This window comes from Rhizobium sp. RU33A (assembly GCF_900156055.1).
Lineage (GTDB): Bacteria > Pseudomonadota > Alphaproteobacteria > Rhizobiales > Rhizobiaceae > Allorhizobium.
This window is the reverse complement of record NZ_FTMQ01000004.1, coordinates 168,183-282,393: the sequence shown is the minus strand read 5'-3', so window position 1 is coordinate 282,393 and position 114,211 is coordinate 168,183. Positions and strand designations below refer to the sequence as shown.

Here is a 114,211-nt window from a genome sequence, read left to right as displayed (position 1 = left end):
CGGATTGGCCCAGTCCGGTGCCTGATTGGTCGCGGTCTTGAAATGGGTGTTGCCGAAGCCGCCATTGCCGCCCTTGGCGATGCGGAAACGCTGGCCCTCGACCGTCATGTCGACGATCAGGGTTTCGTTGTCTTCCTCGAAGATCTGAGTGCCGACCGGAACTTTGAGCGTCACATCGTCGCCATTGGCGCCGGTGCGGTTGCGGCCCATGCCGTGGGTGCCGGTCTTGGCCTTGAAATGCTGCTGGAAGCGGAAGTCGATGAGGGTGTTCAGCCCGTTGACGGCCTCGACCCAGACGTCACCGCCACGACCGCCGTCGCCGCCGTCAGGTCCGCCGAACTCGATGAACTTTTCGCGCCGAAATGACACAGCACCGCCGCCGCCGTCGCCGGAGCGAATATATACCTTAGCCTCGTCGAGAAATTTCATCTTGCTGCCGTCAATTCTTCTGTCAGGTTCTGCGCGGAGAGTTGCGGCCATCGATATAGCCGCTTGACGCGGAGGTCAAAGAGTATCGTGAAGTTCGTCAGCTACAACATCCAGTATGGCTTTGGCCAGGACGGGCGTTTTGATCCTGTGCGTATCGCCGAGAGCATACGAGGTGCGGATGTGATCGCTCTGCAGGAAGTGACCCGAGGCTACAGTCGTAACGGATACGCCGATCTGGTCGAGACCTTTTCCGCATTGTTTCCGGACTACTTTGCGGCCTTCGGCCCGGCCTGCGACGTGCTGGTGGATCATACCACGATCGAGGGGCGGCTTCACGAACGGCGCTTCCAGTTCGGCAACATGGTGCTGTCGCGTTATCCGATCCGGGCCAGCCGCAACCTGCTTCTGCCGCGCAACCGCACCTTCGACAAGCTCAACCTTCAGCGCGGCGCGCTGGAGACAGTCATTGATGCGCCGGGCGGGGCCTTGCGCGTCTATTCCGTTCACCTTGACCATGTGTCGCCTGACGAGCGGCTGGCACAGATCGCCTTTCTCAAGGAGCGTGCCTGCCATTTCATCAACGAAGGCGGCGCCTTGACCGGTGCCGTCGAATTTGCGGTTTCGGATCCGCCGCTGCCGGCGGAATTTTTGATCATGGGCGATTTCAACATGCAGCCCGAAAGCCCCGAATACGTGGCCATGGTCGGTCGGAACGATGCGTATTACGGACGCGCGCCGCGGGCCGGCTATGCGACGGATGCCGAAGCCCATCTGAAGGCCCGCCCGGCGGACGGTTACAGCTGGATCAGCGAGGATGGGTGGCGTCGCATGCATCTGGACTACTGCTTCGTCAGTGGAGGCCTCGTTCATCGCCTGAAGGCCTGCCGGGTGGACAATTCTGCTCGCGGCTCAGACCATTTTCCGGTCTGGGTAGAGCTCGCGGGGACATGAACTCCGGGCGGTGAACGCCCGGAGCATTGTCGGCTATGCTTTGCGTCAGCGCGCTGCAAAGTCTGCTTGCGAGAGCCGTGACTCCACAAGCGGTGCCATGGCGTTGCGTGCCTTCGAGTAGACATCCCGGACGCCAATGGTCCGAAAGCCGCGTGCCTCCAGCAGACGCAGAGAGGCCGGGTTATCGGCGAAGGCGCCACCGAGGATCTCGGCCTGCGGCATACGCTGGAAGAAGCGCTCAAATGCTCCGTCCACTGCTTCCGTCATAAGGCCACGGCCCCAGTAGAAGCGATTCAGCCAGTAGCCGATGTGCCAGAGGCCGTGCCGGAGCTCCAGGGAGGCCACGCCGACATGTACGCCGTCGAGCGTGAGGGCGAGATGCCAGTCGGGTTTCAACCCTGATGTCACCATGTTCAGCCAGTCGCGACCGTCCTCCCGATCATAGGGAGCCGGCACGCGCGTCAACATGCGGACGACGCTGAAATCGCTGAGCGAGGCAGCGATCGCATCCGCGTCCTGCATCCGGTGGGGACGCAGGACGAGGCGCTCCGTTTCGATGACCGGGCAGGGGCCTGGTACTGCCGACTTGATCGCCGGCCTTTCTGCCAGCATCGCGCTCATCGCATCTCTCCCCAGCTCTTAAGCGACAGCCAGGTCTTGCGGTCGAGCCTGTACCATTCGACGGGGACGGTGCCGCCCATGGCGAGGTTACCGACCATGCCGGTGCCCTGGAACTGGAAGCCCGACTTCTGGATGACGCGGCGCGAAGCGATGTTGGTCACCCGGCAGCGCGCATCGATGCGAGATACCCATTCCCGGGTCCGAAACGCCATGTCGATCAGCGCATGGGCCGCTTCGGTGGCATACCCCTTGTTCCAGTAGGGTTCGCCTAGCCAGTAGCCCAATTCCAGCGTCGTATCGTCGACAGGGTTGGGCTCCATCGCGCAGCAACCGAGGAACTCGCCATTGTCCGCTTTGGTGATGGCATAGACGCACTTGCCGATCTCGCCGATATTCGTGCGTCGCACGAAGTCGGCCGCGTCTTTCGCCGTGTAGGGATGCGGCATGCGCGCCACCATGGTGGCGATGGCGGCGTTATTGGCGAGATGGGCAAGGGCGTCGATGTCTTCGATGTGGGGTGCGCGCAGGACGAGCCTTTGCGACAATAAGACAGGGCAATCGCTCCTCGGCCGATCGGGCCTTGGCTGTTCGTCGGGTGACCGTGATTGGTCATCCCTCAACATCAGACTTTGCATGGTTCAGTCTCCTTCGTTGGACAAGAAAAAGGGGGAGATGGTGTCCCATCTCCCCCTTTTTCTCAAAACTGAACCTTGCGAGCTCAGCCGGGTCGATGAGACACCGGCTGTTTTTTAAACGCTACCGGCTTTATTCTGCTGCTTCGGCTTTCGGCATTACGGACACGTATACCTTGCCATTGGCCTTGGTACGGTACGCGACATTGCCTTCGATGAGCGCAAATACGGTGTGATCCTTGCCCATGCCGACATTGGCGTCAGGATGCCACTGCGTACCGCGCTGACGCACGATGATGTTGCCCGGAATGACGGCTTCGCCGCCGAACTTCTTCACGCCGAGGCGCTTGGAATTGGAATCGCGACCGTTGCGCGAGGAACCGCCAGCTTTTTTGTGTGCCATTGGATTGCTCCTTTAAACCTAGTTATCAGCGTTTCAGGCTGCGACGATATCGGTGATGCGCACCACAGTGTGGTGCTGACGATGGCCGCGCGAACGCTTAGAGTTCTGACGACGACGCTTCTTAAAGGCGATGACCTTCTTGCCACGCATCTGTTCGACAACTTCGGCCGTGACCTTGGCGCCAGCCACGAAGGGCGCGCCGATGGTCGCTGTTTCGCCTTCGCCGACGATCAGGATCTCGGTGAATTCGATGGTTGCACCAGCTTCGGCTTCCAGCTTTTCGATGGTCAGCACGTCGTTGGCGTTAACGCGGTACTGCTTACCGCCGGTTTTGATGACTGCGAACATTGTTTATCCTTTCATGTTCGTTCCGGCTCTCCCCTTGCGAGGGGCCGTCTTTTTGCCAGTCGGAGGAGCGGAACCTTCGTTCCGCCAGTTCAACTTCGCGTATCGCGAAGAACACAAGGCGCAGTTCACCCACGCTTTTAGTCGAGGCTCGCATACGTGAGGGCATTCTAGGTGTCAAGACAAAAGCCGGAAAAACCGTCATATTCGCTCTTGCATGGGGGGTGAGTTGCCGCTATGAGACAGCCCGCGCCACTGAGCGCCGACCAATGTGACCGGAGAGGTGGCTGAGTGGTCGAAAGCACCGCACTCGAAATGCGGCATACTCGCAAGGGTATCGTGGGTTCGAATGGGTCGGTATCGTGCGCGGTCGCGCTTGGCCACCTGGGCTCACCATCACTCAGTGTGCAAAAATCCCTCGATCATTTGCACAAGCTCGTTGCCAGCCCGTTCCAGATCACCACTGTTGTCGATGGTGATGACTGTGAGATCTGCGGGGAGGGGGGCAGTGGTTCGGGTGAGGCGGGCTTCGATTTCCTCTGTCGTCTCGCGACCGCGGGCTGCGAGGCGCTTTGCCAGCACGTCGGCGCGTGCGGTCACATTGACCACCACGAGATTGGGGAAGGCCGCGTGCACGCTTGCAAGGGCGGAGCGGGATCCGTTGACGATCAGCGTGCGTCCTTGAGCGAGGTCCGTACGGACATCGAGCGGAATGCCGTAGCCAAGGCCGTGGGCCTTCCAGCTCACGGCAAATGCTCCGGAGCTGACAAGCCGTTCGAAAGTTTCGGGGCTGACAGCGTCATGGACTTCGCCGCCGGTCTCTTCTGGGCGCGTAATGGTCCGTCGCACGAAGCGGACGTCATCCCGGTCGGTGAAGTGTCGGCGGGCAATGTCCAGGAGGCTGTCCTTGCCCACACCGCTCGGGCCGACGACGACGACGAGAGTTCCGGTGGCTTTTTCCAAAGATGCGTTTGATGCGGCGTGCGTCATCACGCGACCCGCCGCCCTTCTCGCCACACGGCGCGGATCACTGGCACGCCTTCGTCACGGCGCACACGCACGAGATCTGCGCGAAGGCCCGGGGCGATCCGCCCACGGTCGTCAAGGCTCACCGTCCGCGCGGGCGTCGCCGTCACCATGGCGATCGCCTGGGGCAGAGAGATGCCGTCGATCTCGTCGGCCAGCACGAAGCTCGCATGCAGCAGGCTCAGCGGCACGTAATCGGACGAGAGGACGTCGAGCACACCGCGCTTGGCCAGATCACGGGCGGCGATGTTGCCGGAATGCGATTTACCGCGGACAACGTTGGGGGCGCCCATGAGCACGCTCATGCCCGACTGGTGCGAGGCTTCGGCGGCTTCGATGCTGGTCGGGAATTCGGCGAGCTTGACGCCGTGTCCCTTGGCCTCTTCGACATGGGCCAGCGTCGCGTCGTCATGGCTTGCGACCGTGATACCGCGCCCGGCGCAGGACCTGGCGAGAGTGTCGCGATGCAGGGCTGAATAACGCTCGGAGAGCGAAAGCCGGCTTTCGACGAAGCGGGCGAACTGCTCGTCAGTCAGGCCACGCTTGGTTTTGTAGTAGAGTGTGTACTGTTCCATCGTCTGAAACTGACGCTGGCCCGGCGAATGGTCCATCAACGAGACGAGACGCACATGCGGATCGTTCTCGAAGTCAGCGAAATGCTCAAGCACGTTGTCGGAGGCGACCTCGCAGCGCAGGTGGATCAGGTGCTCGGCCCTGAGCCTGTCGTCCCGTTCCGCGGCCTGAATGGCGTCTGCCATGTCGCGCATCTCGCCCTTGTCGAAGCCGCCGTCCTCGTCGGAGCCCATGCGCAGGCAATCGAAGACGGTGGTGATGCCCGAGGTGACGATCTGCGCATCATGGGCCTGAATGGCCGAGGTCATGTGCCAGCGCACGCCGGGGCGGGGGGAATAGTGTGATTCCAGGTGATCCGTGTGGAGCTCGACCAGGCCGGGGATCAGATAATCGCCGCCGAAGTCCTCGCCGCTGCGGCTCGAACCCTCGTCGATCGCGGCAACACGACCGTCACGGATCACGACGCTTCCGTCTAGGATCCGGTCTTCGAGAACGATGCGGGCGTTGGAAAAGATCTGTTCGGACATGGGGTCAGCCGTTTTGTTGGGCTGCCTTTAAAGGCAGCCATGAATGGACAAGGAAGGGGGCGCCACGCTCAGGCTCAATAAAGAGCGCGAGGCCATCGATCCGGAGGGGGCGGCCGTTGAATTCGGCGAAGCGGAGGTTGAGCACATTGGCCATGGCAGGCGACTGGGCGTCGGATACAGGCCCGGTCAACGTCATGTGGAAACGGAACTCGTCAAAGACATAAGGATAGCTCCAGCGCATCAGGTTTTCGCGCTGGCGCGGAGGCAGGCTGTCCGGCTTGCGCCTTGCGACATCCGCTTCGGAGAGCGGGGCGCGGAAGGGCTCGAAGGTTTCTACGACATCGGCTGCGAATTGCTGCAGCGGCGGATGAAGTGTCTCGGGAACCAGGGCGAAGAACGGCCCAAGCTGGCCGACGATAACCGAGGGGACTTCGAAGGCCACCGTTTTCGCGGCGAACGCGGCAAACTCGGCAAGCAAATCAGCTTCGCTCACGCCTTCGGCCAGGTGAAAGGGCGCCTTGAGCGTCGCGTGAAAGCCGTATCGCCGGGGATCGGCCGTCAGGGCATCCAGTTCTTCCGCCGGAAAATCCGTTTCGGCCGTTCTTGGATGTTCAATCCCGGTGAAGGCATCGCGTCCCAGCCAAGCCGCTGCCGTCTGGCTCAGCGGTGCGTCGGCGCAGGGTGCGAAGTATAGGGCGTAACGCAAGGGTATGTCTTTCGTGTGTAGTGGCGCGGAAACGGACCCCGCGCCCTTAAGAATCAGTGGCGGCTCTTGCCCATTAGGCGGGAGCGCAGGCTATTGGAGATGCCGTCGAATAGGAACACCACGATCAAGATCAGGAGCACCATGTAGGCGACATTTTCCCAGTCGGAATTGGTGCGCATGGCTTCCCAGAGTTTGAGGCCGATGCCACCTGCGCCGACCGCGCCGATGATGGTTGCCGATCGTGTGTTCGATTCCCAGAAATAGAGGGCCTGGGAGGCAAAAACCGGCATCACCTGCGGCAGTACACCGAAGCGCTGGACGGCCGCTGCCGGCGCTCCGACAGACTTCACCCCCTCGCGCTGCTTATCGTCGATGTTTTCCAGCGCCTCGGCATAAAGCTTGCCGAGCGTGCCGGTGTCAGTGACGAAGATTGCCGAGATGCCGGCAAGCGGCCCAGGGCCAAAGGCGCGGGTGAAGAACAGCGCCCAGATCAGCATGTCGACCGACCGAACGAAGTCGAAGAAGCGCTTGGTGATCTGGTTGACCGGCCGGTTGCGGGTGATGTTGCGCGCCGCAATGAAGGAGAGCGGGAAGGCGACCAGCATGGCGAGCAGCGTGCCCATGAAGGCCATGACGATGGTCTGCAGGAGCTTCGTCCAGACGTCGAGATGCTGCCAGGAGGCATTATACAGAATGTTGTTCCAGGCGAGTGCCAGATTGCTCATCTTCGGATCGATTCGTTCGCCGGAGGTTATTGTCTGCCAGACTTCACCCGATGAGAGGCCGAAGAAGGGCGAGTTGGTATCAAAGATGAAATTTTCCCAGCCGAAGAAGCGTTTGCGGACGCGGACGCGATCCGAGGAGACGTCGAGCCAGCCGGCCGAGCCGAAATAGGCGATTACGCGGCCGCCTTCGAGGCGCTGTTCCACCCAGTCGGGACGTGCGCCTTCGACCGTCACGGTGTCCCTGGCGGGATCGAGCAACAGGCTCACCGTTTCTTCGCCGCGAACAAGTGTGACGCGATCACCGGCAATGTCGATACGGGCCGTGCCGGAGAGTGCCACCTGTGCTTCGGTGATCACTTCCTCGGAGGTTGCTTGCGCTGTGGCGACATTGGTCTCGGTACCCGAGGTCGCAGTTGATGCCTGCGGATTCGGGGACGCCATGAAGCTGAATGTCGAGTTCGGCGTGGAGGTTGCCGGGGCCGGCGCGGCTGCTGCAGGGGGCTGCGGTTCGGACCGGGTGATCGTTTCGCGTTTCGTCTCGATCCAGTCCGGGTTCGGGTTTGGTCCGATGGGATCGAAGCGCGGATAATTGATCGTCAAGGCCCCGTCGCGGTCGATGTCGAATTCCGGGCGTATCTCATAGGAGACCCAGTCGGCAAGGTAGTTGCCGGCGATGCCCCAATTGGCCTCCGACATCGTTTTGCCGATGGCGAAGAACCACCAGCAAAAGAGGAAGTAGAAGGTCAGAATGCCAAGCGAAGCTGGAATGCGGTAGCGTTGCCAGAGGCTGCGCTCCAGCACCTGCGGATAGCGTTCGGCCAGACGGTTCAGTTCGGCAGCGTTCATCATGGACATCGAAACCTCACGTGACCGACTGGAAAGACTGCTCGCCGACGAGCTTGCGGCGCAGCCATGCGGAGAACTGGTCGACAGCGATGACTGTCGACAAAAGCAGCAGGATGATTGCGAGCGTCTTGGCCTCGTGGCCCTGACCGATGGAAAGGCGCAAGGCTTCGCCGATGCCGCCCCCGCCGACTGCGCCAATGATCGTCGAGGCGCGTACGTTGATTTCTATGCGCAGCAGGAAGTAGCTCATGAAATTCGGCATGACCTGAGGCGTGATGGCAAACCAGACGCGCTCGAACCAGTTGGCGCCGACGGCTCGCAGACCTTCGTCCGGCCGCATGTCGGCATTCTCAATGACTTCGAAGAACATCTTGCCGAGTGCGCCGATCGTGTGGATCGTCACCGCGATGATCGCAGGGATGGGACCAAGCGAAAGGATGGCCAGGAAGAAACCTGCGATGACCACTTCCGGAAAGGCGCGCAAGATCTCCATGAAACGGCGCACCGGCCAGCGGATCCAGGCGCTCGGCATGGTGTTCTTGGCTGCAAGGAAGGCGAGCGCATAGCCGAAGATCATCGCGATCACGGTGGACAGGAGCGCGATGTTCACCGTCTCCAGCATCTTGTGGAAGTATTCGGGGATGTAGAGGCTGTCGGTGATGTAGAACCGACCCTCCGGATAATTGTATTTCAAGCTGCCGTCGTCATAGGGGGAGGGCAGGTCGAACAGGGCCCGCCAGATCTCCCAACCGTCGCGGGGGACGAGTTCGCCCACGAAGTCAAAAAGGTAGGGCAGGCGGTCGAAAAACTTGCCGGCATTGGTGTCGTTGGCGAACCAGAGCGAACCGGTCACGGCGAGGAGCAGGATCACCGCGCCAAGGCCGGTATAGATGCGCCGTTTCGCCGCCAGTTCCTGCCAATGGCGCTCGACGACTGCGCCGCGCTCGCTCAGGGTGGGCTGTGTCGCCGTCATGGCCATCACCGCAAATCCTTTGGAAAAGACTTCAAGGAAAGACCGCCGGCGGTGTCCCGGCCGGCGGTCCTATTGGTTTCGTCAGCGATCAGCCGCCGATGGTTGCCTTGCGGGCGTCGATGATCGGCTTGTAGAAGTCGACGTTGACTTCGGTGTAGCCCGAGAAGTCGCCCCCCTGGACTGCCGAGAAGCAGGCCGGATCAGACTTCGGAAGATCGACCATGAACTGCTTGAATTTGGTCTTCATGTCGTCGTTCATCGAGGTGCGGACAACGATCGGGCCGTTCGGGATCAGCGGGGACTTCCAGACTTCGACGAGGTCGTCCATGTTCAGGACGCCCTTGTCGACCATCTTGCGCAGGTTGCCAGAAGAGTAACCGTCCTTGAAATCGCCAACGCCCGAACCCCAGGTGGTGCCGACGTCGAAGGTGCCCTTGACGACTTCGAGAACCAGGTTCTCATGGCCGCCGCCGAAGCCGGTGGAGGCGACGACCTGGTCGACCGGAGCGCCGAGGGCTTCCGGCAGGGTGACGAGGGGGACGAGGTAGCCGGAGGTCGAGTCCGGATCGGCGTAGCCAAGCTTCTTGCCCTTGACGTCTTCGATCTTGGTGATGCCCGAATCCTTGCGGGCAACCATAATCGAGTAGTAGCCGCTGGAGCCGTCGGTCTGGACGGTGGTCAGGATCGGCTCTACGGCGTCTTCCTTGGCGAGGTAGACCTTGGCGAAGGCAGAAGCGCCGAGCTCGGCGTAATCGAGCGTGCCACCAAGCAGGCCCTGAACGACGCCATCATAATCGGCGGCCGGGAAGAGCGAGACCTTCTCGACGCCGAGAGCGGCCGGAAGCTTTTCGGTCATGCACTGGAAATTGCGCAGACGGTCGGCTTCGTTTTCGCCACCGAGAATGCCGATGCGGAATTCCTTGAGGTCTTCGGCGTGAACGCTGGAAGCCAGAGCAACGAGAGCCGCCGTGGCGAGCAGGGTCTTCTTCAACATGAGTGCATCTCCTGTTTCGTAGGATGAGGGAATGTCTTGCGGTATTGCCCTTGTCGCAGGGCCAGCGATCTTCGTGGCTCAGGCCTCGGCAACGGCGAGAGGGCGCAGGCCAGCGGATGGGATCTTGCGTTGTTCGTTGTCCTGATGCGCGATGTTGATGCTCGTCGAGGTCATCGTTTCATCGATGCCGGCACCATGCTGGTCGGCGCCGTAGATTTCGTGCACTGCCTCGGCCGTGAGCTCTGCTGGCGTGCCGTCGAAGACGACGCGGCCCCGCGCCATGCCGATGATGCGCTCGCAGTAGTTGCGGGCGGTGTCGAGCGTGTGCAGGTTGGTCATGACGGTGATGCCTTCGCGCTCGTTGATGTCGCGCAGCGCATCCATGACGATCTTGGCGTTCAACGGGTCGAGCGAGGCGATCGGCTCGTCGGCGAGGATCATCTTCGGTGACTGCATCAGGGCGCGAGCAATCGCGACGCGCTGCTGCTGGCCACCGGATAGCGTTCCGGCTGCCTGCAGGGCGGTTTGCTCGATGCCGAGCCGCTCGAGGGCGGCGATCGCCATCAGGCGCTCTTCGCGGGTGAAGACGTTGAGGATCGAAAGGGTTGTCGACCGATGGTTCAGGCGGCCAAGCAGTACATTCGTCAGCACGTCGAGACGTGGCACGAGGTTGAACTGCTGGAAGATCATGGCGCAGTCGCGCTGCCAGTTGCGCAGCGCCGTGCCGTGCAGATTGGAGATCTCGAGATCGTCGAAACGGATGCTGCCCGAGGTCGGATCGACCAGGCGGTTGATCATGCGCAGCAGTGTCGACTTGCCGGCGCCCGAACGGCCGATCACACCAACCATCTGGCCGGCGGGGATCTCGAGGGTCACCGAGTCCACGGCCTTGGTTGTCCCGAACTGGCGGGTGAGATTGTCCAGCCTGAAGAGCATCGTCTTTCCTTCGCCGTCATTGATTGCGGTGCTGGGAATGCATTAACGCTGGTGCGTGAAGCCGGAATGTCAGAATTGTGTAGAATTTGTTAAACTGTGTAAGCCTCTGAAATATTTGCGATTAGGCGTATTTTTCGAGGAAAGCTTCAGTGTCCATGTGACGAAAATCGTCGAGTGCGGCGAACAGCCGGTCGTGATCCCAGTCCCACCAGGCGAGCGCCTGCATGCGTTCGGCAACTGACTTTGGAAATCGTTCACGGATGAGCCTGGCCGGGACTCCACCGACGATTGTGTAGGGGGCTACATCGCGTGACACGACGGCGCCGGCGCCGATCACCGCACCGTCGCCAACGGTGACGCCTGGCAAGACAGTTGCCCCGTGACCGATCCAGACGTCATGGCCGATCACGACGCGGTTTTCGCGACGCCAGGCGAAGAAGTCGTGATCGTTCTCGGCACCGTCGAAATAGTCCGCCGCGCGATAGGTGAAGTGGTGCAGCGTTGGGCGCCAGGTCGGATGGTTGGTCGCGTTGATGCGCACGGCGGCCGCGATGTTGGCAAACTTGCCGACCGTCGCACACCAGATGGAGCCGTCCTGCATGATGTAGGAGTAGTCGCCCATTTCCACGTCTTCGAGGCGGCAACGATCGGCGACTTCCGTGTAGCGGCCAAGCGTCGAATTCACGACCCGTGCCGTCTCGTGGATGAGGGGAGCGACCCCGAGCTTCTTCGTCATGCGGCAGCCTTTCGCGGCGAAAACTGCATGACGTCGAGGATCCGGTCGGCCACGGCCTCGCGGACTTCCTCGTCGTGGAAGATGCCGAGCAGCGCGACGCCTGCTTCCTTCTTGGCGCGGATCATCGAGACGACCACGGCGCGGTTCGTCGCATCGAGCGAGGCGGTGGGCTCGTCCAGCAACAGCACGGCATGATCCGTGATGAAGCCGCGTGCGATATTGACGCGCTGCTGCTCGCCGCCGGAGAAGGTCGAGGGGGGCAACTGCCAGAGATCGCGCGGCAAGTTTAGCCGGCTCAGGAGTTCGCTCGCGCGGTCACGCGCTTCCTCAACTGCAATGCCGCGAGCGACGAGCGGTTCGGCCACCACGTCGAGTGTTGAGACACGCGGGACCGTGCGCAGGAACTGGCTGACATAGCCGAGTGTGCCGCGCCGGACTTCGAGCACCGTACGCGGATCGGCGCTGGCGATATCGACGATGCGGCCGCCGTGATTGACCAGGATCTGTCCCTGATCAACGGCGTAGTTGCCGTAGAGCATCTTGAGGATCGAGCTCTTGCCGATGCCAGAGGGGCCGCCGAGCACGACGCATTCCCCGGCTGCCACCGAGAAAGATACGTTGGAGATGACCGGCAGGACGAGCCCGCCGCGTAAGTGCATGGTGAAGCTTTTCGATACTTCCGAAACAATGAGGGGCGTGGCCATTGATATCTCCGTCAGACCTGCAGGATCGAGGATACGAGCAGCTGGGTGTAAGGTTCGCGCGGATCGTCGAGCACGCGGTCGGTCAGGCCGTGTTCGATGACGTTGCCGTCCTTCATCACCATCATGCGGTGGGACAGAAGACGGGCCACGGCCAGGTCGTGGGTGACGACAATGGCGGACAGGCCGAGGTCATTGACCAGGCCGCGGACGAGATCGAGCAGGCGCGCCTGGACCGAGACGTCGAGGCCGCCGGTCGGCTCGTCCATGAAGACCAGACGCGGGCCGGTGACGAGATTGCGGGCGATCTGCAGACGCTGGCGCATGCCGCCGGAGAAGTCGCGCGGCTGGTCGTCGATGCGGTCGGTCGAGATCTCGACGCGCTCCAGCCATTCGCTGGCGGTCTGGCGGATGCGGCCATAGTGGCGATCACCGACGGCCATCAGACGTTCACCGACATTGGCGCCGGCAGAGACCGTCATGCGAAGACCATCGGCGGGGTTCTGGTGCACGAAGCCCCAGTCGGTGCGCATCAGGAAGCGTCGCTCGGCTTCACCCATGTGATAGAGCTCGCGGTACTGGCCGTCGCGCATGTGATAGTCGACGCTGCCGGTCGTCGGCATCAGCCGGGTCGAGAGGCAGTTCAGAAGCGTCGTCTTGCCCGAGCCGCTTTCGCCGACGATGGCGAGCACTTCTCCCGGCCAGAGATCGAAGGAGACGTTCGAGCAGCCGATGCGGTTGCCATAGAACTTGGAGAGGTTGCGAACTTTCAGAAGCGGCTGGTCGCTCATTCGGCGGCCTCCTTGTTCTTCGCGAGCATTTCGCCGACATGGCCCTCGGCCTGGCGCGTCTCGCAATGGTCGGTATCGGAGCAGACGAACATCCGCCCTCCCTTGTCGTCGAGCACGACCTCGTCGAGATAGACATTGTGGGCGCCGCAGAGCGCGCAGGGCTTGTCGAAGGTCTGGATCTCGAATGGGTGGTCCTCGAAGTCGAGGCTGACGACGTCGGTGTAGGGCGGGACCGCATAGATGCGCTTTTCACGGCCTGCGCCGAAGAGCTGCAGGGCTTCCGACATGTGCATCTTCGGATTGTCGAATTTCGGCGTCGGCGACGGGTCCATGACGTAGCGGCCCTCGACCTTCACCGGATAGGCATAGGTCGTGGCGATGCGGCCATGCCTGGCGATGTCTTCGTAGAGCTTCACATGCATGAGGCCGTATTCTTCCAACGCATGCATCTTGCGGGTCTCGGTCTCGCGCGGTTCGAGGAAACGCAGCGGTTCCGGGATCGGCACCTGGTAGACCAGCACTTGGCCTTCCCTCAGCTTTTCTTCGGGAATGCGGTGACGAGTCTGGATGATCGTCGCTTCGCTTGTCTTGGTGGTGACGGCGACGTCTGCGACCTTTTGGAAGAAGGCGCGGATGGACACGGCATTTGTCGTGTCGTCGGCGCCCTGATCGATGACCTTCAGCGTGTCGTCGCGGCCAATGATCGAGGCTGTCACCTGCACGCCGCCAGTGCCCCAGCCATAGGGCATTGGCATTTCTCTGCTGGCGAAAGGTACCTGGTAGCCGGGGATGGCGATCGCCTTCAGGATCGCGCGCCGGATCATGCGCTTGGTCTGTTCGTCCAGATAGGCGAAGTTATAGGTCGCGAGTTCGGTTGCCGGCGCGGTCATTCTGCGGCCTCCTTCAGGTCGGTCGGATCTGTCTTGTTGGCGTCGTGCTTTGCCCGCATACGGCGGACGAGATCGAGTTCGGCCTGGAAGTCGACGTAATGCGGCAGCTTCAGATGCTCGACGAAACCGGTTGCCTGGACGTTGTCGCAATGGGAGATTACGAATTCCTCGTCCTGGGCAGGTGCCACGACATCCTCGCCGAATTCCTGGGTGCGGAGCGCCCGGTCGACGAGCGACATCGACATGGCCTTGCGTTCGCTCTGGCCGAAAACGAGACCATAGCCGCGGGTGAACTGCGGCGGCGCCTTGGCCGAACCCTTGAACTGGTTGACCATCTGGCATTCAGTGACGCGGATCTCGCCGAGTGAAACCGCAAATCCGAGTTCCGGCACGTCGAATTCGACCTCGACCAGACCCATGCGGATTTCGCCGACAAAGGGATGGGTGCGGCCATAACCGCGCTGGGTCGAATAGCCGAGTGCCAGAAGGAAGCCTTCGTCGCCGCGGGCAAGCGCCTGGAGGCGCAGGTCGCGGGGCATCGGAAATTCCATCGGCTCGCGGGTGATGTCGCCGGCGATATGATCCTCCGGCATCTCGCCATCCGGCTCGATCAGGCCTTCGCCGTCAAGGATGTCAGAAACCCGCATGACCGGATCCAGACCTTCCTCGCGCTGCTCGCCCATATCCACCCTCTCGTCATCGAGCAGCGAGGGATCGAGGAGACGATGGGTATAGTCGAAGGTGGGGCCGAGCAGCTGTCCGCCGGGCAGATCCTTATAGGTGGCGGAGACGCGGCGCTCGACGCGCATCTCGGCCGTTTCGATCGGACGGGACGTGCCGAAGCGCGGCAGCGTGGTGCGGTAGGCGCGCAGGAGGAAGATCGCCTCGATCATGTCGCCGCGCGACTGCTTGAGGGCGAGGGCTGCGAGCGTGCAGTCGTAGAGCGAGGCCTCGGCCATGACACGGTCGACGGCGAGGCCGAGCTGGGCGACGATCTGGTCAATCGTCATCGACGGCAGCGATCTGTCACCACGGCGGCGATCGGCGAGGAGCTTGTGGGCATTGGCTATGGCTTTTTCGCCACCCTTGACGGCTACATACATGGCTCAGGCCTCCATCTCGCGGATCTTGGTCGTGCGCGGCAGCGCGATGAAGCGTCGACCTGCCGTCAGCACCAGGTCGACGCCGCGCGGAAACAGGGCACCATTGTCGCCCCATTGGCGCAGGAAGGTTTCGGGCAGACCTTTCGGAGCGATGATGGCGGTGTCGCGAATTCCGGGGCCTGACAGTTGCAGAGGCTTGCCGCCCTCGAGCGATGGGACCTCGATGACCAGTGTCGTCGAACGGTCGGGGTATTCCTGGGTTCCCAGCGCAAATTGTGTCAGCGACGGGACCGGCGCGCCTGCTTCGACGAAGGCAAACTTTGCGTCGGACTTCGTGGAGGTCAGGCTGGCGCCGGTGTGGAAGCCGATCCAGTTTGAAAGGGCGGACTTGGCGAGAACAGGCGTGACCCAGATCGGCGTGTCGTGGTCACACAGCGTCAGCAGCAGGGCGCCAGCCGCGATACCGAGCGGGGCGGGTGGTGCGACGGTCACGTCGACCAAACCGATGCTGCCGGGGCGGGCCATGGCGTCCATGACGCTGCGGAAGACCTGTTGGGCATGGGTGACGGCATCCGGGAAGCCGCCGTCGAGGCTTTCAGTGATTTCGAGCATCAGTCTTCTCCGCGAACCATGGTGAAGAAATCGACCTTCGTGGCGGCCGTTTCGGCTTCGAGCCGTTCGGCTTCCGTCGCGAGGCGTGTTTCGAGCGGTGTCAAGAGGCGTGTTTCGAGCAATGCGCGGGCTGCTTCGTCCTGCGCCACAGCATCGAGCACGGCCGAAAGCTGTGCTGACTTGCGGTCCGTTCCGAGCCGGTAGCCATGACCGATCCGGCCGTCCGAGAGCCGAATGCTCGCGCGGCTCACGGTCGCTTCGCCGAGATTGAAGGGTGCACCACCGCCGCCGATCCGGCCCTTGACCATCACGAGACCGGTCTCGGGGCCGCGCAGCGCGGTGTAAACCGGTGCCGGGTCGAAGGCGGTGAGGGCGTCTTGAAGTTCGGTGAGCGTGGCCCTGGCAAGCAGATCAACGATCCGCTTCCTGGCGGTCTGGGCGCCGCGATCGATGTCGGTGGCTTTTTCCATTGTTAGTCCTCGAAATGTCTAGTAATATAGACAACCATACAAGTTACTGTATGAGTAACTTGTGGTCGTGACAAGCTTGTGACAGGGAGCCGGTATTTCCGTGATGCAGAGACAGAAGGGGGTCGCCCTTTGGCGCCAGATTTCCGATCGGATCCGCGCCAATATCCTGACAGGTCTCTATGACTCGACGGGCATGGTGCCGGCGGAAACGGCGCTGGCTGAGGAATTTGGTGTCAACCGACACACCGTGCGCGCGGCACTGGCGGCGCTCGCCCAAGAAGGCATTGTGCGGGCGGCCCAGGGGCGCGGCACGATGATTACACAGCGCGACAAGTTCGATTTTCCGATCGGTAGGCGTACCCGCTTCAGCGAAGGCATCGGCGAGCAGGCGCGGGATCTCAAGGGGATCCTGCTGTCGTCCGCTCGCGAAACTGCCTCTGCCGATCTCGTCAAGCGCCTGAAACTCAATCCAGGCGACGAGGTCCTGAGGCTCGATGGCATCAGAAAGGCCGATGGTCGTGCCGTCTCACGCTCAACCATGTGGTTTCCGGCAGAGCGGTTTGCTGGCATCGACACGGCATTCGCCGCAACGGGTTCGATCACCCGCGCGCTCTCTCGCTGTGGTGTCGATGACTACGTCCGTGAGGTTACCGAGATCTCGGCCGTCCACGCTGAGCCGGATGACGTCATGCATCTTGAGTTGACGCCGGGTGCGATCGTGCTGGTGACCCGTGCGCTCAATACCGATCCGGCAGGCTGGCCGATTCAGTATGCGGTTACCCGTTTCCCGGCGGATCGTGTGCAGTTCACAATCCGAAACTGAGATGAGGCCGGCCGCTGGCCGACCTCAGCCAGCTCTTCAGGATCCAGCCGCTTGGTAAGCCGCGAGCACGGCGGCAATCTGGTCCGGGCTCAGGTAGTTGGACTGTGTCGTCGTGATCGCCTGAAGCTGCGATGACGTCATGTTGGAGATCTGGCTGACTGTCAGCCCCGGGATCGCCTGCTGACTGATGGCTGCCAGGTCCTCGGCCGAGAAGGTCCGCAGGTTGTTCGCGCCCATGGCCGTCAATTGCGTCGAACTGAGCCCTGCGACCTGTGCAGGTGTCAAGGCTTCCGCCTGGGCGGCCGTGAGGGCGCTGACCTGGGCCACGCTCAAACCGCCAATTGCCTTGGGATCCATGGCCGAGATCTGATCCGTTGTCAGCCAGCCGACCCGGTCTGTTCCCAGTGTTGCCAGTTGGACGGCATTCATCGCCCCGATCTGTGCCGGCGTCATGGCGCCGATCTGATCCTGGGTCATCGCTCGAAGCTGGTGATAGCTCAGCGCTGCCACCTGACCCGTTGTCAGGGATGCGATCTGCTCTGGCTGCAGTGTAGCGAAGACCGCCGGCGAGAGCCCCCCTACCGCACTCGGCGAGAGGGCCGCTATGTCCGCAGAGGTCAGCGTTTCGAGTGCTGTCGGACTGAATGCTGACAACTGGTTGGCACTCAGAGCACCGAACTGCGCCGATGTCATCGCATCGATCTGGCTGGCGGTCAGCGTTGCGATCTGCGCCGTGCTCAGGCCGGGGATGGCCTTGGTCGAAATGGCTGCGATCTGGGTGGTGGTCAGACCGGAAATGGTCCCCGCCGACAGCGAAGCGAGCTGGGTCGCCGTCAGGGCTCCGATCTGGGTCGGGGTCATGACGCCCAGCTGATCCGGACGTAGCGCGTTCAATTGATCGAAGGTCAAGGCACCGATTTGGGCGGCGGTGAGGATACCTATCTGCTCCTGGCTCAAGCCAGCGATGTTTCCTGCCGATAGTCCGGGAATCGCTGCAGGAGCGATCGCGGCGAGTTCAGCGTTGGAGAAGGTTGCCAACTGTGCCGACGACAGTGCTCCGATCTGTGTCGAGGTGAGCGCGGCAATCTGGGTCTGGCTCAGACTTTCGATCTGCGTGGTCGACATGGAGGCGATCTGTGTCGCCGTCAGGCCAGGGATTGCCTTGACTGTCAGTGCCGCGATTTTCTCGCTCGTCAGAGTGGCCAGACTGTCGTTGGACAGTGCGGCGACCTGAGTGGCGCCCAAGGCTGCGATCTGGGTGTTCGACAGGAGCGTGACCTGCTGGGGCGTCATTGCGCCGACCTGTTCCGGTGTCAAGGCGGCGATCTGCGCCGCGGTCAAGGCACTGATCTGGTCCGAACCGAGACCAGCGATCTGCTGGGTGGTCAGTCCGGCTATGCCGGTTGCACTGATCGCTGCCAGCTTCGCTGCCGGCAGGTTGCTCAGCTGGGTCGGCGTCAGCGCGGCCACCTGTGCCGCCGTCAACGCGCCCATCTGCGCGGTGTTCAGCGCTTCGATCTGGTTTGTCGACAGGGCTGCGATCTGGGTGGTCGAGAGCGCGGCAATCGCGGCTGTGCTCAGGCCGGCAATCTGTTCCGGCGTCAACGCGCCCAGCGCCGCTGTCGTCAGCGCCTTCGCCTGCGTTGCACCAAAGCCTGCCAACTGTTTTGCGCTCATTGCATCGAGCTGGGTTGGCGTAAGCGCTGCGACCTGGTCGGCGCTCAGAGCGCCCAGCTGTGCCGGGGTCATGGCGGCGATCTGGTCGATGCTGAGTGCCGCGATGGTCTCCGCATCAAGGCTGCTCAAGGCGCCGGGGTTGATCGCTGCAATCTCGGCCGGCAGGAAAGCGAGAATATCAGCCTTGCGCATCGCGTCGAGTTGGCTTGCCGTGAGGCCCGAAATCTGGGTCGCCGTCATGGCGTCGATCTGATCGGCGGACATGGCGGCGATCTGTTCTGTGCTCAGAGACGCTATGCTGCGTGCGGAGAGGCTGGCAATCTGCTCGCGTGAAAGCGATGCGATGTTGCTCGGAGAGAGCGCTGCGATCTGGGCGGAGGTTACGGCTTGCAGCTGGGTGGAGCTCAAGGATGCAAGCTGCGTGGGCGTGAAGGCGACCAGCTGCTCGCTTTTCATCGCCGAAATCTGAGCCGTGGTCAGCCTTGCGATCTGCTCCAGGCTCAAACCGTCGATCTTGTCAGCCGAAATCGATGAGACGGCGCTGGCGGAGATCGACGCAATTTCGGTCGGAAGCAAGGCTGCAAGCTGCTCCTTGGACAGGGCGCCGATCTGCGGCCCATTCATCCGTGAAATCTGTGCTGCGGTGAGACCGTCGATCTGGCTGTCATTCAGCGCGGTGATCTGATCAGTGGTCAGTCCACTGATCGAAGCAGAAGAGATGGCGCCGATCTGGGAGGGTGACCATGCCTTTACGGCGTTGACCGACAGAGCCGACAGCTGTGCCGCCGTCAATGCGCTGATCTGACTGTTGGTCATCGCTTCGGTCTGGAATGCCGTCAGACTGGAGACCTGATCGGCCTTGAGGCCTTTGATCTGGGTGACGGTCAAGGCTGCGATCTGGGTCGGCGCGAGCGACGCCAGGTTCTCCGACGTCAGACCGGTGATCGCCTTTGCACTGATGGCTGCGATCTTCGCCGGGCTCATCGCATCAATGGCCTCTCCCGGTATCGCCGCGATCTGGGTGGCGTTCAGCGCGCTGATCTGGCTGGTGCTCAATGCATCGAGCTGATCCATCGACAGCGCGCCAATCTGGTCGGCCGTCATTCCGGCGATAGCGCGCGCGCTCAAGGCTGCGATCTGGTCCTCGGAGAAGCCCGTGATGAAGTTCTCGGACATGGCAGCGATCTGTGGGCCGGTCAGTCCGCGGATCTGTGTCGGCGTCAACCCGGAGATCTGGTCTGCCGTGAAGGCCGCGACCTGTGTGGTCTTCAGGGCAGAGATCTGCGAGCTCGACATTGCCCCGATCTGAGCAGGGGTCAGGGCGGAGATCTGCGAAGGCGTAAGGCCCGTGACGGCAGAGGAACTCAACGCACCGATCTGGGCCGGCGAAAGACCAGCGACCTTGTCGCTCGACAGGCTGCCGATCTGGGTTGCGGTCATGGCAGCGACCTGAGAGGTGCTGAGCCCCTTGAGCTGATCGATACTCAATGCCGCGAGTTGATCGGCATTCAGTCCGGCGACGGCCTTCGGTGTGAGAGCCGCGATCTGGGTTGCGGTAAAGCCTGCGACGGTCGCTGGCGGTATGGCCGCGATCTGCGTCGCGCTCAGCGCCCTGATCTGCGTTGCGGTGAGTGCCGCCAGCTGGTCGTCGCTGAAGGCCGACATCTGTGTGCGGGTGAGAGCGGCGATCTGCGTGCCGGTGAGGCTTGCCATCTGATCCGGCGACAAAGCCGCGATCTGGTCTGCCGAAAGACCCGACATGGCGCGTGGGTTAATCGCCGCAATCTGGCTCGTCGAGAAGTTGGCCACCTGTTCGGTGCTGAACGCGGGCAGTTGCTTCGAGGTCAGCGTTGCCATCTGCGCGGCGGTCAACGCACCGACTTTTTCATTGCCCAGACCTGAAATTTGTGTGGTCGAGAGGCCAGTGATCGCGCGCGGCGAAATGGCCGCGACTTGCGTCGCGGAGAGCGCGCCAAGTTGGTCGGAGCTCAGCACTGCAACCTGGGTTGCACTCAGGGCTGCCATCTGCTGGGTCGAGAAGGCGCCGACTTGCGCGGGGGTGAGCGCTGCGATCTGGGTCGGCGTGAGCGTCGCGATATGGTTCGGCTTCAAGGCCGCGATCTGTGTCGTGCTCAGGCCCGCCAGTCTTTCGGGAGATTGCCCTCTCAAGGCAGCCGTGTTGATCGCGGCCATGTCTTCCGGAGAAAACGTCGCGAGATCTTCAGTACTGAAGGCGCTCAATTGCGTTGCGGTCAATCTGGCGACCTGTGCCGGTGTCAAGGCTTCAGACTGCTCGGAAGACAGACCGCCAAGCTGGCTTGCCGACAGTGCCGCGATCTGTGAGACGACCAGACTTGAAACATCTTCGGTCGACAGGGCGGTGATCTGGTCCAGCGTCAGGCCGGTGATCGAACGGGGCGCGATTGCCTTCAACTGCGACGTCGACAGGCCTGCGACGGCTTCTGTCTGCAGCGCCGAGATCTGGGACGACGTCAGGGCGCCGACCTGCGTGCTCGACAGCTGGCTGATTTCGTCGTCTGACCAGGAGCTAACCGTCGAGTTGGGGAGCGCCCGGATCTGGGCTGGGCTGAGCAGGGAAATCGACGTCATCGCTATCGGCCTCTTGTTCTGAAACGAATGTGCTCAAATGTGTTCCACCGGTTGGCATGCAGCCGATCGAGGCAATACGTCTCAACCTTTTCAACACCTTCCGGCACAAAGTCCTTCCCGGCGGTTCTGTGGACATCGCGCAGGACGACCTGCTTTTAAGATGCAAGGCTTGCCTGAGCCTGTGCTTCCACACCTCCCGGTTGGTTCTCGCCGACAGGCGTTCGAGGCGCAAAGCCGAGGCCGGCATCGTCCAGAATTGTCATAGATCAAGGCGAGAGGCCTATCCTGACGACATTCTCCCGCACGTCAGCAGAGATGCAGTGCCCGCAAGGGCTGCCGAGGCCATTCTTCAGCGGGCCTGTTCGACAATCGAAATGCGCAGAGGACTGGGATGAACGACAGAACCGCAGATTTGATGCCGCATGCCCTGCCGCCGCAGGTGGTGCTCCAGGCGATGGATACGGATGTCGCGGGGCTCGGGGCAGAGGAGGCCAAGCGAAGGCTGGAGGTCCATGGCGCCAATCGTCTGCCTGCAACACCAAGGCGCAGCGCTGTCGTCCGCTTCCTGGCGCATTTCCACAATGTCTTGATTTACGTCCTGCTGGCTTCCGCAGCGGTCACAGGATTCATGCAGCACTGGATCGATACGGGCGTCATCGTTGCGGTCGTCTTGGGCAATGCCGTCGTCGGTTATCTGCAGGAAGGTCGCGCCGAAGATGCGATGAATGCGATCAGGGTCATGCTGGCGCCGCATGCCGCGGTGTTGCGTGACGGCCGCCGGACTTCCGTCAACGCCGCCGATCTCGTGCCGGGTGATATCGTGCTGGTCGAGGCTGGAGATCGCGTTCCCGCGGATCTGCGACTGCTGGAAGCGCGAAGCCTGAAGGTCGAGGAGGCGGCCCTGACGGGTGAATCGGTGCCTGTCGACAAGACCCATGAAGCCGTCTCGGCCAATGCCGTTCTGGGTGATCGCAGTTCCATGCTGTTCAGCGGAACGCTGGTTGCCACGGGGACGGGCAAGGGTGTCGTCGTTGCGACTGGCATGGCAACGGAGATCGGCAAGATCAGTGGGATGCTGGAGGCCGTCGAGACTCTCTCGACGCCGCTCGTTCGACAAATGGATGTCTTCGCACGTTGGCTGACCCTCTTCATCCTGATCATTTCCGGCATGCTGCTCGCCTACGGACTGGTTGTCGGGCATCTGCCTTTCGATGAACTGTTCATGACGATTGTCGGTCTCGCTGTCGCAGCGATCCCGGAAGGTCTCCCTGCGGTCATGACGATCACACTTGCCGTCGGTGTCCAGGCGATGGCTGGTCGCCATGCGATCGTTCGACGGCTGCCGGCGATCGAGACACTGGGTTCGGTATCCGTGATCTGCACGGACAAGACCGGTACGCTGACGCGCAACGAAATGCTGGTCGCAAGCCTTGTAGCGGCGCGCCATGTCTATGCCGTGGATGGAGAAGGCTACGCACCGGAAGGTGCCGTCCGCTGGAATGACGCGGATGTCGATCCGCAAGACCACGCGGTTCTCTCCGAATTCGCGCGTGCCGCCGGGCTCTGCAATGACGCCGTGCTGCATTCGGCTGATGGCGCCTGGCGGGTGGAAGGCGACCCCATGGAAGGGGCCTTGATGGCGCTTGCGGGCAAGATCACCGGGGGCGGCAGTGATCCCTTCACCGCAGGTTGGCGGCGGATCGATGCCATCCCCTTCGATGCCGCGCATCGCTATATGGCCGTCCTTCATGTCGACGACGAAAACAAAAGGCATGTCCATGTGAAGGGTGCACCAGAGGCCGTTCTCGATCTTTGCGCCACCCAGCGCATGCCCGATGGTTCGTCGGCACAACTCGACGCGCCCTATTGGGAAAACATGGTCGAGGTCCTTGCCTCCGAAGGGCAGCGCGTGCTTGCGGTTGCCATAGGCGCTCCCCCAGAGAGCGGTGCCCGTCTTGTCCAGACCGAGCTTTCCGGCACGCTGACGTTGATCGGCCTGGTGGGCCTGATCGATCCGCCGCGCCCGGAAGCGATTGTCGCGGTCGCCGACTGCCATCAGGCGGGCATCCGGGTGAAGATGATTACTGGCGACCATGCTGCGACGGCCCGGGCGATCGCCGGAATGATCGGGCTCAAGAACACCGATCGTGTGCTGACCGGAGCGGATCTGGACCGGATGGACGATGCCACGCTATCGCTCGCCGCAGCCGAGACCGACATCTTTGCTCGAACCTCGCCGGCTCACAAGTTGCGGCTGGTCACCGCGCTCCAGTCCCAGGGCTTGACGGTCGCCATGACCGGTGACGGTGTCAACGATGCGCCGGCCCTCAAGCGGGCCGATGCCGGCATCGCAATGGGTGTGAAGGGCAGCGAAGCAGCCAAGGAAGCAGCCGAGCTGGTTCTGGCGGACGACAACTTCACCTCTATTGCCGCCGCAGTGCGCGAGGGGCGGACTGTCTACGACAACATCAAGAAAGTGATCAGCTGGACCCTGCCGACGAATGCCGGCGAAGCGGGAACCATCATTGTTGCGCTCTTTGCCGGCCTGACGCTCCCAGTCACGGCCGTCCAGATCCTTTGGATCAATCTGGTCACGGCGACTACGCTCGGATTGGCGCTTGCCTTCGAGCCATCGGAAGAGGGTACCATGCGGCGACCACCGCGCCGGCGGGACGAGCCGCTTTTGACCGGCGACCTCATCTGGCATGTCCTGCTTGTTTCCGTACTCTTTGCCGCTGCGGTTTTCGGAATTTTCTTCTACGCGCTGGACAGGGGTTATCCGATTGAGCTCGCACGCACGATGGCGATGAACACCTTGGTCGTCATGGAAATCTTCCATGTCTTCTTCATCCGCAATATCTACGGAACATCGCTCACCTGGCAGGCCGTGCGCGGGACGAAGGTCGTCTGGATCTGCGTGATCTCGGTAACGGTTGCCCAGTTCGCCGTCACCTATCTGCCCTTCATGCAATCCCTGTTCGGGACGCACAGCGTTCCCCTGCAGGACGGGTTGCTGATCGTCGGGATCGGTGCCGTGTTCTTCGCTCTCGTGGAAATTGAAAAGCAGATGCGTTTGGCATTCCGCAATCGGGGCTGACGCTCGTCCCGGTGCATCAAGCGCGACAGATCATCGGGCGGCGACAGTTGCTTCCTTTAGGAAGTGCCGCCCGAGGTGGCCTACCCCATCCTGAATGTCTGCCTCGATTGCGGCCGAAAGCGCGACTGTATCCCTGGCCCGGATCGCCTCCAGTGCCTCGGCATGCCGGTCAATTCGGTAGCTTTCTTCCAGCTTGGCCGTGGCAAGCCGCATGAACGGGCCGAGACGCAACCAGACGGACTCCATCAGATCGAGAAGGACACCACTGGCTCCGGGCTCGTAAAGCGTACGATGGAAAAGGAAGTTGAGTTCCGTCGAACGCAGCAGATCGTTCGCCGCATAGGCGTCGTCGATCGCGGTATCGATCACCTGCAGACGTTCGAGCCGGTCGGCGTCGATATGCGGCAAGGCCCTGGTTGCCGCGAGTGTCTCGAGCGCGATGCGGGCGGCAATGATCTCCTCGAATTTGGAAAGCGTCATTTCCGGCACGCGGACCCGGCGGTTGTCGAGATATTCCAGGGCTCCGTCGGCCACGAGACGATGCAGCGCTTCTCGCACCGGCATGGCACTGACGGCCAGGTCTTCGGCGACACCGTTGATGGTGATCGGCAGGCCGGGAGCGACTGCGCCGGACATTACACGGCTGCGCAATGTCCAGTAGACCCGCTGCTTCAACGATTTTTCAGCCTTGCCCTCTTCAAATGTCATGGTTCAGATCGAGATCCCGCCTTTTCGCTGCTATCGTGGTCAGGGCGTGCTGAATAGCCGTGCACCCTCTTGAAATTTGATCAAACTAGCATTTGGTATAGATGGACGGAGTGCAAGGCCCCAAGGCCGCTCTTTTCGCATGTTTCAGGAAGCCCACATGACCGCCAAGACCATCGGCATTCTCGTTACGGGTCACTCACCCGCCGAACTCGCGAGCGAGTATGGCAATTACGCCGATATGTTCGCCGCGCTGCTGGGCGATTTCGACTTCTCGTTCAAGCGCTACTTCGTCGTTGACGGCGAGTTCCCGCAAAGTCCGACCGAGGTCGACGGATGGCTGCTGACCGGCTCCAAGTTCGGCGTCTACGAGGACCATGATTGGATCCGCAAGCTTGAGGATTTCATTCGCCAGGTGCATGCGGCCAAGGTGCCCATGGTCGGCATCTGTTTCGGGCACCAGGTCATGGCCAAGGCGCTCGGCGGGCATGTCGAGAAGTTCAAGGGCGGCTGGTCTGCCGGTCCGGTGACCTACAAGCGCTCCGATACGGGCGAAGAGCAAGTGCTGCTTGCCTGGCATCAGGACCAGGTGATCAAGGTACCCGAGGGAGCCGAAGTCGTCGGCAAGACCGACACCTGCGAGAACGCCGTCATCCGCTACGGCGACTGGGGTCTTTCCTATCAGCCGCATCCGGAATTTTCGCCGCGCTTCTTCGAGGGGCTGGCGGAGGCCCGCAAGGCTGCCATCCCCGAGCCGCTCTTCGAGAAGGTCAAGAAGGTAGACGTGTCTATCGCGACAGACCGTATTGCGCAGGAAATCGGCGAATTTCTCGGGCGCGACCGCTGATTTTGGTCAGGCGCTCCGTCCAGCGTCCCAGCTTTCCTTGATGAAGGCTTCGAAGAAGTCCGAGAAGGTCGCGACCCTGAGCGGCAGCTGTTCGTAAGGCGGATAGTAGAGCGTCAGCCAGATTTCCGGCGTGCTCCAGTCGGGGAGCACCTCCACCAGTCGGCCCGCGGCGAGATCTTCCTCAACGATGAACCGCGGGAGGAGGGCAATTCCCTCTCCCGCGACGGCAAGCCGACCAAGGAAATCGCCGTTGTTGATCGAAAAGCGTCCTTTGGCTTCCACGATGCGGCTCTGTCCGGGCCGGCTGAGTTCCCAAGTCTCGGTCTTTGACTGGTCGTGATAGCTCAGGCATTCGAGCGTCGTCAGATCTTCCGGCACCTTCGGGGTGCCGTTGCGGGCGAGGAACGAGGGGGAGGCGACCAGGACCCTCGGAACCGGACGGATCTTGCGCCAGATCGTCGACTTGTCGGTCGGTGGACCCGAGATGCGGATCGCCAGATCGTAGTTTTCCTGCACAATGTCGACGAAACGGTCGGACAGCTCGATCGCCACACTTGTGCGCGCGTGGATGATGGAAAACTGAGACAGGACGGTCGGCAGGACTTTCATGCCTAGCGACATCGGGGCCGAGACGCGAAGCGAGCCCGCCGTGACCTTCTGTAGATCCCGGGTCTCCTCGGTTGCGCGAGCAAGGCCCTTGACCAGCGGTGCGACGCGTGCAGCATAAGCGGCGCCCGCCGAGGTCAGGGAGACCTTTCTCGTGGTCCGCAACAGCAGCTGAACCCCGAGCTGTTCTTCAAGGCTCGATACCGTTCGGGTGACCGAGGCTGGTGTCATGCCGAGGCGGCGGGCTGCGGCGCTGAAGCTGCTCTGGTCGGCAACCGTGAGGAAGGTTCTGATCGCTTCGAGCTCGCCCATCGGATTATTGCTCCCAGTGAAATAATATCCGCAATATTACAACTGTTCACAACAGAAAAGCCATGGCCCATATTCCGTCCAACAGAACAAGACCGGCGCGACTGCCGGGAAAGGATCAGAGCCATGCTTACCCAGATCAAAGGCCTGCATCACGTTACCTCGATGGCCGCGGATGCCCAAGAAAACAACGACTTCTTCACCAAGACGCTTGGCCTTCGCCGGGTCAAAAAGACCGTCAACTTCGACGCGCCCGATGTCTACCACCTCTATTACGGCGACGAAGTCGGCAATGCCGGCTCGGTCATGACCTATTTCCCCTTCGCCAATATGGGCAAGGGCGGTCGTGGCGCAGGTGAAGTGTCGGAGACCGTCTTCTCTGTGCCAAAGGGCACGCTCGGCTTCTGGCAGGAGCGCCTGTCGAAGGAAGGCGTGAAGGAGGTTGGCTCCTATTCGCTCTTCGGTGAAGACCGCCTGCGTTTCGCCGGTCCCGATGGCGATGGCTTTGCCCTTGCCGAAGTCGATGGCGACAGCCGCGTGCCCTTCGCTGGCGGTCCGGTTGGCGTTTCGGAAGGTGTTCATGGTTTCCGCGGCGTGACCATGCGGTTGCGCGACGAAGGTGCGACCGGCGAACTCCTGAAGTTCATGGGCTACCAGCCGGTCGACAAACAGGGTGACTTCGTTCGCTATGCGGTCACCGGCGGCAATGGCGCCGACTATATCGATCTCGAAGTACTGCCGGGCGCATCGTATGCCCAGCAGGGTGCAGGTTCGGTGCACCACGTCGCCTTTGCCGTGGAAGACCGTGCGGCACAGCTCGAAGTGCGCAAAGCGCTGCTCGACACGGGGTACCAGGTGACGCCGGTCATCGACCGTGATTACTTCTGGGCGATCTATTTCCGCACGCCGGGTGGTGTGCTGTTCGAAATCGCCACGAACGAACCTGGCTTCAACCGTGACGAAGATACCGCTCATCTCGGCGAGGCGCTGAAGCTGCCGACCCGCTACCAGCAGTATCGCTCGCAGATCGAAGCCCATCTGACCCCGATCAAGGACTAATCGCATAGCGGGGCGATGACTGACGGCGTCGCCCCCTCTTGTGGAGGAAAGCATCATGGCACTCGACAGCTACATCCACCTCTACCAGGCACCAGAGGGTGCCGCACCGCTGGTCTTCACCTTCCATGGCACCGGTGGAGATGAACATCAGTTTCCGGGGTTGGTGAAGCAGATCCTGCCGGAAGCCGGCATTGTCTCGCCACGCGGCGACGTATCGGAATACGGCGCTGCGCGCTTTTTCAAGCGCACCGGCGAAGGTGTCTATGACATGGCCGATCTCGCAGAGAGGACGGTCCAGATGGCGGCCTTTATCCGCGCTCACAAGCAAAAGAACCCGGATCGCCCGATCTATGGGCTCGGTTACTCGAATGGTGCCAACATTCTGGCCTCCGTTCTGTTCGGAGCGCCTGATCTCTTCGACCGCGTGATCCTGATGCATCCGCTGATCCCGTTCGATCCACCGGCACAGCCTGGGCTTTCGGATGTTGCGGTGCTCGTGACTGCCGGCCAGCGAGATCCAATCTGCCCGCTGCCGCTGACCGAGCGGCTGACGGCCTATTTCGAGGCGCAAGGCGCTCAGGTAGAGACCTTCCTGCATCAAGGCGGCCACGAAGTTTCGCAAGGCGAGGTCGATGCGATCGCCGCCTTCCTGCAGAAGCACTGATATCACGCACACGAAACACAAAGGCCCGCAGACAGAGCTGCGGGCCTTTTTTCGTCCCGGCCATCAGCCGATCTGGATCAGAGCCTTAATGAGGCCGGATTTCTCCCGCGCCCAGCGCGGCAGATCCTCCGCAAGATCCGCAAGCGTGGTGCGATGCGTGATCAGCTGGTCGATCGGCACGAGGCCATCCGCGATCGATTTGCGGACATGATCGAAGTCGACGCGGGTCGCGTTGCGGCTGCCGATCAGCATCATCTCGCGCTTGTGGAATTCCGGGTCGGAGAATGTGATGTCCTCCTTGACCACGCTGACCAGCACGAGGCTTCCGCCATGGGCGACAAAGCGGAAGGCGCGTTCCATCGAGGGGCGATAGCCGGTGGCGTCGAAGACGACGTCGAAGCCGTCTCCCCCGGTCAAGTCCGCGACCTCGGACTCGAGACTGTCATCGGCGATTAGCTTTGATGTGAAGCCCAGGCGATCGGCTGCCATCGACAGGCGCTCGCTGCTGGTGTCGAGCAGGGTCACGTCGTGTCCGGCAATGCGGGCGAATATCGCCGTGCCAAGCCCGATCGGGCCTGCGCCAACGACCAGTGCTCTTGATCCCGAGGGCGCCATAGAGCGACGAACGGCATGGGCGCCGATCGCCAGAAATTCGACGGTGGCTGCGGCTTCCGGGGACAGGTCGTCAGCGGGATAAAGGTTGACGGCAGGGACCGTGATCTCCTCGCACATTGCCCCATCGGTATGGACACCGAGCACGCGAATATTGGTGCAGCAGTTTGGCTTGTCCTTGCGGCAAGCGATGCAGGTGCCGCAGGCGACATAGGGATTGACGATGACCTTCGTGCCGGCGCCCAAGTCGACGCCTTCACCCGCCTCCACGACGGTCGCCGAGATCTCATGGCCCATGATGCGCGGGTATTCCAGGAAGGGGTGCTTGCCTTCGAAGATATGATAGTCCGTCCCGCAGATGCCGACATGGCTGATGGCGATGCGGGCTTCGCCTGTTTTTGGACGCGGCGGCGGATCGCGATCGACGATCTCGAGACGGCCCGGTTCAACACACAATGCGGCCTTCATGCTTATTCCTTTCGGCTGCCCGGCAAGGTTTGACGAAAAAAAAGGGGATGCCATTCGCGGCACCCCCACCTTGGGAAATTCTCAGCGGCTGCCGCGGCGGCGGAGCTGGTCGAAATAGACGATCAGGATGATCAGGGCGCCGGTGATGATGCGCTGCCAGAACGAGTTGACGTTCATCAGGTTGGCGCCGTTGTTGATCGTCGCCAGAATGAAGGCGCCGAGCAGCGGGCCCTGGACCGAACCGACGGCGCCGAAGAGGCTGGTGCCGCCGATGACCGAGGAGGCGATTGCCTGCAGTTCCCAGCCTTCTGCCTGGGTGGCGTTGCCGATCCCGATACGCGAGGCAAGCAGGATGCCGACGAAGGCCGCACAGGTCGAGGACAGGATATAGGCCATGTAGATCGTGCGGTTGACGTTGACGCCGGAGAGGCGCGCCGCCTCGCTGTTCGAGCCGACCGCGAAGAGATAGCGGCCCCAGCGGCTCAAGTGCAGGAAGACATAGGCCGGCACGGCGACGACGATGACCATCCAGAACAGGCTGGGCACACCAAGGAAGTCGGCTCGGGCGAAGTTGGTAAAGGCCTCGTTGGAGATCGAGATGGTCGATCCATTGGTGATCAAGAGACCAATGCCGCGGAGCGAGGTGAGCGTCGCGAGCGTTATGATGAATGCGGGAAGACCCATGCGGACGATGCCAAAGGCGTGGAAGCTGCCGATCGCCACACCCATCAGGAGGGTGAGGATGATCGCCAGCCAGACCGGCAGCCCCGCAGCCAATAGCCAGGCGAGGATGACGCTGGCAAAACCGACGACCGCGCCGACCGAAAGGTCGATGCCGGCGGTGATGATGACGAAGGTCTGACCGACGGCAAGGATTGCCGTCATCGAACCCTGGCGCAGCAGATTGCTGATGTTGTTGGGCGTCCAGAAGCTGTTGGTGGCAAAGCCGAGAAGCAGCCAGAGGAAAAGCAGGAGGCCGAGCAGTGTGAGGCTGAAGAGGATGCTCATGCCCCTCTTTGGCGCGACCTTTGTCTCTGTGGTGTCGGTGCTCATCTTTGTCCTCCCAGTCGTCTTTTCATGTCGTTGTTTGGCGGCAGCTCAGACGCCGATCGCCTCGGTCAGCACGTCTTCATGCGATGCGCTTCGATAGTCGTGGCTCGCCACCAGTTTGCCCTGACGGAAGACGTGCAGTCGGTCGGCGAGTTCGTAGACCTCGGGCAGGTAGGAGGAGATCAGGATGATGCCGGCACCCTGCTTCAGGAGCTCTGCGAAGAGGCGATAGATTTCGGCCTTGGTGCCGACGTCGACGCCGACGGTCGGCTCATCAAAGATGAAGAGGCGCGCGCCGTGGCTCAGCCACTTGCCGATCACGATCTTCTGCTGGTTGCCGCCGGACATGGCAGAGGCCAGCACGGCGCGGGTCGGCGTCTTGATCTTCAGGTCGTTGATCTGCTTGTCGGCGTTTCCGGCTTCCAGTTTCGGGCTGATGGTGAGGCCCCGGCTCAGGCGTCCGAAAACCGGCAGGTTGATGTTGAGGCCGATCGGCAGGTTGAGGCAGAGGCCCTGGTCGCGCCGGCTCTCGGGGGCGAGTGCGATGCCGAGGTCCATGGCCTTGCGCTCGATATCGATGACGACCTTCTTGCCGTCCCAGAAGACTTCGCCTGCCGTCAGTTTGTGACGGCCATAGAGACCCAGCGCAAATTCGCTGCGACCGGCACCGATCAGGCCGTAGAGGCCGACGATTTCGCCCGAGCGGACCGAAAGAGAGACATCCGAGAAACCCGGACCGGAAAGTCCCTTGGCCTCTAGGATGGTGGCGCCGATCGGCAGCTTTTCCTTGTGGTAGATCTGCTCGATCGAACGGTTGATCATTAGCGAGATGAGTTCGGCATCATTGGTCTCGCCGATCAGCCGGGTGCCCACATGAGTGCCGTCGCGCAGGACCGAGACGCGGTCGGCGAGCTCGAAGACCTCTTCCATCCGGTGGCTGATATAGACGATCGTCACGCCTTCGGACTGCAGACGTCGGATCAGTCGGAAGAGCTGGGCGGATTCCTGGCGCGTCAGGTAGGCGGTCGGTTCGTCGAAGATTATGAAACGGATACCGCGCATCGCGGCTTTGGCGGTGGCGATCAGCTGCTGTTGACCGATCGTCAGGTTGCCGAGGATTTCGCCGGCGGGAAGATTGAAGCCGAGGTCGTCGAGGACGTTCTGGGCGGCCTGCGTCATGGCGCGCTGGCGCATGATGCCGCCGGACGACATCTCGTCGCCGAGGAACATGTTGGCGGCGACCGAGAGATGCGAGCAGAGAACGACTTCCTGGTGCACGGCATTGATTCCGCGCTGGATCGCCTCGTTCGGGGTGGCGAGCGCCACGGGCTTGCCGCACCAACGAATCTCGCCCGAGGTGCGCGGAATGACGCCGGTCAGGAGCTTGATGAGTGTAGATTTTCCGGCGCCGTTTTCGCCGACGATGGCGTGAATCTCTCCGGCAAGGAAACTTACTGTCGCGGGCTTCAAAGCCTCCACGGCGCCATACTTCTTCTGCAGGCCCACGAGCTCGAGTATCGGCGTTCCTGGCGGGATGCGATCGGTCTCCAGAAGTTCCGGCGCGTCGTCATGCCGGTGGCTCACATCGTGCAGCGAAGTCATGTCATTCCTCCCGTAAAGCAGGGAAACCGGCCGACGCCTCCCGCGTCCGCCATTTCCGTTTCGGCACGCGCGACGGATGCCGCGCGTGCCGAAATTTCGATCAGTTGACCTTCGGGTTCAGAAGGGCATCCATCTTCGGCTCAGCCATGTTGGCCTGGGTGACGAGGTTCGCGCCGGTGTCGACGAAGGTCTCGACCTTCTCGCCCTTGGAGACGGCAAGCGCCGTCTTCACGCCGTCATAGCCCATGCGGTACGGATCCTGGACGACGAGGCCGGCGAGAACGCCTTCCTTGAGGAAGCCGACGGTCTTTTCATCCGAGTCGAAGCCGATGACCTTGATCTTGTCGCCGAGCTTGTTTTCGGCGATCGCCTGGCCGACGCCCTGCGCCATGATCAGGTTCGAGGCGAAGACGCCAACGATGTTCGGGTTGGCGGTGATCAGGTCGGTCATCATGTTCAGGCCGGTCGTGGCCTGACCATCGGCAAAGCGGTCAACGACGACGGTGATGCCCGGATACTTGGTCTTCATCTGGTCGAGGAAGCCTTCGCGGCGCTGATCGAGCGAACCGACGCCCGGCAGGCTGGTGATGATGGCGACTTCGCCTTCTTCCTTGCCGGTTGCTGCCTTGATGGCGGCTGCCAGGCCGTCAGCGGCGATACGGCCACCCTGGACGTTGTCCGTGGTCAAGAACGATGTGAAGGCCTGGGAATCCGCACCGGAGTCGATGCCGATGATCGGCACTGCCTTGGCTGCTTCGTCGATCGGCTTGCCGAGGGCCTTGAACTCGGTCGGCGAGATGACGACGGCGGCCGGGGCACCGGCAACAGCGTTCTCGAGAATGCTGATCTGGCCGTTGATGTCAGATTCCGACTGAGCGCCGAGTTCCGGCACGTTGACGCCGAGGTCCTTGCCGGCCTGACGGGCGCCGGCGAGCACGATCTGCCAGTAGAAGGACGTGGTGTCCTTGACGATGATCGGAATGGTCACGTCCTGGGCGAAGGATGCGGCCGGCATCATCGACGTCATCATTGCAGCGCCGGCGATCCCCATCAGGGCGCGGCGAGTCATGCTCTTCAGAATGGTCATTGTGGTTCTCCTCTCAACGCGTCCTGTTCCTCCGGTGAGATCGACCTGCAGAACGCAACCGGGTCGATCTTTATCGATAAAAAACATTTTATCGAGGCACGCTACTCCAGCATTCTGGAGAATGCAAGCGGGCAAAATGAGCTCCTCCGAACTCGCTTTTGCCTTGAAACCCAGGGCTTCCCGGGGCTCCTCAGACCCGGTGAACCTCTTCCGGATAGACGACGCCCTTCTTCAGGATGACGTTGCCGTAAATCCGTAATTCCGTGGTCGCGACGATGTATGCTGCCGTCTGGGCGCGTTCGTAAAAGGCGAAGCGCTCGAGGCTTTCGAGCTGGACGTCGCCCGCCAGTTTCGTGATCACCGACTGGAATTCGGCGCAGATTTCCGGGACCGCGTGGGGGTCACCGACCACCTGCATGCGCCAGGCCGCATCCTCGACGAACTGGTCGAGCGGCATGTGGGCGAGGATCGCCTCCAGGATTTCGACGGCGCCGACGCCGTCTGCCCTGATCACCGGGGGACCCATTGTGCTTGCCGGAAAATTGCCGTCGGCAATGACGATCTCGTCGCCATGCCCCATGGTGGCGATGGCGTGCAGCAGGTCAGGTCCGAGCAGAGGGTGGATGCCCTTCAGCATGGCGCGCTCCTATTCCCTGACAGGCGCATCGCCGAGCGGCGGTGCAACGAGTGTGTGCGCCTCGAAGGGTGCGAAGGCGGTGGCCGGCAGTTCCTCTGATGTCAGAGCCATGTTGCGGTGAAGGCTTTCCGGTTTCGCTGTGCCGATGATGACGGAGGCGACGGCCGGATGGTGCAGCGGGAACTGCATGGCGAACTGCGCGAGCGGCTTTCCGGCCTGCTTTGCCAGGTCTTCCATCGCGCGCACCTTGCCGAGCACTTCATCGGTTGCGGGGGTGTAGTCGAAATGCGCGCCCGGAACGGCACCCGTCGCCAGGATACCGGAATTGAACACGCCGCCGGCGGTGATCGAGGTGCCACGCTTTTCGCAGAGCGGCAGGAGTTCCTCGACAGCGGAACGATCAAGCAGCGAATAGCGACCCGCCATCAGGATGACGTCGATGTCGATGTCCGCCATCATCTCCAGGCAGGCGGGGACTTCATTGACGCCGAGACCGAAGGCCTTGATGGCGCCAGAGGATTTCAGCTGATCGAGCGCCTTGTAGCCGCCATCGCGCAGCTGCTTCATATAGCGATCGTTGACCTCGCGGCCGTGTGTGTAGACGCCGATGTCGTGGACATAGAGGATGTCGATGCGATTGAGGCCGAGGCGCGCGTAGCTAAAATCGACCGAACGCATGATGCCGTCATAGCTGTAGTCGTAGACCAGCTTGAAGGGCAGAGGATCGACGAAGCCGACATTCGGGATCTGGTCTTTCGGTACGGGTGCGAGCAGACGGCCGACCTTGGTGGAGAGCACATAGCTGTCTTCCGGCTTGTCGCGCAGGAAGTCGCCGACATAACGTTCGGCCTGGCCGAAGCCGTAATGCGGGGCCGTGTCGAAATAGCGGATGCCGTGATCCCAGGCCGCCTGCAGCGTGGCGATCCCGACATCGCGGGGGCAGGGACGGTAGAGGCCGCCGAGTGGGGCCGTGCCGAATGAGTATTCGGTCACTTCGAGGGCGGTCTTGCCGATGCGTCTGGTCTTCATGCTGGTATCCGGTGTCCTGTTGTCGAGGTCAGAGCGTGGCACCGAGGTGCCACGGCACGAATTCGTTGTCGCCGTAACCGAAGAGTTCGCTCTTGGTTTTCTGGCCCGAGGCCGTCTCGATGATCAGATCGAAGATGTCGCGACCGAGCCCGAAGACGCTGGCGTCGCCCGTGGCGATGACGCCGCAGTCGATATCCATGTCCTCTTCCATCGACTTGTAGAGCGCGGTGTTGCTCGTCAGCTTGATGGACGGCACGGGCCGCGAGCCGAAGCAGGAGCCACGGCCTGTCGTAAACGCAATCACATTTGCGCCGCCTGCCACCTGGCCGGTCGCCGAAACCGGGTCGTAACCGGGCGTGTCCATGAAGACGAGGCCGTGTTCGGTGACGCGTTCCGCGTAATTGTAGACGGCGGTCAGGGGCGAGCGTCCGCCCTTGGCGACGGCGCCGAGCGACTTTTCTAGAATGGTGGTCAGGCCACCCTTCTTGTTGCCGGGCGAGGGATTGTTGTCGAGCGAGGCGCCATGCTGGGCGACATAAGCCTCCCACCAGGAGATCAGGCCGTCGAGCTTGACGGCAACGTCCTCGTTGACGGCGCGGCTGCGTAGGAGGTGTTCGGCGCCATAGATTTCCGAGGTCTCGGAGAGGATCGCCGTGCCACCGGCTCCTGCCAGAATATCGACAGCGACGCCGAGCGCCGGATTGGCCGTGATGCCCGAAAGGCCATCCGAGCCGCCGCATTGCAGGCCAACGATGATCTCGCTGACAGAGATTGGCTCGCGGCGCATCGTGCCGACTTCGGCTGCGATCTCCCTCAGAATGGAAAGAGCGTTCTCGACCGCGCGGCGCGAGCCGCCGGCGTCCTGGATGTTGAAGTGACGCTTGGAGGCGCCGGCGCCGCTCTGGCCGTAAAGCGTCAGCTGGTTGACTTCGCAGCCGAGGCCGACCATCAGCACGCCGCCGAAATTCACGTGTCTTGTGTAGCCGGCTATCGTTCTGTGCAGGGTGCGCATGCCGTCGCCGGTCGAGCTCATGCCGCAGCCCTGGTCATGGACGATCGGCACAAAGCCGTCGATGCCCTCGTAATGCGGCAGGATGGTGCGGTTCGCGGCATCCGCGATCGCGCGACAGACGGTGGTGGAACAGTTCACGCTGGCGATGATGCCGATGTAGTTGCGGGTCGCAGCGCGTCCATCGGCGCGGCGATAGCCCATGAAGGTGCGGCCCTTGTCGGCTGCGGTCGCCGTTTCGGGCTGGGCAAGGCCGCTCACCGAGAGGCGGTCTTCATCGAAGGCGAGATTGTGGGAATGGACGTGGTCGCCGGCTGCAATGTCCGTGGTCGCGCGGCCGATCGCCTGGGCATATTTGACGACAGGCTCACCCTGGCGGATGGCTCGAACCGCCACCTTGTGGCCAGGATCAATCTTCGCCGCTGCTGGCGCGCCGCCCGGCAGGACATGACCGGCTTCGATCGCAACAGTGGTCACGGCAACATTGTCGTCCTGCGACAGCAGGATGCAGGCTGGTTTCGACACCCGATGTTTCTCCCATATGTCCGGCGGTACCGGATCCTGTGTTTTGTCTTTTATCGGCAATAGACAGTTTCTCGTCAATGGGTATGATATCGATAAAGAACAATTTGCTCTGATCAGGAGCGGGAGGTTTAGACCCAGACCACGAGGAGGCAGGGCTACCGCAATCGGTGGTTTCCGTTGCGCGAAGCTACGTCTTGCGCCAAGAGGCAAGAGACCGAAGCGCCAGATAACATCAACCAGGCAGAGCCATGGCCAAGCAGAACACCGTCTTCAAGGACGCCTACAACCGCACGCTGAAACTGATCGAGGAGACGGATACACTTCCCTCGGAGCCGGAGCTTTGCGGTCTGCTCAGCGTCAGCCGGACGACGGTGCGTGCAGTGCTGACGCGGCTCGGCGAGGTCGGTCTGGTGGCATGGGACAAGCGCTCCAAGACGGTGCTGCGCAGGCCGGGGCAAGGCGACTATTTCCCGGACGAGGAAACCAATTCGCTGTCGGAGATCATCGAGCGAAGCTTCATGCGCCGGATTCTGGCGGGGGGCGCGCAGCCGGGCATGCAGATCAACGAGCTGGAGCTTGCCCGCGAGATCGGTATCGGAACGACCAGCGTGCGGGAATTCCTCATCCGCTTCAGCCGCTTCGGGTTGATAGAGAAACGGCCGAACAGCCATTGGGTGCTCAAGGGCTTCACCCGTGAGTTTGCGCTCGAACTCACCGAAGTCCGCGAGATGTTCGAACTGCGCTCTGCGGCCGCTTTCGTCGATCTGGCGGCGGATCATCCGGCCTGGGCGGAGTTGAAGGCCGTCGAGGCACAGCACCATGCATTGTTGGCCGATATCGACAACCGCTACATGGAATTTTCCGAGCTCGACGAGCGTTTTCACCTGCTCGTCCAGAAGGCCTCGAGCAACCGCTTCATCATCGATTTCTACGACATCATCGCGATCGTCTTCCACTACCACTACCAGTGGAACAAGACGAATGCGCGGGCGCGCAACCAGCGAGCGCTGGAAGAGCATCTCGACTACATCAGCGCGCTCTTTTCCCGTGATCCGGCAGCGATCCAGAAAGCCTGCCGGCAGCACCTGAAATCGGCGCGCGAAACATTGCTGCAATCCATCCAGGAGCCTGCCTGAGCCATGACGACGCCCATCCTGCAATTCGGCACGAGCCGATTTCTCCAGGCGCATGCCGATCTCTTCGTCAGCGAGGCCATGGAGGCAGGGAGGGCACTGGGGCCGATTACCGTGGTGCAAACATCGGGTGATCCGGCACGCGCCGGACGGATCGGGGCGCTGTCGGCGCCGGAGGGCTTCCCGGTGATCATCCGAGGGCTGGAGGATGGGAAACCGGTCGAGCGTGCGCTTCGGGTACGATCTGTGGTGCGATCTCTTTCGACGTCCAGTGACTGGGCCGAGGTCAAGCGGGTGTTCGTCGAGGAGGCGAGGGTCGTGATCAGCAATACCGGAGATACGGGTTATTCCCTGTTTGACGGTGACAGCGTCGATGGCGTGCCACGCTCCTTCCCGATGAAACTTCTGGCGCTTCTCCATGCGCGGTTTCGGGATGGCCGGATGCCATTGACCATTCTGCCTTGCGAACTTGTTTCCCGAAACGGTCAGGTGCTTCGGCAGTTGGTGGTCGAGCTCGCCAGCCGGCACACGCCCGACGCAACGTTCGTCTCCTGGCTCTCCGAGCGGGTCATCTGGGCAAATACGCTCGTCGACCGCATCGTGTCGGAGCCGATCGAGCCGGCTGGGGCGATTGCTGAGCCCTATGCGATCTGGGCGATCGAACGCCAGTCAGGGTTGACGCTGCCCTGCGAGCACCGTTGCGTCAAGGTCGTCGATGATCTGACGCCGTACGAGCGGCTGAAGCTGCACATCCTCAACCTCGGCCATACGGTTCTGGCCGAGCGCTGGCTGACAGACGGCCGATCGGACGCGGAATGCGTGAAAGATATTCTTGCCGACGCCGCGATCCGGTCGGAACTTGAGTTGATCTACCGAGAAGAGGTTGTCCCTGGTTTTCGCCGGCATGGTCTTGGCGACGAGGCCGAGGCCTATGTCGCGACCACGCTCGAGCGTTTTCTCAATCCCTATCTGGACCACAGACTGCGCGATATCGCCGGCAACCATGCAGAAAAAATCGTTCGCCGCATCATCGGTTTCCAGGACTGGTGCCCTGGCGCCCCCATGCCCAGGCTTTCGGCCATCGCCGGGCGCTGACCGAAGGCGGGCTCAGGCCGGGGGCAGCCCTTTCGAGCGCATGCGGCGTCGAAACGCCTTGGGCTTTTCGACGAAGCGTTCATTGAAGGCCTCGTAAAAACGAGAAACCGAACCGAAGCCGCTTTCGAAGGCGACATCGGTGATCGAGAGATCGGTCGAGATCAGCAGCGATTGAGCCGTATCGAGGCGATGGCGCACGATCGCCTGGTTGATCGTGTGGCCCACGGCGCGCTTGAAGATCGACATGGCGTAGTTCGGGTGAAGGCCCACCGCATTGCCCACGTCATCTGCGGAGATGTTTTCGAGCGCATGTTCGGCGATGAAGCGCAGCATGCGCTCGATGTGTTCGACGCGCTCGCTGTCATTGGGGTTGAAGCTCGCGATCGCCGAGCCTTCCTCGCGCAGATCCCGCCAGCCGTCGCGCTCGATCCTGAGAACGCGCGCGGTCAATTCGTTTCGCACAATCTCGGTCAGGTTCTCGTCGCCAGCCAGAAGTTCCTCGCGCCAGCGCTGAAAGATATCACGGTCCCAGGAACGGATCTCGAGCGCTTCGATCATCGCGCCGCGAAACACGGCATCGCGGAAACGGCTGAGATTTGCCAGGCCGAGGAAGACGGACATTGGCACGTAGAGGCAGACGAATCGTGTGCCTTCCTGTCGATCGATCACTTGATGCGGGATCATGCCCCAGAACAGGCAAAGCCGTCCCTCGTCCACCGTCAATTCACGGCCATCGAACCAGTAGGTCATGTGGCCGGATAGAACGAAGTTGAGCTCGATCTGGCTGTGCATGTGCGGGCCTGCCATGCGCTGAACCGCCAGGTTCTCGCCCGCGCAAAAACGGTGATCGCCGAAGATGACCAGCGGGTGTCGCGGGTCATGATCCGGATGGACCGGGACGGACTCGTCGTGCAATAGGGGCTTCACATGTTCCAAATCTTAGGATCCCGGAAAACTTCCGCAAAAACTCGGTAGATTATTACGGGTTTGAATCGGATGATCAAGCAGAGCTGAGAAATCCGCTCCGGTGGGATCCGGGGCTAGAGCTCCGGAAATGCCATGCATAACGGTCATAGGGAGGAAAACATGACCTTTTTCAAAAGCCTGAGCGCGATCGCTCTGGGTGCAGTCCTGCTGTCGTCCACCGCGTTCGCCGGTGAAATCGTCCTCAACTCGAATCATTCCGACCCGGCGCCGAAAAAGGCGATCGAGGATCTGATCGCGGATTTCCAGGCAGCCAATCCCGACATCACGGTCAAGTGGAACAATTTCGACCACGAGGGCTACAAGTCCGCGATCCGCAACTTCCTGACCGCCGATGCGCCTGACGTCGTTGCCTGGTTCGCTGGTAACCGGATGGAGCCTTTCGTCCGCGCTGGGCTTTTTGAAGACGTGACCGATGTCTGGGAGGCCAATGGTCTGAACGACCATCTGAAGTCTGCTGCGCCTTCGATGACCATCGACGGAAAGAAGTGGGGCGTTCCCTATACCTATTACCAGTGGGGCATCTATTACCGTAAGGACATCTTCGCTGAGCAAGGCATCGAGCCGCCGAAGACCTGGGCGGAGTTCCTGGCGGCCAGCGAAAAGCTGAAGTCCGCCGGCATTACCCCGATCACCATCGGCACCAAGGCACTCTGGCCGACGGGCGGCTGGTTCGACTATCTGAACCTGCGCGTCAACGGCTACGAATTCCACATGGAGCTGACCTCGGGCAAGGTTCCCTACACCGACCCGCGCGTGAAGGCCGTGTTCGAAAAGTGGGGCGAGCTGGTCAATGCCGGCTACTTCAACGAAAACCATGCCGCCATCGACTGGCAGGATGCCATCCCGCAGATGGTCCAAGGCAAGGCTGCCATGTATCTGATGGGCAACTTCGCCGTTGCCACGATGAAGGACGGTGGTTTGACCGAAGACCAGATCGGCTTCATGCAGTTCCCGGAAATTACGGCTGGAATTCCGATGTCGGAAGAGGCGCCGACGGACACCTTCCACATCCCGTCGGGTGCGAAGAACAAGGAAGATGCGAAGAAGTTCCTCGCTTTCGTTGCTTCGCCGGCCGCGCAGTCGAAGATGAACGCCACGCTTGGCCAGCTGCCGGTGAACAACCAGTCGGAAAAGCCGGCTGATCCGTTCCTCCAGGCCGGTTTCGAGATGCTGTCGAACGCCCATGCCTTGGCACAGTTCTACGATCGCGATGCCGATCCAGAAATGGCAAAGGCTGGCATGGAAGGCTTCCAGGAGTTCATGGTCAAGCCTGAGCGTCTGGACGCCATCCTGGAGCGCCTCGAAAAGGTTCGCGCCCGCGTCTACAAGTAAGCCATAGAGCTCCCTGCGCCGGGTGCTGTGGGTCTCCCTGGGCCCATGGCATCCGGTTGCCGTTCCCATCCTTCAGAGGTGCCGCCATGAGCAACACCGTTTCCCCGGCTTCCGGTTTCTGGAAGCGCAATCAGCAGACGCTCGCGCCGATTCTTTTCCTTGCGCCCGGCATGCTGATGTTCGTGATCTATGTTCTGGTCCCGATCTTTCAGTCGATCTGGATCAGCTTCCACGATTGGGACGGCCTTGGCGCCATGACCTGGATCGGGGTCGGCAATTACGTCGAATTGCTCGATGACGATTCCTTCTACGTCTCGCTCGAAAACAATCTCATCTGGCTGGTTCTATACCTTCTTGCGATCCCGGCGGGTCTGGCGGTCGCGCTGTTCCTCAACCAGACGGTCACCGGCATTCGGCTCTATAAGTCGTTGTTCTTCTTCCCCTTCGTGATCAGTCAGGTGGTTGTCGGCCTGATGTTCACCTGGTTCTACGCGCCCGACTTCGGACTGTTTTCCAAGCTGTTGGAAATGGTTACCGGCGAACAATTCGCCGTACTCGCCGACGAGCGCTTCGTGACCTATGGCATCATCGTCGCCGGTCTCTGGCCGCAGACGGCCTATTGCATGATCCTCTATCTGACCGGTCTCAACAACATCAATCCGGAACAGGTGGAGGCCGCGCGCATGGACGGCGCCAAGGGCCTGAAGCTGCTGTGGTACGTCATCCTGCCGCAACTTGCGCCGGCCACCTTCATTGCCATGGTCGTGACCGTCATCGGCTCGCTGCGCTCCTTCGACCTCGTCTCCATCATGACCGCCGGCGGCCCCTACGGATCGAGCCAGGTGTTGTCCTACTTCATGTATGAGCAGGCGCTCTCGGAATACGGCTTCCGCATGGGTTACGGCGCTTCGATCGCGGTCGTGCTCTTCCTGATCATGATGGTGTTCATCTCGCTCTTCATCGTCCGCATGCTCGCCCAGGAAAGGAACGCCTGATGTTCCCCACTCCGATCCAGAAGGCCTCGCCATTTGCGCAGACGGCCTACAAGATCCTGCTGCCGGTGGCGCTCGTCCTCTGGCTTTTGCCGCTGATCGGCGTTGCGATCACCTCGGTTCGTCCGGCCGGCGACTTGGCTGCCGGCAACTACTTCGGCATTCCTTCTGGCTTTGCCGGTTTCGAGAACTATTCGGCCGTCTTCAACAACTCGCCGATCGGCTACTACATCCTGAATTCGTTCAAGGTGACGATTCCGACGGTGATCGGCGCGGTGACGCTCTCCTGCCTGACCGGATTTGCGCTGGCGGTCTACAAGTTCAAGGGCAATCTGATCCTGTTCTTCATGTTCGTCGCCGGCAATTTCATCCCGTTCCAGATCCTTATGGTTCCGGTTCGCGACATGACGCTGCGCGCCGGTCTTTACGACACGACCATGGGCCTCGTGCTCTTCCATGTCGCCTTCCAGACCGGTTTCTGCACGCTCTTCATGCGCAACTTCATCAAGGGCCTGCCGTTTGCGCTGATTGAATCGGCGCGCGTCGAGGGTGTCTCCGAATGGCGGATCTTCCGTTACATCGTGCTGCCCCTGATGCGTCCGGCGATCGCTGCCTTGTCCGTGCTGATCTTCACCTTCGTCTGGAACGATTACTTCTGGGCGACGGTCCTGGTGCAGGGCCAGCACGCCATGCCGGTGACGGCGGGTCTCTATTCGCTAAACGGCCAGTGGGTTGCCGCATGGCATCTCGTATCCGCGGGATCGATCGTTGCGGCCCTGCCGCCGGTCGCGATGTTCTTTCTCATGCAGCGCCACTTTATTGCCGGCCTCACACTCGGAGCGACCAAGGGATGAGTGAAATCGTCATCATCGATTCAGGCCAGCTGGCGCTGACCCTCCGCCTGCCGGCGCTTGGCATGCCGGAGATCCTGTCCTTCGGGGCGGAGCCTGTGGAAGCCGATCCCCTGTTCGAGATCGAGCGCTCCAGTCGCGTGAACGGCATGGATGTGGCCGTGCCCTCGAACGTGCTCCTGCCGACGGGTGGCATGGGCTTTTTCGGTTGGCCTGCGATCGCGGGGCACCGTCGCGGCCGCGACTTTGTCGCCCAGTTCGCCAATTGGGAGTACTTCCGGGATGGGCACCAGACCATTCTCGCTGGTCTCGACCCCGTGGCCAATCTCGCACTCTCGATCACGCTCACTGCCCATCCGTCAGGCCTCATATCCATGGCGACGAAGCTGACCAATCGCGGCGAGACGGATTATCAGCTCGACCGCTGCATGGCCGGCACCTTCCTGGCGCCTGCGGGTGATGTGCAGGTGATGAGCTTCACCGGCATCTGGGGTCGCGAATTCCAGACGCGGCGCGAGCTGCTCGGCAATGGCACCTGGATCCAGGAAAATCGTCGCGGTCGTACCTCGCATGATCGCTTCCCGATGATGTTCATCGAAAGCGAGACCCAGATCTTCGGCGTCACGCTTGGCTTCAGCGGTAACCACCAGATGGTGATTGACCGGACCGATGACGGCCGGCGCCTCGTGCATCTCGGTGAGCTGTTCGAACCGGGTGAGATCATCCTTGGTCCGGGCGAAAGCTATGAAAGCCCGATTGCCTATGCAGGCGCGGATACCGAAGACTTCCATGCCTTCGTTCGCGAGGAGCTGACGACCTGGCCAGATGGTCGGATGGCGCCGCGCCCGGTGACGCTCAACACCTGGGAAGGCAATTACTTCGATCACCAGATGGATTCGCTCAAAGCCCAGGCAACAGCGGCCGCCGAACTTGGCATCGAGCGCTTCGTGCTCGACGACGGCTGGTTCGGCAAGCGCGACAACGACACCACGAGCCTTGGGGACTGGGATATCGATGCGCGCAAATATCCAGATGGCCTGAAGCCGCTGGTCGATCATGTCACAGGGCTCGGCATGCAGTTCGGCATCTGGTTCGAGCCGGAGATGGTAAACCCGGTTTCTGAGCTCTACAAGGCGCATCCCGACTGGGCGCTGACGATCGAAGGGCGTCCAATTCTGGAATCGCGCACCCAGCTTGTGCTGGATCTGACCCGCCCCGAAGTCTCCGACTATCTCTTCGGCAAGATCGACGAGGTGCTGTCCGACCATACCATCTCCTACATCAAGTGGGACATGAACCGCGATCTGACGCATGCGGCTGGTCGCGATGGCAAGGCGAAGACTGCCGCCCAGACCCGTGCCGTCTATGCGCTGATGGACCGCATTCGTGCCGCTCATCCCAATGTCGAAATCGAAAGCTGCGCCTCTGGTGGCGGACGCATCGATTACGGTGCCTTGAAGCGCACCCATCGTGTCTGGACGTCCGATTGCACGGATGCGCTGGAGCGGCTGGAAATCCAGCGCGGCGCTTCGGTCTTCGTGCCGCCGGAAATCCTCGGCAGCCATATCTCGGCCTCGCCGAACCACCAGACCGGTCGTCGCCATACGCTTGCCTTCCGGGCCCTGGTGGCGATCGCCTATCATCTCGGTGTCGAGCTCAATCCGCTCGAACTCACCGATGAAGAGCGCGACGAACTCAAGGTCTATATCGAGACCTACAAACGGCTGCGCGATCTCTTCCACGCGCCGGGCGCCAGCTTCCGCATGGAGCCGCTTGACGGTCGCTATATCTGGGGTGCCGCTTCCGCCGACAAGATCGTGCTCATCGTTGCCCAGGGTCCGCAGATGGTGGGCGAACAGCCGGCACCTCTGCGTCTGCCCGATGAGGTCACCCAGTTCGGTGGCCAGTGGCGGATCAAGACCGTGCTGCCGGCAGAACCGCAATTCATCCGTATCTCCGAGGGCCAGAAAGCGCTGCTTTCCGGTGCTGTCACCTTCGCGCTTTCCAGTGCCGGACTTGCCGGCCTGCCGCTGCCGATGCTGACGCCCGAAAGCGCGCTTCTCCTCGAACTCGAACCGATCAAGGGAGGCAAGACCCATGGCTGACGTAAGCCTGCGTGGCGTCAAGAAACAGTTCGGCGCGCTCAGCGTCATCAAGGGTGTGGATCTCGACGTCAAGGACGGTGAGTTCTGCGTTTTCGTCGGCCCGTCAGGCTGCGGCAAGTCCACGCTTCTGCGAATGATTGCCGGCCTGGAAGACATTACCGCCGGTGCTTTGTCGATCGCTGGCCAGGACATGACAAGCATCGGCCCGTCCGAGCGCGGTGTTGCCATGGTTTTCCAGTCCTATGCGCTTTACCCGCACATGACGGTCGAGGAGAACATCGGCTTCGGTCTGAAGATGACCGGGCATCCGAAAGCGATGATCGCGGAACGCACCGCGATCGCCGCCAAGATGCTGCAGCTAGAGCCGCTTTTGCAGCGCAAGCCTGGGCAGCTTTCCGGCGGCCAGCGCCAGCGCGTGGCGATCGGCCGCGCGATCGTGCGCAATCCGGAAGTCTTCCTGTTCGACGAACCGCTGTCGAACCTCGATGCGGCGCTGCGTGTCCAGATGCGCACGGAGCTTTCCAAGCTGCATCAGGACCTCAAGGCAACGATGATCTACGTCACCCATGACCAGGTCGAAGCGATGACCATGGCCGACAAGATCGTCGTGTTGTCGGCGGGCCAGATCGAGCAGGTCGGTTCGCCGCTCGAACTTTATCACCGCCCGAACAATCTCTTCGTCGCCGGCTTCATCGGCTCGCCGAAGATGAATTTCCTGAAGGTTCAGGCCTCGACTGCTGACGGTGTCGCCGTTGTGCGCCTGCCCGGCGTCGAGATCTCGATCCCGACGCATGGGGCGAGCGTTCCGGCCGGCGAACTGACCTTCGGCTTGCGGCCTGAGCATATTGACGCGACTGGCCAGGGTGATTTCGTCATCGAGGCGACGGTGAAACTCGCTGAATATCTGGGGTCGGAGACGCTGTTCTTCGTCACGCTTGCCGACGGTTCGGAACTTTCAGTCAAGGCCGATGGTCTGGCCAGCGAAAAGCCCGGCCAGACCTTGCGCCTCGGCATCAACGCCAAGGCCTGCCATCTGTTCGACAAGGACGGCAAGGCCGTCATCAATGGGGATCTGACACGATAATGCTGGGCGTCTGCTACTATCCGGAACACTGGGACGAAAGCCGGTGGCGAACCGACGCGCGCCGGATGCGCGAACTCGGCATTTCCTTTGTGCGTGTCGGTGAGTTTGCCTGGTCCCGCCTGGAGCCTTCGCGAGGTACCTTCACTTTCGAATGGCTCGACCGGGCGATCGACGTGCTGCATGAAGCGGGCCTGAAAGTCGTGCTGGGAACGCCGACCGCAACCCCGCCCAAGTGGCTGGTGGACGAATGCCCTGATATCCTTCCCTATGACGAGCAGGGCCGTCCGCGCGGCTTCGGCTCGCGCCGTCACTACACCTTCTCCTCGGAGACATGGTGGAAGGAAAGCGCCCGGATCGTCGAGATCGTCGCCAAGCGCTACGGGACCCATCCGGGCATCGTCGGCTGGCAGACGGACAATGAATATGGCTGCCACGATACGACCCTCTCCTGGGGGCCTGAGGATCTGAAGAGCTTTAAGCGCTGGCTGCGTCTGCGCTACCAGTCGACCGACCAGCTGAACGAAGCCTGGGGGTCGGTCTTCTGGTCTATGGAGCTCACAAGCTTCGAAGACGTGGCACTGCCGAACCTGACGGTAACGGAGCCGAACCCGGCTACGCGTCTCGACTTCTGGCGCTTCCATTCGGATCAGGTCGCAGCCTACGACAAGATGCAGTGCGAGGTCATCCGCAAGCATTCGCCCGACCGCTGGATCACCCACAACTTCATGGGCTTTGTCTCCGATTTCGACCACTTCAAGGTTGGTGACAATCTCGATCTGGCCTCGTGGGACAGCTATCCGATCGGCTTTGTCGAGAAGTTCCCCTTCACCGAAGAAGAGCGCAATCGCTGGGCCGAGACCTCGCATCCCGATATCGCGCCCTATCACCACGATCTCTACCGCGCCGTTGGCAAGGGGCGGTTCTGGGTGATGGAACAGCAGCCGGGTCCGGTGAACTGGGCGCCGTGGAACCCTGTGCCGAAGCCCGGCATGGTTCGGCTGTGGACCTGGGAAGCCCTGGCCCACGGGGCCGATGTCGTCAGCTATTTCCGCTGGCGTCAGGCACCCTTCGCGCAGGAACAGATGCATGCGGGTCTGAACCTGCCCGGTCTCGACGAGTGGTCGCCGGGCGGCAAGGAAGCCATGCAGGTTTCGGACGAACTCGCCGCCCTTGGCGCACTTCCCGAAACGAGCCAGGCACCCGTGGCGCTGGTCTTCGACTATCAGAGCTACTGGTCGACGATGATCCAGCCGCAGGGCAAGGATTTCCGCTACGAGGAACTCTGCTTCCGCTGGTATGAGGCCCTGCGCCATCTGGGCCTCAATGTCGATTTCGTCCGTCCCGGTGCGTCTCTCGAAGGCTATCCGCTGGTCGTCGTGCCGTGCATGACCGAAGTCACTGAAGCGGCGCGGGCCGAGCTCGAAAAGGCCAAAGGTGTCGTGGTGATCGGCGCACGCACGGGTTCGCGCGACCGCAATTTCCGCATCCCGGAAAACCTGCCGCCGGGTCCGCTCGGCAGCCTGACGGGCAATCGCGTGATCCAGGTTTCCTCGATGCGCCCCGGGCTCTCGGATGGCGTTTCCGGTGCGGTTTCGGGTCATGCGATCCGCTGGCGCGAATATCTGGAGACCTCGGCTTCAGTGCTTGCCACCTTCGACAATGGCGATCCGGCACTTACCGAGAAGGGCAATGTGCTCTATCTCGCCTGCTGGGCGGATGCTGGTCTCCTGGCCGAGGTGCTCGAGCTTGCAACGAAGAAGGCTGATGTCCCGACGCTGCGGGTTCCAGATACGATCCGCATCCGTCGCCGCGGTGATCTCGTCTTCGCCTTCAACTACGGAACGGAAGACTGGACGCTCCCCGAGGGTGCCGATCCGGTGCTTGGCGAGAGCGTCCTGAAACCGCAGGCCGTCGCCGCCTGGCGCGGGTAATTCCGAATGTTTGAAGGGCCGGCGTCATGCCGGCCCTTTCCGTTTGTCGTGCGGCTCGCACGGAACCCATCCATCGCTCACCGGTTTGCCCTTGGACATCGCTACAAGGAGCAAGCCCATGGCGGACTATCCGACACCCCCGTTTTCGCAGAAAAAAGTCCCGATGCCGGGGCGCACCTCGGATATGACGCCGAGGCCCGATCACGGCGAAGAAAGCTACAAGGGTTCGGGCAAGCTCGAAGGCCTCAAGGCGATCATCACCGGTGGCGACAGCGGGATCGGCCGCGCCGTGGCGATCGCCTATGCCCGTGAAGGCGCCGACGTTCTGATTTCCTATCTCGATGAAGACGAGGACGCACAGGATACCGCCCGCTGGGTGGAAAAGGCGGGGCGCAAGGCCGTGCTGGTCCGAGGGGATATCCAAAACGCTGATCATTGCAGAGAGATTGTCGACACCGCGGTTCGTGAACTCGGCTGCGTCGATATTCTTGTCAACAATGCCGCCCATCAGGCCACCTTCGACGACATCACGGAGATCCCGGATGAGGAGTGGGAACTCACCTTTCGGGTCAACATCCATGCGATGTTCTACCTGACCAAGGCGGCCGTTCCACACATGACGAATGGCGGTTCGATCATCAACACCGCGTCGATCAATTCGGACAGCCCCAATCCGTCGCTGCTCGCTTATGCGACGACCAAGGGCGCGATCCAGAATTTCACGGCCGGTCTTGCGCAGATGCTGGCGGACAAGAACATCCGGGCCAATGCGGTAGCTCCTGGGCCGATCTGGACGCCGCTCATCCCCTCGACCATGCCGGAAGAGAAGGTCAAGAACTTCGGCCAACAGGTGCCGATGAAGCGGCCCGGGCAACCGGCCGAATTGCAAACGGCCTATGTGATGCTCGCGGATCCGCTTTCGAGTTACGTGTCCGGCGCGACCATCGCCGTCACAGGCGGGAAGCCTATCATCTAAGTCGGCCTTGCCTTTGGCGCGCGGCGTGGCAAGTTGCGCGCCATGAACAAAGTGATCCTGATCGTCCTCGACGGGCTGCGTTACGATGCGGCCCGTACCTGTCTCGGCTACATGGAAGGTCTCGTGGCTGCGGGCCGCGCCGATGTGCGCAAGCTGACCTGCGAGCTGCCGGCCATGTCACGTCCCCTCTATGAGACGTTGATGACGGGGCGGAGGCCCGTGGACCACGGCGTGGTCAGCAATGGCGTGGTGCGGCGCTCGGTGGGGGATAATCTCTTCGCGCGAGTTCGCGCACAGGGTGGAGTGACGGCTGCGGCGGCCTATCACTGGGTGTCGGAACTCTATGTCTCCTGCCCGTTCGACCGCAATCGCGATCGCGTCCTGATCGACGGTACAGGTGATATCACCCATGGCCTGTTCTACTGGGACGACCACTATCCAGACAGCCATCTCTTTGCCGATGCCGAATGGCTGATCCGTGCCAAGGCGCCGGACTTCCTCCTGCTCCATCCGATGAATGTCGATGATGCCGGCCACAAGCATGGCGGCAACAGCGTCGGCTACCGAAATGCAGCGCGCTTGCAGGGGGATTTGCTTGCACGACATCTGCCTGACTGGGTCGAGGCCGGCTACACGGTGATCGTCACCGCCGATCACGGCATGGGTGACGACGGCAATCATGCGGGGCCGACGCCAGAGGAGACCGAAGTGCCGTTTTACACGGTCGGTTTCCGGGTCGGTCTCGATGTTGTGCTCAAGCAAAGCGAGATTGCGGGACTGATTTGCCGGTTGATGGAGATCGATCCTGGCGCGATGCCAGCTTTCGACGGCGCCATCGAACGCCTCTGAGACAATCTGTGCCTGATCCGGTCTGGCTGCCTGCCGTAGTGGGTAGCACAGACCTGCAGGAGTTTTTAGATGACCGACTTTTCCGGAATGACGTCCCTTAATCCCGGCTACCGCGCGCTCGTGCTTGGGGCCAGTGGCGGTATCGGCGGCGCCTTTGCCGCTGCGATCAAGGCCGATCCGACTTGTGGCAGTGTGATCGAACTTTCGCGCAGCGTTGACGGGTTCGACATCACGGATGATGCGTCCGTCGCCGCTGCGGCCGCGCGACTTTCGGAAGCGGGCTTCAAGTTCGACCTGATCCTCTGCGCAACGGGTGCGCTCGTGATCAATGGCAATGGTCCGGAGAAGACGATCAAGGCGATCCAGGCCGATGTGATGGCCGCGCAGTTTGCGTTGAACGCGATCGGCCCAGCGCTGGCGCTCAAGCACTTCGCGCCGCTTCTCTCCAATGAGGGCAAGAGCGTTTTTGCGACGCTTTCGGCACGGGTCGGCTCGATCGGCGACAACAAGCTTGGCGGCTGGATCTCCTACCGCTCCGCAAAATCGGCGCTGAACCAGATCACCCGCACCTCGGCGATCGAAATCGCTCGTCTGCGACCGAAGAGCGTTGTGGTGGCGCTGCATCCGGGATCCGTTGATACCGGCTTTTCCGGCGGCTTCTCCAAGACACATGACAAGATCCAGCCGGCAGACAGTGTCGCGATGATGCTCTCGGTCCTTGATGGGCTGGAGCCGGCACAGACCGGTGGCTTCTTCGCCTACGATGGCCAGCCGATCGAATGGTGAAGGCATCGCGCATCCATCTCGTTCTCGGTGACCAGCTCAGTCATTCGCTGTCTGCGCTTGCCGATGCCGATCCAGCAACCTCGCTCGTGCTGATGGCGGAAGTCATGAGCGAGGCGACTTATGTGAAGCATCACAAGAAGAAGATTGCTTTTCTCTTTTCCGCCATGCGGCACTTTGCCGAGGAGTTGAGAGAGAAGGGCCTTCAGGTCCGTTATGTCACCCTGGACGATCCTCAGAACACGCAGAGCCTGAAAGGCGAACTTGCCCGCACTCTTGCCGACACCGGCGCAGCCTCCGTCCTCGTGACGGAATGTGGAGAGTGGCGTCTGGCGGACGAGATGCAGGGCTGGGAAGCCGCGCTCGGTGTGCCGGTCGAGATCCGCCAAGATGATCGTTTTCTCTGTTCGATCGAAGACTTCCGGGAGTGGCGCAAGGGCCGCAAGCAGCTGCGCATGGAGTATTTCTATCGCGACATGCGCCGGCGCCACCGCGTGCTTCTGGAGGGCGAGGAGCCTGTCGGCGGCAAGTGGAACTTCGATGCCGAGAACCGCAAACCACCGGCGGAGGGATTGAAGGGGCCAAAGCGGATCAGCCACACCAAGGATGCGATCACCAAGTCCGTGCTGGCTCTGGTCGAAGAGCGTTTCGTCGGCCACATGGGCTCGCTCGACAGCTTCCATTTTGCCGTGACCGCTGATCAGGCGGAGATGGAGCTTCAGCAGTTCATCGACGATATCCTGCCCACGTTCGGGGACTATCAGGACGCGATGGTGAAGGGCGAGCCCTATCTCTACCACTCGCTGATCTCATCCTACGTCAATGCCGGCCTTCTCATGCCGATCGACGTCATCCGCCGGGCGGAGGCCGCCTGGTTCGAAGGACGGGCGCCGCTCAATGCCGTCGAGGGCTTCATCCGGCAGATCCTCGGCTGGCGCGAATATGTCCGCGGCATCTATTGGACCGAGATGCCCGACTATGCCGGCCTCAACCATCTCTCTGCCTCGCGTACGTTGCCGCAGATGTACTGGACGGCCAGGACCGACATGGCCTGTATGAAGGGTGCAGTCGGCGACACGATCGAGCATGCCTATTCGCACCACATCCAGCGGCTGATGGTGACCGGCAACTTCGCCATGCTGGCCGGGATCGATCCGGCGCAAGTCTGCGAATGGTATCTTGCTGTCTACTCCGACGCCTATGAGTGGGTCGAACTGCCGAATACGCTCGGCATGGCGCTCTATGGCGATGGCGGCATCATGGCGAGCAAGCCCTATGCGGCGAGCGGCAAATACATCGACCGGATGAGCAATTTCTGCGGCGGCTGTCGCTACGATCCAAAGCTGACGACGGGATCGAAGGCCTGTCCGTTCAATGCGCTTTACTGGGATTTCCTCGACCGCAACACAGAGAAGCTCGCGCGCAATCCGCGGCTTTCCAACATGTATGCGACCTGGCGGCGCATGGATCCCTTCAAGCAGGACGCCATCCGCAAGCACGCCACTGAGGTGCTGGACAGACTCGATAGCCTCTGAACGGCTTCGAGAGCCTCAGATTGCCGGGCTTGGCTCTTCCTTCAGAAGGCCACTGGTGCGCAGGAGTGAGGTGAAGCGACCACCGAGCGCGCTCAGCTGATCGTAATTGCCCATCTCGATCACCTGGCCATGGTCGAGGAAGACGACAAGGTCGGCTTCGCGAATGGTCGAGAGGCGGTGGGCGATGATGAAGGTGGTGCGGTTCTTTCTGAGCCGGTCGATTGCCTGTTTGACGCGGGCTTCCGTTTCGACGTCAAGCGCGCTGGTGGCTTCGTCGAGCACGAGGATCGGGGCGTTCTTGAGGATCGCACGAGCAATGGCAATACGCTGGCGTTCGCCGCCGGACAGGCGGTTGCCGCGCTCGCCGACATGGGTGTCATAGCCGATCATGCGGCTTTCGATGAAGTCTGTCGCCGCGGCTGCTTCGGCGGCCTGGATGATTTCCTCCTCGGTCGCGTCCTCGCGACCAAGGCGGATATTGTCCTTGATCGAACGGTTCAGCAGACCTGCATCCTGGAAAACAGTCGCGATCGAGTGGCGCAGCGACTTCCTGGTCACCTTGGCGATGTCCTGGCCGTCGATGAGAATCTGACCTGACTGGGGATCATAGACACGCTGCAGGAGGTTTATGAGCGTGGTCTTGCCGGCACCCGTTGGACCGACGATCGCCACCGTCTGGCCTGCGCGGACATGGAAGGAAATGTCGCGCACGCCTTGCGTGGTCGAGGCGAAGTCGAAGCAGACGTCGCGGAATTCGACATCACCCTTGACCGACTTCAGATCGGCAGCGCCGGCGCGCTCTTCCCGTTCCTGAACGGCGTCTTCCAGCTTGTAGAAGTCCTCCAGTTTGGAACGTGCCTCGAAGATCTGGTTGATGAAGGTGATCATCTGGTCGAGGCGGGCGATCATCAGGCCGGCGAAACCGGTAAACGCAATGATGTCGCCGACTTTCAACTCGCCTCGCTGGACCAGAAGCGTGCCGATCACGAGAATGACCAGCATCGAGAGTGTCGAAGCGATGCGGTTCAGGGCACCCGCCAGCGCCCACCAGTCGAGAACCGGGTACTGGGCGGACAGCAGCTTCGCCGTGTATTCCTTGAGTGCCCGGGTCTCGGCCTCGATGCGGTTGTAGCTGTGCAGGACCGAGACGTTGCTGATCGAGTCGCTCACATGGGAAAAGACCGTGTGATAGTGGCCTTCCACCGAGGCCTGGCCTTCCTTGGTCCTGTTCATCACGGTCTTGCCGATGATGACATAGAGGACAGCCAGGATGATCAGGACCGATGTGAGGCGCACGTCCATCGAAAAGGCGGTCGGGATCAACAAGGCCAATGCGACGGCTGTCGCCAGATGGGTTCGCATGAATTCCAGCCATAGCCCGAACAGCGTCTCACCCGCGCGCAACAGCGTATGCAGGGCATTCGAGGTGCCGCGCGTGTGGTGCCAGCTGAGCGGCATGGAAATGATCTTGCCGAATGATTCGGTCAGCAGATCGGCGCGGCGGCCATGGGCCAGTCGATCAGCCTGGCGGGCGACGAGTACATAAGCGACCGTGTTGAAGACGCCGAAGCAGCCCCAGGCGATCAGGATTCCCGTGGCGTCCCGCTTTTCCGAGATCGCATCGATGATGCGACCGAAAAGAATCGGCTCCAGGATCGTAATGACAGCGAGAACAATGTTCGCGGCAACGACGAGCGAAACTCGCAATTTGTAACTTGCAAGGTATTTCAGGGCCTTGAAATAAACTTGTAGCAGGGACAACTGGGTTCACCTTTGCCTGATGTCGCGAACACGCCGAATTTCCGCTCGCGCGGTCCGCCAGCCAGAAAGGATGCCTAATGCGACAGCCATGCCGCCGCAAGATCCCACCGACGCCGAACAGCGCTTCATGGTCGGTCGAAGCTAGAATTCCGCACGTCGCCATAGGTTTCCAATAACCCATTTTGACGGTAAACGTTCAAATTGCTTCGCGTGGCTGAAAAAGCCGTCGCTCGTGGCTTTTTAATGGTAATTTTAGACGCGCATTTTGGAGAGACTTTGTGAATATCAACCAATTGCTGCATTTCCTTGTCATCGTCGACGAATGCCGATCGGCAGCCGAGGTTGTTTCGGAGCTGGAGAAACTGGTTCGAGGCTACGGCTTCGAGTATTACGGGGTTGTTCGCCAGCCGAAGCCGGACGAGAACCCGATGAACCTCGTCCTGAGCGGTCACTGGCCCGAGGGGTGGCCGCAGCTCTACATTGCGAAAAAATACGTTCTCATCGATCCGACGATCCGCTATCTGGGACAAGCCCATGCTGGCTTCCGCTGGCGCGACGCTTTGCACGCTTTCCGTGCCGATCCGCATCGCAAGCGGATGGAGCGCATGCTTGGAGACAGCCTGCGTTTCGGGCTGGCGGATGGCTACATCTTCCCCGTTCATGGGCGGACAGGTCTGTTGGGCAATATGACGGTCGGGGGACGTCCGGTCGATCTCTCGCCGACGGAGATTACGCTGTTCGATGCAGCGGCGAAGAAGGCCTACTGGCGTCTGCTCGAGTTCAGGCATGCGAACGAGACAGAAGCGACAAAGCCGATCGATACGCGAATGACACGTCGCGAAATGGAAGTGCTGAACTACCTCGCAGATGGGCTGACGTCCAACGAGATCAGCAAGATCCTAAAGATCTCCAACCATACGGTCGACTGGTACATGAATGGTATTCAGGACAAACTGAATGCGAAAAATCGCCAGCATGTCGTGGCTTTGTCGTTCCGTCTCGGCCTGGTGACCTGAGAAGGAGCGGAATCTTCTCGAGGTCGACCAAGGCAAATTGAACTTCCTAAAACAACGCGCTATGACTTTTCTTCGCAGGTGCACAATGCCCTGGCATATCGTTTTGGGGAGATCGAATTGCCAATATCCAAGATCCTTGTCGCCAACCGTTCGGAAATCGCGATCCGTGTCTTTCGCGCCGCCAACGAGCTCGGTCTGAAAACGGTCGCCATCTGGGCCGAGGAAGACAAACTCGCGCTGCACCGCTTCAAGGCGGACGAGAGCTACCAGGTTGGCCGCGGTCCGCATCTGGAGAGGGATCTTGGCCCGATCGAAAGCTATCTGTCGATCGATGAGATCATCCGCGTTGCCAAGCTGTCGGGCGCCGATGCCATTCACCCGGGCTATGGCCTCCTGTCGGAAAGTCCCGAATTCGTCGACGCCTGCAACGATGCAGGTCTGATTTTCATCGGCCCGAAAAGCGATACGATGCGCCAGCTCGGCAATAAGGTTGCCGCCCGCAATCTCGCCATCAGCGTCGGCGTGCCGGTCGTACCCGCCACCAATCCGCTGCCGGACGACGAGGCCGAGATCCATCGGCTTGCCGCAGAGATCGGTTATCCCGTCATGCTCAAGGCCTCCTGGGGCGGCGGTGGCCGCGGCATGCGCGCCATTCGCGACCCGAAGGACCTGCTGCGTGAGGTCACGGAAGGCAAACGCGAGGCAATGGCCGCGTTCGGCAAGGACGAGGTCTACCTCGAGAAGCTCGTCGAGCGTGCGCGCCACGTCGAGAGCCAGGTGCTCGGCGACACGCATGGCAATGTCGTGCATCTCTTCGAACGTGACTGCTCGATCCAGCGCCGCAACCAGAAGGTCGTCGAGCGGGCGCCAGCGCCCTATCTCAACGAAGCGCAGCGCCAGGAGCTGGCCGACTACTCGCTCCGTATCGCCAAGGCGACCAGCTATATCGGCGCCGGCACCGTCGAATATCTGATGGATGCCGACACCGGCAAATTCTACTTCATCGAGGTCAACCCGCGCATCCAGGTCGAGCACACGGTCACAGAAGTCGTGACCGGCATCGATATCGTCAAGGCACAGATCCACATCCTCGATGGCCACGCGATCGGGACGCCGGAATCGGGCGTGCCCAAGCAGGCTGACATCCGCCTCAACGGCCACGCGCTGCAGTGCCGCATCACCACCGAGGATCCGGAACAGAACTTCATTCCCGACTATGGCCGCATCACCGCCTATCGTTCGGCTGCCGGTTTCGGCATTCGTCTCGATGGTGGTACTGCCTATTCGGGTGCGATCATCACCCGCTACTATGATCCGCTGCTGGTCAAGGTAACGGCGTCGGGCAGCACGCCGCAGGAAGCGATCAGCCGCATGGACCGCGCGCTGCGCGAGTTCCGCATCCGTGGTGTTGCCACCAACTTGACCTTCCTCGAAGCGATCATCGGCCATCCGAGCTTCCGCGACAATTCCTACACGACCCGTTTCATCGATACGACGCCGGAACTCTTCCAGCAGGTGAAGCGTCAGGACCGTGCGACGAAGCTTCTCACCTATCTCGCTGATGTGACCGTCAACGGCCATCCGGAAGTCAAGGGTCGTCCCAAGCCGCCGGCCGATGCCGCCGAGCCGGTCGTTCCCTATATCGACGCCGATATCAAGCCGGGCACAAAGCAGCTGCTCGACGAACTCGGGCCGAAGAAGTTCGGCGACTGGATGCGCAACGAAAAGCGCATCCTGATGACCGACACGACCATGCGTGACGGCCACCAGTCGCTGCTGGCGACGCGTGTCCGCACACATGATATCGCGAGGATCGCCGATACCTATGCGCGGGCGCTGCCGAACCTGTTCTCGCTCGAGTGCTGGGGTGGCGCGACCTTCGACGTCTCCATGCGCTTCCTGACGGAAGACCCGTGGGAGCGTCTCCAGCTGGTGCGTGAAGGCGCGCCGAACCTGCTGCTGCAGATGCTGCTGCGCGGCGCGAACGGCGTCGGCTACAAGAACTACCCCGACAATGTCGTGAAGTATTTCGTCCGCCAGGCGGCCAAGGGCGGGATCGATCTCTTCCGCGTCTTCGACTGCCTGAACTGGGTCGACAACATGCGCGTGTCGATGGATGCCGTCATTGAGGAGAACAAGCTCTGCGAGGCAGTGATCTGCTACACCGGCGATCTCCTCAACTCGGCCCGTCCGAAGTATGACCTCAAGTACTATACTGCGCTTGCCACCGAGCTGGAAAAGGCCGGGGCGCATATCATCGCGGTCAAGGACATGGCGGGCCTCTTGAAGCCTGCCGCCGCCAAGGTGCTGTTCAAGGCCCTGCGCGAAGAGACGGGTTTGCCGATCCATTTCCACACCCATGACACCTCCGGCATTGCGGCTGCGACTGTGCTCGCCGCTGTCGAGGCCGGCGTCGATGCGGTCGATGCCGCCATGGACGCCTTCTCGGGCAATACCTCGCAGCCGTGCCTTGGCTCGATCGTCGAGGCCCTGCGCGGCTCCGAACGCGATCCCGGTCTCGATCCCCACTGGATCCGTCGTCTGTCCTTCTACTGGGAGGCCGTTCGCACGCAGTATGCGGCCTTCGAGAGCGACCTCAAGGGACCGGCTTCGGAAGTGTATCTGCACGAAATGCCAGGTGGCCAGTTCACCAACCTGAAGGAACAGGCCCGTTCGCTCGGCCTGGAAACTCGCTGGCACGAAGTGGCGCAAGCGTATGCCGATGCCAACCAGATGTTCGGCGACATCGTCAAGGTAACGCCGTCGTCCAAGGTCGTCGGCGACATGGCGCTGATGATGGTGAGCCAGGATCTCTCTGTGGCCGATGTCGAAAGCCCGACGAAGGACATCGCCTTCCCTGACTCGGTTGTCTCGATGCTCAAGGGTGATCTCGGTCAGCCGCCGGGCGGTTGGCCGGAAGCGTTGCAGACGAAGGTGCTGAAGGGCGAGGAGCCCTATACGGCCGTGCCGGGCTCGCTTTTGCCGCCGGCTGATCTGGACGCCGAGCGCAAGGTGATCGAGGAGAAGCTCGGTCGTGAGGTCACAGATTTCGAGTTCGCCTCTTATCTGATGTATCCCAAGGTCTTCACCGATTATGCACTGGCTGCCGACATGTATGGTCCGGTCTCGGTCATTCCGACACCGCAGTATTTCTATGGCCTGCCTGCCGGCGAGGAACTGTTCCTCGATCTCGAAAAGGGCAAGACCCTTGTCATCGTCAATCAGGCGCTTGGCCATACCGACGACAAGGGTATGGTCACCGTTTTCTTCGAACTGAACGGGCAGCCACGCCGCATCAAGGTGCCGGATCGCGCCCATGGAGCTTCGGGCAGCGCCGTCCGCCGTAAGGCGGAAACCGGCAATACCGCGCAGCTCGGTGCGCCGATGCCGGGCGTCATTTCGCAGGTTTCCGTCTCTGCCGGCCAGACAGTCAAGTCTGGCGACGTCTTGCTCTCGATCGAGGCGATGAAGATGGAAACGGCGCTGCATGCCGACCGCGACGGGACGATTGCGGAAGTGCTGGTGCGGATTGGTGACCAGATCGACGCCAAGGATTTGCTGATCGTGTATTCGGCCTGACGGCCGGCATCATTGCGAAATACGAAGAGGCCCCGCCATCGCTGGCGGGGCCTCTTTCGTTTGCTGAATTGGCTGCCTATTCGGCTGCCTTGATCTTCGGCTTGCGCGCCTGCTTCTTGGCTGGCGGCGGTGCAGGCGGCAGATCCGCACTGGTCGCCTGCATCTTGCCATCGAGGGTCACATCGTAGCCCGCAGCATTGCGTGTCACGGCGACGTCTACCTTGCGGCCGTCGAGGTCGACCTTGGCCTTGAAGCCCTCCCAATGCTCGGGCAGGGCAGGGTTCACGACAAGCTCGCCGCCCTTGCGACGAATGCCGAGGAAGCCTTCGACCGCGAAACGATAGAGCCAGCCGGCAGATCCCGTGTACCAGGTCCAACCGCCCCGTCCGGCATAGCCGTCGCCGCCATAGATATCGGCCGCAACGACATAAGGCTCGACGCGATAACGTTCCGCCTCGTCTGCCGTTTTCGCATTATTGATCGGGTTCAGCATTTCGAAGACGCGCCAGGCATCGGCGAGGCGACCCGCCTTTACCAAGGACAGGCCGAGCCAGATCGCCGCATGGGTATACTGGCCGCCGTTTTCACGCACGCCGGGCGGATAGGCACCGATGTAACCCGGATCGATCTCAGGCTTTTCGAAAGCCGGCGTGAAGAGGCGGACGATGCCATTCTCTGCGTCTACAAGCTTCGAGACGGCGGAATCGAGTGCCTTTTCGGTATGGGCGGGATCTCCCATTCCGGACAGAACACTCCAGGACTGGGCAATGGAGTCGATCTGGCACTGGCGTGAACCATTCGAACCGAGCGGCGAGCCGTCGTCGAAATAGCCACGACGATAATGCTCTCCGTCCCAACCTGCCGTTTCCAGAGCCGTTTTCAGCTTGGCGACATGATCGCCCCAGCGCGCGCTGCGGTCTCGATCGCCACGCTTGTCGGCCTGCAGCTTGAAGCGGTCCAATGTGGCGGCAAGCAACCAGCCAAGCCAGACACTTTCGCCACGGCCTTCGATCCCGACGCGGTTCATGCCGTCGTTCCAATCGCCACCGAGGATCAAGGGCAGGCCGTGTTCGCCTGTGCGGGCAATGGCGAGGTCGAGCGCGCGAGCCGCGTGCTCATAGAGATCTGCCGTTTCAGCGGCGGTATTGGGCAGGAAGAAGCTGTCATGCTGACCCTGCGTAAGCTGCGGTCCGTCGAGGAACGGGATCTGTTCCGACAGGATCGCCTGGTCACCCGTCGCCGAGACATACTGGTCGACTGCATAGGCGAGCCAGACGACGTCGTCGGAGATCATGGTGCGGACACCCGCGCCTGTCTGCGGCAGCCACCAATGTTGAACGTCCCCTTCGACGAACTGGCGCGCTGCGGCATTCAGGATCTGGCGACGGGCGAGTTGTGGTTCGACGGTCAGGAAGGCAAGGGTATCCTGCAACTGGTCACGGAAGCCGTACGCGCCGCTTGCCTGGTAGAAGCCTGCGCGCCCGAAGATGCGGCAAGCGAGCGCCTGATAGGGCAGCCAGCGATTGACGAGATTGTCGAAGGCCTTGTCGCCGGTCTCCACCGAGAGTTTGCCGGTGAAGCCTGTCCAGAAGTCGTGGTTGGCCTTGAGGGCCGTCTCGAAGCCTGAGCCGCGGACCGTCTTGACGAGATCGACTGCGGCTTCCGCCGTATCGGTTTCACCAAGCAGGAAGGTCATGTCGCGCGACTGACCGGGAGCAAGCTCGACATCGAAGGCGATGGCGGCGCAAGGGTCGCTTTCGCTCTCGATCGACCCTGTGAGCCCGGAGGCGCGGGCGACGGCCTGTGGCAGCTTGATCGTGCCGTTGCGTCCGATGAATTCGCGCCGGCTGGCTGTATAGCCGTCCGGTTGTTCGGGTCCAGCCAGGAAGGCGAAACGGCCGGAATAGTTGATGTCATAGGGATTGGAGGCGAGCAGTGCCCCGGTCTCCTCATCGAAGCTCGACAGAACGAAAGGTGCGGTGCGGGCTGGATTGTTGCCCAGCACCCATTCTGCGTAGCCATAGATGCGGAATTTGCGCGGCTCCGGGCTCGCGTTCTTCAGGCGGATCTTTGTAAGCTTGACCGGGCGCTCGCGATCCACAGTCTGGGTCAGTTCGATCTCCAGATCGCCGTGCTGGCTGATGAAGGTCGAGTAACCCATGCCATGACGGGTCTCGAAGGTCGCTGCGGGATCGAGGTTCAGGGCGCTCACGGTCGCATAGGCGCGTCCGCTGCCGAGATCCGTGACATAAAATGCCTCGCCCGGCCGGTTGACGACGGGGTCGTTGGTCCACGGCGTTACCTGGTAGTCGCGCGAGTTCTGGCTCCAGGTGAAGCCGGCCCCTTCGGCCGAGACGTGGAAGCCGAAGTTCTCATTGGCGATGACGTTGATCCACGGCTGCGGCGTTGCCGCAGATCCATTGAGGCGCACAACATATTCCGAACCGTCGCTCGAGAAGCCGCCGAAGCCGTTCCAGAAGTCGAGGTCCGAACCGTCGACCGGTGGCGCCGCCTTTGCGGGTGCTGGCAGCGCTGGCGGAAGGCCTGCCCATTCCGTTTCGCCGTCGATCGTGCGGGGTGTCGCAAAGAGCGAGACGGCGCGGTTCACCTGGTCGACGATCTTGCCGTTGCGGGTGTGCAGCACGACGCGTGCAGCCGCCAGGACCGCGAGCGTCGAGCCCTCGTCCTGAAGGTCGTCGCGGACCGTGAACACGTGCTGGCGACCGCCGGGCAGGCGGTGGCGCAGATTGTCCGCCATCTGGTCGAGTGCATGTTGCATGTCCTGGGCATAGGAGGTCGCCCGCTCGTTGATGACAGCGAGATCGGCGACGACGCCACGGCGACGCAGATATTCCAGCGCGCTCATCGCTTCCCGCGCTATGTCCATGTCCATGTCGTCGTTGATGCGGAGCGCGAAGATCGGGAAGTCGCCCGAAATCGCCATAGGCCAAAGCGTCGATTGCGACCGCAGGCCCTTGCGGACGGTCTCGGGATCTGCCCGCAGATGATTGTCGGGATAGACGAGGTAGCGGCCGAGATGCTGGAAGGCTGCCGCCTGCTGTGAGGTGATGCCGATGTGGCGAAGCTCGACCTGGGCGCGTGTCCAGGCGTGGATGAGCTCGTGGCTGAAGGCATCCGGATGGCGGTAGCGTTCGATCGCCTGGTCGATTTCCTCGCGGTTCGGGGCCGCCATGGTCCAGAAGATCACCTGGACCTTCTTGCCGGCCGGCACGCGGACCACGCGGCGGAGGCTGAAGATCGGATCTAGCGTGAAGCCTTCCGTGCCGGAGAGATTAGCACCCGGATCGAAAGCTGCTGCCTCGCCGAGGCTGCGACCACGGCCGAGGAACTTCCGGCGATCTGTTTCAAACTCGGTGGGGCGACCCTGTCCGGCGCTGTCGACCACCAGATGGGCAACGCAGATATCCGGATCGGACGGGCTGCGCTTGTTGCGCTCGGCGCGAATGACGTCTCGGCGGCGACCGAATTCGGTCTTGACGAACATGCGCGAGAAGAGCGGGTGGGCGTTGTCGCTATCCTCGTAGGCGAGCACCGGCTCGGTGTAGGACGTCACCTCAATGTAGCGGTCTTCCGTCCCGGTATTCAGGATCGTCAGCCTGCGGCCTTCGGCATCATGCTCCGTGCCGACAATGCATTCGACAGACGTCGAGATGTCGCCGACGGTCTTGAAGAATTCCGCCTTGTCGTCGCCGAAGATGACCTTGGTCTTTTCGTCTTCTGCGCGACGCGGCGTCGATGTCGCCGACCACCACTCGTTGGTCGCGGTATCGCGCAGGAAGAGGAAGGTGCCCCAGCGGTCTTCGGTCGTGTCGGGTTTCCAACGGGTGACGGACTGACCGTTCCAGCGCGAAAAGCCGGAGCCGGTGGCTGTCATCATGACCGAATAGTGGCCATTCGAAAGGAAGACGACTTCGCGGTCCTTGGTAGCAGGATCCTCGATCGTGCGGACTTCGGCGCGCAGAAGGTCCGCCTGGCCCTTGCCCGGAGTCTGCGGCTCATATTTCGCGCTCATGACCGGGATTTCGCGCGGCGTCTTCTCCTGCAGGAGAAGTTCCGCCGCTTCGATCACCGGATCGGCATGGAAGAGCGCGCGCAGACGGCCGTTGAAGGCGACGTTGGCGATGGCTGCGATCGACATGCCATGATGGTGGGCATAATAGTTTTTCACCACGGCGCACTTCTTGCCGTCCGGCAAACGCGTCGGGGTGAAGTCGACCGCATCATGGAAGCCGAAGGGGCCAAGCGCGCCCAGCTTGCGCAGTCGCTTCAAGTTCTCAAGTGCGGCTTCCGGATAATACTGGCTGGCGAGGATCGAGGCATAGGGTGCCACAACGGCGTTCTGGCCGAGGCCGCGTTTCAGCCCGAGAGTCGGCACACCGAAGTTGGTGTACTGATAGTTCATCTCGTGGTCGCGGGCGTTGAAGGCCGCTTCCGAAATGCCCCAGGGGATGTTCAGCCGACGGCCGTGGTTCATCTGTTCTATGACCACGAGATTGTTCGTCTGGTTGAGAATGCCACCCTGTCGCTCCTGCATGACGAGCGGCGGCATCAGATATTCGAACATCGAGCCCGACCAGGAGATCAGTGCAGCGCGGGCACCGATCGGCACGACCTGGCGACCGAGGCGGTACCAGTGTTCCGTCGGCAGATCACCCTTGGCGATCGCAAACAGGCTGGTCAGACGGCATTCCGACGCGAGCAGGTCGTAGCAGGCCTCGTCCAGTTCGCGGGCGTCGACGCGATAGCCGATCGACAGCAGACGACGCTCCGGACGGAAGAGGAAGGTGAAATCCATCGAGAAGGCGAGGTTGCGGGCGCGCTCGGAGAGCTGGCTCAGGCGCTGGCGCAGCGGATCGATGTTCGAGAGGTCGAATGCGGTGTCGGCAATGTGGGCTTCGCAAACCGAGACCAGAGATTCCGTCCAGCGAACGACTTCCGCACTCGCTTCGGAGCGGATCTCGTGGTGGAGGTTTGCCGCCAGTTTTTGTGCATCGCGCGCGAGCACTGCAAGATTGATGATGCGGATCGAGGCGAATTCATGCTCGCGCTTGACGGCGGCAAGCGCCGTGTTGAAGCCGATGATGCGTTCCTCAAGACGACGACGGAGCGGACGCACCGTCTTTCGGTCGTCCGGCAGCTCGCCGAGGACTTCGAGCAGGATGCCGCCGACATCGCCGATGCCGTCGAAATTGCCCTGAAGGTGTGCGGACGGTGCTTCCGCCCATTCGCGGCAGGCCGAGGAGATTGCGATCAGGTGGCCGGCGAGATTGCCGCTGTCGACCGCCGAAATGTACTTCGGCCCAAGCGTGTTAAGCGTGTCCGTGTAGTACCAGTTGTAGAGATGGCCCCGATACTTCTCCATCCGTTCAACGGTGGAGATCGTCTGCTCCATTCGCTCGATGGTCTGTTCGAAGCTCAGCCAGCCGAAATGACGAGCAGAGACGACCGAGAGCAGATAGACGCCGATATTGGTCGGCGAGGTGCGATGGGCGATCAGCGGCTCCGGCGTTTCCTGGAAGTTGTCCGGGGGGAGATAGTTGTCGCCGGCCGTCGTGAAGGTCTCGTAGTAGCGCCAGGTGCGACGAGCGATCTTGCGCAGTTCGTACGAGACGTTTTCCGGAACCTCGAGGCTGTCTTCGGTTTCGGCCGACTGGCTGACATACCAGGCGAGCAGCGGCGACAGGACCCAGAGGAAAGCGAAGGGAAGACCGATCAGATAGCCATAGCCGCCCGGCAGTGCCGCAACGCCGACCGAGAGGATGGCGAGGATCGGCGCATGGCGCATGTTCTGGTAATAGGAGGTGATCGTACCCTGGGCCGCCGACTGGACGCTGGCGGCCGTCCGCCATTCGAGCAGGAGCTTGCGGCTCACAAACATGCGATAAAGCGAACGGGCGATGGCATCCGCCATCATGCAGGCATTGTCGGCGATGAAGACGATGCGAAGCGCGACCTGGGCGTTGATGGAGCGGACTTCCGACCACAGCGTCTGGAAATGCGCGGCTGGCACGATGTCCGTCTGGCGCGGGACGATGCCCGACAAAAGCGACAGGGTCGGGGCGACGAAGAGGCTGAAAATCAGAAGCAGCTGCCAGATGGTGGCGCCGACCGGCTCCATGGTGGCCCAGCCGAGAACAGAGGCGGCATACCAGGCGATCGGGGTCAGCGAGCGGCGCAGGTTGTCGACCATCTTCCAGCGGCCTAGGCTGGTGATGCCGCGACTGGTATCGCCGATATAGGGGATGAGCTGCCAGTCGCCGCGGGCCCAGCGGTGCTGGCGCGAGATCTCGACCTCGTATCGGGTCGGAAAGTCTTCGACCAGCTCGACATCGGTGACCAGTGCGCAGCGGGCGAACGAACCTTCGAGCAGGTCGTGGCTGAGCACACTGTTCTCGTCGATGCGGCCCTTGATCGCCGTTTCGAAAGCATCGACGTCATAGAGGCCCTTGCCGGTGAAGGTGCCCTCGGACGTGATGTCCTGGTAGACGTCGGAGACCGTGAAGACGTAAGGGTCGAGGCCGCGGTTCATCGAGAAGATGCGCTGGAAGACCGATGCATCCTTGCCTGTGGTCAGCGAGGGCGTGACGCGCGGCTGCAGAACGCCGTAGCCGCTGATCACGCGGCCGGTCTTCTCGTCATGCACGGGACGATTGATCGGATGGTGCATCTTGCCGACAAGCTTGGTGACGGCGTCGCGCATCAGGCGGGTGTCGGCATCGAGCGTCATCACGTAACGCACGTTTTCCGGCACCATGTTGGCGCCCGGCAGATAGGACGTGTCACGGTCGCCGCGCAGCAGCAGGTTCAGCTCGTGCAGTTTGCCGCGCTTGCGCTCCCAGCCCATCCAGCAGCCTTCTGCCTCGTTGTAGAGGCGACGACGATGCAAGAGGTAGAAGCGGGTCTTGCCGCCGAAATCGTAGCGGCCATTGAGCTGGGCAAGTTCGCGCTTGGCATAGTCGAGGACCTCCAGATCAGCGGGGGTCTCTTCCGTCTGGCTGTCCTTCCAGTCGCTCAAGAGCGCGAAATAGATCTCGCCATGCGGGTTGGTCAGGTAGTGGACTTCGAGATTGCGGATGAGTTCGTCGACGTCGTCACGCTTGGTGATCATGCACGGCACGACGACGAGGGTGCGTGCTTCGTCGGGAATGCCTTGCTTGAACTCGTAGCCGGTCAGGCGGAACGGCTTGACGAAGAAGGTGACCAGCGTGTTGAACAGTCCCGTCGCGCCTTCGGAAACTGGCAACGAGACCAGGACCAGCAGGACCAGGATGAGCGAGGTCGGCAGGCCGGCTTGGTTGAGGAAGTAACCGACAATCGCAAGGGCTGCGACGGTGAGCGCAATAACGGGGATCGCGATAGAGAGCCAGTTCAGGCGCTTGATGCCGTCGGTCAGGATCCGGGAGAGAGGCTGGCTGTAGCCGATGGCGTTTTCCAGCTCGGTCCGTCTGTTGCCGACGAGATAGCTTCCCACGTCGAGTTGTCCATCGGGGCCTGCCGACTGTGTCGCCAGATCGATCGCCGTCTGGGCAATCTCGATCTCGCTCTGGTCGCAGCGACGCGCGAGCCTTTCGATTGTGTTGCGGTAGGCGTTTCGCGAGCCGAAATCGAGTTCGCGGTAATCGGTGTGCTGGCCCAGGACCCGGTCGACATGGCTGACCTCTTCGACCCAGACCGACCATTCCTTGTCGTCGATCTCGCGGAGGCCACGCACGATGTTGCCCATCGTGACATTGCCGGAGGAGAGACGGTTGTGTTCGGCGTCCATCGCCTCCTGGGCGGTGCGGCCGGCCGCTTCCAGTCGGCTTTCCAGCCATTCGACGGCAAAGCTCGTGTTCTGCGAGCCATTGCGCAGGCGGTACAGGAACTGTGTCGCGAACGTATTGTCGTCGGCCAGTTGCTCGATCTGGCTGAGGTAGGTGGCGGCTGCGACCGGGTCGTTCAGGCGAATGATCTCGTCGGCAACCTCATTGGCCCGGCGGCGCATCCGGCGGGAGCGATCGACGCGGGTTGCGATGCGTCGGAGGTTTTCGATGAGCACGAAGCGCGCGATCGATGGCAGTGCCCAAAGTTCGCCGATCTCCAGCGTCTGGTGCTGCTGATAGCCCTCGACCAGGGCCGTCATGCTTTCCTGGCTGACCGTCGAGTGGGTGTGGGCGACGTAGAGCCAGGCCAGCGCCATGGTCCTAGGGATTTCGCGGCTTCCGATCTTCATCGTCGGCAGCTGGCGATAGAATTTCTTCGGGAAGTCTCGGCGAACTTCCTGGATCGCTTCTTCGATGATGTAGTGATTGTCGAGCAACCACTCCGCCGCAGGCGTGATCGTGGCCCCGGCTTCGACGTCAGCCGCCGTCGCGCGGTAGACGCGGAGGATCTCGCGCTCGTTTTCCTTGTGCCGAGCAAAGAAATCGAAGTCCATCAGGCTCGGGAGTTCTTCGACGCCGTTCAGCGCCAGCGAAGCGGCGCTCTCCCGCAATTCCTCGATCGTAAAATAGGCAGATCGTATGGAATCGTTGTGGTCGATCTGCTTGGTTTCGAGGTCGCGCGATTGGACATGCAGCGTCATGAAAATTAGGTTCTCGGTTCGATGGTTCAATAGAAAGCCGTTGTGGTCCGACCGTCCGGTCTTCGCCGCTGCGCCTCATTGCACAAAATTGGGTTGTTGACCAACAATCGAGGCAGAAAGAGGCCGTAATGCGACGGTTAACAGAGGCGGTTGAACTCTCTTTGCGACTTTCGCATCCAGGCAGGTGAATTGGCGTTTTTATGCCTTATTTCAAGCGGCTGGCCAAGGGGCTTGAACGCCGCCGCCGAGGATCGATCAAGCAGGTCGAAACTTCGCGGTTAACGATCTGGCGGTGAGGTTACCAGATCTTCAATGAAGCGGGCACCAAATGCCGGTTTGCGGTGCGGGTCCGATTGCTCAGTTCGTGCCTCTCAACGGCAATCCGCCGAGCATGGCCTCGACGGCGTCCAGTGCGATCTGCGGCAGGCGTCCCTCGTCGAAGAGGTCACTCGCGAGCGAATTCTCAAGCCACAATCCATCGATGAGGCCGTTGATCGCGACCGCGAGATGGCGGACTTCGGAGAAGGGCGGGCTGTGCCGTCGCGCCGCCAAGACGGCTCCGACAAGGTCTTCGAGTATGCCGATGAAGACCATGTAGTTTTCGCGATGGATACGGGCGAGTTCCTCGTCCGATCGCACCCGACCGATGAACGCTGCCCAAAGCGACAGTGCTTTCGGATCGGCAATCGGTGGGCTGACATTGGCAACGATGAAGTCGTGCAGGCGCCGCTGCGGGTTCGCCCCGGCTTCCGCCATGGCATCGACGGCGGAGCCGGTCATTCCTGCCAGCATTTCGCGATAGGCCGCCTGGACCATTTCGTCCTTGCCGGAGAAATAATGACGGATCAAACCGCCGGTCACGCCGGCTCTGGCGGCGATGTCGCGGACGGTCGCGCCTTCCAGGCCATGTTCCGAAACGCTGTCCAAGGTCGCCGCGATCAGATCCTTCCGGCGCTCGGCTTCACCGGCACGCTGGAACGTGCGTCGTGTCATGGTGGTCTCTCCGGCACGGGTAAGGCGGCTTGTTTTCATCAGCCACGGACGCCTTTTTATACGGTTGAACAACTGGCCGGCAAGTGCCACAGTCTGCGCTTTCTTGCTCATGCTCAGACGACCGAAAGGTAATTTCCATGACGATCCACGCGCCCAATGTGATGGCTGAAGTGCTCGCGACGCGGCATCATCTGCATCGGTTTCCGGAGATCGGCCTGTCGGAGTTCAAGACGTCGGATTATGTCGCCAAACAATTGACCGCGCTCGGCTACGAGGTGACGCGAGGGCTTGCCAAGACCGGTATTGTCGCCACCCTCAGAAACGGGTCAAGCGAGCGAAGCGTCGGCATCCGCGCCGACTTCGATGCCCTGCCGATCCTCGAAGAGACCGGCCTTCCCTATGCCAGCGAGATACCGGGTGTGATGCATGCCTGTGGACATGACGGCCATACCGCAATGCTGCTCGGAGCGGCGAAGATCCTGGCCGAACGGCGGAACTTCGACGGTGTCATTCATCTGATCTTCCAGCCGGCCGAAGAGAATTTCGGCGGCGCCCGGATCATGATCGAGGACGGCCTTTTCGATCGCTTCCCTTGCGATGCGGTGTTCGCACTGCATAACGATCCGGAGATACCCTTCGGCCATATCGCGCTCAGGGAAGGGCCGATCATGGCTGCCGTCGACGAGTGCAAGATCACCGTCAACGGTCGCGGCGGTCACGGGGCCGAACCGCAATCGACGGCCGATCCCATTGTCTGCGGTGCCTCTATCGTGATGGCACTGCAGACGATCGTGTCTCGCAACATCCACCCGCTCGATCCGACCGTCATCACCGTCGGCGGGTTCCATGCGGGTGCAGCGAGCAATGTCATTCCGGAGCGGGCGGAGATGGTGCTTTCTATCCGCTCCTTCGATCCCAAGGTCCGCGATCAGCTCGAGCAGCGCATTCGGGCGGTGGCCGAAGGTCAGGCGGCGAGCTACGGCATGGGCGTGACCATCGACTATGAGCGGGGATACGACCCGACCATCAACCACAAGGCGGAAACGGACTTCGTTCGCGATCTCGCGGTGAGCTTTGCGGGACAGGACAAGGTCTATGACCTGCCGCGCCCGATGATGGGGAGCGAGGATTTCGCCTACATGCTCGCCAAGCGTCCGGGCAGCTATTTCTTCCTCGGAACGCAGCGGACACCCAACGATCCGCCTCTGCATCACCCGCGCTATGACTTCAACGATGATATCCTGCCTGTCGGGACCACCCTCTGGGTGGAGCTTGCCGAGCGCTATCTCTCGAGGTCCTGAGCGGGCATTTTGCGCCGCTGGGCAAAGAGAATGATGAGGCCCGCGCCGGCGATCAGTACGGCGCCGGCCCAGACATTCGGTCCCGGAATGTCTCCCCATATCGCGTAGCCAAGCGCGAAGGCCCAGACGAGCGCAGTATATTCCAAGGGTGCAATCACCGAGATCGGCGCGCGGCGCAGTGCCTCGAAAAAGCTCATCTGGCCAAGACCGCCGATGAAGCCGACGGCCAGCAACAGGATCTGCGTCGGACCGCTTGGCGTGGTCCAGGACAGGATGGCCATGGGTGTCGTCAGGGCCAGGAAGAAGACATTCGTCATCGTCATCTGAACCATGCTGCTGGCGCTCTTGCTGGTGGTTCTGAGCAGCGTCGTGGCGATCGCCCAGCAGACGGCGGCGATGAGGGCGAGGTAGACGGGCCAGCCGGTCGCAAGGCCTGTCGGATTGCTGGCGACGACCACACCGACGAAGCCGGTCACGACGGCAATCCAGCTGCTCATGGGAACCCGTTCGCCCAGAATGGGGATGGCGAGCAGGATCGCTGCAATCGGTGCGGCGAAGTAGAGTGTGGTCAGGTCTGCGAGTGGCAGGTGTTTGGCCGCGTTGAAATAACAGAGCCAGGCGGCGAGCAGGAAAAGACTGCGCAGCATCATCGGGCGAAGCGCCGGCGACGTCACCGTCTCCCGGGCGAGCGCGCGGCCACCGAGGATGTAACATCCCAGCAGGATCGCAATGCTGCGGCAAAACAGGATCTGCCAGACAGTTGTCGTTTCCACGAGCAACTTGATCATGGCGTCGTGCATGGCAAAGCACAGGTAGGCGAGGCTGGAGAGGAGAATGCCAGCACCAACTGCTGTTTTCACGGGAGTATCTTTCCGATCAGGCGGCGCAAGCAGGTGGCCGCAAAGCTATCTGTGTCCGGCGATCGCCTGCTTCTGTCAATCCCCGTCCAGCCCTCCGACATTGTTGTCGTGCGAAACAAAAATTTACAGTTGGGACGTGCGGGACATGTTGTCGTTTAAATCGATTTAATTACAGTGCGCCCGACTATGGGAGCAGGACATGAATGACATAGCCCACACCATCACTTCCCCGGCCGCACCAGCGCCGATCGTCACCAGGGAGCGGGCAGCTGTCGCCCTGCTCTTCTTCCTGAATGGCCTCGTCATCGGAGCCTGGGCGCCGAAAATTCCGTTCTTCTCAGAGGCGCTCGGATTGTCGGAGCTGATGCTGGGCGTGATGATCTTCGTCTTCGGCGTGGGGTCGCTGGTGCTGATGCCAATCGCCGGGATTCAGATTGCACGTTTGGGCTCTCGCCGGGTGGTCGAGATCACGACGATCCTGTTCATCCCGACGATCGTTCTGGTAACGCTGGTCGACAATATCTGGACCGGTGCCGTTGCGATCTTCCTGTTCGGTGGCCTGACCGGGGCGATGGACGTCGCGATGAATGCCAATGCGGTCGAGGTCGAGCGCAAGATGCGCCGTTCGATCATGTCCTCCTGTCACGCTTTCTGGAGCCTGGGTGGCCTTTGTGGTGCGGCGACCGGTGGTTTCCTGATTGCCTCGCTCGGTGTCACCGGTCACGTCCTGCTTCTGGCAGCCGTCTGCGTCGTCCTCTTCCTGGTCGCCCGTCCCATGATCCTCTCGGACGCGCCGCATCCGAGTGACGAACCGGCCAAGGCCAAGCTGCCGATGACGCCGCTGCCCTGGCTGATCGGCACGATCGCGCTGTTCTGCATGATCCCTGAGGGCACCGTGCTTGACTGGAGCGCGCTCTATTTGCGCAACGAACTGAATGCCTCGACCGAGATGTCGGGCTTTGCCTTTGCTGCCTTCTCGTTCACCATGGCGGTCTGCCGTTTCGCTGGCGATTTCATCCGTGACCGCTTCGGTGCCGTGAATACACTGCGCTTTTGCGGTGTGGCGGCGATCATCGGGCTCGTCATGGCGGGCCAGTCTTCCAGCGTCACCTTTGCGCTGATCGGTTTTGCCATCACCGGCATCGGCATCTCGAACATGGTGCCGATCGCGTTTTCGGCGGGTGGCAACATTCCGGGGCTTGCTCCGGGCGTCGGCCTCTCCGTGGTCACCACCATGGGCTATTCCGGCATCCTCTTTGCGCCGTCTCTGATCGGCTTAGTGGCCGAGCACACGTCGCTGTCGAGTGTCTACACAGCGATCCCAGCGCTGCTGATCGTTGTGCTTGCGCTTTCCGGGCTTGCGCGCCATGCCGACCGGGCGAGCGGCCATTGACCAGGAACTCGTATGCGGCCGCTCTCAGGCGGCTGCTTGCGCGCGCATGTGATCGCGCATCGGGCGTGTTGCGGTTGACAAGCGAACGGCTTTGATCCACCTCCATGGCGATTGAGGCTTGCAGAGAAACAGCCATGACAGCACCCCTGATCCAGCCCGCCGATGCCTTTGACCCCAAACCGCGCCGTTCGTCGGTCGCGGTCGAAGTGGGTGGCGTCATCATTGGCGGTGGAGCTCCCGTCGTCGTTCAGTCGATGACAAATACAGATACCGCAGACATCGATGCGACCGTTGCCCAGGTTGCTGCCCTTTATAAGGCAGGCTCCGAGGTCGTCCGCATCACCGTCGACCGTGACGAGAGCGCGGCTGCCGTTCCGAAGATCCGCGAGAGACTGCTCAGGCTCGGCATGGACGTGCCGCTGATCGGCGATTTTCATTACATCGGCCACAAGCTGCTCGCCGATCACCCTGGTTGCGCCGAGGCGCTCGCCAAGTATCGCATCAATCCCGGCAATGTCGGCTTCAAGGACAAGAAGGACAAGCAGTTCGCCGAGATCGTCGAGATGGCGATCCGTTACGATAAACCTGTCCGCATTGGGGTGAACTGGGGCTCGCTCGACCAGGAGCTCTTGACCCGGCTTATGGACGAGAACGCGGCCAATGGTTCACCGCTTTCGGCGCGCCAGGTGACGCGTGAGGCGATCGTGCAATCCGCGCTCCTGTCGGCCGAGCTTGCCGAAGAGATCGGTCTGCCCCGTAACCGCATCATTCTCTCGGCCAAGGTCAGCCAGGTGCAGGACCTGATCGCCGTTTATTCGATGCTGGCGGAGCGCTCTAACCATGCCCTGCATCTGGGTCTCACGGAAGCCGGCATGGGCTCGAAGGGCATCGTCGCCTCGTCCGCAGCCATGGGCTATGTTCTGCAGCATGGTATCGGCGATACGATTCGCGTGTCGCTCACCCCGGAACCGAATGGTGATCGGACCCGTGAAGTCCAGGTGGCTCAGGAACTGCTGCAGGTCATGGGTTTCCGCCAGTTCGTGCCGGTCGTCGCCGCATGTCCCGGCTGTGGTCGCACGACCTCGACCGTCTTCCAGGAGCTCGCCCAGAAGATCCAGGACGACCTGCGCAAGAACATGCCGGTCTGGCGTGAAAAGTATCCGGGTGTCGAAGGCCTGAACGTTGCGGTCATGGGCTGTATCGTTAACGGCCCCGGCGAAAGCAAGCATGCCGATATCGGCATTTCGCTTCCGGGCACCGGTGAAAACCCGGCGGCCCCCGTGTTCATTGACGGTGAGAAGGCGATGACCCTGCGCGGTCCGAACATTGCAGCCGATTTCGAGGTGCTGGTGGCTGACTACATCGAGAAGCGCTATGGCCAGAAATCGGCGGCCGAGTGAGCTTGGCGGCCAACTTTTTGTTGCCGCAATTTCACGGTTGACGGATTATCAGCCGAATCCTGGAGGGACACCGAGCATGATCAAGAAGTTCGCCATTCTCGCGCTGTGCGCGACCTATCTGAGTGCCTGCACCACGACTGACCCCTATACGGGCCAGCAGAAGGTGTCCAACACGGCGGGCGGCGCAGCACTCGGTGCTGCCGTTGGCGCGCTCGGTGGCCTTGCTGTCGGCGGTTCTCCCGTCGGACGTCGGAATGCAGCCCTCATCGGTGCGGGTATCGGCGCGCTCGCAGGTGGCGCGATCGGCAACTACATGGACCAGCAGGAATCGGAACTGCGCGCCCAGTTACAGGGCACCGGCATTTCGGTCACCCGCGTCGGCGATCGCATCATCCTGAACATGCCGTCGAACATCACCTTCAACACCGATCAGGATGCGGTCATGCCGCAGTTCTACCCGACCCTGAACTCGGTTGCGATCGTCTTGCGCAAGTTCGACCGGACGCTGATCGATATCAACGGTCACACCGATTCGACCGGCAGCCAGGCCTATAACCAGGGTCTGTCCGAGCGCCGCGCCATGTCGGTTGCAGGTTACCTCAACGGTCAGGGCGTCGATCCGCGGCGTGTGTCGGCTGTCGGCTTCGGTCCGAACCAGCCGGTTGCCTCGAACGCCACTCCGGACGGCCGTGCCCAGAACCGTCGCGTCGAAATCCAGATCTCGCCGCTCACACAGGGCTGATCGGTGATCTGAACACAGGAAAGGCGCCGCAACCCATGCGGCGCCATTTTCGTTTCAGCGGAAGGTCAGCATCTTGACGCCTGCTGTCGCAAACAGGACCGCCAGCGTTCCATCGATGTAACGCCGCGCCGCGCGGTAGATGCGCAGTGCCCCGGGCGTCGAGAACAGCAATGCATAGCCCATGAAGACGATGAAGCCGGTCACGAGGCAGCCGCAGACGATGATCGCAACGGCAACCGGTGTGGCACCGACCGGCAGGCCGAGCGAGATGATGGCCAGCCAGGCAAAGATTGCCTTCGGGTTCGTCAGGTGGATCGCGTAACCCATCAGGAAAGTGCGTTTCAGGCTCGAAGCGGCCTTGATCAGGGAAAGCGGGTCAATGCTGCTCGCGGCGGAGCGGAAGGCGCGCCAGGCGAGGTAAAGCAGGTAGAGCCCGCCGAGGATGCGCATCAGGATCAGTGCCTGTGCATATTGCGACAGGATGGCGGCCAACCCCAATGATGCTGCGATTGCCCAAGTCATAGACCCGCAAAAGATGCCTGCCGCAATCGTCAGGCCATGCCTCCGTCCCTGGCCAAGCGAGGCGGAAGCGATCGCCATGGTGGCCGGGCCCGGGCTCAAGACCGCCACGAGGTAGACGAGATAGGCGGTCACGACCTGAGGCCAGTGTTGCAGGATTTCAGTCACAGGCACGCTCCGGTTCTCACTAAAGTTGCAGGAGCGTAGCGCTTTCCGACGCGGACGACACGTCAGATGATTTGATCGATCGCCTCCAGAAATTGATGGCATTCCTCTGTCGTGCCGATGGTCACGCGGAGGAAATCGGAAATCCGGGGTTTGTTGAAATGCCGAACGAGGACCGCTCGCTCGCGCAGACCTTTTTGCAGATCGGCACCCTGATGCGCCAGATGGCGGGTGAAGACGAAGTTGGTCGATGACGGCAGGACCTCGAAGCCACGGGCCTCGAGCGCCATTGTTACCATGTCGCGGTTGGCGATGATCTTGCCGCGGGCCTCATCGAACCATGCTTCGTCCTCGATCGCTGCCTTGGCGGCGGCCTGGGCCAGCATGTCGACGGGATAGGAGTTGAAGCTGTCCTTCATACGCTCCAACGCTTCGATCAGCGGCCGCTGGCCGAGCGCAAAGCCGACCCGCAGGCCTGCGAGCGAGCGGGACTTCGAGAAGGTCTGCACGACAAGCAGGTTCTCGTAGCGCGGGATCAGCGAAGCTGCCGTCTCTGCGCCGAAATCGACATAGGCCTCGTCGATCACCACCACCTGATTCGGGTGCGAGGCGACCAGCTTTTCGATCTCCGAAAGCGGGAGAGCGATGCCGGTCGGGGCGTTCGGATTGGCAAGAATGATTGCACCGCAAGGGCGGTCGTAATCGCCGATACGCACGCGCAGGCCCTCGTCCAGCGGGATCTCCTCGACCTTGACCTCGAAGAGCCGGGCATAGGTCTTGTAGAAGCTGTAGGTGATGTCGGGATGGAGGAGCGGCGCCTCGTGCTTCAGCAGGCCTGCAAAGGTGAAGGCCAGCACTTCGTCAGAGCCATTGCCGACGAAGACCTCGTCCGTGGTCAGGTCGAAGCGCTTCGCGATGGCCTCGCGCAGGGCCGTGGACGCCGGATCGGGATAAAGGCGCAGACGCTCACCGGAAGTGGCTGCGATCGCGTCCAGCACCTTCTGCGAGGGTCCATAGGGGCTCTCATTGGTGTTGAGCTTGACCAGACCCGGTATCTTCGGCTGTTCGCCGGCGACATAGGGTTCCAGTGCGTGGACGGCGGACGACCAGAAACGGCTCATGCTATTTCTTCCTGTAGGCGATGAAATGGGCTGCTTCCTTGAGCGGTTCGGCCTGTTCGCCGTAGGGCTCAAGGAGGGCGTTGGCTTCGGTGACAAGCCGGTCGAGTTCGGCGCGCGCCCAATCTGTGCCCTTGAGGCCGACCAGCGTCGCCTTGCCCTTGGCCGCGTCCTTGCCGGTTGCCTTGCCAAGGGTTGCGGCATCCGAGGTGATGTCGAGCAGGTCGTCGGCCAGCTGGAAGGCGCGGCCGATGATTTCGCCAAAGCGGCGCAGACGGTCGCGGTCTTCTGCCGGACGACCGGCGATGATGGCGCCTGCCTCACAGGCAAAGCGCAGAAGCGCGCCCGTCTTCATGGCCTGCAGCATCACGATGCCTGCTTCGTCGGGCTGATCCATCTCGGCAGCGAGATCGAGCATCTGGCCGCCGGCCATGCCGCCGATTCCGGCTGCACGTGACAGTTCGAGGACGAGGGCAACCTTGGAAACGTCGGGCAGGGGTGTTTCCGCTGAAGCGATGATGTCGAAGGCATAGGTCAGCAGACCGTCACCGGCGAGGATTGCGGTTGCTTCGTCATACTGTCTGTGAACCGTCGGTTTGCCGCGGCGCAGGTCGTCGTCGTCCATGGCCGGCAGGTCGTCATGGACGAGCGAATAGCTATGCAGGCATTCGAGCGCACAGCCAACCTGAAGGGCGGCCTCTGCGTTTCCGTTGAAGAGGCGTGCCGCCTGCATCACCAGATAAGGCCGAAGACGCTTGCCGCCGTTTAAGGCCCCGTAATGCATGGCCTCGATCAGCCGCCGGGGGCGGGCGATCTCTGCCGAACGCGACTTTGCGTCCAGAAGAAGGTCAAGCCTCGCCTCGACGAGCGTGGCGTGGGCGTTCAGGCTTTTTTCAAAGGCATCGGCGCTCTTGGTCATCGTGGCTATTTGGCACGCTGCCCCTGGTCAGGCAACGGGAAATTGAGCCGGGGAAAGAGGCGGATGCGCGCACCCAGACTGGTCATTTGCCAAGAGGGCGGCTATGAGGGTCCATCATCGATCACGGACCCCACTTCATTGACACTGGAAGTCGAGGCATTGGAGCAAGACGAGAAGTTTGCGCCCGAGCAGAAGCGGCAGCGTCGGCCCCGCATACTCCGGGCGGTGCTGATCGCGGTCTTCGTCTTGCTTGTCGCGCCCTATCTCCTCATTCTTCTCTATCGCCTGGACTTTGTCCGGCCGGTCTCGACGCTGATGCTGGCGGATTTCGCCACCTTGCAGGGCTATGATCGCCGCTGGGTGGACTTCGAAGATATCTCGCCGAATGTCGTTCGGGCGGTGATGATGTCGGAGGACGGCCAGTACTGCAATCACGGCGGGGTGGACTGGACCCAGCTACAGTCCGTGATCGACGACGCAATGGCGGGTGAGGCTACGCGCGGCGCCAGCACGATCCCGATGCAGACGGCGAAGAACCTTTTCCTCTGGAACGGGCGCTCTTTCATTCGCAAGGGCCTCGAACTGCCCCTGGCGCTGGCGCTGGATGCCGCCTGGCCCAAGCAACGGACGATGGAGATTTATCTCAATGTCGCCGAATGGGGTCCGGGTATCTACGGCATCGAAGCGGCTGCGCAGCATCACTTCAAGACGTCGGCCGCGAAGCTCAGTCGCCAGCAGGCGGCCCTTCTCGCCGTCTCCCTCCCAAATCCGATCGATCGTGTCGCGAGCAAGCCGGGGCCGGGTCTGAGGCGTCTGGCCGGGGTCGTCGATCGTCGTGCGCGCGCCTCGGGTGATTACATCACCTGTCTTTATGGCTGAGATCAGAAGCTTTCGTTGGTCGGAACCACTCCCACGCGTCTAGGATCGGTTCTCGACAACGCGGAGTGCGCCATGGACGACCTGATCCTCTATATCGCCAACAAGAACTATTCCTCCTGGTCTTTTCGGCCCTGGATCGCGATGACGGCCGCCGGCATACCGTTTCGCGAAGAACTGATCCTCTTCGGACCGGGTGCCACGCATCCTCAGTTCCGTGAGCTTTCGCCGACGGGCAAGGTGCCTGTGCTGCATCACGGCTCTGTCCGGGTCTGGGAATCGCTCGCCATCATCGAATATGTCGCCGAGCTCTATCCCGATGCCGGGCTCTGGCCTGCGGATCGCGAGAGTCGGACGTATGCCCGCTCCATCTCGATGGAAATGCTATCCGGGTTCCGAGCCTTGCGCAGCGCCTGCCCGATGAACCTGCGGCGGCCCGTGAGGGCGATCCCGTTGCCCGAGGGGGTGGCGGCCGATGTCGCCCGCATCGAGGCGATCTGGCGGGAGATGCGGAAACGGTCGGGCGGGCCCTTCCTGTTCGGCGCCTTTTCCGCGGCGGATGCCATGTTCGCGCCGGTCGTGAATCGCTTTGCAGCCTACGATCTGGTAGGACATGCAGAGACGACCGCCTATATGGATGCCATGCGAGCGCATCCGGCCTGGCGTAGCTGGGAGACGGCGGCACTTGCTGAACCCTGGATCGTGCCCGAAGACGAGGCCTGAGCGGGCCTCGGTTAGATTCGAAAAAAGTGGCCCGGGGTCTGGTCAAACCGACTTCGGGCATGTATAAGCCCGCCAAATTCCGAGTTCGAGACGTGTTCTGTCCGGTCTCATCGAGGCCGAATAAACCCGTCTTGCCCGTCACGTGGAGTAACGAAAATGGCTGTACCAAAAAGAAAAACAAGCCCGTCCAAGCGCGGTATGCGCCGCTCTGCTGACGCGCTGAAGGCATCGACTTATGTCGAAGACAAGAACTCCGGCGAACTGCGCCGCCCGCACCATATCGATCTGAAGACCGGTATGTATCGCGGCCGTCAGGTTCTGACGCCGAAGGAAAGCGCATAATTCCTGCGCTTTGACTGACTAGTTTGAAGGGCCGGCGCTTGCGCCGGCCTTTTCATTTGTCATTTGGCATAGTTAAATTGCGCCGCGCCCGCCGCGGAGCCGGACGGGATCGCAGTGCAAGGAAGGATTCCGGATGCTGATTGCCGTGCCGCTGATGATCGTCCCCTTCATCTTCTACAACGCCGTGATGCTCGGAAGCGGGATTGCCGCTTTCTCGACCGTAATCATGACCGTGCCGATGCTGTCGGGTGCCGTCTGGACGATGACGCTCGGCGATCTCGTCATCCTGTCGGCGCTGATTGCCCTGTTTTTCGAGGTGTTGAAAGCGACGCTGAGTACCCGCGGATCGCTGATGAACCACATGTTTTCCATGGTGGTCTTTATCGGTTTTCTCGTCGAATTCCTGCTCGTGCGCGACGCAGCAACGCAGCTATTCTTCAGCCTGATGGTCATCGCCTTCATCGACGTTGTTGCGGGCTTCACGATTTCCAACCGGGCGGCCGCGCGAAACGTATCGATCGGGCTCTAACCCTGATATGAAAAAGGCCCCTTCCGGGGCCTTGCTCTTCAAAGATTGTCGAGTTTGTTCTGCAGGGTGCGCAACTGCTCCTTCAACTCGTCGATATCCTTGGCTTCCGCCTTCTTGGTTTCCTTGGCTGGCTGCTGGCCACCGAGGAAGGGCGAGAACATCTGCATGGCCTGCTGGAACATCTCGGTGTTGCGCTTGACCTGCTCCTCCATCAACTGGATCGGCATCTGCAGGTTCTTGGACAGCGGATGGTCACCGAAGGCCTTGGTCATCTGCTCGCGCATCTGGGTCTGCTGTTCGGTGAAGGCTTTCATCGAATGTTCGAGGAAGCTCGGGACGACCATCTGCATCTGATCGCCATAGTAGCTGATGAGCTGGCGCAGGAAGGAGATCGGCAGCAAGGTATTGCCGGTCTTGGATTCCTGCTCGAAGATGATCTGGGTCAGGACGGAATGCGTGATGTCGTCACCGGACTTGGCGTCCTGCACCACGAAATCCTCGCCCTTCTTCACCATCTTGGCGAGGTCCTCAAGGGTGACGTAGGTGCTGGTCCCGGTATTGTAGAGGCGTCGATTGGCGTACTTCTTGATAACGATTTCGCCATCGGCTTTGGCCATTTCTGTCTCCTAACCCGTCGTTTTTCGATTGTTTTTGCTCTTCCCGAAGTCAAGTGTAAGCGCAAATTCAGTCCGGTGACAATCTCTTTGTGCGATGCAGGATCGGCATTTGACGAAAGACAGGAAAGCGCAACCAAAGAACGAGAATGCCGGGCTTATCTTGTTTGACACCGGCGACAGTCTTTGTCAGTTTCTCCTCAATCATAAAACCCGAGGAGACCTCCATGAGCACCCCGTCCATCGTTATCGCGAGCGCTGCCAGAACCCCGGTCGGATCTTTCAACGGGGCGTTGTCATCCGTCGCAGCGCATGATCTAGGCGCCATCGCCATCAAGGCCGTACTGGAGCGCGCCGGCGTGGAGGCGGGTGAAGTCGACGAAGTCATTCTCGGGCAGATCCTTACCGCAGGGCAGGGCCAGAACCCGGCTCGCCAGGCAGCGATGAAAGCCGGTATTCCGCAGGAGGCGACGGCCTGGGGTCTCAATCAGCTCTGCGGTTCCGGCTTGCGTGCCGTCGCCATCGGCATGCAGCAGATCGCGACAGGCGACGCGAAGATCATCATCGCCGGCGGGCAGGAATCGATGTCGATGGCGCCGCACTGCGCGCACCTGCGTAACGGCACCAAGATGGGCGACCTGAAGATGGTCGACACCATGATCAAGGACGGCCTTACCGATGCCTTCTACGGATATCACATGGGCACGACCGCGGAAAATGTTGCCCGGCAGTGGCAGTTGACCCGCGACGAACAGGACGCCTTTGCGGTCGCTTCGCAGAACAAGGCGGAGGCCGCCCAGGTTGCCGGCCGTTTCAAGGACGAAATCGTTCCTGTCATCGTGCCCAGCCGCAAGGGCGACGTCACTGTCGATCAGGATGAGTACATCCGCATCGGTGCGACGCTCGAAAGCATGCAGAAGCTGAAACCCGCCTTCGACAAGGAAGGCACGGTCACCGCCGGCAACGCATCCGGTATCAATGATGGTGCGGCGGCCGCCCTGCTGATGACCGAGGCTGAGGCTTCGCGTCGTGGTATCGCGCCGCTCGCCCGTGTCGTCTCTTGGGCGACCGCAGGTGTCGATCCGAAGATCATGGGCACTGGCCCAATCCCGGCGTCGCGCAAGGCGCTTGAGAAAGCCGGCTGGAAGATCACCGATCTCGATCTGGTCGAAGCCAACGAAGCCTTTGCTGCACAGGCCTGCGCCGTGAACAAGGATCTCGGCTGGGATACCTCGATCGTCAACGTCAATGGTGGCGCGATCGCGATCGGCCATCCGGTCGGCGCGTCCGGCGCCCGTATCCTCAACACGCTGCTGTTCGAGATGAAGCGTCGCGGCGCCAAGAAGGGCCTCGCCACGCTGTGCATCGGCGGTGGCATGGGTGTTGCCATGTGCCTCGAGGCATTCTGATCCGGCCTCTTCGAATGGTGGCCGTTCGCCCTTGACCCGACGAATTTCCGTCCCGGCTCTTGGCCGGGAGGGGCAAGTCATGCCGTTGCGACGGGAACGCGACGGTGATCCAGATGGGAACCCATAGAAAAAGAACGGGGAGGACAGCATGAGCAGAGTGGCTTTGGTAACCGGTGGCACGCGCGGCATTGGTGCCGCGATTTCGGTCGCCTTGAAGAACGCAGGCTACAAGGTCGCGGCGAACTTCGCCGGCAATGAAGAGAAGGCCAAGGCCTTCGAAGCCGAGACCGGCATTCCGGTGTTCAAATGGGATGTCTCCAATTACCAGGCCTGCGTCGACGGTATCGCTGCGGTTGAGGCTGCACTTGGTCCGGTGGAGGTGCTCGTCAACAATGCCGGCATCACCCGCGACGCGATGTTCCACAAGATGACGCCCGAGCAGTGGGGCGAGGTGATCAACACCAACCTCACCGGTCTCTTCAACATGACCCACCCGGTCTGGACCGGCATGCGTGACCGTAGCTTCGGTCGCGTCATCAACATCTCCTCAATCAATGGCCAGAAGGGCCAGATGGGGCAGGCCAACTATTCCGCGGCGAAGGCCGGCGATCTCGGTTTCACCAAGGCGCTCGCCCAGGAAGGTGCCGCCAAGGGCATCACCGTCAATGCCATCTGCCCGGGCTATATTGGGACTGAGATGGTTCGCGCCATCCCGGAAAAGGTGTTGAACGAGCGGATCATTCCACAGATCCCGGTCGGTCGTCTCGGCGAGCCCGAAGAGATCGCCCGTTGTGTCGTGTTCCTTGCCTCTGACGATGCAGGCTTCATCACCGGATCGACGATTTCCGCGAATGGTGGGCAGTTTTTCGTGTAAGTTACGGAGAGGTTTCGACTTCGAGGCCGGCCTTGCGCCGGCCTTGTTTGTTCCTGGGAAACGCCATGATCCAATCGCCCGAAGATCTCGCGCAATTTGCCGAGAGCCTGACAAAAGCTTGGTCGCGCGAGACCTCCAGCCTGTGGTCATCGGACAATCCGGCAAGGGGCCAGTGTGGTGTCACTAGCCTTGTTGTTCAGGACCTGTTTGGCGGGCAGATTTTGAAGACGCCCCTTCAGCAGGGGCCGCACTTCTACAACCTGATTGCTGGTCGCCGCATCGACTTCACGTCGGACCAGTTCGCTGATCCGATTGATTATGAGGATCTGCCCTCGGACCGGGAAGAAGCGATGTCCGATACAAATCCGGTACAGTATCGCGCCTTGCGCGAAAGGCTTGGACTTCCTGTTAATGATTGAACTCAGCAACGGTGCGCGAAGTTCTTAATATCCACCGTGCTCTATGGTTAACCAATTGTTATTTAGCAATATCTAGCGGTGAACAAACCGGGAAGACTGCTCAGTCCGCGATTCGTCGTTGATTCGTTCCGGATTTGATCGAGAAGTTAATTCAGGGCACGAAAAAGCCGCCGAACCCTAGGGATCGGCGGCCTTTTCGACGAGGCAGCTGTTAGCGGCAGCGCGCTTCGTAGGTGCGGCCATAGCGGTCGCGATAGACGCAGTAACCGCTGCGTTCCTGCGAATTGCCGATCAGGGCGCCAGCAACGCCACCCACGCCTGCGCCGATGGCTGCGCCGCGGACATTGCCGGTTGCTACACCACCGATGATGGCGCCGGAAGCTGCGCCGATGCCGGCGCCACGTTCGGTGGCCGTGCAGGATGCGAGGGGAGCGATCAGCGCAAGTGCCAGAAGGGTCTTTTTCATCGTGCTATACCTTTTCACGTGGAGTTGGATTTCACTTCAGGTCAAATTCGACCCATCAACATCAGGATGATGAGGATGAGCAGTACGAGGCCAAGACCCCCCGACGGACCGTAGCCCCAGCCGCGGCTATAGCCCCAACTCGGCAGCGCGCCGACGAGAAGCAGAATTAGAATGACGATGAGGATAGTACTCATTTGGACCCTCTCCTGAGCCTGGATAAAAGACAGTTTGTTGTGCCGTTTGAACGCGACCGGAGACAGTTTGTTCCGTTCGACGAAGACCAAGAGCCAGCAGACGGAACAGGTCGGCTGCAGCTTTCCCGACCGGAGCAGTTATCTGACGCTGCCGCTTCTCCTCGATCGTCGCCATTCCATCCACAAACGCAGTGATGAGCCCCGCCGTCATTGTCTGATGCTCCACCATCGGCAAATGGCCACAGTTTCGCAGGAGCACCGTCTGCGCCTGGGGCAGGAGCCTCGACACTCGCAACTGATGCGCCGAAGGGACAATGGCGTCCTCGGCTCCGACGATGTTGAGCACTGGCCGGCCGATCTCGGATAGGTCGTTGACCAGGGTGGTTGCCGACATGAACTGGATGCAGGCTGCGATGTCCTCGGGCCGGGCTTGCTGCAACTGCAGCCGCACATCTTCCATGGCCGCAACGGCACGTTCGTTTTGCCAGGGACACCCCTTGTCGAAGACGCATTCGATCGACCCCCAGCGGAATTGCTCGCTCGTGGAGATCCAGCGCTGGAAGAACTGACGAAACAGGAATGGTCCGACGCGCGGCACGCGCAGCAATTTGGCTGGCAGCCGTTCCTGGCCTTCGAAACGACCGCAGGCAAAGGCGCCGATCAAAACGATCGACTTCACGAGTTCCGGGAAATGCCGGGCGATCAGGAGAGACACGAAGCCGCCGGTCGAATGGCCGATCAGCGTCACCGGCCTGCCGCCGAAGTCTCGCCGGATCGCTTCTGCATAGGCGGAAGCGACGGCTTTGGGCGTGATCGCCTGGCCTGGCTCGGATAGCTTCCATGGGTGATGTCCTGGCAGGGCGTATGCGGCACTGCGCGCCCTTCGCACGACATCCGGGGAATAGGTGCGCCAGAACGACGGGGCCATGACCATGCCGTGGATCAGGACAAAGTCCTGGGGCAGGTCGTTAGCTCCAATCCATTCGGCAGGCGGCGGGGACAGTGTCATCAGGTTTCACCTCGGCGGCGCAACGTGAAGCTGTTCGCAATTGTTCCATCTCCGTCGTCGCCTCTCGGTGCAGTTCCTTAAGGTCCAGCGTTAACGCAATCCCGCTGCCCTCCTGAATGCGGCCCAAGAACAAAGCCTGAATCTGCCGGAGTCATCGATTCGTCGCTGATTCGTTCGCACCCTGTTCCGGGTGCGCAAGGTTCTGATCGGACTCAGCTTTCTGCCGAATTCTGGGATGAATGCATCAAGCGCCTTGCCTTTGCCCCTCTTCGTCGCCATGTGTTGGCCGAGGGTGCCGGTGTGCGGAAAAGCGCGGTCCCGACTAGCGGAGCGGTCTTTGAATACGCAACCCATGATCCTGAGTGGCCGCGGCGTCAATGCTGTGCTGGGGCCAACCAATACCGGCAAGACCCATTTCGCCATCGAACGCATGGTCGCGCACGGGTCGGGCATCATTGGTCTGCCGCTGAGATTGCTTGCCCGAGAGGTCTACACGCGCGTGGTCGAGCGCGTCGGTGCACAAAACGTGGCACTTGTGACCGGTGAGGAGAAAATCAGCCCGCCGAAAGCGCGCTTCTCCGTTTGCACAGTCGAGGCGATGCCGCGTGAAACCAAGGCGGCCTTCGTTGCGATCGACGAGATCCAGCTTGCGGGCGATCTGGAGCGTGGGCATATCTTCACCGATCGTCTGCTGCATCTGAGGGGGCGCGAGGAAACGCTGCTTCTCGGCTCGGCAACGATGAAGTCGATACTCATTCAGCTGTTGCCCGGAATCACCATCGTCGAGCGCCCCCGCCTGTCGCAGCTTTTCTATGCAGGCCAGAAGAAGATCACGCGTCTGCCGCAGCGGACAGCCATCGTCGCGTTCTCCGCGGACGAAGTCTATGCGATCGCCGAGCTGATCCGCCGTCAGCGGGGTGGGGCGGCTGTCGTGCTGGGTGCGCTCAGCCCGCGGACGCGCAATGCCCAGGTCGGTCTCTATCAGGAAGGCGACGTGGACTACCTGGTGGCGACCGATGCCATCGGCATGGGTCTCAACCTCGATGTCGATCATGTCGCCTTTGCGCAGGATCGAAAGTTCGACGGCTATCAGTTTCGCAACCTCAATCCGGGCGAGCTTGGCCAGATCGCGGGTCGTGCCGGGCGTCACATCAAGGATGGCACATTCGGCGTGACCGGACGGGTGGCTCCCTTCGATGAAGAGCTGGTCGACCGGCTGCAAACGCATCAATTCGATTCCGTCAAAGTGTTGCAATGGCGGACTGAAAAATTCGATTTCTCGTCGATTGCTGGCCTGCAGAGAAGCCTCGATGCGGTGCCGCGTGTCGAAGGATTGACGCGCGCGCTGCCGGCGACCGATCAGCAGGCGTTGGAATATCTTTCGCGCTATCCCGAGATTTCCGACATCACCGATCGGCCCGAACGGGTGGAAAAACTCTGGGAAGCCTGCGCGCTGCCCGACTATCGGCGCATTACGCCTGCACAGCATGCTGATTTGATTCAGAGTCTGTATTTTGATCTGGTCAGGCGGGGCACCGTCAACGAGGACTTTCTCGCCGAGCAGGTGCGCCGAGCGGATCGCACCGATGGCGAAATCGATACGCTTTCGGCGCGGATCGCGCAGATCAGAACGTGGACTTATGTGTCGAACCGGCCCGGCTGGCTTGCCGATCCGACACACTGGCAAGAAAAGACGCGGGAAATCGAAGACCGATTGTCCGATGCGCTACATGAACGGTTGACGAAACGCTTTGTTGATCGCAGGACATCTGTGCTCATGAAGCGCTTGAGAGAGAATGCGATGTTGGAAGCTGAAATCAGTGTGAACGGCGATGTCTTCGTGGAAGGCCATGCCATGGGACAACTTGCGGGGTTCCGGTTCACGCCGATCTCCGGCATGGAGGGCCCGGACGCGAAGGCCGTTCAGGCTGCCGCCTACAAGGCGCTGGCGCTCGAATTCGAGGCGCGCGCCGCGCGCCTGCACGCTTCCGGCAATAATGATCTTGCCATCGGCTCGGACGGTCTCGTTCGCTGGGTCGGCGATCCGGTCGCGCGTCTGATCGGGACGGATCACATCCTGCATCCCCGCGTCATCGTACTCGCGGACGAACAGCTGACCGGCATCGCCCGGGATCACGTTGCCGCCCGCATTGAGCGTTTCGTCAATCATCATATCTCGACGGTCCTGAAGCCGCTCGACGATCTGTCGCGCGCCGAAGACCTGCAGGGCCTGGCCAAGGGGCTGGCCTTCCAGCTCGTCGAAAATCTCGGCGTGCTCTTCCGCCGTGATGTCGCAGATGACGTAAAGACCCTTGACCAGGATGGCCGCGCCTCAATGCGTCGCTATGGCGTGCGTTTCGGTGCCTACCACATCTTCATGCCGACCCTTCTGAAGCCGGCGCCGGCTGAACTCATCACGCTCCTTTGGGCGTTGAAGCATGACGGTCTCGACAAGCCGGGTTACGGCGATCTTATCCCCGTTCTGGCGGCCGGTCGTACCTCTGTCGTCACCGAACCGAGCTATGAGCGCATGTTCTACAAGCTCGCCGGCTTCCGGTTCCTCGGCAAGCGTGCAGTGCGTATCGACATCCTCGAGCGTCTCGCCGACCTGATCCGTCCGCTGCTGCAGTGGAAGCCCGGTTCGCCGGCACGCCCTGATGGCGCGTATGACGGTCGTCGTTTCACCACCACGACTGCTATGCTGTCGATCCTTGGCGCGACCCCTGATGATATGGAAGAGATCCTGAAGGGTCTCGGCTACCGGGCGGACAGCGTCTCCGCCGAAGAGGCGGCCGCGTTCCTGGCGGCGCAGACCGGCTCTGCCCCCACGGAGGCCGCAGCTTCTGAGAAGAGCGAAGACGACGGTGTTGACGATGCCGATCAGTCTGGCGAAACGGCAAGCGAAGGCGAGGCCCCTGCGGCCGTTGCCGAAGAGCAGCCCGCCGTCGCAGCGGAAGATGCCCCCTCGGCGGAGCAGCCTGCCGAAGCCACCGAGCCGAAGCCGGTTCTCCTCTGGCGTCCGGGTGGCCGCAGCGACAACCAGCGTGGTACGGGCCGCCCCGGCGGCGATCGTCGTCCGCAGGGTCAGCGCAATCAGGCCCCGCGTGAAGGCGGTGAGGCTGGTAGCGAGAAGCGTGGCGAAGGTCGTCGTGACGATCGGCGCTCGGACAATCGTGGCGAGCGTCGTGATGACAACCGCGGCAAGTTTGCCGGCAAGGGCGACCGCCAGGATCGTGGCGACCGCAAGGACCGGGGTCCGCGTCCGGAGCGCGACAACAACAAGTCGCAGCCTGCACGCTTTGAGGCGAAGCCGCCGCGCAAGGAGAAGCCGCTCGATCCAGATTCGCCCTTCGCCAAACTCGCGGCTCTCAAGGAGCAGCTGAAGAAGTAATGGACGAGAAGCAGCCACCAACCGGTTCGCGTCAGCGTATCGACAAGTGGCTGTTCTTCGCCCGCGTGGCAAAATCACGCAGCCTCGCGCAGGACCGCGTGACTGCGGGCCATGTGAGCGTCAACGGGCAGAAGGTTCGCCAGGTGAGCCATCAGGTCAAACCTGGTGACAAGCTGGAGATCGCGATGCCAGAGCGCGATCTTGTGCTCGTCGTGAAGCTGCCGGGCGAGAGGCGCGGGCCTTATGAAGAGGCCAAACTCCTCTATGAAGATCTAACGCCGCCGCCGGAGAAGAAGCCCTTCAGTCCATCTGAGCCAGGCGTCCGAGCTCCAGGCGCTGGCCGGCCGACGAAGAAGGAACGCCGGGCGCTGGATGATCTGCGCGGCGAGCCGGATTGGTCTGCTGATTAGAAAATTTCTACAAAGGCGCCCGAATTGAGGGTGTTTATCCTTGCCTTGGCAGGGATTCCGCATTAGCTCACTCGCCGTCCGACAGAAATTTCCGGTAGGGCGCGGGTCGTTCCAAATGGGGTCGTATTCCCGACGGAACCACCCACGTTCGTCTTTCTCCTGCCGTTCGAGAACGCCATCCTGGAGTGCCGCATGACCTATATCGTCACCGATAACTGCATTCGCTGCAAATACACCGATTGTGTCGAGGTCTGCCCTGTCGATTGCTTCTATGAGGGCGAAAACTTCCTCGTCATTCACCCGGACGAGTGCATCGATTGCGGCGTGTGCGAGCCGGAATGTCCTGCCGAGGCGATCAAGCCCGACACGGAGCCGGGGCTGGACAAATGGCTGAAGATCAATGCGGAATACGCAAAGATCTGGCCGAACATCACGGTCAAGAAGGAACCGATGCCGGAAGCCAAGGAAATGGACGGCGTCGATGGCAAGTTCGAGAAGTTCTTCTCGGAAAATCCGGGCTCCGGCGACTGAGGCCTTTCGGCGCGTCGTTGTTAGATGGAATCCCGCCCAAAATTCCATCACTTGACTTCCGATTCGCCGTCGCGTGCGCCATGATTGTGGCGCACTGCACTAAAATATTGATTTCCTCGTCTTTTTGTGATAGCGTCTCGGAACTGTTCCACTTTGCGGCATAGCTATGCCCTGAACCATCACGAAAGCAAATTCACCACCGCGCGATATACGTGACATCGGCGACACTTTTGTGTCGTGTCTCAGTCGCGACGAGGGTGACGTTTGATTGTGTCGCGGACTGGATCAGGACGACAAGTCTCGCAACCTCGTCGTCTCATCCGGGCCTGACCGACCCGGCGCCGGCATCACGCCGGGAGCAAAACAGGGAGTATTTGAATAGAATGACGACCCAGCAGAAGAAGACTTCCTCGGCACGCCACGGCTTCAAGACCGGCGAGTCAATCGTATACCCGGCCCATGGCGTGGGTACCATCACCACCATCGAAGAGCAAGAAGTCGCCGGCATGAAGCTCGAGCTTTTTGTCATCGATTTCGAAAAGGACAAGATGCGTCTGAAGGTTCCGGTCGCCAAGGCCGTGAGCATCGGGATGCGCAAGCTGTCCGAGACGGATTTTGTCGATCGCGCGCTGAAGGTGGTTCAGGGCAAGGCTCGCGTGAAGCGTACCATGTGGTCGCGTCGCGCTCAGGAGTATGATGCCAAGATCAATTCCGGTGACCTGATCTCCATCGCTGAAGTCGTTCGCGACCTCTATCGTGCCGAGAACCAGCCGGAGCAGTCCTACTCCGAGCGTCAGCTCTATGAAGCTGCTCTCGATCGCATGGCACGTGAAATCGCTGCCGTGAACAAGATGTCCGAGACGGAGGCCGTTCGCCTTGTCGAGGTCAACCTTGCCAAGGGTCCCAAGCGCGGCAAGACGATCGAAGAAGACGATACACAGGAAGAAGCGGCGTAAACCGCTTCGACTTCTGGTCATAAAAAAACCTCCGGCGAAATCCGGAGGTTTTTTTGTGCCTGCCGTCAGCCGAAGTCGATTGCAGGCAAAGAAAAACCCCGCCGAAGCGGGGTTTCCCAGAGACTGCCTTTAACCGATCAGTTCCGGTTTCCAAGGAAACGCAGAAGGAACAGGAAGAGGTTGATGAAATCGAGGTAGAGACGCAGGGCGCCCATGATGGCGTTGCGGCCAGCCATCTCGCTCGAATTGCTCTCGTGATAGGACTCCTTGATCGACTGCGTGTCATAGGCGGTGAGGCCGGCAAAGATCAGTACGCCGATGACCGAGATCGCGAAGTCGAGGGCCGAGGAGGCCATGAACAGGTTGACCAGCGAAGCGATGATCAGGCCGAAGAGACCCATCATCAGGAACGAGCCCATCGCCGACAGGTCACGCCTGGTGGTGTAACCATAGAGCGACAGGGCGCCGAAGGAGGCGGCCGTGACGAAGAAGGTCTGCACGATGCTTGCGCCCGTGTAGATCAGGAAGATCGACGAGAGCGACAGGCCCATCATTGCGGCATAGACCCAGAAGGTCGTCTGTGCCGCTGCGACGCTCATCTTGTGGATCCGGAAGCTCAGGAAGAAGACCATGGCGACCGGTGCCAGGATGACCACCCACTTCAGCGGGCTCAGGAAGATCGCCTGGCCAAAGGCCGTAAGCTCACCACCAGATACTGCCAGCTGAAAGGTTGCGAAGGCTGCGATACCGGTGATGGCGAGGCCCAATGCCATCAGGTTGTAGACCTTCAGCATATAGGCGCGCAGACCTTCGTCGATCATCGTGGCCGACTGGGTCTGGCCCGGGCGGCTCTGATAGTTGCGAAGTTCGGACATGTTTTCCTCTCTCAAAGCTTCGATATTGGACAGCGGAGCCCGGATGGCTCCCGCGCCGCTGCGAAGCCCAGCATGCGTGCTTTCAATATGAGAGGTTCCCCCGTCCACGACAAGGGCCGCAATCTTAAATCGCTGTAATAGTGGGCGGCGGAGCCTTGCCCGCCGCACCCGACCTCAAAGCTCGCGTAAAACAGGGGCTGCCTTCTGCCCGAGGATGCGCCAGGTTCCGGCCAGACCGATACCGATCGTGACCACCAGCGCGATCACGAGGGTCATGGCTGCCACATCAGGCAGGAAGTTGGACGGCAGCTTCATGATCTGGCTGAGCACGAACCAGGCGATCCCGCCACCGGCTACGAGCGCAAAGAGCGCCGTGGCCGCGCCAAGCAGCATGTATTCGTAGGTGAAGGCGCGGATCAGCATGGCGCGGGTCGCCCCTAGCGTCTTCAGGATGACGGCATCATGGGTGCGTGCCCGGTTGCCGGCTGCGAGTGCACCCGACAGAACCAGGACGGACGCAATCAGCGCGATGGCGGCGGCCGCACGGATCGCCGTTGCCAGCTGTCCGACGAGGCGATCGACGACATCGAGGGCGTCCTTGACCCGGACGGTCGTGATTGTCGGGAACTGTTGGGTGACCGAGCGCAGGATCGAGGCTTCTTCGGCGGCGGTCGCGTCCTGGTCGATCAGCGTCGCCAGCCAGGCATGAGGGGCACCGGCGAAGGTGTTCGGCGAGAACACCATGACGAAATTCATCGACAGGCTTTCCCATTCGACGGTGCGGAAATTGGCGATCTTCGCCGTAATGTTGCGACCGAGGACATTGATGGTGATCGTGTCGCCAATCTTCAGGCCGAGCTCGCGCCCTTCCTGCTCTGCAAAGGATACGAGCGGCTCCCCGGTGTAGCCGTCCGCCCACCATTCACCCTCGGTGACGGTGCTGTTTTCCGGTATGTTCTTCGCATAGGTCAGACCACGGTCGCCGCGCAAAACCCAGCGACCTTCCGGCGGCACCTCGACCTTGGCGACATCGGTGCCGTTGAGCTCGACGATCCGGCCGCGCAACATCGGTACCTCGATCAGCTTGCCCTCGGGCGCCATGCCTTCGACGAGATTGCGGAAGCCGTCGATTTCACCGCTCTGGATGTCGACGAAGAAGAAGTTCGGTGCCCGCTCCGGCAGGTTTCCGGTCAGCTCACGTCGCAGATTGCCGTCGATCAGCGCCAGCGCCACGAGCAGGCTGAGACCAAGGCCGAGCGACAGCGTCACCGCAGGGGTCAGGGCGCCGGGGCGGTGGATATTGCCGACGGCAAGCCTCAGGGCTGCAGAGTGGATCGGAGGGCTGCGTTTCGCAAGCCAGGCGATGCCCATGGCAACCACACGCAGCAGCACGAAGCCTGCCGCCATGGCGGCCAGGAAGATCGTCGCAATTCGCTGTTGCTCCGAGGTGAAGATGGCGAGCGCTGCCAGGGCGCCGAGCGCCAACGCCATCGCAAGCAGGTATGGCCAGGACGGAAGGCCGGAAGCTTCGAAGCCCTGCTCGCGGAACAGGGCCGTCGCCGGCACCTTGCGGGCATGGCCCAGCGGCAGGATTGCAAAGGCAAAGGTTACCAGCATGCCGAACACAGCCGCCAGCAGAAGTGCGCGGGGATAAAGTGTTGCTTCGGCGGAGATCGGCAGGATGCCGGAGAGATAATTTGCGACGATTGGTGGGGCGATTGCACCGAGCACGAGGCCTGCGAGGATGCCCACGGATGCCACCAGGGTGATCTGGATCAGATAGACCATGACGACGACCGAGGCGGGTGCGCCGACGCACTTCAATGTGGCGATCACGGTTCGCTTGGAATCGAGGAAGGCGCGTACGGCATTTGCGACACCGACACCGCCGACCACGAGCGCGGTCAGGCCGACCAGGGTCAGGAATTGCGAGAAGCGCTCGACATTTTCCGTCAGGGCGGGAGCCGCCCGATCGCTGCTGCGGATCGACCAGCCGGCCGTCGGATGATCGGCTTGGGCACGCTCGCGAATGGCCTCTGCCGTTGGTGCGGGCTCGTTGTAGCGGATCTTGTAGGCGTGTTCGACGAGGCTACCGGTCGCGACGAGGCCGCTGGCGAAGAGACCTTCGCGGCTTGTCAGAAAACGTGGCGCGAAGCCAAAGCCATCGGAAATCGAGTCCGGTTCGGTGACGATGGTGCCGTTGATCCGGAACCGAGCATTACCGACGAGCAATTCGTCGCCGACCTTCATGTTCATGCGTTCAAGCAGCAGAGGGGCGACAACTGCGCCATAGGCGCCATTGTCCGCAACGAGCAATTCGGAAAGCGGCTGGTCGGGGTCGGCGATCAGTTTTCCATAGAGAGGATAGGCTTCATCAACCGCCTTGATTTCGACCAGTGACTGATCCGATCCGTCCGGCAGGCGAGCCATGGAACGCAGATTTGTTGTAACGGAGACCGCGCCGAAGCCTTCGAGGAAAGCCAGTTCGTCCGAGGTCGCCTCACGATTGTCGAGTTCGAAACGAACGTCACCGGCCAGAAGCGTCCGTCCCTCCGAGGAGATGGCATTGGTGATTGCCGTCGATACGGAGTTCACGGCTGCGATCGCACCGGTTCCCAGCGCAATGCAGGCGAGGAAGATGTAGAAGCCACTTAGGCCGCCACGCAGCTCGCGCAGGGCGATACGGAAGGCAATGGACAGACGCGTGCCGAAGGATGTCATGCGGACACCGAAGCGAGACGGGTCTGCTCGGTTCGGCTGTCTCCGGCGATGCGGCCGGATGCCACCTTGATCTGCCGGGTGCAGCGGGCGGCAAGCGACGTATCGTGGGTGACGAGGATCAGTGTCATGCCGCGTTCCTGCTGCTTGGAAAACAGAAGGTCAGCGATCTGCCGGCCGGTTTCTGTGTCGAGATTGCCGGTCGGCTCGTCGGCGATCAGGACGGCGGGAGACGGCGCGAGCGCTCGGGCGATCGCCACGCGTTGCTGTTCACCACCGGAGAGCTGGCCCGGATAATGGCTAAGGCGTTTCCCGAGGCCTACGGACTCCAGTTCCTTGCGTGCGATGTCGAAGGCGCCCTTCACATTCGCGAGTTCCAGGGGAACTGCGACGTTCTCAAGCGCCGTCATATTGGCGATCAGATGGAAGGACTGGAAGACGATGCCAATGTTCTTGCCGCGGAAATCGGCGAGCCGGTCCTCGCTCAATGTATGAAGAGGCGTGTTGCGAACGTGGATCTCGCCGCTGTCGAGGCGTTCCAGGCCGGCCAGCACCATCAGAAGCGTCGATTTGCCAGAGCCGGATGGCCCGACGATGCCCACGGCTTCACTTTCAGCGATCGAAAGATCGATGCTCTTCAAAACGTGAACGGAGGCTGCGGCGTTGCCAAGAGTGAGATCGGCGCTTTTCAGTTCGATGATGCTGTTTCTCACACTCATCCATCCTATATCTGCGGGACTGAAGCTTCGCCGCACTGCGGCATTCTTGCCAATCTAGGGAAGCCACCATGACATTTAAAGCAGCGCTCCTTCATTTCGCCGTGATCCTGCTGGCCACCTTTGCCGTTCCGCGGATTGCTGCGGCCGAACCGCTCCAGCTTGTCGGCCTCGGTGACAGCCTGATGGCAGGCTATCAATTGCCTCAGGAAGACGCCTTACCGGCCCAGCTGCAGCGTGAGCTTGTGGCCAAGGGACATGACGTCGTGATCAGCAATGCCGGCGTTTCTGGCGATACGACCTCCGGCGGGCTGTCACGCGTCGACTGGTCGGTGCCGGAGGGGACCGACGGCGTCATCCTCGAATTGGGCGCCAACGACGCACTGCGCGGTATTCCGCCGGAGCAGACCGAGAAAAACCTCGACCAGATCATTGTCCGACTGAAAGAGCGCAATATCCCGATTCTGCTCGTGGGTATGCTGGCGCCGCCGAACATGGGTGATGAGTACGGCCAGAGGTTCAATGCGATCTATCCACGGCTTGCCGAAAAACATGATCTGCCGCTTTACCCCTTCGTGCTCGACGGCGTGATCACAGAACGCAGCCTCCTGCTCGAGGACGGGATGCACCCCAACACGGAAGGCCTGAAGCTGATGGCCGAGCGCATCCTGCCTCTCGCCGAATCTTGGGTGGCAGGCATCAAGGGGCAGTCAAACTAAACGCTTGCGCCTGATGTCATTGCGTGATTCGCTGTGAGCACCTGCAAAAGATTCGGGGAGCGCTCCATGCCGAGATTGTTCACTGCCCTCGAAATTCCCCGCAGCGCTGCAATGAGCCTTTCATTGCTGCGCGGTGGTCTCCCCGGGGCTCGCTGGATCGATGTGGAGAATTACCACATCACGCTGCGCTTCATCGGTGATGTGGATGGCCGAACGGCGGATGAAGTCGTCGACAGGCTCGACCGGATCGAGCGCCCCGAGTTTTCCCTGAGCCTGAACGGTATTGGTTCCTTCGGTTCGAAGAAGCCGCATTCAATCTGGGCTGGCGTTTCCTCTGCTCCGGAGCTTTTCGCGCTGCAAAGCGAGATCGAGCGGATCTGCCAGCGCATCGGCTTGCCGCCTGACCCGCGCAAATTCACCCCGCATGTGACGCTTGCCCGATCGAAGGCCTCGCGCCTCGATGATGTCGTCCACTACTTGAGCGGTCGCGGCAACTTCCACACCATGCCCTTCCGCGTTGGACGCTTCGTGCTCCTGTCGTCACGGGAATCCGTCGGCGGCGGTCCCTATCTCACCGAGGAGATATTCCCTCTCTATGAGACGGGTGGTTATTCGAATTTCGAGACTACCGCGCTGCAGCCCGAAAAGAGCATGCTGTAGACCCGCTCGAAATCTTCGATTTCACCGTAGTAGGGGTCGGGCACATCTTCTTGTGTCCCGAATGCGAGCTCGGCGAAGAGATGCAGGCTGGCTGTCGCGTCCTGCGGTCGAAGCGACTGAAGCCTGGCCAGATTGCTTCTGTCCATGGCGACCACCAGATCGAACCTGTCGAAGTCTTGCGGCTGCACCTGACGGGCTAGCTGCCGGGAGATGTCGATCCCGTTTGTCGCCGCGACCTTGATCGACCGCCGATCCGGTGGATTGCCGACATGCCAGTTGCCAATTCCGGCCGAAGCGATCACGGGCTTTTCGCTGGTCCCTGCGGTGAGGTGGCGGTAGATTCCTTCCGCCAGCGGTGACCGGCAGATGTTGCCCAGGCAGACGAAGAGAATGGATGGTGCCGGCATCGGTTGATCCAGAAGGAGGAGTTTCAGCATGAAATACGAGAAACTGGATACGACGTCCATTGCAGCGCGGTTGGAGGAGTTGCATGGCTGGGCGCTGGGGCGTGATGGTGCCGCAATCGAAAAACACTTCGTCTTCCGCGATTTCCGCCAGGCCTTCGGCTTCATGGCGGAATGTGCGCTGGCCGCGGAGAAGCTCGATCATCACCCGGAATGGTTCAACGTCTACAAGAAGGTCGATGTGACCCTCACCACCCATTCTGCCGGCGGTGTGACGGAACTCGATTTCAAGCTCGCCGTTCTCATGGATCTGGCGGCTGCCCGGAACGAGTGACGGTGATTGAAATTGCAGGCTGCCAGTCACATATGATTGATCGGGTCCGAACGAAAGGATCGATGGGCTATGGATGACGTGAAGATCGGTGAGATCCTGCTTCCCGGCGATGAGAAGACGCAGGAGAAACAGGAAGCGAAGGTTCGTAGCCGTTTCTGGCCGACCTTCAAAAAGGCTGCCCGGCAGATACCGTTTTCGCGGGATCTTGTGGCTGCCTACTATTGCGCGACGGATCGCGAGACACCCTTTCGTGTCCGGGGAATCCTGCTGGCGGCACTCGGCTACTTTGTCCTGCCGATCGATATGATCCCTGACATGCTCGTTGTTGTCGGCTTCACGGATGACATCGCTGTGCTGACAACGGCCATCGCCCTGATCAACAGGCACATCAAGGATCGGCATTACGATGCTGCCGATGCGGCCCTCGCTGACCATGAGTTGCCCGCCTAAACGATTTTGTGGCTGCGCTGGTCTGCGGACAGCCCAACTCTTGCCTTTTTCTTTCCTTCTACATCGTCGGCAGGACCGAGGTCCCAAAACCGTTTTATGCCGGATTTCGGGGCGCCAGACGGAACGCCGACACCGAATGTGACAACAAGGCGTGCGTCGTTCATCGTTTGGTAAGGTAAATTAAGTCAAACTGAACACAGGTTTTGACGATGAGCGCCCGGTCGCATGGCTGGGTGATGGATGGAAACAACCGGCAGGAAGACATGTTCGTAAGAAGTAGCGTAACCGCACTGGCAATCCTCCTGGCGAGCAGCGTGCTCGCCAACGCGCAATCGCCCACGCGAATCGAGCAGTTCAGGGCCTGGGGTGCCTACTCCTACAAGTCGAATGGCGGCACCGTGTGCTACGTGCTTTCCGTTCCGACGGCCAAGGAGCCGGCGAGTGTCAATCATGGCGACATCTTCTTTGTCGTCTCGCAGCGCCCGGGTCAGAACATCTCGTATGAGCCGCAGGCCATGATGGGTTACCCGATGAAGGGCGACTCCAAGGTCAATGTGACGATCGACAACAAGAACTTCGTGCTGTTCGTCAAGGACAGCTCGGCATGGGTTGAAAACGCAGCCGAAGAACCGGCACTCGTTGCCGCCATGAGGGGCGGTTCGACCATGACCGTCAAGGCAACTTCGGCTCGTGGTACGGCCACAAGCTACACTTACTCGCTTTCGGGTATCTCTGCCGCGCTGCAGAAGATCCAGAACTGCAATTAAGACTGCATTGCTTGTTTGGATTGAGGAGGCCGGCGCAACATCGCCGGCCTCCTTCATTTTTGCATCTCCGCCCTTCATGGGGTCGGGGTGACGGATGGCAAAAAAGCTGCTATTGGCCGCTGCAAATGAAAGCGATGGGGCCGTTCCCCTGTTCGCAAGTTCCGTGAATCCATATCTGCCAGGCGGTAAGCGCTCCATCCGAGCGTCCTTCTCCCTATGGTCCAGAGGTCCAGACGATGACTGTCACCGTGACGCTTCCAGAGCGTAGCCAGACTGCAGCCCCAGTTCGCCCTGCCGCTTTCGCCGAGAAACCGAGCCTTGTTGGCCTCGACCGAGACGAGCTGGGCGAGGCTTTGCGCGACAAGGGCGTGCCGGAGAAGCAGATCAAGATGCGCGTGGCGCAGATCTGGAACTGGCTTTATGTGCGCGGCGTCTCCGACTTCGACCACATGGTGAATGTCTCCAAGGACATGCGCGCAATGCTGAAAACGCATTTCACCATCGCGCGTCCCGAGATCGTCGAAGAGCAGGTCTCCAATGACGGCACCCGGAAGTGGCTTCTGCGCTTTCCGCCGCGCGGTGCCGGCCGTCCGGTCGAGGTCGAAAGCGTCTACATCCCGGAGGAAGGTCGCGGCACGCTCTGCATTTCGAGCCAGGTCGGCTGCACGCTCACCTGCTCCTTCTGCCATACCGGCACGCAGAAGCTGGTGCGCAATCTGACGGCGGAGGAAATCCTCGCGCAGCTGCTCTTGGCGCGTGATCGTCTCGGCGATTTCCCGGACCGTGAAATTCCCGTCGGCACGATGATGCCATCGAGCGATCGCAAGATCACCAATGTCGTCATGATGGGCATGGGCGAGCCGCTTTACAATTTCGAAGAGGTGAAGAAGGCCCTGCTGATCGCTACCGACGGCGATGGCTTGTCGCTGTCCAAGCGTCGCGTCACCTTGTCGACCTCGGGCGTCGTGCCAGAAATCTACCGGACCGGCGAAGAGATCGGCGTCATGCTGGCGATCTCGCTGCATGCCGTACGCGACGAGCTCCGCGACATGCTGGTGCCGATCAACAAGAAGTATCCGCTTAAGGAATTGATCGAAGCCTGTCGCAACTATCCGGGCTTGTCGAATGCCCGTCGCATCACCTTCGAATATGTGATGCTGAAGGACGTCAACGACAGCCTCGAGGATGCCAAAGGGCTGATCCAGCTCTTGAAGGGCGTTCCGGCGAAGATCAACCTGATCCCGTTCAACCCGTGGCCGGGCACCAATTACCAATGCTCCGACTGGGCGCAGATCGAGAAGTTCGCCGATTTCATCAACCAGGCCGGTTTTGCCTCGCCGATCCGCACACCGCGCGGCCGCGATATTCTCGCCGCCTGCGGTCAGCTGAAGTCGGAATCGGAGCGCATGCGCAAGACCGAGCGTCTCGCGTTTGAAGCGATGATGATCGCCAATCACGGCGAAGACGACGATTGAGGGTGAGGCGGGACCGCTGTCCCGCCTTCGACCTTACTTGGACTGCGTCATGAAGATCTTCACCGCGAAGATCGAAAAGACACCTGCAAAGGTGTAATCGATGCCGCGCAGAACCTTGCGGTTTGCCTGCAGCCAGCTCGACATGAAATCCGCCCCATAGACGATGCCGATGCCGATCGGCAGCGACAGGATGATTGACCAGAGACCCAGGAAGATCAGCTTGCCGGTGACATTTGGATCGGTGGCGGTCACGAATTGCGGCAGGAAGGTCATGAAGAAGATGATGACCTTGGGGTTCAGCAGATTGACCCAGAGCCCGTTCAGGAAGGCCCCCTTCTTGGAAACCAACGCATCCCCATCCGCCTTGATGACAAAGTTCGAGCCGTGGCGGACCGCTTGGAGAGCAAGCCAGAGCAGATAGGCAGCGCCCCCGGTCTTCAGGAGCATGAATCCCGTCGGCGAGGCGACGATGAGGGCCGAGATGCCGAAGGCGACCAGTAGGGTGTGGATCGAGATCCCGAAGCTTGTGCCGGCAAGGGTCATCAGGCCGATAGCCCTGCCGTCCCGAAGCGAGCGGCTGATCCAGAGTGTCATATCCGGACCGGGCGTAATGGCGAGGAGAAGGAGCGCCAGGCTGAAGGCGAGGAAGACGGGAAGGCTCGGGATAAAATCCATTGATGTCACCGCATGATGAAGCACCCGCGACCTGCGGGTGATCAATCCATAACGGCGTTCATCGACCTTGCCAATCAGCCTCTGGGGATCGACAGGTAGGTCTTGAAGGCGTCGGCGTAATCCGGATGCCAGCGCGAGAGCGGCGGGCGGTTTTCGATGATATCGCCGGCGGCCCAGGCGATGCGCTTCTCGTCCAGGGCGCGGTTCACATCGTTATCCGGGCAGAGGATGTAGAAGTCGCCCCGGGCGAGGCTCTCCAGTAGGAAGTCGACCGTCTCCTCGGGCGTCCAGGCGCCTGCCGGCTTTTCGGTGCGACCGTTTGCGGTGAGGCCTGTGAAGACGAAGCCGGGGATAAGCAGGTGAGCTGTGACATTGCAGTCCGGCGTGTTGCGCAGCTCGTGCTGTAGCGCTTCGGTGAACGCCTTCACGCCCGCTTTCGAGACATTGTAAGCCGGGTCGCCCGGAGGTGTGGTGATGCCCTGCTTGGAGCCTGTGTTGATGATGAGGGCCGCATCCTTGTGGGCGACCATGCCCAGGCCGAAGGTGCGGGTGCCATTGATGACGGCCATCAGGTTGACACCGAGCACATTGTCCCAGTTAGCCTGCGGCCCGAAGAGGTTGCTGCCCGGCTGGATACCGGCATTGTTCATCAGCACATGCACGCGTCCAAAGCGTTGGATGACCGCGCGCTCCAGGGCTTCGAGTTCATCCAGCTTCGACACATCCGTGCCGATTGCGACGACATCCGTGTCACCACTAGCGGAAAGTGCTGCAACCTCCAGGGCTGCCGCGGCCAGCTGGTCGCCTTCCAGGTCGACCAGAACGACGCAGAGACCCATGCCAGCAAATGCCTTGGCGGTGGCGAGGCCGATGCCCGAGGCGGCACCGGTGATGACGGCGACATTACCTTTTACGAGCGCGGGATGCGGGGTCGTCATGGGCAAATTCCTTCTACGTCAATGACTTTGGCAGTGATGGCGATATGGTACCCGTGTTCGGCTTCGTCAACATGACGGCAAATCGGTCCCCGGCTTGCCCGGCTATCGGACCCAACCGATCTTGGCCGCCATCTCGGCCGGTCGATGCCCTTGCGTACCGGCGGAATCTCGCTAAAAGTGCCGCCATTCTTGATCCAGGCGGGGTTTGAGCCTCGCTCCTTCCAGACGGAACATCGACATGGCACTCCCCAAAGACGTGAAGAAAGTCGTCCTCGCCTATTCCGGCGGTCTCGACACCTCGATCATCCTGAAATGGCTCCAGACCGAACTCGGTGCAGAAGTCGTAACCTTCACAGCCGACCTCGGCCAGGGTGAAGAGCTCGAGCCGGCCCGCAAGAAGGCCGAGATGCTTGGTATCAAGGAGATCTTCATCGAGGACGTGCGTGAAGAATTCGTCCGCGATTTCGTCTTCCCGATGTTCCGCGCCAATGCCGTCTATGAAGGCGTTTACCTGCTCGGCACCTCGATTGCCCGCCCGCTTATCTCCAAGCACCTGATCGATATCGCCAAGAAGACTGGCGCCGATGCCATCGCCCATGGCGCGACCGGCAAGGGTAATGACCAGGTCCGCTTCGAACTCTCGGCCTATGCGCTGAACCCCGATATCAAGATCATCGCACCCTGGCGCGACTGGGCATTCAAGAGCCGCACCGATCTGCTCGCCTTCGCCGAGCAGAACCAGATCCCGGTTGCCAAGGACAAGAAGGGCGAGGCGCCGTTCTCCGTCGACGCCAACCTCTTGCACTCCTCGTCCGAGGGCAAGGTTCTCGAGGATCCGTCCGTCGAAGCGCCGGAATACGTGCACATGCGCACCATTTCCCCGGAAGCGGCTCCCGACAAGGCCACGACCATCAAGGTCGGCTTCGAAAAGGGTGATGCCGTCTCGATCAATGGCGTTCGGATGAGCCCGGCCACGCTTCTCGCCGCACTCAACGACTATGGCCGCGACAACGGCATCGGCCGTCTCGACCTCGTCGAGAACCGCTTCGTCGGCATGAAGTCGCGTGGCGTCTACGAGACCCCCGGCGGCACGATCCTGCTTTCGGCACACCGTGCGATCGAATCGATCACCCTCGACCGTGGTGCCGCCCACCTCAAGGACGAGATCATGCCGCGTTACGCCGAGCTGATCTATTACGGCTTCTGGTTCTCGCCCGAGCGCGAGATGCTGCAGGCCCTGATCGACAAGAGCCAGGAGCATGTCGAAGGCGAAGTGACCCTGAAGCTCTACAAGGGCAATGTTATGGTCATCGGCCGCGAGTCGTCGAAGTCGCTTTATTCCGACCAGCTCGTCACCTTCGAAGACGACCAGGGCGCCTACGACCAGAAGGATGCAGCGGGCTTCATCAAGCTGAACGCGCTTCGTCTGCGTACGCTCGCCAAGCGCAATCTCGGCAAATAAGCCAGGTCAGGCATTAGATATGGCCCGTCTCCCCTTGGGGAGGCGGGTTTTTTCATGCCTGGCGTTCGAGGTGGCGGAGCCAGAAGAAACCGGCGACAGCGCTCAGCTCCATGAAGGGTATGATGATGCCGAAGGCGGTCAAGGGATCACCGATCGAGGCGGCTACCACGCCGCCTGCAAAGCCCGCGCTCATCTGCAGGAAGCCTGTCAATGCAGAGGCCGATCCCGCAATATGCGGGAAGGGGGCCATGCTCATCGTCACGACATGAGGGCTCAAGAAGGCGAGACCGAAGGTGCAGATGGCCACCGGGGCCATGACGGACAGGAAGAAGGGCGGCACGAATGCGACCGAAAGCGCCATGATGACAGCGCCGCTGCCGCAGAGGGCGATGCCGATCCGCGACGCCGTAAGCCCCGAAATCCTTCGGGAGACGAGCTTCAGGGTGAGCGATCCTGTGAGGTATGCGCCTGATTGCATCAGCATGCCCAAACCAAACGCGGTCGGGGTCAGGCCGACCTCGTTGATCAGGACGAAGGGCAACATGGTCGACTGAGCATAGAGCGCGCCAATGGTCCCGCTCAAGACGAGCGATGCCGCGAGGAAGCGGGTATTGCCGGCGACCTCCAAGTAGTTGCGCAGCAACTGGGCGGGGCGAAGGCGAGCCAGATCGGGAACGATTGTTTCCTTCAGCAGCAGCACCGTGAAGCCCACGGCCATGGCGCCGAAGCCAACCATTAGAAGAAATACCGCATTCCAGCCGAAGGCCGCCAGAGTCAGGCCGCCAAGCGTCGGGCCCATGGCCGGGCCAACGGCAAGGAAGATCCCGATGGTATTCAGGATCCGGGCGGCATCTGTGCCGGTGTAGAGGTCTCGAACGATCGCGCGCCCGACGACAACGCCGACGGAAGCGCCGATGCCCTGTACGAGGCGCGCGGCGAGGATCAACTCGACGCTGGGGGCCAGCGTCGCGAGAAGTGAACCGGCGAGATAAATTGCCAGAAAGATCAAGGTCGCCTTCTTGCGTCCCAGAGCATCGGCGAGGGGGCCTGCGACCAGCTGGGCAAGCGCGAAGCCGGCGAAGAACATCGAGAGGCTGAGTTTGATTGCCGCATCGGTCGTGCCGAAGGCGCGTACCAGTTCCGGCATGGCCGGCGTGTAGATGGCCATGGAGATGGGGCCGAGCGTGGTCAGGAAAGCACCTAGGAAGGTGGTGCGACGCTCGCTCATGCGCAGTGGGGTCATCAGTACTCGTCCGGCATCAAGAAGAAAGGCGCCACTGCGGCGCCTCCTGCTGATGACTTAGTGCGATTGTGGTCCGGGATCGAGTGCCAATTGTCGCCTCCGGCGCGATCAGGTCGATTTCGAAAAGAAATCCAGAACCTTCGAGTAGGAGCCCGCCATGTCCATATCGCCGATCATCTCGGCAAGCGACTGCTGTGTCCGGTAGTATTCCGCATAGTCGAAATCGGAGTCGTCGGTCAATGTGGACAGGTCCATCATGTTGCCGTTGCGATCGACGATCTGCAAAGGCAGCTCCGTCGAGAGTTCGCGATAGGTGTCGGCATCGATCTCTTCTCGTTGAAAGCTCTCCGACGCGATTTCGCGCAAGCGGCGGGGCGTCATGCTGGCGAAGACCGACAACGCCTCTTCGAAAACCTCGGTTTCTTTCGAATTCGCTGTCTTCGGCGAAAGCTCAGGCAGGCCGACATTGGATTGCGGGCTGGTTTCTTTGACGCGAAGGGAGGAAGCGCCTACCGGTTGGAGCGGAAAGATTTCCATGGTCGTGACCGTCCTTTCATAGGATATATTGATCTATGTTCTTATTCGAAACTACGTCAATTGGCGGCTGAACCCGTGGTGGAAAAATCTTGCCTTGTTCACCGATATTTGCGTGCTCACCCATATGTTGCCGGGATAACATGATGGAAAATCATTGCTTCGCCCGATTGCGGCGCGAAGCGTCAGGAGGTTTTCGCATGGTTCAGTCGTCTGTTATCAATCCCGCCGTCACCGAGTGGCAGGGGCCGCATGGCCTGCCGCAGTTCGAGCAGGTTGGCGATGACGACTATGCGCCGGCCTTTGACCGGGCGCTGAAAGAGCACGACGCAGAGATTGATGCGATCGCAGGTAATCCTGAACCGGTGACTTTCGCGAACACGATCGTTGCGCTGGAAATCGCGGGCGACGCGCTCTCCCGTGTGTCGGCCCTGTTCTGGAACCGTGCCGGTGCCCATACCAATCCCGACATTCAGGCTCTGGAGCGCGAGATCGCGCCGAAGATGTCGCGCCACTATTCGAAGATCGGAATGAACGCGGCGCTGTTCCGCCGCATCGATGACCTCTGGACACGCCAGGCGGATCTTGGGCTTTCGGTTGAGCAGACCCGCGTTCTGGAACGCCACTGGAAGGGCTTCGTGAAAGCGGGTGCCAAGTTGCCGAAGGCGGAGCAGGAGCGGCTGGCGGCGATCAACGAAAGGCTCGCGAGCCTCGGTGCCAGTTTCGGCCAGAACGTCCTCGCCGACGAATCGTCATGGACCCTGCCGCTTGTCGGCGAGGAGGATCTCACTGGTATCCCCGCCTTCCTGCGCGACGCCATGGCGTCTGCCGCTGCCGCCCATGGCGGTGGACACAGCCATGTGGTGACGCTGTCGCGGTCGATCATCGAACCGTTCCTGACCTTCTCCGAGCGCCGCGACCTGCGCGAGATCGCCTTCAAGGCCTGGACCTCGCGCGGCATCAATGGCGGCGCAACGGACAACCGGGAAATCGTCAAGGATACCCTGGCTCTCAGGGCAGAGAAGGCGGCTCTGCTCGGCTACAAGGACTTTGCCTCCTACAAGCTCGACAACACGATGGCGAAGACACCGGAAGCGGTGAACGGTCTCCTGATGCAGGTCTGGGAAAAAGCGGTCTCTCAGGCGCGCGCCGAAGAGGCCGAGCTTGCCGCCTTGATTGCTGACGAGGGAAAGAACCATGACGTCGCGCCGTGGGACTGGCGCCACTACGCCGAAAAGCTCCGGGCACAGAAGTTCAATTTTTCCGAAACCGAACTGAAGCCCTATCTGCAGCTCGAAAAGATCATCGAGGCCTGCTTCGACGTCGCGGGCCGCATCTTCGGCATCCGCGCCGTGCCGCTTGCCAATGTCGTTGGCTATCATCCGGATGTGCGGGTCTTCGAGATCCGCGACCGGAACGACAAGCTGGTGGCGCTTTTCCTCGGTGACTATTTCGCCCGTTCGTCGAAGCGCTCAGGGGCCTGGATGAGCAGTTTCCAGGCGCAGCACCGGCTGCCGCTGAAGAACGGCCGCCAAGGTGAGCTGCCGATCATCTATAATGTCTGCAACTTCGCCAAGCCCGAGGCCGGCAAGCCGGCGCTGCTGTCACTTGATGATGCCCGCACGCTCTTCCACGAGTTTGGCCACGCCGCGCATGGCATGTTGTCGGATGTCACCTACCCTTCCGTCTCCGGCACGGGCGTATCGCGCGACTTCGTCGAACTGCCGTCGCAGCTCTATGAACACTGGCTGACAGTACCGGAAATCCTCAAGATCTATGCGGTCCACTATCAGACCGGCGAGCCGATGCCGCAGGCATTGCTCGACAAGGTCCTCGCCGCCCGGACCTTCAACGCGGGCTTCAACACTGTCGAATTCACCTCGTCGGCGCTGGTCGATATGGCCTTCCACACACGCGGGGCGGTCGAAGACCCGATTGCGGTGCAGGCCGAGGTGCTCGAGACGATTGGCATGCCCGCTTCGATCGTCATGCGCCATGCCACGCCGCACTTCCAGCATGTGTTTTCCGGTGACGGTTATTCTGCCGGCTACTATTCCTACATGTGGTCGGAAGTCCTCGATGCCGATGCGTTCGCGGCCTTCGAAGAGACCGGCAATCCCTTCGATCCGGAGATGGCATCGAAGCTCAAGACCCACATTTATGCCTCGGGAGGATCGGTCGATCCTGAGGATGCCTACAAGGCGTTTCGCGGCAAACTGCCAAGCCCGGACGCGATGCTGAAGAAGAAAGGGCTTGCCGCTTAAGGCTTGCCGTACGCCCGAAATTTGCCGTCGGCGGTAACCATCGCCGGGGCATCGGGCGTTTCCCCCTTTCGCAAATGCAAAAAACAAGGTATGAGCGCGCCAAAGTAAATCGGCGCCACTCTCCCGTATTGCGCCCCAGCTATCAGAGATCACAAACATGAAAATGCGCAACATCGCGATTATCGCGCACGTCGACCATGGAAAAACGACCCTCGTGGACGAGCTTCTGAAGCAGTCGGGGTCTTTCCGTGAGAACCAGCGCACCGCCGAGCGCATGATGGATTCGAACGACCTCGAAAAGGAACGTGGCATCACGATCCTGGCCAAGGCGACATCGATCGAGTGGAAGGGCCACCGCATCAACATCGTCGACACGCCCGGCCACGCCGACTTCGGTGGCGAAGTCGAGCGTATCCTCTCGATGGTGGACGGCGCGATCGTTCTGGTCGACTCCTCGGAAGGCCCGATGCCGCAGACCAAATTCGTGGTCGGCAAGGCGCTGAAGGTCGGTCTTCGCCCGATCGTCGCGATCAACAAGATCGACCGTCCGGACGGTCGCCATGAAGAAGTCATCAATGAAGTCTTCGACCTCTTCGCCAATCTCGACGCGACCGACGATCAGCTCGACTTCCCGATCCTCTACGGTTCGGGTCGCGATGGCTGGATGAACGTCAATCCGGAAGGCCCGAAGGATCAGGGCCTTGCCCCGCTCCTCGACCTCGTGCTCGAGCACGTGCCGGAGCCTAACGTCGAAGAAGGCCCGTTCCGCATGATCGGTACGCTTCTCGAAGCGAACCCCTTCCTCGGTCGCATCATCACCGGTCGTATCGCGTCCGGTTCGATCAAGCCGAACCAGGCTGTCAAGGTTCTCGCCCAGGACGGCAAGACCGTCGAAACTGGCCGTATTTCGAAGATCCTCGCGTTCCGCGGCATCGAGCGCCAGCCGATCGAAGAAGCCCATGCTGGTGACATCGTCGCCATCGCCGGCCTTTCGAAGGGCACGGTTGCTGACACGTTCTGCGATCCTTCTATCACCGAAGCCATGACGGCACAGCCGATCGATCCGCCGACCGTCACCATGTCCTTCCTCGTCAACGACAGCCCGCTCGCTGGCACGGAAGGTGACAAGGTCACGAGCCGCGTCATCCGCGATCGCCTGTTCAAGGAAGCCGAAGGCAATGTCGCGCTGAAGATCGAAGAATCTGACGGCAAGGATTCCTTCTTCGTGTCGGGCCGTGGCGAATTGCAGCTCGCCGTTCTGATCGAAACCATGCGTCGCGAAGGCTTCGAGCTTGCCGTTTCGCGTCCGCGCGTCGTGATGCACAAGGACGAGAGCGGCCAGACCATGGAGCCGATCGAAGAAGTCGTGATCGACGTCGATGAAGAGCATTCCGGTGTCGTCGTGCAGAAGATGTCCGAGCGCAAGGCCGAGATGGTCGAGCTTCGCCCGTCCGGCGGCAGCCGCGTTCGTCTGCGCTTCTATGCACCGACCCGTGGCCTGATCGGCTACCAGTCGGAACTCCTGACCGATACGCGCGGCACGGCGATCATGAACCGCCTGTTCCACGACTACCAGCCTTACAAGGGTGCGATCACCGGTCGCGTCAACGGCGTTCTCCTGTCCAACCAGTCGGGTGAAGCTGTTGCTTACGCGATGTTCAACCTGGAAGACCGTGGCCCGATGATCATCGAGCCAGGCGAAAAGGTTTATGCCGGCATGATCATCGGCATCCACACCCGTGACAACGACCTCGAAGTCAACGTGCTCAAGGGCAAGCAGCTGACCAACATCCGCTCGGCCGGCAAGGACGAAGCGGTCAAGCTGACCCCGCCGATCCGCATGACGCTCGACCGCGCGCTGTCCTGGATCCAGGACGATGAGCTGATGGAAGTCACGCCGAAGTCGATCCGCCTGCGCAAGATGTTCCTTGATGCGAACGATCGCAAGCGCATGGAAAAGTCCAAGGCTGCTATTTGAGGCGCAAGTCTCTGAAAATATGTTTCGTTTTGAAACCCCGGTCCAAAAGGCCGGGGTTTTGTTTGTGCATCCTCCGCCTTCCGCCTTGCGAGTAATCTTAAAAAAGCGTTAAATTTTCTCGTTGGGCCGATGCAGGTCCAGGCTCCGCGTCTCATCAGGGGGCGCGCCAGAGTGGGTTTACGTTATGAAGACGTTGTCGATCGACATGCGCTTGGCAGGTCCCGGTGATGCCGCCGCGATCGCGGATGCCCATCGCAATGCCTGGATGCACGCCTATTCCGGTATCATTCCCTATCGTGCGCTGACCCGTATGGTCGAGCGCCGCGGCGAAAGCTGGTGGCGCAAGGCAACGCGCGGCCCCGCCACGATCCTCGTTGCCGAAGTGGCGGGTCAAGTCGCTGGTTATGCTTCCCTCGGCTACAACAGAGCACGCGTCTTGCCGCATGAGGGCGAGATCTACGAATTGTATCTCCGGCCGGAATATCAGGGTATCGGACTCGGTTATCAGCTGTTCCACGAGGCGCGGCGGATTTTGAAGGCGCTGGGCTGCAACGGCATGGTCGTCTGGTGCCTTGAAGACAGCGAGATCGCTGCCAATTTCTTCCGGACGAACGGCGGAACGGATGCCGTCGAGGGAATGGAAGACTTCGACGACGTGCACCTGAAGAAGCTCGGCTTCATCTGGAACTGACGAAGCGCCAGGCGCCTATTCAACGACATAGCCCTCGGGCCAGCTTAATATCCGGTTGCTGAAGAGGTCGCTGCGCTTGCGGACCCAGCGAGGACTGCAACAAAAGCCAGTTCGTGCCATCCCGCGGGCAAATTTTCCGTGCCCCTGATCATGCCGGCAATACGCCTTCGTGTCTGACCCCGCACCGCACCCCTCGCGTCCGCCGAAAGCCGTGTTGCATTGCGCCATAATTCGCATTAGGTAGCGCAGGAATTCAACACTCTACGGGGTCCAATAAAATGCGTATTGATGCAATTGCCATCGGCAAGAACCCGCCGGAAGACATCAACGTCATCGTCGAAGTTCCTGTCGGCGGCCAGCCGATCAAGTATGAGATGGACAAGGACGCCGGCACGCTGGTCGTCGACCGCTTCCTCTACACCCCGATGACCTATCCGGGCAATTACGGCTTCGTACCGCACACGCTCTGCAAGGACGGCGACCCGCTCGACGTTCTGATCTGCAACACGCGCCCGCTCGTTCCGGGCTGCGTCATCAATGTTCGCCCGATCGGCGTGATGATGATGGAAGACGATGGCGGTATGGACGAGAAGATCCTCGCCGTGCCGGTGCCGAAGCTGACGCGTCGCTATGACAAGATCACCAACTACACCGATCTTCCGGAAATCACGCTGAAGCAGATCCAGCACTTCTTCGAGCACTACAAGGATCTGGAGCCCGGCAAGTGGGTGAAGATCGGCGACTGGATGGATGTCGATGCTGCCAAGCAGATCATTCTGGACTCGATCCAGCGCGCCAAGGACGAAGGCAAGTAAGTTCTCAGGCGGACGCGAGAGCGTCTAACCGCGATTTCAAATCCTCCGGGTCGCCCTCGATCCGGAGGATTTTTTGTCTTGAGGTTTCGCCGGAGACGACTGTTATCGTCGATTTCGGGACCTTCAAGGATTTCGAGAGCAGGGCGATCAGGGCCTTGTTGGCCTTGCCCTTTTCGGGCACGGCGGTCACGCGGGCCTTCAGATGTGCGAGACCGTCGGCGGTGACCTCCACCCCGTCAAACGCATCGCGCCCGCCGTTCGGTGTCAGCCGGACGGCGAGCAGGAGATGGTCATGGTCAAGACGGTAGGGGCTTGTCACGCCACCAGCGGGTAGATGCTGTTCCAGAGGAAGGAACGCAGGAAGAAGATGATCAACAGCAGGACAATCGGCGAAATGTCGATACCGCCGAGATCCGGCATGAAGCGGCGGATCGGGCGGAGGGCCGGTTCGGTGACGTTGTGGAGGAATTGTCCAAGCGTCGCCACGAATCGATTGCTGGAGTTGATCACGTTGAAGGCGTAGAGCCAGGAGAAGATCGCACTGCCGATCAGAATCCAGGTGAAGATGCTCAGGGCAAGGTCGATCGTCTGAAACAGTGCGTACATTCAGGTCTCCATTTCTCGGTTGACAGTGATGTAGACATTGGCGACTTAACGGACAAGTGGATGGGGCCCACGCAATCCGAATCATGTTTAACGGCGGGCCTGTCCGCAGCTTAAGGTCACTTCGATGCACCCGTCCTCGGCCGATGATCGTTTCGCCGCGTTTCGGCATTCCTCCTACACGCGTTTCTTCTTTGCCCGCTTCCTGGGAGCCTTCGCCACCCAGATCCTCAGCGTCTCCGTCGGCTGGCAGATGTACGACATGACGGGCAATGTCTTTTATCTCGGTCTGATCGGTCTGGTGCAATTCCTGCCGTCACTGCTGCTAATCCTCGTCACCGGTTCCGTCGCCGACCGCTACAATCGCCGGGCCATCGTCTCGATCTGCATGATCGTCAGCGCCATTTGCGCCGGAGCGTTGCTTGGGCTCACCATCGCCGACGCCTTCGAGCCGACGATCGTTTTTGCCATCCTCGTCGTCTTCGGCATCGAGCGCGCCTTTGCCGCTCCCGCCGTACAGTCGCTTGCGCCCAATCTGGTGCCGCAGAAGGATCTCTCCAACGCGATCGCCTGGAATTCGTCCTCCTGGCAGACAGCGTCCATCGTCGGCCCCGTGGCCGGTGGTCTGCTCTACGGAGCAAGTCCGGTCGTCGCTTATTCCGTGTCCTTTGCTTTCTTCGCGGCCGCGGCGATCCTGGTTTTCCTCGTCAAGCGCCCGCCACAGCGGAAGTCGGAGAAGGCCGTTAGCCTCGACACACTGTTTGCGGGCTTCCGCTTCATCTTCGGTGAGAAGGTGGTGCTGGGTGCGATCTCGCTCGACCTCTTCGCAGTCCTGCTCGGCGGCGCCGTGGCGCTGATGCCGGTCTTTGCGCGTGACATTCTCGATCTCGGCCCCTGGGGGCTCGGTCTCCTGCGCGCCGCACCCGGGATCGGCGCCATCATCGTTGCCATCGCGCTTGCGACCTTCCCAATCCGCCACAATGCCGGGATCTTCATGTTCATCGGTGTTGCGCTGTTCGGGGCCGGCACGATCGTCTTCGGCTTGTCCGAATATGCGTGGCTCTCGATCCTCGCCCTGATGCTGATGGGTGCCGCCGACATGGCCTCGGTCTATGTGCGCGAGACCCTGATCGCGCTCTGGACGCCGGACGAGGTGCGCGGCCGGGTCAACGCGGTCAACATGGTCTTTGTCGGTGCGTCCAATGAACTCGGCGAATTCCGCGCCGGCACCATGGCGCATTTCGTCGGGCCTGTGCCAGCCGTCGTGATTGGTGGTTTCGGCACGCTCGCCGTTGCCGCCGTCTGGGCGCTCGGTTTCCCGCAGCTGCGCAAGATCGACAGTCTAGAAGTGCCGGAGCGTCAGGAGGCGCGCTGATCGCGCTCGAAGATCAGGTCGAGGAAATCCGACAGCCAGGCCCGCAAGGGGGCGTCGAAGATCATCCGGCCTTCCAGATGCTCCCGGCCTTGCTGGGCATTGGGCAGCACGAAACGATGTGCACCATGGACCACCCAGCGGTGCATCATGGCGCGGGTCAGCTCGGCGTGGAACTGCACGGCCCAGGCATTTTCTCCGTAGCGGAAGGCCTGATTCGGATAGATGTCGCCGGTCGCGAGCAAGTTGGCCCTATGTGGCAGGCTGAAGCCCTCGCGGTGGAAGTGATAGACCATCTTCGGCCAATGCATCAGCAGGCGGCCATGCTCGGTCGGACGGATCGGATACCAGCCGATTTCGGTGCGTTCCTCCCGGTCGGCCTCCACCTTGCCGCCGAGATGGCGGACCAGCATCTGAGCGCCGAGGCAGATGCCGAGGAATGGCTTGTTTTCTTTCAGGGGTACGTCGAGCCAGTTGATTTCGGTCTTGATGTAATCGTCGGGATCATTGGCGCTCATCGGCCCGCCGAAGACGACCGCGCCGGCATGGTTCGCCAGGGTTTTCGGCAAATCTTGGCCGAGGACCGGGCGGCGGATATCGAGAGGGTAACCCTTTTCTTCCAGCATCTGGCCGACCCGGCCGGGGCTTGAGCGTTCCTGATGCAGGACGATCAGAACAGGCTGCTTGCGATCGCGCGAACGCGACCGTTCCTCACGTGGCATCGTCGATCGCTCCAAGACCCGCCCGTTCGGCTGCTTCCTGCCGCTGGACGATGCGTTCACGCCCGGAGACACCGAGCAGATCGGCAACCCGCCAGATCGCATGGTCTTCCATTTCGCTGCGGGTGCCATCGGCATAGACGATGTCCCAGAGGATCCCTACGAGGTGCTGGCGCTCATCTTCGTTCAGCTGGCGCTTCAGCTCTGTGGTGAAGCGATAGTAGTCCACCGCCTCGCTTTCCGCGTCCTGACCGGCTTCGATCAGGGCGTCAAGGGCGCTATCGTCGAGCCCGTATTCTTCTTTCAGAATTTCCCGCAGTTTCATCCGCTCGGCATCGCGCACGACGCCATCGGCCTCCATGACTTGGAGACAGAGGGCCGCGACTGCGATCCGCGGGTCATCGGGGGCGAAGACCGCTTTAGGGCGGTCCTGCATCACGGATTGGAAAAAGGCTTGCAAGCGGTCGAGCATGCGGATCCCGTCAGAAGAGTTTCAGGCGCGTTTTGGCTTCCGGTGCAGCGAGCGCCGGATCCTTGACCCCGGGGTCATCGGGCGGTCGGCCGAAGAATGGCTCTACCACCGCTGGCTCCTGCGCAGCGGGAGTGGCCTCTCGGGATGCAATCACCGCAGGTTTTTCCGGCTTTGTCGCTTTGGCTGGAGGGGCCACCGGTTCGATCGCTTTTGCTTGAGGCTCTGCATCGATCACCCGGGCTTCCGGGTGCACGATTTTCGGCTTTGCCGTCTCGAACTGAGGTTCGGGCCGCGCAGGCGGCTCGACCTTTGCGACAGGCGGGAGTGAGGCAAGTGCCTTTTCGCCTTCGGAGACGCTGCCTTCTTCGATCGGGCCGGCCAGTTGGTCAAAGGGAGTCTTCCATTCGAAGGCATCGAGACGACCGGTGACCGGCGAAATCGGCATCCAGCGCTCGGAGACATGGCCGTCGGCCACCCAGGCGGCATCGCGCGGCGCCTTCAGGGCCTGGCCCATCCAATGACGGATACGGCCCTGGTCGCCGGTTTCGGCCTCTTCAATATCTGCAAGGAGCAGATAGACGCGTTCGCGCGAAGCGATACGGGCTGCAGCTTCCGCCTTTGTCCGTGCCTTCTTGAAATCCTGGGCATCGAGCGCTGCTTCGGCGACAGTGAGCAGGGATTCGTAATTGTTCGGCTTCAGGGCCTCAAGCTTTTCCGCCTTCTTCAGACGATCGACGGCGCTGTCACCGCTGCGCGCCCGCACATAGGCCCGGGCAATTTCGGGGTGTGGGTCGAGTTTCCAGACCTGTTCGAGCGTGTGTGACGCCTTGCGCAGGTTGTCTTCGCGCATATAGGCCTTGGCGGCCACGATCGCAGCCGGGACGAGACCCTTGGCGAGCTTCAGTGCCTTCAACGCGCTGTCGCGTGCCCCTGCGGGTTCGGCTTCCAGCTGGTCCTCGGCTTTTGCTGTCAAAAGCACGGCTTTCAGGCGTTCGGCCTCGTGGCGCTCAAGAACATGGGCAATCTTCTGCTGATCGAGAAGGCGGATAGCATCGTCCCAGTGGCCGGCGCGGCAGCGGTGTTCGAGCGTCGCCTTTGCTGCCCAGGGCAGGTAAGGGGCAGCTTCCGCTGCGGTTTCGGCATATTGCCGGGCTGCCTCATGGGCCCCCAAACGGTTTGCCTCGACATAGAGACCGCGCAAGCCGAGTTCGCGGGTCTCCGGATCCTCGGACATCTCCTGGAACAGGCGGCGTGCCTCGTCGTGCCGGCCTTCGATCAGAGCGGCCTGGGCATCCAGCACGCGGATCAGCGGCTCCTGATCAGCGCGGACCAGGCTTCTGGCGCGGGCACTCATCTTGCGGGCCAGGATTGCGTTTCCAGCACCAGCGGCAATCAGACCGGTGGAGAGCGCCTGGTAGCCACGGTCGCGCTTGCGGGCGCGGAAGAAGCGGCGGACCGAGTGAGGGGAGGTCCAGAGCGTGCGCAGCAGCCACCAGGTCACCATGATTACGGCGACGAGCCCAACGAGCGCCGTTACGGCCACAATCAGATCGGTATTGTACTGCTGGCCTTCCCAGATCAGCGAGATTTCACCGGGACGATCCGCGATCCAAGAGAAGCCGAAGCCGAGCGCCAGGATGAAAGCGAAGAAGAAGAGAACCTTGAGGATGGTTGTCATGCGTCAGCCTCCGTTTCCGGCCACGGTCTGAGACAGGGCCGCGGATACCCGCTCCTCTGCCTCGATCCGGTTCTTCAGAGTTGTCGCAAAGTCGGATGAGGCCGCCTTGCCGGCTTCAGGCAGTGTTTCCCATTCCAGGGCCGCGCCCTTGAGGTCGCCGTTCTGCAGCTTGTTCTCAACGCGGGCGACGATAGCCTCCGGTGTGTCGCCCTCGACATTGCCGACGGGCCGCACCTTGACCAGCGAGCGGGCGCTCGCCATCAGCCGATCGGTCCAGCCTTCGCCTTGCTCCGGCTGGTGGATGGCGGCGAGGATCTCCTCCGCCACCTGGTTGAACTGCCGTGTTAGATCCGACCGAGACGGCACGCCGTTGCTTGCAAGCGGTGTGAGTGCGGCAACCGCCGGATCCTCGGGGGAAACGCTTTTCAAGGCGTCAAGCTCCGACAGGAACGGGCCGCCGCGATCGATCGCGGTCTTCAAACCGGAAAGGGCGATGG

The 114,211-nt window shown here is 61.3% G+C and carries 102 protein-coding genes and 1 tRNA gene (2 of these 103 only partly in view); 48 read left to right on the top strand and 55 right to left on the bottom strand.

Features of this window, described 5'->3' with window-relative positions:
- Positions 1–429 carry the 5' portion of a GTPase ObgE gene (gene obgE / locus BW978_RS16630; RefSeq protein WP_076396959.1) on the bottom strand. 663 nt of this gene lie to the left of the window's left edge, so 429 of the gene's 1,092 nt are visible here — the first part of the coding sequence; it begins with the start codon at positions 427–429; the stop codon falls past the left edge of the window.
- Between the two features lie 87 nt (positions 430–516).
- Between obgE and BW978_RS16625 the strand changes: the two genes are divergently transcribed.
- The gene (locus BW978_RS16625) at positions 517–1,380 is read left to right on the top strand and encodes an endonuclease/exonuclease/phosphatase family protein (protein WP_076396958.1); all 864 of its coding nucleotides are present in this window, start codon (positions 517–519) and stop codon (positions 1,378–1,380) included.
- Between the two features lie 45 nt (positions 1,381–1,425).
- Here BW978_RS16625 and BW978_RS16620 read toward each other — a convergent pair whose 3' ends face one another.
- From BW978_RS16620 to rplU, 4 genes are all read right to left on the bottom strand, one after another.
- A complete protein-coding gene (locus BW978_RS16620; RefSeq protein WP_076396957.1) occupies positions 1,426–2,001 on the bottom strand; it encodes a GNAT family N-acetyltransferase in 576 nt (191 codons plus the stop codon).
- A complete protein-coding gene (locus tag BW978_RS16615) occupies positions 1,998–2,636 on the bottom strand; it encodes a GNAT family N-acetyltransferase (RefSeq protein ID WP_076396956.1) in 639 nt (212 codons plus the stop codon). The genes BW978_RS16620 and BW978_RS16615 overlap by 4 nt, the downstream gene beginning before the upstream one ends.
- Before the next feature lie 130 nt (positions 2,637–2,766).
- Positions 2,767–3,036 (bottom strand): 50S ribosomal protein L27, encoded by a 270-nt coding sequence (rpmA, locus tag BW978_RS16610; RefSeq protein ID WP_054158048.1) that lies wholly within the window; start codon positions 3,034–3,036, stop codon positions 2,767–2,769.
- A 33-nt stretch (positions 3,037–3,069) separates the two neighbouring features.
- Positions 3,070–3,384, bottom strand: coding sequence for a 50S ribosomal protein L21 (gene rplU, locus BW978_RS16605; protein ID WP_076396955.1), 315 nt, complete (start codon positions 3,382–3,384; stop codon positions 3,070–3,072).
- Between the two features lie 275 nt (positions 3,385–3,659).
- Here rplU and BW978_RS23595 point away from each other — a divergent pair.
- Positions 3,660–3,777, top strand: a tRNA-Ser gene (locus tag BW978_RS23595).
- Here BW978_RS23595 and phnN read toward each other — a convergent pair.
- The 14 genes from phnN to phnG all read right to left on the bottom strand — a co-directional run bounded on the left by phnN (position 3,778) and on the right by phnG (position 15,990).
- Positions 3,778–4,371 (bottom strand): phosphonate metabolism protein/1,5-bisphosphokinase (PRPP-forming) PhnN, encoded by a 594-nt coding sequence (gene phnN, locus BW978_RS16600; protein ID WP_076396954.1) that lies wholly within the window; start codon positions 4,369–4,371, stop codon positions 3,778–3,780.
- Positions 4,371–5,507 carry an alpha-D-ribose 1-methylphosphonate 5-triphosphate diphosphatase gene (locus tag BW978_RS16595; RefSeq protein ID WP_076396953.1) on the bottom strand — a complete coding sequence of 379 codons (1,137 nt, stop codon included), beginning with the start codon at positions 5,505–5,507 and terminating at the stop codon, positions 4,371–4,373. Before BW978_RS16595 ends, phnN begins: the two co-directional genes overlap by 1 nt.
- Positions 5,508–5,511: 4 nt before the next feature.
- Positions 5,512–6,213, bottom strand: coding sequence for a DUF1045 domain-containing protein (locus tag BW978_RS16590; RefSeq protein WP_076396952.1), 702 nt, complete (start codon positions 6,211–6,213; stop codon positions 5,512–5,514).
- 53 nt (positions 6,214–6,266) lie between these two features.
- Positions 6,267–7,793, bottom strand: coding sequence for a phosphonate ABC transporter, permease protein PhnE (gene phnE, locus BW978_RS16585; protein ID WP_076396951.1), 1,527 nt, complete (start codon positions 7,791–7,793; stop codon positions 6,267–6,269).
- Between the two features lie 7 nt (positions 7,794–7,800).
- Entirely contained in the window at positions 7,801–8,763 is a 963-nt protein-coding gene (phnE, locus tag BW978_RS16580; protein ID WP_054150287.1) for a phosphonate ABC transporter, permease protein PhnE, read from the bottom strand.
- 82 nt (positions 8,764–8,845) lie between these two features.
- Positions 8,846–9,751: a phosphonate ABC transporter substrate-binding protein gene (phnD, locus tag BW978_RS16575; RefSeq protein ID WP_076396950.1), complete on the bottom strand. Its 906-nt coding sequence runs from the start codon at positions 9,749–9,751 to the stop codon at positions 8,846–8,848.
- Between the two features lie 78 nt (positions 9,752–9,829).
- Positions 9,830–10,687 (bottom strand): phosphonate ABC transporter ATP-binding protein, encoded by an 858-nt coding sequence (gene phnC, locus BW978_RS16570; RefSeq protein ID WP_069042812.1) that lies wholly within the window; start codon positions 10,685–10,687, stop codon positions 9,830–9,832.
- 121 nt (positions 10,688–10,808) lie between these two features.
- The gene (locus BW978_RS16565; protein ID WP_076396949.1) at positions 10,809–11,423 is read right to left on the bottom strand and encodes a DapH/DapD/GlmU-related protein; all 615 of its coding nucleotides are present in this window, start codon (positions 11,421–11,423) and stop codon (positions 10,809–10,811) included.
- Positions 11,420–12,127 carry a phosphonate C-P lyase system protein PhnL gene (gene phnL / locus BW978_RS16560; RefSeq protein ID WP_076396948.1) on the bottom strand — a complete coding sequence of 236 codons (708 nt, stop codon included), beginning with the start codon at positions 12,125–12,127 and terminating at the stop codon, positions 11,420–11,422. The genes BW978_RS16565 and phnL overlap by 4 nt, the downstream gene beginning before the upstream one ends.
- A gap of 11 nt (positions 12,128–12,138) precedes the next feature.
- Complete coding sequence (gene phnK, locus BW978_RS16555; RefSeq protein ID WP_076396947.1) at positions 12,139–12,915, bottom strand: phosphonate C-P lyase system protein PhnK; 777 nt, start codon at positions 12,913–12,915, stop codon at positions 12,139–12,141.
- Positions 12,912–13,805 carry an alpha-D-ribose 1-methylphosphonate 5-phosphate C-P-lyase PhnJ gene (locus tag BW978_RS16550; RefSeq protein WP_076396946.1) on the bottom strand — a complete coding sequence of 298 codons (894 nt, stop codon included), beginning with the start codon at positions 13,803–13,805 and terminating at the stop codon, positions 12,912–12,914. Before BW978_RS16550 ends, phnK begins: the two co-directional genes overlap by 4 nt.
- Positions 13,802–14,908 (bottom strand): carbon-phosphorus lyase complex subunit, encoded by a 1,107-nt coding sequence (locus BW978_RS16545; RefSeq protein ID WP_076396945.1) that lies wholly within the window; start codon positions 14,906–14,908, stop codon positions 13,802–13,804. The genes BW978_RS16550 and BW978_RS16545 overlap by 4 nt, the downstream gene beginning before the upstream one ends.
- Positions 14,909–14,911: 3 nt before the next feature.
- Positions 14,912–15,520: a phosphonate C-P lyase system protein PhnH gene (gene phnH / locus BW978_RS16540; RefSeq protein WP_076396944.1), complete on the bottom strand. Its 609-nt coding sequence runs from the start codon at positions 15,518–15,520 to the stop codon at positions 14,912–14,914.
- Positions 15,520–15,990, bottom strand: a complete 471-nt coding sequence (gene phnG, locus BW978_RS16535; RefSeq protein ID WP_076396943.1) for a phosphonate C-P lyase system protein PhnG — start codon at positions 15,988–15,990, stop codon at positions 15,520–15,522. The genes phnH and phnG overlap by 1 nt, the downstream gene beginning before the upstream one ends.
- 103 nt (positions 15,991–16,093) lie before the next feature.
- Between phnG and phnF the strand changes: the two genes are divergently transcribed.
- Positions 16,094–16,813, top strand: a complete 720-nt coding sequence (gene phnF / locus BW978_RS16530) for a phosphonate metabolism transcriptional regulator PhnF (protein ID WP_076396942.1) — start codon at positions 16,094–16,096, stop codon at positions 16,811–16,813.
- 36 nt (positions 16,814–16,849) lie between these two features.
- Here the strand turns inward: phnF and BW978_RS16525 are convergent, their stop codons facing one another.
- Positions 16,850–21,100 carry a hypothetical protein gene (locus tag BW978_RS16525; protein ID WP_076396941.1) on the bottom strand — a complete coding sequence of 1,417 codons (4,251 nt, stop codon included), beginning with the start codon at positions 21,098–21,100 and terminating at the stop codon, positions 16,850–16,852.
- A 391-nt stretch (positions 21,101–21,491) separates the two neighbouring features.
- Between BW978_RS16525 and BW978_RS16515 the strand changes: the two genes are divergently transcribed.
- Positions 21,492–24,197: a cation-transporting P-type ATPase gene (locus BW978_RS16515; RefSeq protein ID WP_076396939.1), complete on the top strand. Its 2,706-nt coding sequence runs from the start codon at positions 21,492–21,494 to the stop codon at positions 24,195–24,197.
- 30 nt (positions 24,198–24,227) lie between these two features.
- On the opposite strand, the gene BW978_RS16510 is transcribed toward BW978_RS16515, so the two are convergent.
- Entirely contained in the window at positions 24,228–24,905 is a 678-nt protein-coding gene (locus tag BW978_RS16510) for a GntR family transcriptional regulator (protein WP_076396938.1), read from the bottom strand.
- 157 nt (positions 24,906–25,062) lie between these two features.
- Between BW978_RS16510 and BW978_RS16505 the strand changes: the two genes are divergently transcribed.
- On the top strand, positions 25,063–25,749 hold the full coding sequence (locus BW978_RS16505) for a type 1 glutamine amidotransferase (RefSeq protein ID WP_076396937.1): 687 nt from the start codon (positions 25,063–25,065) through the stop codon (positions 25,747–25,749).
- A 6-nt stretch (positions 25,750–25,755) separates the two neighbouring features.
- On the opposite strand, the gene BW978_RS16500 is transcribed toward BW978_RS16505, so the two are convergent.
- Positions 25,756–26,667: a LysR family transcriptional regulator gene (locus tag BW978_RS16500; RefSeq protein WP_076396936.1), complete on the bottom strand. Its 912-nt coding sequence runs from the start codon at positions 26,665–26,667 to the stop codon at positions 25,756–25,758.
- A 123-nt stretch (positions 26,668–26,790) separates the two neighbouring features.
- On the opposite strand from BW978_RS16500, the gene BW978_RS16495 reads away from it, so the two are divergent.
- Together BW978_RS16495 and BW978_RS16490 are read left to right on the top strand one after the other, a co-directional pair.
- Positions 26,791–27,723, top strand: coding sequence for a ring-cleaving dioxygenase (locus BW978_RS16495; RefSeq protein WP_076396935.1), 933 nt, complete (start codon positions 26,791–26,793; stop codon positions 27,721–27,723).
- Between the two features lie 55 nt (positions 27,724–27,778).
- Complete coding sequence (locus BW978_RS16490; protein WP_076396934.1) at positions 27,779–28,387, top strand: alpha/beta hydrolase; 609 nt, start codon at positions 27,779–27,781, stop codon at positions 28,385–28,387.
- A gap of 63 nt (positions 28,388–28,450) precedes the next feature.
- On the opposite strand, the gene BW978_RS16485 is transcribed toward BW978_RS16490, so the two are convergent.
- The 7 genes from BW978_RS16485 to BW978_RS16455 form a co-directional block, all read right to left on the bottom strand.
- On the bottom strand, positions 28,451–29,467 hold the full coding sequence (locus BW978_RS16485) for a zinc-binding alcohol dehydrogenase family protein (protein ID WP_076396933.1): 1,017 nt from the start codon (positions 29,465–29,467) through the stop codon (positions 28,451–28,453).
- An 81-nt stretch (positions 29,468–29,548) separates the two neighbouring features.
- Positions 29,549–30,520: an ABC transporter permease gene (locus BW978_RS16480; protein ID WP_076396932.1), complete on the bottom strand. Its 972-nt coding sequence runs from the start codon at positions 30,518–30,520 to the stop codon at positions 29,549–29,551.
- Between the two features lie 45 nt (positions 30,521–30,565).
- A complete protein-coding gene (locus tag BW978_RS16475) occupies positions 30,566–32,119 on the bottom strand; it encodes a sugar ABC transporter ATP-binding protein (protein WP_076396931.1) in 1,554 nt (517 codons plus the stop codon).
- A 100-nt stretch (positions 32,120–32,219) separates the two neighbouring features.
- Positions 32,220–33,206 carry an ABC transporter substrate-binding protein gene (locus tag BW978_RS16470; protein ID WP_076396930.1) on the bottom strand — a complete coding sequence of 329 codons (987 nt, stop codon included), beginning with the start codon at positions 33,204–33,206 and terminating at the stop codon, positions 32,220–32,222.
- A 190-nt stretch (positions 33,207–33,396) separates the two neighbouring features.
- Complete coding sequence (locus BW978_RS16465) at positions 33,397–33,843, bottom strand: RbsD/FucU family protein (RefSeq protein WP_076396929.1); 447 nt, start codon at positions 33,841–33,843, stop codon at positions 33,397–33,399.
- Positions 33,844–33,852: 9 nt separating this feature from the next.
- Complete coding sequence (locus tag BW978_RS16460) at positions 33,853–34,872, bottom strand: aldo/keto reductase (protein WP_076396928.1); 1,020 nt, start codon at positions 34,870–34,872, stop codon at positions 33,853–33,855.
- 28 nt (positions 34,873–34,900) lie between these two features.
- On the bottom strand, positions 34,901–36,406 hold the full coding sequence (locus tag BW978_RS16455) for a UxaA family hydrolase (protein ID WP_076396927.1): 1,506 nt from the start codon (positions 36,404–36,406) through the stop codon (positions 34,901–34,903).
- A 248-nt stretch (positions 36,407–36,654) separates the two neighbouring features.
- Here BW978_RS16455 and BW978_RS16450 point away from each other — a divergent pair, with 248 nt between their 5' ends.
- Together BW978_RS16450 and BW978_RS16445 are read left to right on the top strand one after the other, a co-directional pair.
- Positions 36,655–37,542, top strand: coding sequence for a GntR family transcriptional regulator (locus BW978_RS16450; protein ID WP_076396926.1), 888 nt, complete (start codon positions 36,655–36,657; stop codon positions 37,540–37,542).
- A 3-nt stretch (positions 37,543–37,545) separates the two neighbouring features.
- Positions 37,546–38,634: a mannitol dehydrogenase family protein gene (locus BW978_RS16445; RefSeq protein WP_076396925.1), complete on the top strand. Its 1,089-nt coding sequence runs from the start codon at positions 37,546–37,548 to the stop codon at positions 38,632–38,634.
- Between the two features lie 12 nt (positions 38,635–38,646).
- Here the strand turns inward: BW978_RS16445 and BW978_RS16440 are convergent, their stop codons facing one another.
- Positions 38,647–39,549, bottom strand: a complete 903-nt coding sequence (locus BW978_RS16440; RefSeq protein ID WP_280173597.1) for a helix-turn-helix domain-containing protein — start codon at positions 39,547–39,549, stop codon at positions 38,647–38,649.
- A 171-nt stretch (positions 39,550–39,720) separates the two neighbouring features.
- Between BW978_RS16440 and BW978_RS16435 the strand changes: the two genes are divergently transcribed.
- The 10 genes from BW978_RS16435 to BW978_RS16390 all read left to right on the top strand — a co-directional run bounded on the left by BW978_RS16435 (position 39,721) and on the right by BW978_RS16390 (position 52,059).
- Positions 39,721–40,953: an ABC transporter substrate-binding protein gene (locus BW978_RS16435; RefSeq protein WP_076396923.1), complete on the top strand. Its 1,233-nt coding sequence runs from the start codon at positions 39,721–39,723 to the stop codon at positions 40,951–40,953.
- Between the two features lie 86 nt (positions 40,954–41,039).
- Positions 41,040–41,948 carry a carbohydrate ABC transporter permease gene (locus tag BW978_RS16430; RefSeq protein WP_076396922.1) on the top strand — a complete coding sequence of 303 codons (909 nt, stop codon included), beginning with the start codon at positions 41,040–41,042 and terminating at the stop codon, positions 41,946–41,948.
- The gene (locus tag BW978_RS16425) at positions 41,948–42,799 is read left to right on the top strand and encodes a carbohydrate ABC transporter permease (protein WP_076396921.1); all 852 of its coding nucleotides are present in this window, start codon (positions 41,948–41,950) and stop codon (positions 42,797–42,799) included. The genes BW978_RS16430 and BW978_RS16425 overlap by 1 nt, the downstream gene beginning before the upstream one ends.
- Positions 42,796–44,901: an alpha-galactosidase gene (locus BW978_RS16420; RefSeq protein WP_076396920.1), complete on the top strand. Its 2,106-nt coding sequence runs from the start codon at positions 42,796–42,798 to the stop codon at positions 44,899–44,901. Before BW978_RS16425 ends, BW978_RS16420 begins: the two co-directional genes overlap by 4 nt.
- Positions 44,894–45,985, top strand: a complete 1,092-nt coding sequence (gene ugpC, locus BW978_RS16415) for an ABC transporter ATP-binding protein (protein WP_076396919.1) — start codon at positions 44,894–44,896, stop codon at positions 45,983–45,985. Before BW978_RS16420 ends, ugpC begins: the two co-directional genes overlap by 8 nt.
- Entirely contained in the window at positions 45,985–47,916 is a 1,932-nt protein-coding gene (locus BW978_RS16410) for a beta-galactosidase (RefSeq protein ID WP_076396918.1), read from the top strand. Before ugpC ends, BW978_RS16410 begins: the two co-directional genes overlap by 1 nt.
- Before the next feature lie 118 nt (positions 47,917–48,034).
- On the top strand, positions 48,035–48,892 hold the full coding sequence (locus BW978_RS16405; protein WP_076396917.1) for an SDR family oxidoreductase: 858 nt from the start codon (positions 48,035–48,037) through the stop codon (positions 48,890–48,892).
- 42 nt (positions 48,893–48,934) lie between these two features.
- Entirely contained in the window at positions 48,935–49,741 is an 807-nt protein-coding gene (locus BW978_RS16400) for an alkaline phosphatase family protein (protein ID WP_076396916.1), read from the top strand.
- A 69-nt stretch (positions 49,742–49,810) separates the two neighbouring features.
- The gene (locus tag BW978_RS16395; protein ID WP_083697616.1) at positions 49,811–50,527 is read left to right on the top strand and encodes an SDR family oxidoreductase; all 717 of its coding nucleotides are present in this window, start codon (positions 49,811–49,813) and stop codon (positions 50,525–50,527) included.
- Positions 50,521–52,059 carry a cryptochrome/photolyase family protein gene (locus tag BW978_RS16390; RefSeq protein WP_076396915.1) on the top strand — a complete coding sequence of 513 codons (1,539 nt, stop codon included), beginning with the start codon at positions 50,521–50,523 and terminating at the stop codon, positions 52,057–52,059. Before BW978_RS16395 ends, BW978_RS16390 begins: the two co-directional genes overlap by 7 nt.
- Positions 52,060–52,074: 15 nt before the next feature.
- Here BW978_RS16390 and BW978_RS16385 read toward each other — a convergent pair whose 3' ends face one another.
- Positions 52,075–53,820 (bottom strand): glucan ABC transporter ATP-binding protein/ permease, encoded by a 1,746-nt coding sequence (locus BW978_RS16385; RefSeq protein WP_076396914.1) that lies wholly within the window; start codon positions 53,818–53,820, stop codon positions 52,075–52,077.
- 278 nt (positions 53,821–54,098) lie between these two features.
- On the opposite strand from BW978_RS16385, the gene BW978_RS16380 reads away from it, so the two are divergent.
- Together BW978_RS16380 and pyc are read left to right on the top strand one after the other, a co-directional pair.
- A complete protein-coding gene (locus BW978_RS16380; protein WP_076396913.1) occupies positions 54,099–54,836 on the top strand; it encodes a LuxR family transcriptional regulator in 738 nt (245 codons plus the stop codon).
- A gap of 117 nt (positions 54,837–54,953) precedes the next feature.
- Positions 54,954–58,415, top strand: coding sequence for a pyruvate carboxylase (gene pyc, locus BW978_RS16375; protein ID WP_076396912.1), 3,462 nt, complete (start codon positions 54,954–54,956; stop codon positions 58,413–58,415).
- Positions 58,416–58,491: 76 nt separating this feature from the next.
- On the opposite strand, the gene BW978_RS16370 is transcribed toward pyc, so the two are convergent.
- Both BW978_RS16370 and BW978_RS16365 read right to left on the bottom strand, forming a co-directional pair.
- Complete coding sequence (locus BW978_RS16370; RefSeq protein ID WP_076396911.1) at positions 58,492–66,999, bottom strand: glycoside hydrolase family 94 protein; 8,508 nt, start codon at positions 66,997–66,999, stop codon at positions 58,492–58,494.
- Between the two features lie 357 nt (positions 67,000–67,356).
- Positions 67,357–67,992, bottom strand: coding sequence for a TetR family transcriptional regulator C-terminal domain-containing protein (locus BW978_RS16365; RefSeq protein WP_076397112.1), 636 nt, complete (start codon positions 67,990–67,992; stop codon positions 67,357–67,359).
- 137 nt (positions 67,993–68,129) lie between these two features.
- Between BW978_RS16365 and BW978_RS16360 the strand changes: the two genes are divergently transcribed.
- Positions 68,130–69,293 carry a M20 aminoacylase family protein gene (locus BW978_RS16360; RefSeq protein ID WP_175616896.1) on the top strand — a complete coding sequence of 388 codons (1,164 nt, stop codon included), beginning with the start codon at positions 68,130–68,132 and terminating at the stop codon, positions 69,291–69,293.
- Here BW978_RS16360 and BW978_RS16355 read toward each other — a convergent pair.
- Positions 69,275–70,153, bottom strand: a complete 879-nt coding sequence (locus BW978_RS16355) for a DMT family transporter (protein ID WP_076396910.1) — start codon at positions 70,151–70,153, stop codon at positions 69,275–69,277. The two genes, BW978_RS16360 and BW978_RS16355, sit on opposite strands and share 19 nt — an antisense overlap.
- Before the next feature lie 199 nt (positions 70,154–70,352).
- Here BW978_RS16355 and BW978_RS16350 point away from each other — a divergent pair, with 199 nt between their 5' ends.
- The 3 genes from BW978_RS16350 to BW978_RS16340 all read left to right on the top strand — a co-directional run bounded on the left by BW978_RS16350 (position 70,353) and on the right by BW978_RS16340 (position 73,688).
- A complete protein-coding gene (locus BW978_RS16350; RefSeq protein WP_076396909.1) occupies positions 70,353–71,546 on the top strand; it encodes an MFS transporter in 1,194 nt (397 codons plus the stop codon).
- Between the two features lie 134 nt (positions 71,547–71,680).
- Positions 71,681–72,946, top strand: coding sequence for a flavodoxin-dependent (E)-4-hydroxy-3-methylbut-2-enyl-diphosphate synthase (ispG, locus tag BW978_RS16345; protein ID WP_076396908.1), 1,266 nt, complete (start codon positions 71,681–71,683; stop codon positions 72,944–72,946).
- A gap of 76 nt (positions 72,947–73,022) precedes the next feature.
- Positions 73,023–73,688 (top strand): YiaD family glycine zipper/OmpA-like lipoprotein, encoded by a 666-nt coding sequence (locus BW978_RS16340; RefSeq protein ID WP_076396907.1) that lies wholly within the window; start codon positions 73,023–73,025, stop codon positions 73,686–73,688.
- A 54-nt stretch (positions 73,689–73,742) separates the two neighbouring features.
- Here BW978_RS16340 and BW978_RS16335 read toward each other — a convergent pair whose 3' ends face one another.
- From BW978_RS16335 to BW978_RS16325, 3 genes are all read right to left on the bottom strand, one after another.
- The gene (locus BW978_RS16335) at positions 73,743–74,375 is read right to left on the bottom strand and encodes a LysE family translocator (RefSeq protein ID WP_076396906.1); all 633 of its coding nucleotides are present in this window, start codon (positions 74,373–74,375) and stop codon (positions 73,743–73,745) included.
- 62 nt (positions 74,376–74,437) lie between these two features.
- Complete coding sequence (hisC, locus tag BW978_RS16330; protein ID WP_076396905.1) at positions 74,438–75,493, bottom strand: histidinol-phosphate transaminase; 1,056 nt, start codon at positions 75,491–75,493, stop codon at positions 74,438–74,440.
- Between the two features lies 1 nt (position 75,494).
- A complete protein-coding gene (locus tag BW978_RS16325) occupies positions 75,495–76,409 on the bottom strand; it encodes a polyprenyl synthetase family protein (RefSeq protein ID WP_076396904.1) in 915 nt (304 codons plus the stop codon).
- A 159-nt stretch (positions 76,410–76,568) separates the two neighbouring features.
- On the opposite strand from BW978_RS16325, the gene mtgA reads away from it, so the two are divergent.
- The 4 genes from mtgA (at position 76,569) to BW978_RS16305 (ending at position 78,879) form a co-directional block, all read left to right on the top strand.
- The gene (gene mtgA, locus BW978_RS16320; RefSeq protein ID WP_076397110.1) at positions 76,569–77,288 is read left to right on the top strand and encodes a monofunctional biosynthetic peptidoglycan transglycosylase; all 720 of its coding nucleotides are present in this window, start codon (positions 76,569–76,571) and stop codon (positions 77,286–77,288) included.
- Between the two features lie 72 nt (positions 77,289–77,360).
- Positions 77,361–78,008: a glutathione S-transferase family protein gene (locus BW978_RS16315; RefSeq protein ID WP_076396903.1), complete on the top strand. Its 648-nt coding sequence runs from the start codon at positions 77,361–77,363 to the stop codon at positions 78,006–78,008.
- Between the two features lie 156 nt (positions 78,009–78,164).
- Positions 78,165–78,350, top strand: a complete 186-nt coding sequence (gene rpmF, locus BW978_RS16310) for a 50S ribosomal protein L32 (RefSeq protein ID WP_006724402.1) — start codon at positions 78,165–78,167, stop codon at positions 78,348–78,350.
- Positions 78,351–78,483: 133 nt separating this feature from the next.
- Positions 78,484–78,879 (top strand): hypothetical protein, encoded by a 396-nt coding sequence (locus tag BW978_RS16305; RefSeq protein ID WP_076396902.1) that lies wholly within the window; start codon positions 78,484–78,486, stop codon positions 78,877–78,879.
- 38 nt (positions 78,880–78,917) lie between these two features.
- On the opposite strand, the gene phaR is transcribed toward BW978_RS16305, so the two are convergent.
- On the bottom strand, positions 78,918–79,496 hold the full coding sequence (gene phaR, locus BW978_RS16300; protein WP_076396900.1) for a polyhydroxyalkanoate synthesis repressor PhaR: 579 nt from the start codon (positions 79,494–79,496) through the stop codon (positions 78,918–78,920).
- 224 nt (positions 79,497–79,720) lie between these two features.
- Between phaR and BW978_RS16295 the strand changes: the two genes are divergently transcribed.
- The 3 genes from BW978_RS16295 to BW978_RS16285 all read left to right on the top strand — a co-directional run bounded on the left by BW978_RS16295 (position 79,721) and on the right by BW978_RS16285 (position 82,195).
- Complete coding sequence (locus BW978_RS16295) at positions 79,721–80,902, top strand: acetyl-CoA C-acetyltransferase (protein WP_076396898.1); 1,182 nt, start codon at positions 79,721–79,723, stop codon at positions 80,900–80,902.
- Between the two features lie 148 nt (positions 80,903–81,050).
- Positions 81,051–81,776 (top strand): beta-ketoacyl-ACP reductase, encoded by a 726-nt coding sequence (locus BW978_RS16290; RefSeq protein WP_054150340.1) that lies wholly within the window; start codon positions 81,051–81,053, stop codon positions 81,774–81,776.
- A 65-nt stretch (positions 81,777–81,841) separates the two neighbouring features.
- Positions 81,842–82,195 (top strand): YunG family protein, encoded by a 354-nt coding sequence (locus BW978_RS16285; protein WP_076396896.1) that lies wholly within the window; start codon positions 81,842–81,844, stop codon positions 82,193–82,195.
- A 211-nt stretch (positions 82,196–82,406) separates the two neighbouring features.
- Here BW978_RS16285 and BW978_RS16280 read toward each other — a convergent pair whose 3' ends face one another.
- From BW978_RS16280 to BW978_RS16270, 3 genes are read right to left on the bottom strand one after another with little or no spacing between them, the layout of a single operon-like run.
- On the bottom strand, positions 82,407–82,661 hold the full coding sequence (locus tag BW978_RS16280; RefSeq protein WP_076396893.1) for a glycine zipper domain-containing protein: 255 nt from the start codon (positions 82,659–82,661) through the stop codon (positions 82,407–82,409).
- A gap of 41 nt (positions 82,662–82,702) precedes the next feature.
- Complete coding sequence (locus BW978_RS16275) at positions 82,703–82,855, bottom strand: DUF3309 family protein (RefSeq protein WP_076396891.1); 153 nt, start codon at positions 82,853–82,855, stop codon at positions 82,703–82,705.
- On the bottom strand, positions 82,788–83,864 hold the full coding sequence (locus BW978_RS16270; RefSeq protein WP_076396889.1) for an alpha/beta fold hydrolase: 1,077 nt from the start codon (positions 83,862–83,864) through the stop codon (positions 82,788–82,790). Before BW978_RS16270 ends, BW978_RS16275 begins: the two co-directional genes overlap by 68 nt.
- A 352-nt stretch (positions 83,865–84,216) precedes the next feature.
- Between BW978_RS16270 and BW978_RS16265 the strand changes: the two genes are divergently transcribed.
- The 4 genes from BW978_RS16265 (at position 84,217) to BW978_RS16250 (ending at position 89,152) form a co-directional block, all read left to right on the top strand.
- A complete protein-coding gene (locus BW978_RS16265; RefSeq protein ID WP_076396887.1) occupies positions 84,217–87,255 on the top strand; it encodes a helicase-related protein in 3,039 nt (1,012 codons plus the stop codon).
- On the top strand, positions 87,255–87,665 hold the full coding sequence (locus BW978_RS16260; protein WP_076396885.1) for an RNA-binding S4 domain-containing protein: 411 nt from the start codon (positions 87,255–87,257) through the stop codon (positions 87,663–87,665). Before BW978_RS16265 ends, BW978_RS16260 begins: the two co-directional genes overlap by 1 nt.
- Before the next feature lie 192 nt (positions 87,666–87,857).
- Positions 87,858–88,196, top strand: coding sequence for a ferredoxin FdxA (gene fdxA, locus BW978_RS16255; RefSeq protein ID WP_076396883.1), 339 nt, complete (start codon positions 87,858–87,860; stop codon positions 88,194–88,196).
- Between the two features lie 383 nt (positions 88,197–88,579).
- A complete protein-coding gene (locus tag BW978_RS16250) occupies positions 88,580–89,152 on the top strand; it encodes a CarD family transcriptional regulator (RefSeq protein WP_054150347.1) in 573 nt (190 codons plus the stop codon).
- A 137-nt stretch (positions 89,153–89,289) separates the two neighbouring features.
- On the opposite strand, the gene BW978_RS16245 is transcribed toward BW978_RS16250, so the two are convergent.
- The 3 genes from BW978_RS16245 to BW978_RS16235 all read right to left on the bottom strand — a co-directional run bounded on the left by BW978_RS16245 (position 89,290) and on the right by BW978_RS16235 (position 93,458).
- Entirely contained in the window at positions 89,290–90,027 is a 738-nt protein-coding gene (locus BW978_RS16245) for a Bax inhibitor-1/YccA family protein (protein WP_076396881.1), read from the bottom strand.
- A gap of 174 nt (positions 90,028–90,201) precedes the next feature.
- Complete coding sequence (locus BW978_RS16240) at positions 90,202–92,748, bottom strand: ABC transporter permease (protein WP_076396879.1); 2,547 nt, start codon at positions 92,746–92,748, stop codon at positions 90,202–90,204.
- The gene (locus BW978_RS16235) at positions 92,745–93,458 is read right to left on the bottom strand and encodes an ABC transporter ATP-binding protein (protein ID WP_139330578.1); all 714 of its coding nucleotides are present in this window, start codon (positions 93,456–93,458) and stop codon (positions 92,745–92,747) included. The genes BW978_RS16240 and BW978_RS16235 overlap by 4 nt, the downstream gene beginning before the upstream one ends.
- Positions 93,459–93,532: 74 nt before the next feature.
- Between BW978_RS16235 and BW978_RS16230 the strand changes: the two genes are divergently transcribed.
- Positions 93,533–94,180 (top strand): arylesterase, encoded by a 648-nt coding sequence (locus tag BW978_RS16230; protein WP_076396875.1) that lies wholly within the window; start codon positions 93,533–93,535, stop codon positions 94,178–94,180.
- Between the two features lie 66 nt (positions 94,181–94,246).
- Positions 94,247–94,840 (top strand): RNA 2',3'-cyclic phosphodiesterase, encoded by a 594-nt coding sequence (gene thpR, locus BW978_RS16225; protein ID WP_076396873.1) that lies wholly within the window; start codon positions 94,247–94,249, stop codon positions 94,838–94,840.
- Here thpR and BW978_RS16220 read toward each other — a convergent pair.
- Positions 94,789–95,247: a low molecular weight protein-tyrosine-phosphatase gene (locus BW978_RS16220; protein WP_076397109.1), complete on the bottom strand. Its 459-nt coding sequence runs from the start codon at positions 95,245–95,247 to the stop codon at positions 94,789–94,791. The two genes, thpR and BW978_RS16220, sit on opposite strands and share 52 nt — an antisense overlap.
- A 28-nt stretch (positions 95,248–95,275) precedes the next feature.
- On the opposite strand from BW978_RS16220, the gene BW978_RS16215 reads away from it, so the two are divergent.
- From BW978_RS16215 to rlmN, 4 genes are all read left to right on the top strand, one after another.
- Positions 95,276–95,578, top strand: coding sequence for a 4a-hydroxytetrahydrobiopterin dehydratase (locus BW978_RS16215; RefSeq protein ID WP_076396871.1), 303 nt, complete (start codon positions 95,276–95,278; stop codon positions 95,576–95,578).
- A 69-nt stretch (positions 95,579–95,647) separates the two neighbouring features.
- The gene (locus BW978_RS16210; protein WP_006724424.1) at positions 95,648–96,028 is read left to right on the top strand and encodes a YkvA family protein; all 381 of its coding nucleotides are present in this window, start codon (positions 95,648–95,650) and stop codon (positions 96,026–96,028) included.
- A gap of 263 nt (positions 96,029–96,291) precedes the next feature.
- Positions 96,292–96,795: an invasion associated locus B family protein gene (locus tag BW978_RS16205; protein WP_076397108.1), complete on the top strand. Its 504-nt coding sequence runs from the start codon at positions 96,292–96,294 to the stop codon at positions 96,793–96,795.
- A 236-nt stretch (positions 96,796–97,031) separates the two neighbouring features.
- Complete coding sequence (gene rlmN, locus BW978_RS16200) at positions 97,032–98,270, top strand: dual-specificity RNA methyltransferase RlmN (RefSeq protein ID WP_083697614.1); 1,239 nt, start codon at positions 97,032–97,034, stop codon at positions 98,268–98,270.
- Positions 98,271–98,303: 33 nt separating this feature from the next.
- Here rlmN and BW978_RS16195 read toward each other — a convergent pair whose 3' ends face one another.
- Together BW978_RS16195 and BW978_RS16190 are read right to left on the bottom strand one after the other, a co-directional pair.
- A complete protein-coding gene (locus BW978_RS16195; protein WP_076396869.1) occupies positions 98,304–98,945 on the bottom strand; it encodes a LysE family translocator in 642 nt (213 codons plus the stop codon).
- A 74-nt stretch (positions 98,946–99,019) separates the two neighbouring features.
- Positions 99,020–99,883: an SDR family NAD(P)-dependent oxidoreductase gene (locus BW978_RS16190; protein WP_076396867.1), complete on the bottom strand. Its 864-nt coding sequence runs from the start codon at positions 99,881–99,883 to the stop codon at positions 99,020–99,022.
- Positions 99,884–100,121: 238 nt separating this feature from the next.
- Here BW978_RS16190 and BW978_RS16185 point away from each other — a divergent pair, with 238 nt between their 5' ends.
- A complete protein-coding gene (locus tag BW978_RS16185; RefSeq protein WP_076396865.1) occupies positions 100,122–101,345 on the top strand; it encodes an argininosuccinate synthase in 1,224 nt (407 codons plus the stop codon).
- 52 nt (positions 101,346–101,397) lie between these two features.
- Here BW978_RS16185 and BW978_RS16180 read toward each other — a convergent pair whose 3' ends face one another.
- Together BW978_RS16180 and BW978_RS16175 are read right to left on the bottom strand one after the other, a co-directional pair.
- Positions 101,398–102,588 (bottom strand): multidrug effflux MFS transporter, encoded by a 1,191-nt coding sequence (locus BW978_RS16180; protein ID WP_076396863.1) that lies wholly within the window; start codon positions 102,586–102,588, stop codon positions 101,398–101,400.
- Positions 102,589–102,696: 108 nt separating this feature from the next.
- Complete coding sequence (locus BW978_RS16175; protein WP_076396861.1) at positions 102,697–103,125, bottom strand: hypothetical protein; 429 nt, start codon at positions 103,123–103,125, stop codon at positions 102,697–102,699.
- A 197-nt stretch (positions 103,126–103,322) separates the two neighbouring features.
- Here BW978_RS16175 and BW978_RS16170 point away from each other — a divergent pair, with 197 nt between their 5' ends.
- The 4 genes from BW978_RS16170 (at position 103,323) to ppa (ending at position 108,870) form a co-directional block, all read left to right on the top strand.
- Positions 103,323–105,386, top strand: a complete 2,064-nt coding sequence (locus tag BW978_RS16170) for a M3 family metallopeptidase (RefSeq protein WP_076396859.1) — start codon at positions 103,323–103,325, stop codon at positions 105,384–105,386.
- Between the two features lie 157 nt (positions 105,387–105,543).
- Positions 105,544–107,364, top strand: coding sequence for a translational GTPase TypA (gene typA, locus BW978_RS16165; RefSeq protein ID WP_076396857.1), 1,821 nt, complete (start codon positions 105,544–105,546; stop codon positions 107,362–107,364).
- Positions 107,365–107,548: 184 nt separating this feature from the next.
- Complete coding sequence (locus BW978_RS16160; RefSeq protein ID WP_076396855.1) at positions 107,549–108,055, top strand: GNAT family N-acetyltransferase; 507 nt, start codon at positions 107,549–107,551, stop codon at positions 108,053–108,055.
- A gap of 278 nt (positions 108,056–108,333) precedes the next feature.
- On the top strand, positions 108,334–108,870 hold the full coding sequence (gene ppa / locus BW978_RS16155) for an inorganic diphosphatase (protein WP_054150364.1): 537 nt from the start codon (positions 108,334–108,336) through the stop codon (positions 108,868–108,870).
- Positions 108,871–108,874: 4 nt separating this feature from the next.
- Here ppa and BW978_RS16150 read toward each other — a convergent pair whose 3' ends face one another.
- Both BW978_RS16150 and BW978_RS16145 read right to left on the bottom strand, forming a co-directional pair.
- Positions 108,875–109,189, bottom strand: a complete 315-nt coding sequence (locus tag BW978_RS16150) for a DUF167 domain-containing protein (protein ID WP_076396853.1) — start codon at positions 109,187–109,189, stop codon at positions 108,875–108,877.
- Complete coding sequence (locus tag BW978_RS16145; RefSeq protein WP_054150366.1) at positions 109,186–109,476, bottom strand: YggT family protein; 291 nt, start codon at positions 109,474–109,476, stop codon at positions 109,186–109,188. Before BW978_RS16145 ends, BW978_RS16150 begins: the two co-directional genes overlap by 4 nt.
- Before the next feature lie 124 nt (positions 109,477–109,600).
- On the opposite strand from BW978_RS16145, the gene BW978_RS16140 reads away from it, so the two are divergent.
- Positions 109,601–110,848 (top strand): MFS transporter, encoded by a 1,248-nt coding sequence (locus BW978_RS16140; RefSeq protein WP_076396851.1) that lies wholly within the window; start codon positions 109,601–109,603, stop codon positions 110,846–110,848.
- Here the strand turns inward: BW978_RS16140 and BW978_RS16135 are convergent.
- The 4 genes in view from BW978_RS16135 to BW978_RS16120 are tightly spaced (at most 10 nt apart) and all read right to left on the bottom strand, a layout consistent with a single transcriptional unit that may run on beyond the window.
- Positions 110,833–111,567: a glutamine amidotransferase gene (locus BW978_RS16135; protein ID WP_076396849.1), complete on the bottom strand. Its 735-nt coding sequence runs from the start codon at positions 111,565–111,567 to the stop codon at positions 110,833–110,835. The genes BW978_RS16140 and BW978_RS16135 overlap by 16 nt on opposite strands.
- Positions 111,557–112,036 carry a tellurite resistance TerB family protein gene (locus tag BW978_RS16130; protein WP_076396847.1) on the bottom strand — a complete coding sequence of 160 codons (480 nt, stop codon included), beginning with the start codon at positions 112,034–112,036 and terminating at the stop codon, positions 111,557–111,559. The genes BW978_RS16135 and BW978_RS16130 overlap by 11 nt, the downstream gene beginning before the upstream one ends.
- 10 nt (positions 112,037–112,046) lie before the next feature.
- Positions 112,047–113,714, bottom strand: a complete 1,668-nt coding sequence (locus BW978_RS16125) for a heme biosynthesis protein HemY (protein WP_244551977.1) — start codon at positions 113,712–113,714, stop codon at positions 112,047–112,049.
- Positions 113,715–113,717: 3 nt separating this feature from the next.
- Positions 113,718–114,211: the final stretch of a mitofilin family membrane protein gene (locus BW978_RS16120; protein ID WP_076396845.1), read on the bottom strand. 784 nt of this gene lie beyond the right edge of the window; 494 of the gene's 1,278 nt are visible here — the last part of the coding sequence; the start codon falls outside the window, past its right edge — the gene reads right to left on this strand; it ends in the stop codon at positions 113,718–113,720.

Coding starts and splice junctions, on each gene's coding strand:
- BW978_RS16620 (WP_076396957.1), bottom strand. CDS start 2,001: ATGAGCGCGATGCTGGCAGAAAGGCCGGCGATCAAGTCGGCAGTACCA.
- BW978_RS16615 (WP_076396956.1), bottom strand. CDS start 2,636: ATGCAAAGTCTGATGTTGAGGGATGACCAATCACGGTCACCCGACGAA.
- rpmA (WP_054158048.1), bottom strand. CDS start 3,036: ATGGCACACAAAAAAGCTGGCGGTTCCTCGCGCAACGGTCGCGATTCC.
- rplU (WP_076396955.1), bottom strand. CDS start 3,384: ATGTTCGCAGTCATCAAAACCGGCGGTAAGCAGTACCGCGTTAACGCC.
- phnN (WP_076396954.1), bottom strand. CDS start 4,371: ATGACGCACGCCGCATCAAACGCATCTTTGGAAAAAGCCACCGGAACT.
- BW978_RS16595 (WP_076396953.1), bottom strand. CDS start 5,507: ATGTCCGAACAGATCTTTTCCAACGCCCGCATCGTTCTCGAAGACCGG.
- phnE (WP_076396951.1), bottom strand. CDS start 7,793: ATGTCCATGATGAACGCTGCCGAACTGAACCGTCTGGCCGAACGCTAT.
- phnE (WP_054150287.1), bottom strand. CDS start 8,763: ATGGCCATGACGGCGACACAGCCCACCCTGAGCGAGCGCGGCGCAGTC.
- phnD (WP_076396950.1), bottom strand. CDS start 9,751: ATGTTGAAGAAGACCCTGCTCGCCACGGCGGCTCTCGTTGCTCTGGCT.
- phnC (WP_069042812.1), bottom strand. CDS start 10,687: ATGCTCTTCAGGCTGGACAATCTCACCCGCCAGTTCGGGACAACCAAG.
- BW978_RS16565 (WP_076396949.1), bottom strand. CDS start 11,423: ATGACGAAGAAGCTCGGGGTCGCTCCCCTCATCCACGAGACGGCACGG.
- phnL (WP_076396948.1), bottom strand. CDS start 12,127: ATGGCCACGCCCCTCATTGTTTCGGAAGTATCGAAAAGCTTCACCATG.
- phnK (WP_076396947.1), bottom strand. CDS start 12,915: ATGAGCGACCAGCCGCTTCTGAAAGTTCGCAACCTCTCCAAGTTCTAT.
- BW978_RS16550 (WP_076396946.1), bottom strand. CDS start 13,805: ATGACCGCGCCGGCAACCGAACTCGCGACCTATAACTTCGCCTATCTG.
- BW978_RS16545 (WP_076396945.1), bottom strand. CDS start 14,908: ATGTATGTAGCCGTCAAGGGTGGCGAAAAAGCCATAGCCAATGCCCAC.
- phnH (WP_076396944.1), bottom strand. CDS start 15,520: ATGCTCGAAATCACTGAAAGCCTCGACGGCGGCTTCCCGGATGCCGTC.
- phnG (WP_076396943.1), bottom strand. CDS start 15,990: ATGGAAAAAGCCACCGACATCGATCGCGGCGCCCAGACCGCCAGGAAG.
- phnF (WP_076396942.1), top strand. CDS start 16,094: ATGCAGAGACAGAAGGGGGTCGCCCTTTGGCGCCAGATTTCCGATCGG.
- BW978_RS16525 (WP_076396941.1), bottom strand. CDS start 21,100: ATGACGTCGATTTCCCTGCTCAGCCCAGCCCAGATCCGGGCGCTCCCC.
- BW978_RS16515 (WP_076396939.1), top strand. CDS start 21,492: ATGAACGACAGAACCGCAGATTTGATGCCGCATGCCCTGCCGCCGCAG.
- BW978_RS16510 (WP_076396938.1), bottom strand. CDS start 24,905: ATGACATTTGAAGAGGGCAAGGCTGAAAAATCGTTGAAGCAGCGGGTC.
- BW978_RS16505 (WP_076396937.1), top strand. CDS start 25,063: ATGACCGCCAAGACCATCGGCATTCTCGTTACGGGTCACTCACCCGCC.
- BW978_RS16500 (WP_076396936.1), bottom strand. CDS start 26,667: ATGGGCGAGCTCGAAGCGATCAGAACCTTCCTCACGGTTGCCGACCAG.
- BW978_RS16495 (WP_076396935.1), top strand. CDS start 26,791: ATGCTTACCCAGATCAAAGGCCTGCATCACGTTACCTCGATGGCCGCG.
- BW978_RS16490 (WP_076396934.1), top strand. CDS start 27,779: ATGGCACTCGACAGCTACATCCACCTCTACCAGGCACCAGAGGGTGCC.
- BW978_RS16485 (WP_076396933.1), bottom strand. CDS start 29,467: ATGAAGGCCGCATTGTGTGTTGAACCGGGCCGTCTCGAGATCGTCGAT.
- BW978_RS16480 (WP_076396932.1), bottom strand. CDS start 30,520: ATGAGCACCGACACCACAGAGACAAAGGTCGCGCCAAAGAGGGGCATG.
- BW978_RS16475 (WP_076396931.1), bottom strand. CDS start 32,119: ATGACTTCGCTGCACGATGTGAGCCACCGGCATGACGACGCGCCGGAA.
- BW978_RS16470 (WP_076396930.1), bottom strand. CDS start 33,206: ATGACCATTCTGAAGAGCATGACTCGCCGCGCCCTGATGGGGATCGCC.
- BW978_RS16465 (WP_076396929.1), bottom strand. CDS start 33,843: ATGCTGAAGGGCATCCACCCTCTGCTCGGACCTGACCTGCTGCACGCC.
- BW978_RS16460 (WP_076396928.1), bottom strand. CDS start 34,872: ATGAAGACCAGACGCATCGGCAAGACCGCCCTCGAAGTGACCGAATAC.
- BW978_RS16450 (WP_076396926.1), top strand. CDS start 36,655: ATGGCCAAGCAGAACACCGTCTTCAAGGACGCCTACAACCGCACGCTG.
- BW978_RS16445 (WP_076396925.1), top strand. CDS start 37,546: ATGACGACGCCCATCCTGCAATTCGGCACGAGCCGATTTCTCCAGGCG.
- BW978_RS16435 (WP_076396923.1), top strand. CDS start 39,721: ATGACCTTTTTCAAAAGCCTGAGCGCGATCGCTCTGGGTGCAGTCCTG.
- BW978_RS16430 (WP_076396922.1), top strand. CDS start 41,040: ATGAGCAACACCGTTTCCCCGGCTTCCGGTTTCTGGAAGCGCAATCAG.
- BW978_RS16425 (WP_076396921.1), top strand. CDS start 41,948: ATGTTCCCCACTCCGATCCAGAAGGCCTCGCCATTTGCGCAGACGGCC.
- BW978_RS16420 (WP_076396920.1), top strand. CDS start 42,796: ATGAGTGAAATCGTCATCATCGATTCAGGCCAGCTGGCGCTGACCCTC.
- ugpC (WP_076396919.1), top strand. CDS start 44,894: ATGGCTGACGTAAGCCTGCGTGGCGTCAAGAAACAGTTCGGCGCGCTC.
- BW978_RS16410 (WP_076396918.1), top strand. CDS start 45,985: ATGCTGGGCGTCTGCTACTATCCGGAACACTGGGACGAAAGCCGGTGG.
- BW978_RS16405 (WP_076396917.1), top strand. CDS start 48,035: ATGGCGGACTATCCGACACCCCCGTTTTCGCAGAAAAAAGTCCCGATG.
- BW978_RS16400 (WP_076396916.1), top strand. CDS start 48,935: ATGAACAAAGTGATCCTGATCGTCCTCGACGGGCTGCGTTACGATGCG.
- BW978_RS16395 (WP_083697616.1), top strand. CDS start 49,811: ATGACCGACTTTTCCGGAATGACGTCCCTTAATCCCGGCTACCGCGCG.
- BW978_RS16390 (WP_076396915.1), top strand. CDS start 50,521: ATGGTGAAGGCATCGCGCATCCATCTCGTTCTCGGTGACCAGCTCAGT.
- BW978_RS16370 (WP_076396911.1), bottom strand. CDS start 66,999: ATGACGCTGCATGTCCAATCGCGCGACCTCGAAACCAAGCAGATCGAC.
- BW978_RS16365 (WP_076397112.1), bottom strand. CDS start 67,992: ATGACACGACGCACGTTCCAGCGTGCCGGTGAAGCCGAGCGCCGGAAG.
- BW978_RS16360 (WP_175616896.1), top strand. CDS start 68,130: ATGACGATCCACGCGCCCAATGTGATGGCTGAAGTGCTCGCGACGCGG.
- BW978_RS16350 (WP_076396909.1), top strand. CDS start 70,353: ATGAATGACATAGCCCACACCATCACTTCCCCGGCCGCACCAGCGCCG.
- ispG (WP_076396908.1), top strand. CDS start 71,681: ATGACAGCACCCCTGATCCAGCCCGCCGATGCCTTTGACCCCAAACCG.
- BW978_RS16340 (WP_076396907.1), top strand. CDS start 73,023: ATGATCAAGAAGTTCGCCATTCTCGCGCTGTGCGCGACCTATCTGAGT.
- hisC (WP_076396905.1), bottom strand. CDS start 75,493: ATGAGCCGTTTCTGGTCGTCCGCCGTCCACGCACTGGAACCCTATGTC.
- BW978_RS16325 (WP_076396904.1), bottom strand. CDS start 76,409: ATGACCAAGAGCGCCGATGCCTTTGAAAAAAGCCTGAACGCCCACGCC.
- BW978_RS16315 (WP_076396903.1), top strand. CDS start 77,361: ATGGACGACCTGATCCTCTATATCGCCAACAAGAACTATTCCTCCTGG.
- rpmF (WP_006724402.1), top strand. CDS start 78,165: ATGGCTGTACCAAAAAGAAAAACAAGCCCGTCCAAGCGCGGTATGCGC.
- BW978_RS16305 (WP_076396902.1), top strand. CDS start 78,484: ATGCTGATTGCCGTGCCGCTGATGATCGTCCCCTTCATCTTCTACAAC.
- phaR (WP_076396900.1), bottom strand. CDS start 79,496: ATGGCCAAAGCCGATGGCGAAATCGTTATCAAGAAGTACGCCAATCGA.
- BW978_RS16295 (WP_076396898.1), top strand. CDS start 79,721: ATGAGCACCCCGTCCATCGTTATCGCGAGCGCTGCCAGAACCCCGGTC.
- BW978_RS16290 (WP_054150340.1), top strand. CDS start 81,051: ATGAGCAGAGTGGCTTTGGTAACCGGTGGCACGCGCGGCATTGGTGCC.
- BW978_RS16285 (WP_076396896.1), top strand. CDS start 81,842: ATGATCCAATCGCCCGAAGATCTCGCGCAATTTGCCGAGAGCCTGACA.
- BW978_RS16280 (WP_076396893.1), bottom strand. CDS start 82,661: ATGAAAAAGACCCTTCTGGCACTTGCGCTGATCGCTCCCCTCGCATCC.
- BW978_RS16275 (WP_076396891.1), bottom strand. CDS start 82,855: ATGAGTACTATCCTCATCGTCATTCTAATTCTGCTTCTCGTCGGCGCG.
- BW978_RS16270 (WP_076396889.1), bottom strand. CDS start 83,864: ATGACACTGTCCCCGCCGCCTGCCGAATGGATTGGAGCTAACGACCTG.
- BW978_RS16265 (WP_076396887.1), top strand. CDS start 84,217: ATGATCCTGAGTGGCCGCGGCGTCAATGCTGTGCTGGGGCCAACCAAT.
- BW978_RS16260 (WP_076396885.1), top strand. CDS start 87,255: ATGGACGAGAAGCAGCCACCAACCGGTTCGCGTCAGCGTATCGACAAG.
- fdxA (WP_076396883.1), top strand. CDS start 87,858: ATGACCTATATCGTCACCGATAACTGCATTCGCTGCAAATACACCGAT.
- BW978_RS16250 (WP_054150347.1), top strand. CDS start 88,580: ATGACGACCCAGCAGAAGAAGACTTCCTCGGCACGCCACGGCTTCAAG.
- BW978_RS16245 (WP_076396881.1), bottom strand. CDS start 90,027: ATGTCCGAACTTCGCAACTATCAGAGCCGCCCGGGCCAGACCCAGTCG.
- BW978_RS16240 (WP_076396879.1), bottom strand. CDS start 92,748: ATGACATCCTTCGGCACGCGTCTGTCCATTGCCTTCCGTATCGCCCTG.
- BW978_RS16230 (WP_076396875.1), top strand. CDS start 93,533: ATGACATTTAAAGCAGCGCTCCTTCATTTCGCCGTGATCCTGCTGGCC.
- thpR (WP_076396873.1), top strand. CDS start 94,247: ATGCCGAGATTGTTCACTGCCCTCGAAATTCCCCGCAGCGCTGCAATG.
- BW978_RS16220 (WP_076397109.1), bottom strand. CDS start 95,247: ATGCCGGCACCATCCATTCTCTTCGTCTGCCTGGGCAACATCTGCCGG.
- BW978_RS16215 (WP_076396871.1), top strand. CDS start 95,276: ATGAAATACGAGAAACTGGATACGACGTCCATTGCAGCGCGGTTGGAG.
- BW978_RS16210 (WP_006724424.1), top strand. CDS start 95,648: ATGGATGACGTGAAGATCGGTGAGATCCTGCTTCCCGGCGATGAGAAG.
- BW978_RS16205 (WP_076397108.1), top strand. CDS start 96,292: ATGTTCGTAAGAAGTAGCGTAACCGCACTGGCAATCCTCCTGGCGAGC.
- rlmN (WP_083697614.1), top strand. CDS start 97,032: ATGACTGTCACCGTGACGCTTCCAGAGCGTAGCCAGACTGCAGCCCCA.
- BW978_RS16195 (WP_076396869.1), bottom strand. CDS start 98,945: ATGGATTTTATCCCGAGCCTTCCCGTCTTCCTCGCCTTCAGCCTGGCG.
- BW978_RS16190 (WP_076396867.1), bottom strand. CDS start 99,883: ATGACGACCCCGCATCCCGCGCTCGTAAAAGGTAATGTCGCCGTCATC.
- BW978_RS16185 (WP_076396865.1), top strand. CDS start 100,122: ATGGCACTCCCCAAAGACGTGAAGAAAGTCGTCCTCGCCTATTCCGGC.
- BW978_RS16180 (WP_076396863.1), bottom strand. CDS start 102,588: ATGACCCCACTGCGCATGAGCGAGCGTCGCACCACCTTCCTAGGTGCT.
- BW978_RS16175 (WP_076396861.1), bottom strand. CDS start 103,125: ATGGAAATCTTTCCGCTCCAACCGGTAGGCGCTTCCTCCCTTCGCGTC.
- BW978_RS16170 (WP_076396859.1), top strand. CDS start 103,323: ATGGTTCAGTCGTCTGTTATCAATCCCGCCGTCACCGAGTGGCAGGGG.
- typA (WP_076396857.1), top strand. CDS start 105,544: ATGAAAATGCGCAACATCGCGATTATCGCGCACGTCGACCATGGAAAA.
- BW978_RS16160 (WP_076396855.1), top strand. CDS start 107,549: ATGAAGACGTTGTCGATCGACATGCGCTTGGCAGGTCCCGGTGATGCC.
- ppa (WP_054150364.1), top strand. CDS start 108,334: ATGCGTATTGATGCAATTGCCATCGGCAAGAACCCGCCGGAAGACATC.
- BW978_RS16145 (WP_054150366.1), bottom strand. CDS start 109,476: ATGTACGCACTGTTTCAGACGATCGACCTTGCCCTGAGCATCTTCACC.
- BW978_RS16140 (WP_076396851.1), top strand. CDS start 109,601: ATGCACCCGTCCTCGGCCGATGATCGTTTCGCCGCGTTTCGGCATTCC.
- BW978_RS16135 (WP_076396849.1), bottom strand. CDS start 111,567: ATGCCACGTGAGGAACGGTCGCGTTCGCGCGATCGCAAGCAGCCTGTT.
- BW978_RS16130 (WP_076396847.1), bottom strand. CDS start 112,036: ATGCTCGACCGCTTGCAAGCCTTTTTCCAATCCGTGATGCAGGACCGC.
- BW978_RS16125 (WP_244551977.1), bottom strand. CDS start 113,714: ATGACAACCATCCTCAAGGTTCTCTTCTTCTTCGCTTTCATCCTGGCG.